This is a genomic window from Polyangium jinanense (assembly GCF_028435365.1).
Window position 1 is genome coordinate 1 of record NZ_JAGTJJ010000008.1, and the last position, 115343, is coordinate 115343.

Here is a 115343-nt window from a genome sequence, read left to right on the forward strand (position 1 = left end):
TCTCCCGTCCACTCCGGATCCAGAACAAGCCGTCTTGCTCGACGTACCCGCCCTCGGCGAGGAGCTGCGGCGTGACGCGGGAGCCGTAGGCCTTGGCGAGCAGTGCCGGGGTGAAGGCGGCGGCGTAGGTCTCGTAGGGCAGCGCAAGCCCGTCCCCGGCCCCGAGAGGCAGCGGGCCGGCCAGGGTCGAGCTGTCCCAGTAGAGGTGCCTCACGTGCTCGACGAGGCGCTTCTGGAGGCTGCCATCGGGGGGGGCCTCATAGGGGATGGTCGCCGCGTTGTTCACCGAGGCGAGGACGCTGGCGAAGGGCAGGCAGGCGCTCTGCGCCTTCGGCAGGCCAGTGAGCTCGTACGTCCGGGTCTCGACGGGCACCCCGAGCCGGTAGAAGCCCGACTGGGCGGGCTCGTTCGCCACCGTGGCCTCGGTGATCGTGGCGAGCAGGCCCTGCTCGGGCAGCTCCATGTTCCGGCGGGCGTAGGCCACTGTCGCCGAGCGCGTCACGTGCCCAAACGTGTCCACCTCGAGCGCCAGGGTGTGGACGACGCGCGTATCCTTCGGATTCCGCTCGTAGTGGGCTTCGAGCTTCTCCCGGACGTACGGGAAGAAGACCGCGTGCGCCTTGTCCGTGGCAGGCTGCAGCTTACGGATCTCGTGGCTGGCCGAGGTGACGAGGTACGGGTGTTCTTGCTGCGGCGAGCCGTCGAGCCCGTAGATCTCCTGCCGCAACATCTGCCCCTTGAGGGCCCGCGCCGCCTCCCGTGCCTCCCTCGGGCTCATGCCTTGGGAAAGAACAGCGTCGGGAAGTACAGGCGCCTGGGCGTCGAGCGCGTAGTACTCCCTCGCGAACTGCTTCTCGATCTTGTCCTTCTCGAAGAAGGCGCCCGTGTGGAACCAGGTCTTCGTCAGGACCGGCGGGAGGTGGAACTCGTTCTCGGAGAACGATTCAGCATCCCATTGTTCTACAAGGCCGAACCCCCTGAACTCCTTCTCCGCGCTGTCGTAGTAGCCATGGTGGTAATTGTATGTACTGACGAACCTCGTACCGCTCACGGCATCGTGGGTCTCGACGCGGGCGAGCACGTGTACCGGAAAGGGCAGTCGCGTGACCCAGGGCGTCCTATTCTTCAAGTCCTCCAGGTAGAACTTCGTCGAGGGCGCGTACTCGAGCTTCATCTCTGCCCCGAGGTTGTTTTTCACCGAGGTGAGCAGGTACGGCTTCTTCGAGCCGAGAAGGTCGATGTACCGCATCGGCGGCTGCGCCACGCCCTTCCAGGGCGAGGACCAGACGATGCAGGCCGTACCCGTGCCCAGGAAGTCGAGCACCGAGAGCGGCGACCCGAGGTCCGCCGTGGGGAACCCCTGCAGCTTCTCGACCTTGCTCCAGCTATTGCCCGCCTGGTTGAAGGCGATCTGGATCCCGTCCGCGCCGATGTAGAGGATGTCCGTGGTCCCCGAGCCGTCGATGTCCGCGAGCCGGATGCGCCGTGGATCGAAACGGAGCGGGTCATCGAACCGCGGCGCGTTGCTCATCTCGACCTTGGGCCCGAGCCGCCCGAGGCCACGGGTTGGCCAGTAGCAGATGCTGCCATTCTTGATCCGCACGATGTCGGGCATGCCGTCGCCGGTCATGTCCGCGACGAAGACAATGCCTCGATTGTCCCGGTACACCTCCGTTGGCGCCAGGTCCTCGTCGAAGACCATCGGCAGATTCCGCGGCGGTCCCCAGCCGTTCTTGCCGAGCGAGGGAAACCAGATGTGCACGTGCCCGCTCGTGAAGATGATGTCTTGCTGGCCGTCGCCGGTGATGTCGATGAAGCGCACGCCCGGATCGTTCCAGGGGATGTTCGGATGGGAGGAGAAAGGCATGAACGGCCCCCATTCGCCATCCTCGGTACGCTCGTGAATCCCTGAGCCGGTCCTGCTGAAGAACACAAGGCTCGGACGGCCCTCGTGCTCGAGATCCAGAAGCTCCGTGCGACCCATGGTGGGTGCAAGGGCATTGGGGCGGCGGATGAGCTGCCTGGCCGGCGCGAGCTCGGCATCGCCCAAGTTCTGCTTGTAGAACAAGCCCTCGCCGTGCTGGACAAGAACACCGGGCAGCCCCTCGCCTTCGAGGTCCACCCACCGCGCCCGCTTGCCGTCGACGTTGCCGAGGTCCGCCGTGTACTCCGGGTCAACCGTCTGTACCTCGGTATGGAGCTCGAGCAGGGAGTAGCCGAGCTCGAGCGGCGGCAGCGACTTCTTCGTGTAGCCGCCGTTCTTCTGGATGTACCCCGATTGCGTGACCGCGACGAGCTGCGAGAGCGTCGGCGCCTCGGCATAGGTAAAGTCCGTCGAGCGCACGAGCACCGGCTCCGCGCCGAGCTCAGGGAAGTGGTGGAAGACCAGAACGCGCCGGCAGAGGCGGTAGGTGCGGATCTCGAAGGTGGCCCTGTAGCTCGAGAACGGGTCTTTCCGGCAGGGCCACGGCTTCACCTCATTCGGCGTCGGGGCCTCGGCGTCGTGCTCGCCGTAGTCGAAGACGACCTGGAAGTAGAAGTCGTCGGCCTCGCCGGGCTTCTTGTTCCCGTACCGAATGCGCTTCAAGTAGCTGTTCGAGAAGAGCTTGGGATCCTCGTGCCGGTGCTTCTCGTGGAGAGACTTCGGCACGTTTGCCAGGTCTTCGGCCTTGTATTCGTACTGAATGATGTTTCCCCGCGCGTCCTCCGTGCGCTCGAGGCGCCAGGTGAAGATCCGGTCGGGGTACAACGCATCGGCAACCCGGGCAGTCTTCGACTTGCCGTAGATGTGCCGGATGTTGTCCTTCGTCGTCACCTGCCAGTAATGGGCGCCCGCCTCGGTGATGCGCTCGACGCGGGCGAAGGCCCCCTCGACGCGAGGCTGGTAGCGCTGGATTCTCCGGCCCTGCTCGGTGGTGATCAGCTTCTTCCCATCCGGACCGAGCACCGGAACAAGGTCCCCGGCGCCGGAGAGGATGAACGTATCCGTGTCCCAGTGGTCGGTATATTCGGGCAGGCCCTTGTCCGTCTTGCGGGTGATCGACGGGACCGAGAGGTGCCAGCCGACGCCGAAGGGGCCGTTCCCGGTCCCCGAGTCGTAGGTGAGCGTGAACTCGGGCGTGAGGCCCCTGCAGGGCGTCGTCGCGATCGGGACGTTGAACGTGCCCGTGCCCATGGCGACGTTCGCGTTGAACTTCTCCCCGAGCCCGCGCACCGCACCGCCGCCCTTGGGCAGCGAGGGGTCGGGCGCCTTCACCGTCGGCCTGGGGACGATCGAGGACCGCTTTGGCATGCCCTCCATGGTCAGGTCCCCTTGCGCGTGAAGTCGCAGAGGACCCAGATGTTGTCGAGGTCCTCGCCCACGGGGCTCGTAGCCGAGAGTGTCCACGAACCGGCAGCCCAGGATGTCCCGGCGGCAGGCGTCAGCGTCGGGCTCACGGCGAGGCTGTCGAGCGCGCCGGGGCCCTTCACGAGCACGGTCGGCACGGATGAGGCCGAAGGCGGCGCGACGCTCACCGCGAGAGGCGTGCCCGCGAAGTACGCCGTGGGGTCTTTCCAGGCGGCGAACAGCCGAACGGCGTTGATCTGCGGGGCGCCGCCTCTGCGGGACCGCGGGAACACGCTCTTCTCGAGCGGCAGCACCAGCGTCTGTGCCGCGCCGGCATCCGCCTTGAAGAAGTGCCGCCACTCCGTCGGGAACTCGTCCTTCACCGAGAACAAGCGCAGGCCCGAGAGGAGCAGCGCGGTGTTCTTCTGCGCTTCAGTTTTCAATGAGTCTCCGCCGTCGATCGCCGTGTAGCGGACGTGGAGAACAACGTCGCTCACGGCGTCGAGGTCGGTGTTGTTCGTCGAGAGCTCCAGTTTCCACGTGCCGATGGCACCCGCGCCCTCGAAGGGCAAGTACCGCTCGTCACGCAGAGACAGCTCGAAGACGCCCGCGTCGTTCTGCGCGCCGCTGATGGCGAGCGAAATCGGGGCGACGTACGGCGTGGTGAATCGGCCGTCGCTCACCTTCTCGCCGTAGCCCCCGGTGAGCTCGGTGCTCTTCCGGACGCGGCTCTTCACCAGCGTGAGCGTGGCGTTGAGCGTGCCATAGGCATCCGTCACGCAGGGGACGGAGAGGCTGACGGTCTTGAGCCTCCGCAGGTAATGCCCTGGGAAGTCGAGGTCGAACTCGAGCTCGGGCACGTCGAATTCGCAGACACCCTTCTGCTTCAGCTCGAGGAGCTTCTGCGGGGCGAGCTGCGCGAGGGAGATGTGCTTCGTAATCTCGTACTCCCGCTCGTTCTTGTCGAGGTACGCGGCCTCCATCTGGCGGAGCTGCTGCAACAGCTTCTCCCCTGCGAGCAGGCCGTTTCTCGTATTGTCCCAGTGCGTGAGCGAGACATCCGGGGGGGCCTGCGCGAGTTCGTGCTTGAACGCCTTCGCGGCCCGCCTGGCCATGCCGAGCGCGAGCTTGTACGCGTCGAAGTACACCGTCGAGATCTCGTTCACCGTCCAGGAATAGAGCGCCTCGTTCGTGAACTTGTCGCGCAGCGTCGCCTCGACGACCTTGGCGTTCTCCACGATGAGGTCGTGGTTCTCAAGATCCTTCTCTACGAGCACGAGCCTGATCTCGGCGGCCAAGATCTGCTTGTCGAGCTGCTCGATCTCCTTGGCGGCGATCTTCTCCTGGAGCTTCCAGTCCTCGGCGCGGCGGGTGTAGTAGCCCATCGTCGCGCTCATCGCGGCACCGTCGCGCAAAAGAGACGTCATCGCAGCGAGCACGTTCCCGAACGACTCGCCTGACTTCGCAAAGTTTACGCCGCCATACGCGAATAGCGCAGTTGGCATGGGTCCGACGCTGCCCGTGAGCGCGGTGGGCAGCAAATAGAACGCGCCTGCCTCGGTATGCGTCGCCTGCATGAGGAACTGGGTGACGGCGGCGGCGCCTGACATCACCATCGCCTGCTCCTCGTAGGAATTCATGAACGGCTGGCTCTTGTAGTGCAGGTGCCGGATCGCCGCGGCCTCCCGAGCTTTCTTCAAACCCGCCAGCGTCTGCTTTGCCTCGTCGATCTGCTTCTTCTTCACCTCCCGAGTGGCCGAAAGCACGGCCGCCTCGTGCGTCGCACGCAGCAGGGTCAGCTTTTCCGCGTCCTTCTTCTCGAGCGCGGAGAGCAGGGCCGCGCCCAGGGCGATCACGCCGCCGCAGAACTCCATCGCCTTGGCGTGCAGAACCCCGAAGCGGTAGTGGGGCATTGGAACGACCTCGCTGACGTCCTTCCAATCAACGCCCATCGCCGCGGCCTTCACGAGCAGTGCCGGGTCGATCGGCGGCGCGAAGAGCGGGAGCGGACGTGCCTGGCCCTCGATGTTGAGCCCGTGCCGGACCTTGAACAGCCGGTCCGCGATGAGATCCCAGTACCCGAGGAGCGTGTCGTTCGGCGGGATCGAGAAGTGGGCCGTGTCGATGAGGGGAACATCCCCGGCGCCTTTCAGCTCGGGCACGAGGTTCTCGAGGTCGGCGAGCGGGGCGGAGGCAAGAAGCTCTGCGTATGTCTTCGGAGCAGCCTCGGGCTGTGTGTTCAGCTCGGGCTTCGGGCCGAGGATGTCCGCCGCGAGGATGTAGAGCCCCGTCGCTTCGTTGATCGCCTCGCGCGTGTCCTGGGAGAACAAGTAGTCGCCCCACGCGATCAAGTTGTCGATGTACTTCATCACGACGGCCCGCTGGTACGCGATCGGCCGCATGCGTGCGATGAGGTGGGGATTGAAGGGCTCTTCGCGCCAGGCTTTGATCTGCGCCGCGAGCTCCCCGAGGGCTGCTTCATCCCCTGCCGCGAGCGCGGCGAGCTCGGCCGCGAGCGCCTTCGGATCGGCCTTCTCGCGGAGGGGTTTCACCTTCCAGAACCGCTCCGGGCCGCCTGTGCCCGGGGTGGGGTCGAACATGCGGTGGAACCAGCGCTGGGCCTCCTCGTGCCTATGGTTCTTCATGAGCATGCAGGCAATGAGGAAGGGCGCGTGGAAGAAGACCTCCCAGTTGTATTGGCTGTAGGCACCCGCCAGGGAGAAGTCGATATCATCGACCGGATACGGCTTCTTCACCACGGAGAGCGCCGGCTTGTAGGTCTTCTGGAAATAGACGTCGCTCCGGAGCTGGACGGCAGAGCCGTCCGCCGGCCAGCGGAAGAGACCGTCGAGGCCGTCGCCATCGAGAGCCTCGAGCATGCCGCAGGCGTGCGGGTGGTAGAACGTCTCAATTCGGACCTGACGCGGGTCGAGCTCGATCGAGATATTGGGGATGTAGAACGGCCCTTCGGCCGGCGCGGGCGGGAGTCCGGGCAGCACCTGTCCCCACGGCTTCATGGGGGACGCCTCTCCCGCCACCGCGCGCTTGGGCACTCGAGCCTGGTGCTCGATCCTGACGAGGAAGGTCCTGCTGTCGTCCTTGTAGAAGAACGACGGGTGCGGGAATCCGCCGTGAAGCATGGTCCAGAGCATCGGTCCGCGCTCCGCGCAGACGAGCTGGTACGCGCTCGGCGTCGCCCCGAGGACCTTCACGTCCTTGTCGGTGAGGACGAAGCCGCGCAGCCAGAGGCCCACGGTGTCCTTGTCCTTGATGAACTCCATCCCCGCGAGGTGCGAGCCGTACGGCGCGCCCGTGGGACATGGATTCGACGCAGGACCAGCAGTCAGGCGTCCGTCGCAGCCCAGCATGAGCTCGTACACCCGGCGCGCTCGATCCGGCGGGGCCAGTTCTTTCACCGCGCAGAGAATGGCGAGCTGGCCGTTCTTGTACGTGCTCCAGAACGTCAGCGCAGCCGGGTCGCCCTCGGGCAGATCGAGGCGTAGAGGCTCTTCCGGGCCGGTCTTCCTCGGTGACCATCGGCCGTTCTGGTACTCGCTCCACGCCATCTTGAGCCGCATCGGCTTCTTCTTGATGGCAGGCGCCTTGGGCCCCGGCGACTTGTGCGGCTCGTCGATATCAGGGTCGATGTCCTTCTCGGGTTTACCGTGCTCGTCGAGCTCGTACTTGTTCTTGTTGCCCGCGGGCTTGCCGCCCTTCGGCGCAGGTGCCGCATCTTGCCCGGTGTCCTCGGCCTCCTCGAGCAGCGCCCAGAACAAGTACAGTCGACGGTTGTAGACGGCGAGCAAGGCGTGCTCGCTCTGGATATCGAGGTCGAGCTTCTCCCAGGGAGACCACAACTGGTCGACGCGCTGCCGATAGTAGTACACGCGCGGCGAGGTGTGCGTCCGGCCGATGACGTGCAGGATCGTGATCCATGAGCTTCCGGTCTTCTGACCCTCCTCGCACACACCGACGATATCGAGGTGAGCCACATCGTGAAGCTTCTGCAGATACTTGCGGAATGCCCCCTCGGCGCGGGCGTCGGTGATGTTCCCCTGGAGTAGCTCGCTCTCGAGCTCCTTGAAGAACGGCGTCTTGTCGTCGCGCAGTTCGGGCTCGATCCAGTTCTCCGGGTGGAAGAAGATCTTTCGGTTGGCCTCCCAGACCCGGTAGTTCTTCATCCACGCCCATTGCGCGGCGGCCTCGTCGTCGAGGGACGTGACCGCGGGCTCCAGGCCCATGAAGCAGCGCTGCACGAAGAGTTGCACCGAGCTGATCGCCTGCTGGATGCGCGACGTCGTCGGCTTCGGGCTCATCTCCACGTCGACGAGCAGCTCTGCGAAGAGGTCGTTCGTGGAGTCGTACTTGCCCAGCGCGAGCGCGGCAGAGACCAGCACCTTTCGTTGTAGTTCGCGCAGATCATCGCGAAAGATGCGCCCGATCTCGGGCCAGGCGTCCTCCGTGTACTTTGCCTTCACGGCCAGGCGTACATCATCTGCAAGAGCTGGGGCGGTGAGCACGGCGGGGTTGGCGCTCTCGATCGGAGCCGTTGTGGTGGCCCAGGGGATGGCCCGCGTCGCGGACACGCCGAGTCCCTTCACGACTTGGATCGCGTTCCAGAGGCGGCCGACCGCAGCCTCGTTCTCGAAGCTCGAGGGGAAGACGAGGCCGAGCTTGCTGACGAGGACATCCAGGTCCGCAGCGGGCAGCCCAGCGCGCTCGGCGACGGCCGAGAAGAACGCGGAGGCGTCCGCCTTGGTCTCCTCGAGCAGCGCCGAGAACGCATCGAGCAGGCCGGGGGCCGGCGGCGCCGGCGTGGCCGGGGCCTGGGAGAAGACGTCAACAAGCTCGGCGCGCGAGGTGCCGAAGTGCGCGAGCAGGATGTCCGTCTCCTCGGCCCAGACGTTGAACGGCGGCGCCGGGGGAAACTTCCCCTGCGCGAGCGCCTTGTAGGCCGTGAAGCGCGCCTTGCCGTGGATGGGCTGGGGTGAGAGCGCGAGCTCCTCCGCGGTGCCCACGGTCTTGATGTGCGCGTCGAGGACGACGGACGGGTCAACAGCGTGGGCGAGGCGGAACTCGAGGATCTCATCGGCGAGATCCACGTACGGCACCTCGGTCAGGGTGTTCTGGCAGGACAGTTCGATGCCTGCGAGATCCGGGCGCCGGGCGAGAAGAACGTCACGGGCCGTTACGGGATCCCCAGGCTTGTTCTGGGTTGCCGGGTAGCGGCCCAGGAAGTCGAGGACGTCGACGAGGTAGGCGGCCGGGCCGTAGATCGACGCGCAGTGCTCGCAGGCGAGGTTCTGCGGGCCGAAGATGTCCATGAGCGCGGCGGAGTCACCCGTGCTTGCGAGGTCTGGAGCGGGGAGGACATAGAGCCCAGGCGGTCGAGCTATGGAGGCGAACTTCCCGAAGAGCGCGAGGGCGCCGCTCGTGATCTGCTGGGCCTTCTGGAAGAGGCTCTCGGCCTTGGACTGGCCCCCGAGCACCTGGCTGTACGACTTGATGAACGCCGGCTTGCCGAGCTTCTGGATGCTCTGCGCGGAGTGGATGCCCGCGGAGAAGAGCGTGTTCATCTCGGTGGGGTTCGGCGTCACCTTGAAGAGGCGCTCGAGTGCCTCGAGGTTCGCCGTCGCGGTCTTCGGGGAGGACAGGCCGTCGAGGGCACCAGGCTTCTCCTGCAAGTAGGAGCGCACCTGGGTCTTGCCGATCTCGAAGTCCGGGTTCTTCGAGAAGAACAGTGCGAGGTCTTGATCCGCCTTGCCCTGGAGCTGCCCCGCGAGAGCGGCCGTGGGGAGGGTGTTCGCCAGCGTGTCGGTCAAGAGCAGCGCGTAGTTCGCGCTCTTCTCCTTGTCGTCGGCGCCCGGCACGTCGGTCGGGTAGCCGATGGGTGCGCCGTCGATGCCCTTCTCCAGCAGGGCGAGCCAGTCGGGGACGGAGAGCTTGGCGAGATCAGCGAGCGACGACCACATGCCGCTGCGACGCCAATCGTCGAGGGCACGAACAAGGGGCAGGTGCTGACGGCTGAGCGTGGCTAGCTGCAGGGCGAGCTGCACGCGGTCGACGAGCCCTTCTTCTTTGAACGACCGGTGCTCGCGAAGTCCCTGCCAGAAGCTCTCGACCGGCCCTTCGTACTGGAGGTAGGCCGAGACCAGCGTTTCCTGCGCATCTCGGGCGGGAAGCGCGATGGCGAGGAGATCGCCCACGGAGAGCCAGGGGTCCGCTGGCTCGAAGGCGAGCTGCACGGCGGACTTGTGGAGCGCTGCGAGTATGGCGTTGACCTGCTCCCGGAGCCCAGTCGGGATCAAGCTATGCTCGAGCGCGAGAAGAAGCGCCCGGAGCTGCTCGGATGGCCTCGTCGTGAGCAGGGCACGGCGCTCACGGGGGAGTCCTTCGCGGAACAACCCGTAGAGGGCCGCGGGGTGGATCCCGAGGGCGCTTGCGAGCTGCGTGGCCGTGACGAGGGCGTCGAGGTCGTCCAGATCGAGGCGCAGGCTGCACGCAAGGTGGCGAATGTCCTCCTCGGTGAGGTCCGTCAGAGAGGCGCCGCGGATGGCAGGGGCCAGAAGAACAACAAGGCGCTCGTAGGCCGAGGGGCCGCGGTAGATCTCGCCGCCCATCACCAGGTTCACTGTGGCCGTGGGTGGCGCGTGGCAGAGCTTCTTCTCGGCCGTGACGGCGCGCTCCGTGTCGTACACGCGCACGACGAGATCAGCAGCCGACTTCCGGTGCCCGCGTCCGGGGCCGGGATCGAAGAGCGCCACGTCGAGCAGAGCGCCGGTGTACTCGAAGTCCTGGGCGAGCTTGTCGGCCGCGTAGACGATTCGGTAGCTACCAGTATCGCTGGTCGTGGCCTCGCCGAGGAGCTGCTCCTCGCGGAGGTTCCGGTTGTAGGCGCGCACGACGAGGCCCGCGCGTGGCGCCCCCGCGGCCGTGACCACCCGACCGCGCACGATGAAGGGTGCCGGGGTGAAGCTGCGTGTACTCGTCGAGCGGTTGATCTCGATGCGCACCGCGCTCTCCGGGCGATCGACACGCCAGAGGACCGAGCGCTCCGTGCTGGCGATGCAGGTCGGTCCCTCGAAGAGGCGGAAGAACAACACCGGGACGCGGTCGAGGAAGAGCTCGCGCAGGTGCCGGGTCTCAAGAACAATGCGGAAGATGCCGAGCGCGTCGGAGAAGGCGCACGCGACCAGGTCGTTGCAGAGCCGCCCCTTGTCCCATGCCTCGACGCGCACATCCGGCAGTCCTTGCCCGGTCTGGATGTCGACGACTCGCCCCGTGAGGATGTACTCGTCGCCCCCGTGCCCCTGCTGCATCGCGACCTCCCGTTCCGGTGGCGATGATAACGTCGGACGGACGCAGGCTGCTCCGACTCCGTGCAGCACATCGGACCGAAAACGTCACCTCCGCCAGCGGCGCGGGAATCGTTGAAGGTGGACGAAGCCCGTGCCCAAGACATCTACAACGGTGGAGGGCCGCGTGATGCACGCGGGTACGCACATGTGGGTAGAAGCCGAGGGAGAGCCGTTGATGTTCCGCTGGTCCTTGCTCCCGGGGTTCGAGCTGGTCGTCTTCCGGCTCGGCGGTCGGGTCGACGCCTACTACACGCTCGGGGAGGAGGAGTAACGAGTGGGTGTTGCGGGCGAATAACCGCGAGGAGATGGCGCTGAGCCGCGAGCGATGGGGGCTCGCGTTTACGCACGGCGAGGCGTGACGCTGGAAGCCAGCAGGGGGTCTACTTGCCGGGCGGCTTCGGGCCCGAGGGCAGGTTGGAGGGGACCGGCTGCCCGCGCGACTGATAGTACACCGGGTTGGTCGGGTTGCCCTGATTGCTCTTGTTATTATCGGCGGGCGTGCCAGGGGGCGGCTTGCCGCCGCCCCCTTTGGCTCCCGAGCTACTGCCTGCTTCCCACGGGAAGGGGCTTCTTGTCCCGTTTTTTTAGCACCGTGAGTGACAACGAGGGTAACAGCTGGTGTTGATCACAAAGGCTTCTCGGGACTATCCTCGTATCGGCCTGCCGCAAGCGATCGTATAGACTCTTGTGTCAAATCACCGTCTTGCAGCTGATGACCTGCCAAGACATCTTGCACCTGTGCACGAGACAGCTTACCGCAGCGAAGGAGCTCACGAGCTACTGCCTCAAGGGGCTCCAGATTCAATCGAATCACCGAAGCAGTACGGGCCAGTAGCCACTGGAGCCATGCTCGGCGTTCTCGTTCCGGATTCTCCGACGGTATTGTCAACGCGCCCAGGATCTGAGACGCCTGCGCAGTGTCGCTGTGCGCGCCAGCAAGGATTCCAGCATTATCGGTCCGGCATACAATCCTTTCGGCGGCGAGCCCACCCACTGCAGCCATCACAACTCGTTGCGCAAACTCCCGTAATTCGGCTGCCGTCGACATATTGCTTAACACGTTTGAGCCGATCGAAGCCGTCACGCTTCCGGCCACATCTGCACATTCCGGGCTGAGGCTGGCCTCCGAGTAACCGATGTCGTAAAGCTCGTATAACAAGATATGGCCAGCCTCGTGGACGGCAGTGCGCCATAGCTCGTCCTCGGGCGTCGTCGCATGAACTTCACTGCCCCTCAGACGAAGCACGAGCTCCAACTTGGTGCCGCCGTCGCCGAGACCAGCCGCTGCACACATGCTCTTCAACTCGTTCTTTTTGAGCTTCATGAGCACGCTGTCGAAGCTGTCGCAGAGGGCGCCAAGCTGCTCCAACGGGGTCGTGTAGCTGACGCCCGTGCCCCTGGAGAGCTCGGCGAGACGACCTCTCGGCAAAGTATTCAGCAGAAATAGCTTTTCGGCGGTGGGGGATGTCGGCGTAGTGGTCCTCCCGCGCCTAAGGGTACTTCTCCGCTCTTCAGCTCGGCGCCTATCGTTCGTGGGCATCATCCCGAGGCTACTTCCTCGCTCCGTTGTTCATCAAGGGGCATCGTCCGAACTGCGCCAAGTGAGCCCGAGCTTCGTGCGCCGTCGCCTAGCGCGTGCCGGATGTTGCGGTAACCGCGTGCCCCATGCGCGTGGTTGCCCAGCGAGATGCGTGGAAGGACCACGCCACACCGGCCCTCGCCGCCTGCCTGCGTCTCCATGACGGAGGCGGGGGTCGCACGAACGCCGAACGCCGGGGCGCGCGCCTTGTTCGTTATCCCTCAGAGGAGGGGCTTCTACTCAAGCTACACCACGAACGAAGGATACGCGCGTAATCGTTCCCCTTCGGACAAATGGCAACAGTTTCGGGGATAAGAATGATGGAGGGAATCCTCATGAATATCCTTCGTCGTGTTGCCCATGCCGTTCTCGATCTGGAGAAGATACGCTGCGAGAAGACGGTGAACGTCTTTCGCAAGATTGGCCTCTACAGACGCATCCTCGAATCGACCGGCACCGAGCCGAAGATCGCTGCGGAGATTGAAGCGCAGATGCTCTCCATCATGGACGAGGGCATCGTCGAGCAGTACGCGCTCTTCTCCCGCCTCGTGCGGGGCGAGCTCGCGTTCGCCGAGTTCGTCCAGCAGTGGAAGGTCTGGTACGTGGAGTACGCCGCGTGGTGCGACCGCGTCTCCCTCGACGCGTTCCGGCACGCCGCGTGAGCCAACGCGGGGACGGGCCTACTTGCCCGTTCTTTTAGCCCCCGCGCGTCGTCGTCTCATGCACGGGTCTTCCGCCGCAACACAGTGACGTTCTGTCGGTGGTTCGTCCTTCGCAAACATTCGCGATGTAGCGGGATAAGAACAATGAGGAGACCTCCTCATCATCGTTGAAACGTCTCCGCGCCTGCGTGGCGCGCGTTCTGCGCGTCACGGGGCAAGGGCCTCCGTGTGCGCGCTCCATGGAGGACCCAGTGACGACCACGATTCCGAAGAACATTCGCCAGGAGTTCGAGAAGAAGATCCGGCGCGGCATCTTCAACCCCGTCGCGCGCTTCCTGCACGAGAACATTCGTGAGGAGCGCATGCAGGAAGCCCTCGGCTTTACCTGGGCGCTCTACAAGAAACACGCCGAGGTGGGTGACATCCTCGACGACGCTCTGCTCGTGCATGCCTGCCGTCTACGCGCCATTGATCTGAGCCGCCATCTCGCCTCCGGCGATCGGACCCAGCGGCTGAAGGACGTCTTCGACCAGCGCAACTACAACCGCCGCCGCGTCGAGGTCCTGGGCCTCGGCGAGTACGTCGCGGAGTTCGAGGACAACCCGCAGATCGACAACCAGGAGTCGAACGCGGATGTCGGCAGGGCGCGGCCCCGCAGCCTGAATCCGATGGGTCGGATCATCAGCGCCATCAGCTTGCACGAATGGCTGGAGACGCTCGCCCCGCGGGATCGCCACCTCATCGAGCTGCGCGCCGCCGGACACGACCTCGACGAGATCGGCACCGCGCTCGGCATGGACAGGGTCGCCGTCTGCCGCAGGGTCAAGGTGCTCGGCGAGCTCCTGGCCCAGCACGCCGGCATGCCGGACGCTGTCCATCGCAGGCAGCTCAAGCGCGCAAAGACAAGCGAGGAGCCGGCGCCGGAGAGCGGCATCCGGGAGAAGGCGACTAGGGGCAGGCCCAAGAAGTCGGTGGCCTCCCCGGCGTGGCACAAGCCGTCCCGGCGGGTGCGGCGCGCGGCGTGATGCCGCAGAGAACGGGTTCGGCCCGTTCTCTTTTTTACTTCCGGGTTTGATACAGTCCGCGCAGGAGGCGCGGTCGCGAGATAGCTACGGACGCGCGCGCCCCTCGCGGCCCCGCGCACGTCCAGCGCGACGATTCGAGGAACTACCGGTCCGCGGACCGGTGTGGTCGCGCGATGGACCGGAACTACGGGGCGCGCACGGCCCAGCGTTTATGCTTCAATCCCGCGTTTTTATCTAGTGTATTGCACTGCCTCGTTGTAGATTGGTCGAAACTACCGTGCAGCGACCGTGCGGCTGGTGAGCATCCGCGGAACTACGGCTGACGCTCCCCCTCGTCGGCGACGCCTCGGTGGCGAGGTGCCCATGTTCATTCATTGGAAGAAGACCCCCATTTCGGATCGGTCATATGCCGATCCGTACTGCATTCATGCCGGCCCTGGCCGGTCGACCCTGACGCCGATGCTGAAGCAGTCCTACCGCGATGCCGGCAAGCCCAGGAACCGCACCCTGTGGCGCCCTTCGCGAGGCATTCGCACGTGCTGCATCGAGGACGTTCATGACCCCATCGCCCGCGTCGCTTGGTGGCAGGCGTTCGAGCCGGACTTCTTGGAGGTCGTCGCGCTCCTCGACAACGCTGCCGGGCAGCGCCTCCTCAACGAGTATGAATGGATCCAAGACGAGGTGGCCAAGGTGATCCGGCGGCCGTCCCTCGCCGAGGAAATCTTGTGGTGGTGCGTGCAGAGCCTTCCCAAAGACTTGCGCCCGGGAGAAAGCGTCCAGCAGCGACACGCCCGGCTTGTCGATGAGGCCCGACGGAGTGTGGAGGACAGGCTCCGGCCCTCGTGGGAGCGTGAACGCCGATACTGGCAAGAAAAGGCGGAGACGGCACGACGTGAGCCGCCTCGGGAGCGCCCGGACGGTGGTGCCCCAGCTCCGGGCCCGCAGAAGGCAGCCGACCCGACCCCGTGGTTCATCCGGGAGCTCGGGCTGACATGGCCGTGTACCGAGGGAGAGGTGAAAGCTGCCTGGCGCCGAGGGGCAAAGATTCATCACCCCGATCAGGGCGGATCGAGCGAGAGTTTCATCGCCCTCAAGAAGGCCTACGAGCATGCCGTCGAGTTCTTGCGAGGGCAGGCGGCTGCATAGCCCGGCCGGCTCACCCGCGGCGACGCCATCGCGCTACCAGAGCACCTTCGGCCACAAGAACCACCCCAGCTCGTCGACTGCTCCGGTTGCAAGTCCCCGAGCAAGATCAGGAATCAGGCGTCGAGGCGGTCAACCGCTCACCTGGATGGCCTGACCAGGATGCGTCGGTCGAGAGGGGCACGGGCGTCGCTTCATATTGCGGATGCCAATTCTTCTGCGGAAGAAGGGACCCGTCGGCGATGGCCGCGGCCCCTCTCTACCCCGTTCTCAAGGCGGGTCACCGAGGTCCGGTCGTAGCTCGGCCTCCCGGCGACAAAGTCGCGACGTCGCGACTTTCTAGGCGATGGACCTGCCCGAGACCTTCGCAGATCTGTCGCTGGCTCGGAGACGGGCCTTTCGCCCGTCGCACCACAAGGCCCCTCGGCCCCGGTCGAGCCTGCACCCCACCACCTCGAGTGCCAGGAGGACGACGGCAGGCACTGGCAGGGCTCCAGAGCGAACCGACTCGGGGACCATCTCCATACGCGGCCCGTGTCGATCCCAAGCCCCCGGAGAACGAAACCCTGGATATCCAGCCACTTCGCCATCCGGATGGCCCCGGAGCTTTGGGCCCGAACGGAACATCCAGGTGCCTGTTCCCGAGGGAGTCATAGGGCTGCGTAGAACACAAGGGGATTTTCCGCGTCGTCCCTGTTGGCAAAAAAGCGCCTATTTTCGTGCTTTTGCTGTGCTTCACGCCGGGTTGGTGGAAGGCGTGGGGGGTTGACCGGCACGCCCAGGATCGTGACCACGGCGGGCGAGAACCGATGGGCGGGGAGCTCGCGTGTCCACCGCCCGTTGCCTGTGGCCCATCTACTTCTCCCAGCGCGACATCACCTTGGGCTCGACCACAATCGGCACCGAGGGCACGTACTTCTTCATCCCGGCGATCATGCAGTCGCGCATGAGCACCTTGACCTCCTCGGCGTGTTCTTCGGGGGCTTCAACGAGGAGCTCATCGTGCACCGCGAGGATCATCTGCGCCCCGAGCCGCTTGAGGTGCGGGGTGAGGAGCACCATCGCCTGCTTCATGCCATCGGCCGCGGTGCCCTGGATGGGGAAGGCCAGGCGCGCATTGTATTCGTCATCGGGATCGAAGTAGTACGAGACCCGCCCGCTCCTGGTGCGTAGTTCGGCCGGCATCTCCTCGGCCATCTTCTTCTGCCACGCGGCGATGCCCGCGTAGTTCTGCAAGAACATTTGCTTGAACTGCGCCGCCTGCTCTGGCCTGAGATCCACCTTGTAGTTCTTCTTCGCGTAGGCGATGAGCTTGTTCACGCCCATCCCGAACGAGCCCCCGAAGTTCACGGGCTTTGCCCGGTTGCGCTGCTCGTCGGTGACTTGGTTCTCGGGCACGTTCGTCAACAGCGACGCCGTGTGGCGGTGCGGGTCTCCGTCGCTCTTCCTGAAAACCTCCTTGAGCTTCTCGTCCCCCGTCTGGTCTGCGAGCACGCGCAGCTCGATCGCGTTGTAATCCCCGACGACGAGCTTCTTGCCTGGGGGAGCCTGGATGCACGAGCGCACGTGTCTGTCGCGCGGCAGGCCTAGCAGGTTCGGCTGCCGAGCGCTGAACCTGCCAGTCACGGCGCCGATCTGGTTCAACGTCGCGTGCACGCGCCCGTCCTCGGAACGGCTGAAGGCCCGCAGCACGCCCTTGCCGGCACCCGTGACGAAGCCGTTCTTGCGCCGGTAGAGGACGAGCTGCTGGGCCACGGGGAGGTACATGTACGGCGCGAGAGCCTCACCGCTTGTGCCCTCGACCTGGAGACCGAGTCGGTGGAGAGCCGCGAGGATCTCATTGTTGTTATCGAGATCCTCCACGCCCAGCATGGCAACGAGGTTCTTCTTCAGCTCCGCGGCCTCGTTCGTCCACATGTCGACAAGCCGATTCCACTGGTCTCGGTTGATCTGCACGCCGCTCACCTCCATCTGGGCGACAATGGGGAGGAGCTTGAACTCAAGCGCGGCTACTTCTTCGATATGCTCTTCTTGGAGATCGTTCTGGAAGATGTCCGCGAGAAGCAGGACATCCCGCGCCTGTTGCGCGAGCTCATCGCGTAGCTCGGGGCTGGGCGTCATCCACCACTCAATGTTCTTCTCAACAATCTTCTTGTCGAACGCTTGCTCACACGCGCGCTCGAAGGAGAAGTACTTGTCGTTCTTGAAGTGCCTGCCGCCGTCGAGCAGCCGCCACGCGATGGCCGTGTCCACCACCGTGCCCGGCATGAAGCCGAGGTGGTACTGAAACTGCGCGAGCGCGCCCTTGAGGTCGTGGCCGACGACCGTCACCTGGCAGAGGGCATCGGCGACAGGGCCGAGTTCCTCGCCACCGAACGTGTGGAACACCCGCGCCTGGCCATCGGGCAGGGCGACGACGACGATGACAGGGCCCTCGGTGATATCGGGACCCGTCGAGTGGACGACCAGGCCCACACGGCCAGCACGGAGAATCGCGCCCGCGAAGTGGTCCCGATCACCCGGCCCCGCATCGTACGGTACCGCGCCCCGGTGGGGGTGTGCTCCGGGGCGCGCTTCGGGGCGCGAAAACCGTAGCGATTGTGCGATGTTGAGCTGGTCGGGCCCCGAAGCCCCGCAAGCCCGGGGGGAGAGAGAGGGCCCATAGGCAGACTCTGCATCCGCGCGACCAGCCCCCACGTCGTTCTGCGGCACGTAGGAGTAGAGCCTCTCCCCCTGAGCGAACGGGGCTTCGGGGCCGGATGGAATATCAACCATGTCCAGCTCACCATCTGTCCCCGTAACCATCGGGATCTGCCGCGTTTCGTGCGTCTCGCCGGAGCCCGAGCTGGGCCCCGTTCCGCGCCCCGTTCCGTTCTGGGGAACGGGGCCTCGGGGCGCGGCCCCGGGGTCGGACGAGACCACCCCCGCCGGCTCGGGTGAGCGGATGACCGGGAAGGGCAGGCCGAACTGCGGGCCGGAGCTACCGCCGCCCTGATTGCTGCCGCCGTCGCCGCCGGCCCCTCGGCCGCCGGGGCCATCGTCGGGGTCGTCATCTCCTTCGTCATTCTTCTCCTCGGCGCACTCGTCGATTCGCTCGGAGATCGCGTCCCGCAGCTCGAGCTTCTCCCGAACGAACCACAATACGCGCTCGCGCTGGCCGTTCGGACCACCCACGAACTTCTTGCGAGTCGACCGGCCTTCCTCATCGCCAGGAAGAACGAACCCGTCGTCCACGAGCCGTGACCAGAGCATGCGCTGCGCGAGGGGCATCGACTGCCCTGCCGCACGCATGGCCTCGACCACAGCCGTGTAGACGGCATCGGGGACCAGGTAATAGTGGTCCTTGTCCTCCCAGCCGATGCCTTTCCCCTCGGCGGTGTCGAGCGCAAACCCCACGTCGACCGTCTTGACCTTGCCCTGCACGAGGAGCGTGCGGAGCACGTTGATGAAGCGGTGGACGGGGTTCACGTCGACGGCCGCGCGGCACTGCTCGGTCGCGTTGGCGCGCAGCGCGGTGCGGGCCTTCTGCAGGAGCGCACTGGACCCCTTCTCATCGAGGACGCCGACGTCCTTTGCGAACAGGCAGAAGTACTCCATGCCCAGCAGCAGGTGAGCCATCGCCGCCGGAGCGCGGAGGTGCTGGCCTTCCTGGTGCAGCTCGGCGCGCAGCTCGATGAAGCGCTTCTCCATCAAAGAGCGGAGGCCGTTCATCTGCGACTTCAACCACAAGATGTAACCGAGCATCGCGTGCGGCAGCCGGTCACGGTTCTTCTGCAAGTCGGTGAGCCTCACGCGATCGACATCGCCCGGCTTCATGCGGACCGTGATGAGACGCGCCTGGATCGATTCCCCGCTCGGCGCGTCCTCACCCGTACTCACCACGAGGGCGCGTGGGGGGCGGTCGGGACGCGCGGTAAGATCGGCGCGGAGACGGCCGCGGCTGTTGGCGTTACCGATCGCACGCAGGATCTGCGCCGCCTTGCGATGCAGATCATCACCGGCTTCTGCCTTTGTCGGAGCGAAGTCATCGATGGCGACGAGCATGTCCTTCGCGGTAAAGATCGTCTGCTCGAGGCGGTTCACCGTCCACGTCCAGCTCGCGGGCAGGTGCTCTGCGTCGAAGCTCCCGTAAAACGCCATGAGCAGGGCCACGAGCGTGGTCTTCATGGAACCCGTGGGCCCGCAGAGCGAGACGGTCGAGTCGCAGTACAACGCGTGCTGCAAGGGGGCTCGAAACGCGGAAGAGAAGAGGGGCACGGTGATCCGCGGGTCGGCCAGCTCGAGGAACGAGAGCGCGAGCTTCATAGCCTCCGGGATGTCCTCTGCCACGGCCGGGAGCTTGTAGCGCGCGAGCTCCCCTTCGAGGCGAACCGATACATCCCCGGCCCCCACTCCGCCGTTGGCGTGCAGGAACATCATCTCGCCGTTGTGCTCACGCCAGCCGCTGTGTGTGAACGAGTAACCCCTCGTCCACCTCGACGACTCCTGGATGGCAGCGAGCAGATGAAGAGGCGCCCGCTGAACGGGATACATGATCGCGTCGGGGCCCCATTGCTCGAGCGGCCACAACTCGTGATCGAGATCCTTGGCCTCGACCCGCCTCGCAGGCAGGGCTTCACCAGCCGCCAGCTTCCCGGACACGACGAGGTGTCGCTTCTGCTCGGCACCGTCGTCGACAACTTCTTCCCGTTCGATGTGCGCCGTGAAGTTGCAGAGCGGCTCGACGCGCGTCGTGTCGCCGATCCCGGACAGAATGCAAAACCTACCATCGTGAACGACGTACTTCGACATGGGCGGCGCCACCTCGGCGTCGCGCTTTCTCCTCGCCTTGAGCTTGCTCTCGAACTCCTTCAGGGCCCGCTTCAACGCGGCCGGCTTCACCTTGTACTTGCCGAGTTCCTCGGCCACCGCAGTCTCGGCGACGACCCCGCGCGCTTGGACCGCCGCCAAGAACGGCATGTCCGCGAGCAGCGCCATCGCCGCCTTCGTACGCGCCTCGTGCGTGGGCAGAGTGGCAAGAATGGCGACGCGGTCGATGGGGTTCGCTGGCATGGCCGCGGCGAGCACATCGCAGAGCGCCGTATACCCGTTCGCGGCGCGGAAGTCGTCCGGCCCTTGATCTTCGCCGTCATCGCGCAGCGGGAGCGCCGCCGCCTTCACCTTGGCGCCGCGCAGCTCGAGCGCCATGACCAGCCGAGCCTCTGCCTGCGCTACATCTGGGTTCACCGCCCGGCCGGCATCGAACACAATGAAGACCTCGCGCCGGACGAGGCCCACCACGTTCCACGAGTCATTGAGCTTGTGGTCCTTCGTGAGCGTCGAGTAGATCCCGCCGAGCCCGATAGCATTGAAGAAGTTGTCCTGGAGGACCAGCGCCTTGCCCGGCGACTCGACAACGTAGAGCAGCGCGGAGCCCTCAAACTCGCACCCCGGCGGGATGTAGATGGGGACCTCCCGCCCGGCGGGGGCGAGGTAGCGAGGTTTGCCCTCGTCGAGCCTGATTCGTACATATCCCGGCGCGTTGTGGTACGGGATCGCGATCCCGCCGCAGGGAAGAGGCTGATCCCGACCGAGCTGCCTCGCCCCCTCCTCTGCGGAGACCGACCATAGACCGGCCTCGGCGGCCCAATCTGGAACGATGGCGCGGTCCTCAAGGTACTTGATGTGATGGGGCTCGAAGGGCAGCACCCGTTCGTCCCCGGCATTGGATTCCGTGGAAGCGCATGCTAGAGTCATGACATCTCCTGGACGGCTCCATCCGCGGCCTGGGCAGACCTGGCGGATGGAGCCGTTCTCTTTTTCAGCTCTTGTTTGCCCGGCGCGGGTGCTGCCTGGATGTAGTGGCGAACCGCTCGATCCCGCGGCGCACATGCTCCGCAGCGGCTCCGAGGTCGACGGCGTAGATCACCCCCCGCGCGCCGAGCGTCGCCGAGAGATTCACCTTCGTGCCGTCGAGCAACTGGACCTTCGCCCCGTTGCTGATGAGCACCGTGCCCTTGAGCTTCTCGAGGGCGGGCAGCCGCTTGCCGTGCTGCACGTACTTGATAATGTGCAAGAACGGCCCGAGTCGGTGACCGGCCGCGAGGATCTGCTGCGTCAGCCTGAGGGCGACCAGGTCCCGCTGGCTGAAGCTTCGGACCGTGCCGCGGCCACGCGCCGCTCCAGCGCTCGGCCGGAGGCGACGGTTGCGGACGGCGTTGTCGAGCTGTCGGTAGGACAGCCCGGTGATCTTCGTTGTTTTACCTGCGTGGAACATCGTGGCGTAATTGAGCCACAAGGATCCGCGATATGGGAAGCGAGCCCCCGGAAGCACTACATCGCAAATATCAACGACATGCTCGTGTTGTTCTGAAACGCCTTGTTTCGTAGGGCGGGAGAAGTACTCACGGGACATGTTCTTGTACATGTGCCGCTGTTCTTATTGTTGTTCTTCTTCCCCGACTCGCAGCAGGCCAGTGCGCCGAGGACTCACGTCGCAGATCCTCGGCGAGGGCGCAGCGAGTACACTTCGGGCCTGACGACGATGAAGCCGAAGCGCGGCACGACGAAACGCATCACGACGAAGCGCAGGACGGAGACCTTCTCCACGAAGGCGGCTCTCCTCGAGAAGCTCATCCCGGCGTGCGCCGAGGAGTACGAGAAGCTGTTCGGCCATCCCTGGAGCCAGCATCCGCTCCGCTGGCACGAGCCGGAACTCGCGCGCTCGCAGATCGAGACCGACGCCTGGCGCGTGATGAACGCGCTCGGCAAGGCGGCGTCAGCGGCCCTCGACTTCTTCGACAGCCACGGCCTCGACGCGGGCCGCCGCGACCACGGCATCTACTACGCGCACGAGCTGCACAAGCTGCTGAAGCGGCACCGTCGGCTCCTCGAAGGGCTCAAGGAGAAGGTGGGCGAGTTCCCGCGCCCCATCGACAAGCGGCAGGCGCTCGTCAAGAGCGTGAATGTCCGCGGGCCGAACGTCTTCGCGGGGCTTCCCTACGGCCGGAAGCTCAACGATCGAGAGCTCGCCATCATCAGCCTGCTGATGCACAAGGGAGAAGACTTCTCGTTCAACCGGGGCATGACGATCGGCGACGCGATCGATCGAGAGCGCCGCCGGATGGGTCTCGCGAACAAGCGCGCGTCCAAGCCGACGAAAAGGTGGATGCGAGAGGTTCACGAGGACTGAACGACGGGGCCGCGCGGCCCTGAGGCACGCGGCGACTGCGTCATCGAGGACGCGAGCGTCTCGGAATTCGACACGATGCCCTCCGGGACACCGTGCCGTGGAGCGATCTGCGGTCGGGGCTTACGCCTTCGCCCATGAATGATGCGGCAAGGGACTTCGCCCTGTCGGCGGAGGAACGGCGTGCGCTGCACGCGTTGATCGAGAAGTTCGGAGAACGCGTTCTCGTGGCCGAGCTCAACGTCTCGCGCCAGGCGCTGGGCCGGGCGCTCGCGGGCCTCGGGGTTCGGCGTGGGACGATCGCGCTCGTTCGCGCCGGCCTCGCCTCCCCGAACATCCAGGCGAAACTCAAGGGCACAGACGACGCGCGGCCCTCTCGGAGGTCGACGTGAGTAAGACGTCGTCTACGCCAGAGCCCCAGAGCCCGCGCGGCTGGGGCTCGATCAGGACCGCGGCCGAGTTCCTCGGCATGTCCGCTGACGCGCTTCGCCGGAGCATCGAGCGCCATGCCGTTCGCGCGCCTGACGGCGGGATCGAGTCGAACATCGACGGCGTCCGTGCCCGCAAGTTCGGTCGCCTCTGGCGCGTGCAGTTCAGCGCCGCGTGGCACGCGGACATCGAGAGCGGGGATAAGAAGAGCGGCTACAGTTGTGCTACTTCTTCAGCACGTCCCAAGCACGCGGTCCGGCCGGAGAGGAGTTGACCGGCATGACCGTGCGACGAGACCCGCGGCGCCCTGGGCGCCCCTGGATCATTGACATCACGTACAAGGACACGCGCACCGGCCAGAAGAAGCGGTACTTCAGGAATGCCCTCCTGCAGACCGCCGACGGCGCGCGAAAGGAAGAGCGGCGGCTGCTCGCCACCATCGCGGAGAAGGGGTACCTCCCCGACCAGGCGCCGGAGGGAGAGCACACGCCGCCGAAGCCGGAGATGACCTTCTGCGAGGCCGTCGAGCTCTACAAGACCACGCTCGCGCAGAAGCTCAAGCCGTCGACGCACATCGGGTACATGAAGAACGTCGACGCGTACCTCCTGCCTCGCTTCGGCTCGTGGCCGCTCAGCAAGATCGACAGGGCGGCGGTGACGGCGTTCGACCTGGAGCTCGCGCGAGAGGAGCTCTCGGCCTCGACGAGAAACAATATCGTCATTCCGCTGCGCACGATCATCGGCAATGCGGTCGAGCTCGGTCACCACGACAAGAAGCCAGACTTCCCGAAGCTGAATCGGGTGAAGTCAAAGGTGTACGAGCCGCCGTCGCCCGAGCTGATCGACGCTGTGGTTGCTGCGGCCGACCCCCATGTCCGTGTCGCTATCGGGCTCGCCGCCTATGCCGGCCTCCGGGCCGGCGAGGTACGCGGTCTCCGATGGCTGGATGTGAACCTCGACTCGGACATGCTCATTGTCCGGCAAACCATTACCCATGGCGAGGTGGTGGCGCCGAAGTCCGGGCACGAGAGGGGCATCCCGATCGCGCCCGTGCTGAAGGAGCTGCTCGTCGAGGCGAGCAAAAAGCAGCACAAGCCGACCGATCCGGTGGCCCCTTCCCGCAAGGGAACACCCTGGACGGAAAGCGGTCTGCGCGGGGCCTTCAAGCGCGCTCTGGAGAGGGCGCAGGTGCCGGCCACCCGGCTGCACGGCCTGCGGCACTTCTTCATCACGGAGTGCTTCAAGGGCGGCGCCTCAGCGCCGACGGTGCAGCAGCTCGCCGGCCACCTGCACCTCTCGGTGACCCAGCGCTACGCACACACCAACGACAACCTGAAAAAGGAGGCAGTTAAGGTGTTCACCCGGCGGTCGGCGTAGCCGTGTGAATGGTGAGTGAATGGGGCTCGGTGGCTGCTCGAGGGCTCACCGGGCCCAGGATCGAAATCCTCAGGGATTTCAGCGGAGGAGAAGGGATTCGAACCCCTGGTACCCTTCCGGGTACGGCGGTTTTCAAAACCGCTGCCTTCGACCACTCGGCCACTCCTCCAAATACGTATATCGACTGCGTTTTCTGCCACCTCCCTCGGCGTTTGTCAACGTCGCTGCCGAGGTCGACCTCCCGCGGGCATGCCGGCGACGCTTCTTGGCATGCGGAACGTCTAGCTCTGCGGGCTCGCCAGGGGGTGGCGCGACGGGCTCGACGGGCTCGACGGGCCCTTCCTGCTGCCTGGAACGGCCGGCCTGGTACGCCTGCACCTCCATGTCGTCCGGAAGCGGGCGCTCGCCGATCCTTTCTTCACGGGACGAGATTTCAAGGATCCCACCGGAGTCTCCCTCTCCGGATCGGTCAGGTCGAGGTCCTCCCCGACCTGGCTGCGCACCTCGGTGAGGCAGAACTACCACGAGCCCATCGCGCTTGCACCAGCGAAGGCCCAGGCGCATCCGGCTCGGCGGTGGAGGCGCGTGGACAGCCCGCTCTGTCCTCCGGCGCCTCCGGGCCGCAATTCGTGAAAAACGCTGCGCAGATTTTTCAACGGCACCGGGGGCCATCCGGAATGGTCGCCGGTGCGCGCACCTTTATGGCCTCTGCGATTTGCTCGCGAAGTTCGTCGGCGAAGGGGCTTGACGCCAAGATCATTTTCTACCCATGAATCGGCCCCACGGGAGGGCCACGCCATGAGCGAACCATTCACAAGGGCACCGCCGGAGCTCACCGCGCAGCTCGTGCAAAGTAATTTCACCCGGGTCAAAATGGAAGAGGCGGAGCTCCGGAGCGCGTCAGGCCCGCGCGCGGTCTTCGTGAAAACCACGCTCGACCGGGCCCGATTCGACGGCGTGCGTCTCCCGGACGCCGACGTCCGCCGGGCCCATTGCATCGAGGCCGTGTTTGCGGACGCGGAACGACTACCGCTGCGAAACGAGGCAAGATGAGCACCGATCCCCTGCACACGCGCACCCGCTGGCGATTCCTGCTACCGGGGCTTGTTTCCGTAGCGCTCGTGGCGAGCTGCAATGGCGACGAGGAGCCCACCGTTCGAGATGATCCGGGCAACCCGACACACGCGGGCGGCAACGGCGGCGCCGAAGGAAATGGCAACGGCGGCACTGCGGCCTCGGGCGGGACCGGCGGGACCGGCGGCGCCCCCGAATGCATGGCGAATCTCGACTGCGACGACAGCAATGCGTGCACGGTGGACGAATGCGACGGCGGCACCTGCACGCGCGAACCGGTGAACATCGACGATGACGACGCTTGCACCGCGGACTCCTGCGAGCCGACGATCGGCCCGAACCACGTTCCGATTGGCACGGACGACGGCGACGCCTGCACGATCGACGCCTGCCATCCATTGACCGGTATCAGTCACACGCCGGTCGACATCAACGATGGCGACGCCTGCACGATCGACGCCTGCGATCCGGCTTCCGGCGTCATGCACATGGAGGTGGACGTCGACGACGACAATGTGTGCACCGTGGATTTCTGCGATCCGGCCTCCGGCGTCGAACACACGCCGATCGACATCGATGACGGCAATGCCTGCACGACCGATTCCTGCAATCCGGCCTCCGGGGTCAGCCACGCGGCGGTCGAGATCGATGATGGCAATGCTTGCACGACCGATTCCTGCAATCCGGCGACCGGTGTCCTTCACGTCCCGGTGAACGTCGAGGACGGGAATGCGTGCACGAACGACGCGTGTGATCCGATGACTGGCGTCATGCACACGCAGATCCCCTGCAACGACGGCAATGCCTGCACGAGTGACACATGTAACCCTGCCACGGGCTGCGTGTTCACCCCCGTCGTGTACTTCCGCGAGGTGTTTACCGACAACAGCAAGGGCTGGGTACTCGGACCCAACTGGCAGATCGGGCCGGCGATCTCGAATCCGACGATTCCACCGCCGCCAATCGTGAACCCGGATCCGACGACCGATCATACCCCCACCGCGGACAACGGGTTGGCAGGCGTGCTCATCGGTGGGAACCTCGCCGGCGTCGTCCAGGGTCCGTATGTCATGACGAGCCCCGCCATCGACATGAGCGGGGCCTCCGGCGCCGTGACCCTCGAATTCTGGCGCTACCTCAACAGCGATTCTCCGCCGTACATGAATTCGACGATCGAGGTCTTCAACGGCAGCACGTGGGTCCAGATCTACGGCGTACCCGCGAACGGGGCGGAACCCAAGGCAAGGGACGCGGTGTGGACGAGATTCCAGTACGACATCTCTGCACAGGCCGCCGGCAATGGTCAGTTCCGCGTCCGCTGGGGGTATCAGGTGATGTCGCAGGGCGCGCTGACGTGCTCGAGCTGGAACATCGACGACATCCGCATCCTGCCCGGCGCGCCAGGCGTCTGTCCGTAGCCGCCGCGCTCGCTAGGCTAGCGGAGCCATTCGCGGGTGAAATAACGATCCCAGCTATCGGCCAGGATCGCGACCACCGGGCCCTGGAGGTCGCCGCTCGCCGCCACGCGGAGCGCCGCGACCACGGCGGCGCCCGAGGAGCCGCCCACGAAGAGACCTTCCTCGCGGATCAATCGACGCGTCATGAGAAATGCGTCCTCGTCGCTGACGGTGATCGCCTCGTCGACGACCGTGCGGTCGAGCAATTCCGGCGGCCGGCTCGCGCCGATGCCCTCCATGCGGTAGGGCCCGTCGGGGCCGATTTCGCCGGTCTCCACCCAATGCGCCAACACCGAGCCGCGCGGGTCGGCGAGGACGATTCGTACACCCGGGGCGAGGCGCTTCAAATACCGGCCGACGCCCGTGATCGTGCCACCCGTGCCCGCGCCGGCCACGAATGCGCCGATCTTGCGGCCCATCGAAACCAGGATCTCGGGGCCCGTGGTCTCCTCGTGCGCCCGGATGTTCGCCGGGTTCCGGAACTGGTCGGTCAAGAACCAGCCCTCCGTCTTCGCGAGGCGCTCGGCCACGTTGCGGAAATTGTCGGGGCTATCCGGGGGATCGTTCGGTGTGATGTGGAGGCGCGCCCCGAGCGAGGAGAGCGCGGCGCGTTTGTCGACGCTCATTTTCTCGGGCATCACGCAGACGAGCTCGTAGCCGCGGACCGCCGCCATGAGCGCGAGGCCCATGCCCGTATTGCCGGCCGTGGCCTCGACGAGGGTCGCGCCGGGCTTGAGCTGGCCGCGCTTTTCGGCGTCCTCCACGATGGCCCGCGCGATGCGGTCCTTGATGCTGCCGCCGGGATTCAGGTGCTCGCATTTGACGTACACCGGCACGGGAAGGCCCTTGCCGATACGCTTGAGCGGCACGATGGGGGTATGGCCAATCTCGTCGAGGATCGTCCGCGTCTTCGTCGTCATCGTCCCGCGCGGGCCCTGCCCGCCTCGCCATTCGGTGGTGCGGCCTGCCAAACCTCCCCCAGCCAAGTGACCGCATCGGCGCATTGCCCCCGCGTCCGCGGTCGTCCCCCATCCCTCTCGTAAGGTCCCGCGACGAACGCGATATCCCGACCCCGCGCCTCCCAGACGACAGGGCCGAGCGTATCCCGCTCCCGGCAACCTTTCCCATACTTGCGCGCGAAAAGCTCCGCGACCTCGGCCACGTCCGCCGCCGTATCCATGCGGAGCCGGAACGCCACGACGAAGAGCCGCTTTGCGCCCTCCTCGCGCGCCGCCACCATGAATCGATCCCCGCCCCACCCCGCCGCGCCATCCCGCGCCTGCGCGCGGCTCCCGACGTCCTCCAGCAGAATCCGGAGCCCCTGCTCGCCCACCACGTCGTCGATGAGCACCCGATACCCTTGCCGCGCGAGCGCGCCGAGCACCGGCGGCGCGACGACCTCGGCCGGCTCGCGCGCGAGGAATTTGTCGACGTGTAGCAATTGCTCCGTCGTCTCGGGCATCGCTCGCCAGGCCTCGTCGACCGCGGGCCAATCGCCGCGGCGGCGCAATGCCTGGATGAATGCGAAGCCGTCGGTGTAGGGCGAGATCAGCGAGGAGGTGATGGCGCGCGGGGTCTTCTGGCCGATGTCGGACATCGCGGTCGACGCGACGAATGCGAATCGCACCTGCTCTTCGGTCATCTGGAAGGCCGAGCCGAGCGTGACGTCGAGCATCGCGCTCGTGGCGTCGCCCTCGATGACCGAATGCACGGCCGAGAGGCGATCGCTCGCGCCCGGCGCGTATTCGACCATCGGCGCGAGCGGGAACGTCTGATCGGCGAGGGCGTGGGCGAGCTCGTGCGCGAGCGTCTCCTCGGCCTCCGCTTCGCCGAGGTCGTCGGCGAGGTACATCGCGCCGTCTTCCGGATCGTAAAAACCCGCGATGCGCCCGCCGAGCAGAGCCAAGGCGCCGGCGACGAAGTCGTACTCCGCAGGGACCACGTCGAGCGCGGCGAGAAACTCGCCCTGCGCGACGAGCGCGTCCTTCGGCGTGTCCTCTTCGACCGTCTCGCGGATGCGGCGGAGCATCGTGTCGCGATCGAGGACCTTGCCCGGCACGGTCCGCTTGATCGGTAGGCCGCGCGCACGCGCGACGCGCTGGAGCATCCTCTGCACCGCCGCCGTGCTCTCGGCGTCGGGCGGGGACTCGTCGTCCAGGTTGATCTCCCTGGGCTGGGCAGGGGCCGGATGGCTGGATCGTTCCGGCGCGGGAGCGCGCGAGGGCGGCGAGGAGGGGCCACAGCCGGAGACGAGCGCGAGGGCGACGGCCCCGAGCCAGGCTCGCTTCACGGCACAGCCCCCACGCCCGCAGCCGCGTCCTCGCGCAACGCGCGGATGGCCTTGGCGTAACGAGCGACGCGCTCGTCGAAGGAGAGGTCCCCCGCGCCCGACGCCGCGTTGAACACGGCCGAGCCTGCCACGAGCACACGCGCGCCGGCGCGGACGACCTCGCGCGCGGTGCCGACCGCGACGCCGCCGTCGATCTCGAGGTCGACGGCGAGGCCCTGCGCGTCGATCGTGCGCCGGAGCGCGTCGAGCTTGGGCAAGGCGCTCGGGATGAAGCGCTGGCCGCCGAAGCCCGGGTTCACGCTCATCACGAGCACGAAGTCGCAGTCGGCGAGCACGTAGCGGATCGACTCCTCCGACGTGTGCGGGTTCAAGACGATGCCGGCCCTCTTCCCGAGGGCGCGGATTTGCTGGAGGGTGCGGTGCAGGTGGGGCGATGCTTCCACGTGCACGCTGATGAGGTCGGCGCCGGCCTTCGCGAAATCCGCGACGTAGCGCTCGGGCTCGACGATCATGAGGTGCACGTCGATCGGCAACTTCGTCGCGGCGCGGACCGCTTGCACGACGAGCGGGCCGATCGTGATGTTCGGCACGAAGCGCCCGTCCATGACATCGACGTGGATCCAGTCGGCGCCCGCGGCCTCGACGGCGCGGACCTCCTCGGCGAGGCGACCGAAATCTGCGGAAAGTATCGAGGGGGCGATGCGGATTGCGTCGCGACTCACGGGGCTACGGCTAGCATGTTTTTGCAGTGGGGTCCCTAGCCCAAGAGCGGCTACCCTGGGGCAGCCCGAGCCGGGCTCACGCAGGAGGCGCCGTGGAGCTGACGACGAGACCTCTCAAGAAGTCCGACTACGACGAGATCGTACGCGTGATCGACCGCTGGTGGGGCGGCCCCACGAGCGCGCTCGCGCACCCGATCTTCTTCTACGAGCTCGGAAAGCTCGCGCGGGTCGTGGAGCACGACGAGCAGCTCGTGGGCTTCCTGTTCGGGTTCATCGCGCCCGAAGGGCCGGTCGGTTACGTGCACATCGTCGGCATCCATCCCGACTACCGCCGCCGCGGCGTCGCGCGTCTGCTCTACACCGCGTTCGAAGCCGACTGCGACGCGGCCGGTTGTCGCCTGATGAAGGCGATCACCACGCTCGGCAACGAGGGCTCGGTGCGCTTCCACGACGCCCTCGGCTGGTCGAGGGCCGAGGTCGAGGACTACGCGGGCCCGGGACGTCAACGGATCGTGTTCACGAAGGAGCTCGCCGCTCGTTGATGCTTTCGCCCCTTGGGCGTAAGGTTTCTCTCGCATCTTCCTCCTGCTCCCGTTCGCGCGAGGTGACGATGAGAACAAGCTTGGTCGTGGCGATAGGGCTCGTTTCGCTCGTGGGATCAGTGATCGGCGCCTGCGCGAAAGGCAGCTCGGGTACGGGCAGCGGCGGCGAGGGCGGCGAGGGCGGCGAGTGGAGCGGGCCGGGGCCCGCGTCGAACAGCTCGTCGTCCGCGAGCGGCATGGGCGGCATGGGCGGCATGGGCGGCGGCGCGGTGAGCTCGTCGGGGAGCGGCGCGGGTTCGTCCTCGTCGTCGTCGTCGTCCGCGAGCGGATCCGGCGGCGGCGGCGCGTGTGGCGAGACGCCCTGCAAGCTCGTGTCGCCGCAGTGCGGGTGTGCAGCCGGCGAGATGTGCACGATCGACGGCACGGACGTGCGTGCGTGTGTGCCCGCGGGCAGCGTGCCGATCGGCGGGCTCTGCGACATCGACAACGACTGCGCGGCCGGCGGCATCTGCCTCGCGACGACGCCGACGATCAGCACGTGCGGCGAGTTCTGCTCGACCGACGCGCAGTGCACGGCGCCGGGCGGCCTCTGCGTGGTGAAGCTCAACAACGGCAGCGGCGGCCAGGTCGCGGGCGTCACGCTCTGCTCGGAGAACTGCAACGCCACGACGAACGTCGGCTGCGCGGCGGGCACGGGCTGCACGTTCGGACGCGAGGCGGCGGGGCAGATGCGGCTCTACACGACGTGCCGCGAGGCGGGCAGCGGCACGCAGAACTCCGCGTGCACGGACGACACCGATTGCGCGGCGACGTACGGGTGCTTCAACACGGGCAGCGTGAGCGAGTGCTTGAAGTACTGCAACGTGAACGCAGCGAGCTGTCCCTCGGGCGCGACCTGTACGCCGATCACGATCGGCAACGACCAGGTAGAAGTGATCATCGGCAACGTGACGTACGGCGCATGTCTGTAAAACTCGGCTTCCAGGGTAGCGAGCGGCTGCGGGAGATCGGCCTGTTCGGCGGGCTCGGCGACGAGGTCTTGCAAGACCTGTCGGGCTCGCTCGATCTGATCGAGCTCCCGCCCGGCTCGGTGGTGTTCCGCGAGGGCGACAGCGGTCGCGAGATGTTCGTCTTGCTGGACGGCGAGATGGAGGTCTTGAAGCAGTCGAAGCGCAAGCACGAGACGCGCGTGGCCGTGCTCGGCCCGGGCGATTGGTTCGGCGAGATGTCGATCCTCGACGTGCTGCCGCGCTCGGCGACGGTGCGCGCCGTGGCGCCCTCGAGGCTCTTGCGGATCACCGCGCACGACCTCGACTCGCTCTACCGGCGCGACCTGCGCGCCTACTCGCTGCTCGTGCTGAACATCGCGCGCGAGATGTCCAGACGCCTGCGCGTCTGCGACAACCTGCTCGCCGAGCTCGTCGCCAACGTGATCGACGAGTACACCCGGCCAAACCGGAACGGCTAGCCACGCCTCGACGCACCTCACCCCCGCACGTCTCCCTCTCTTGCAACGGAGAGGGGACGGGGGTGAGGGCGTCTATCCGCCTCGTCTACTTGCCGCGCGCGCCGCCTGCGCCGCCTGCGCCGCCTGCGCCGCCACCGCCGCCGGCACCACCTTCGCCGCCAGCACCACCTTCGCCGCCTGCGCCACCGGCACCACCGGCGCCGCCCTCTCCGCCTGCGCCGCCTGCGCCGCCTGCGCCGCCACTGCCGCTGGAGCTGGAGCTATTCGCGCCGCCCGCTCCACCGGAGCCGCCTTCGCCACCCGACCCGGTGGGACCGCCGTCCCCCTCGTAACCGCCGCCCGAGCCACCCACGCCGCCCGCGGACCCGGATGCGCCGCCGCCCCCACCGTTGCCCGCCCCGTCGGACGCGCCCGCGCCCGCGCTGCCTGTCTCGGTGGCTCCAGGCGGATCGGGTTGCGGGTTGAAGGAACACGCCGCGACGGCGAGGTTCGTGACGACGAAGAGGACGAAGAGCTTTCGCATGGCTGAGGACGCTGTGCCGCAACCATCATGCCATGACGTCCAACGTCGTTTCCACTGAGGAAACGGGCGCATGTGCGGCACAGCTTGGCACGTCTCCGGACGCCCGGATCGCGCTCACCGTTGGCACAGGTGCAGCGCTCGCGAGGGGCGCGCGGCGCGGTATCGTGAGGCCCGTGAACGAGCAAGAGTGCACGATCCCCGCGCGCCTGGCCGCTGTGCGCGCGCGCATCGACGAAGCTGCGATCCGAGCCGGGCGGAGCCCGGGCTCGGTGCGGCTCGTCGCGGTGTCGAAGACCAAGCCGGTCGAGGCGATCCGCGCCGCGTACGACGCAGGTCAACGCGACTTCGGCGAGAACTACGTGCAAGAGCTGGCCCAGAAAGCCGCAGCGCTCGCGGACCTGCCGGAGCTCAGGCTGCACTTCATCGGCGCGCTCCAGCGCAACAAGGCGAAACAAGCCGCGAGCGTGGCCGCCGTCATCCACACGGTGGACCGTGAAGAGCTCGCGACAGAGCTCGACAAGCGCGCCGGCGCGCTCGGGCGCAAGCTCGACGTGCTGCTCGAGGTGAACGTCGGCGGCGAGGCGTCGAAGGCCGGATGCGCGCCCGAGGCTGTTCCTCTGCTCCTCGAAGCGGCGCGGCGTGCCGAGCATCTGCGCGTCGTCGGGCTCATGGCGATCCCGCCCTACCTCGACGATCCCGAGGCCGTCCGCCCGTACTTCGCGCGCCTGCGCGCGCTGCGCGACACGCTCGAAGCGCCCGCGCTCTTGCCCGAGCTCTCGATGGGCATGTCCCACGATTTCCACGTGGCGATCGAGGAGGGCGCGACGATCGTCCGCGTCGGTTCGGCCATCTTCGGCGCCCGATAGCCTTCGCAGACGAGCCGGCCTAGAGTTCGATTATCCCCATGCGTGGTCCTCTCCGTTCCATCGCTCCCACGCCGAGCGTGCTCGCTTGCGCCGGGGCGATCGGCCTCTTCGGTTGCGCGCCGGCCATGCCCGCGTCGATGGGCCATCCGCTGCTCGGCTCGACGTCGCCGCCGTTTCACGAGACCGCGATCGACGACCGCTCGGTCGATGTGCCGGGCACGCTCCGCACGCACGTGACCGTGATCGACTTCTGGGCGTCGTGGTGCGGCTCGTGTCAGCAGACGATGCCCGCGCTCGAACGGCTCTATCAGGATCGACGCGCCGAGGGGCTCGTGGTCGTGGGCGTGAGCGTGGACGACAGCGCGGACGAAGCCGCGCGCGGGGCCGAGGCGTTCGGCGTGTCGTTCCCGATCGTGCACGATACCGGACACGGGCTTCAGGACGCGTTCGGCGTGTCGGAGGTGCCGACGACGTTCGTGGTCGATCGGTCGGGGACGGTGCGCTTCGTGGGGCGTGATCCGTCGAGCATTCAGCGCGCGGTGGTCGCGCTCCTGGACCGGTGACATGACGGCCCGGCGAAGTCCTCGCGGCGGCGACAAGGACGCGGGCCCGACGCTGTTCGAGGCCGCGCTGAAGCGTGACCCGAAACTCGCGGAGCTCGTGCCGCTCGCCGAGCGGATGCGACCACGCGCGCTCTCGGACCTCGTCGGGCAAGAGCATCTCGTCGGCGAGGGCAAGCTGCTCGCGCATGCGATCGCGGCGGATCGGGTGCCGTCGATGATCCTGTGGGGGCCGCCTGGATCGGGCAAGACGACGCTCGCGCGGATCGTGGCGGAGTCGACGCGGGCGCGGTTTGTCCCGTTCAACGCGGTGCTCGGCGGTGTGCCGGAGCTCAGGCAAGTGATGGCCGCGGCGAAAGAGGCACGCGCGTACGAGGGGAAGCGGACCATCCTGTTCGTCGACGAAATCCACCGGTTCAACCGCGCGCAGCAGGACGCGTTCTTGCCGCACGTGGAGGACGGGACGATCACGCTGATCGGCGCGACCACGGAAAACCCTTCGTTCGCGGTGAACGCGCCGCTCTTGTCGCGGTGTCGCGTGTTCCGTTTGAACCTGCTCGACGAGAAGGGGATCACGGAGCTTCTCCGACGCGCGCTCGCATCGCAGGAGGGGCTCGCGGGGTCGGTGGGCGCGGACGAGGAGGCGATCGAGGCGATCGCGAAGCTCGCGAGCGGCGATGCGCGCAGAGCGCTGACGACGCTGGAGATCGCGTCCGACGAGGCGAAGCGCGAGGGCCGCGCGCGCGTCACGCGCGAGGACGTCGTGCAGACGAGCGGGCAGAAGACGCTGCTCTACGACAAGGCGGGGGAAGAGCACTACAACGTCATCAGCGCGTTCATCAAATCGATGCGCGGATCGGATCCGGACGCGGCGATCTACTGGCTGATGCGCATGCTCGAGGCGGGCGACGATCCGCTGTTTCTCTTGCGGCGCATGATGATCTTCGCGAGCGAGGACGTGGGCAACGCGGACCCTCGCGCGCTCGACGTGGCCGTCGCGGCGGACGCGGCGTTCCAGCGGGTGGGGATGCCCGAGGGGATCTACTTCCTCTCGCAGGCGGCGCTCTACCTCGCGTGCGCGCCCAAATCGAACGCGTGCAACATGGCGTGGAAGGCGGCGCAGGAGGTCGTGCGCGAGAGAGGCAGCCTGCCCGTGCCGATGAAGCTACGCAACGCGGTGACAGGCCTCATGAAGCGCGAGGGATACGGGACGGGATATCGCTACGCGCACGACGAGAAGGGCGGCGTCGCGTGGGGCGAGACGTACCTGCCGGACGAGATCGCAGGGACGCACTTCTACGAGCCGACGGAGCGCGGCTACGAGAAGGTGATCGCCGAGCGCGTGCGATGGATACGCGCGCAGCAATCTCGTCACGACGAAGAAGAAAACACCCCCGAGGGCGAGGCCTCCCCTCCCCTCTCCCGAGAGGGGGGTTTGGGGGCGCAGCTCGGCTCGTCCGAGCGGAGCCCCCAAGCGTCGAATGAGGGGTCGGGGGTGAGGGAGTCGTCCGATCCGAAGGCTCAGTCGTCGAGCGCCGACAAAGCCGACTGAAGCTCCGAAAGCGCGTGTGAATCGCCCTTCCCGCGCGCCCGCGTGACGCCCTCTTCGAGCCACTCGCGCCCCGCATCCACGCGCCCTGCCTTCACGAGCATCTGCCCGCACATGAGGTACTGCGGCACGTAGTTCGGATCCATGTCGCGGAGCTGTGTGTAGGTGCGAAGCGCGTCGTCGATCCGATCCGCTCCCGCGTACTCCATCGCGAGCGCGTACCACGCGAAGGGATCCTTCGATCCCTTCTGGATCATGCTCTCCAGGACCGCGAGGCGCTTGCTCATGACCCCGACTCCACGAGACCGATGAACGGCAAGTTGCGGTAACGCTCGGCCCAGTCGAGCCCGTAGCCCACGACGAACTTGTCTTCGATCGTGAAGCCCAGGTAGTCGATCGGCACCTGGATGCGCGTGCGCGCGGGCTTGTGCAGGAGCGCGCAGACCTTCACGCTCGCGGGCTTGCGCGTGCGGAGCAGGTCGAGCAGGTGCGCGATCGTCAGGCCCGTGTCGACGATGTCCTCGACGATGAGGACGTCGTCGCCCTCGACGGGCTTGGTGAGGTCGTGGGTGATTTGCACGACGCCCGAGGACTTGGTGCCCTCGCCGTAGCTGCGCACGCCGAGGAACTCGACGCGCATCGGCAGATCGATGTGGCGCGCGAGGTCGGAGGTGAAGACGAAGCTGCCCTTGAGGACGCAGACGAGGACGAGGTTGCGCCCCGCGTAGTCGCGCGTGATCTCGGCGCCGAGCTCGCGCACACGCTGCGCGATGCTGTCGGCGTCGATCATCGTGGAGACGTTGGTGGCCATCAGGAGCGCGAGCTAGCACCGGCGGCGCGGGGCGCCTAGGTGGACGTGAAGCGAGCGCGCTCCCGGTGGATCCGACGGCGCGTTATGCTGCCTGCATGGCGCCTCAGCCGACCGAGGATGAGCGGGTGATCCTGAACGGGATGACGTGGCAGGACTACGAGAGGCTGCTCGCCGACCGTGGGGATCAAGCTGGCGCGCGCATGGCGTTTCTCGACGGGACGATCGAGCTGATGCGTTCGTCCTTCCACCATGAAGGGGTCAAGAAGACGCTCTGCCGGCTCGTTGAGGCCTACGCGGATGAACGAGGGCTCGATCTCAACGGATACGGCTCCTGGACGCTGAAGAACGCGCTCGTCGGGCGAGGGCTGGAGCCGGACGCGTGTTACGCGCTCGGCGTGCCGGGTGGCGACCTCCCACAACTGGCCATCGAGGTCGTGTGGACGAGCGGAGGCCTGAACAAGCTCGACATTTACCGGAGCCTCGGCGTGGGCGAGGTGTGGATCTGGGAGCGAGGTGCGGGCTTCTCGGTTCACGTCCTCAGGGACGGTCGGTACGAGAAGGCGACGAGGAGTGCTCTCCTGCCGGAGCTCGACCTGGCACTGCTCCAGAGCTTCGTTGAATCGCCGAACCAGAGCCAAGCCGTGCGGGCGTTCCGGGAAGCGCTGCGAGGGTCGACGGGCGGGTGACCACGGGTCCCGGCCGGGTGACCACAGGTCCCGGCCGGGTGACCATGCGTCCTGGCGAGGTGACCATGGGTCCCGGCCGGGTGACCATGCGTCCCGGCCGGGTGACCATGCGTCCTGGCGAGGTGACCACGGCTCTCGGCCGGGTGACGGTGGGTCCTCGCGCGGCCGACACGCATGGGCTCGGCTGTCAACGCAAATGTGCGTAACGGCGGCGCGGGGTCGAGTTGCCTCGTTGGGCAAGCCTGCGTCTCGCAACACGAATCCGACGTACACTTGTCTTGCTCGTTCCGTCCGGGTCGTGTAGTTCGCCATGTCCATGACCGTAAGGAACTTCTCTATGTGGACTGGCTTCACGATGGCCCGACCTGCCCGCGCTCGCTGGAGCGCACCTCTGCTCCTGGCGAGCATGCTCATGGGCGTTGCATGCGCCCCAGCACCCGAATCCGAGGGCGCCGCCCCGACCGACGACGCTGTCGCGGAAGCGCAACAGGCTTTTTCGTTCGTCGGCGTCGAGCGGATCATCCCGCTCCGGTTCGTGCAGCTCGTGCCCTCCGGCTCGACGGAGAACCTGACCTACGACGAAATTCTCAACATGGTGGAGCGGGCGAACCGCACGTGGCGGCCGGCGGGCGTCCAGTTCACGATCCGGTCCAGCTCGTCGTTCACGGTCACGAAGCTGCTCAAACCGGCGACCGACTACGCCCCGGGGAGTGGCCCGAACGACAACCCGCCCGAGTGGGTCGAATACACATGGGCCGAGGTTCGTGATGAGCTCCAGCAGATCTACCCCAACCTGAGCTCGACGACGTTCAGCGACAGCACACTGAAGAACGCGAGATCCTGGCTCACGGCAGCCGCGGCGCTCGTAGGGGATCCCACGAACTATGTCGTGTTCATCACGACCGACAGTAGCAGTTCGGGGACCTTTCCGTGGGCGGGCCCTGCCGTGCACTTCCAGCAGAAAACCACAAGCAGCGGAGAGGTGGTCGCCTTCCCCCACGAGATCGGCCATACCCTCGGCCTCCTGCATTCAGACGAAGTCGGGGCCTCGGGGGCGACCGATCCGGAGAACCCCTCCCAGGACGTCCCCCGATGGAAGTACTGGGATCTCACGTACCTGCCGGGCAGCACGTTTTTTTCCACTCCGCATACGTTGTTCCACAGCCGTGCGGACGCCCAGAACCACGCAGCGTTCGCGACCTTGCAGCCCATCTACAAACTTACGAACTGCGACTGGGACTCGTCGGGCAACGTGGGCTGCGACCTCGGCGATGCGGATGGCGACGACACGGTGATGAACCCGCCGGGGTTCTACTTCCAAGGCGATTCGTCCACCCTGGGCTACAACATCATGAACGGGCCGACACCAACCGGCGCATTGTACAAGGTGCCGAGCGATTCGCAGGTCGAGCTCGTGCGGGAGTACCTGCGCTTCGACATCCCGGTCTCGCCGGACTACTGGACGAACCTCACCGCCGGCATGACCGGGACGCCACCGGCGCTCCGCGGAAACCGGCCGTACCTCGGCCTGGCCCAGCCGCGGGATACGACCTACCGCCTGGACTTCGACAACGACGGGCGCCGCGACCTCGCCGTGTGGGACCCGCCGGCGGCGGGCTCCACCGGCAACGGCACGTTCAAGATCTGGCTCTCGAACACCCCGACCGTCGTCCAGACCGTCCCGTTCGGGCTCCACGGTGATATCCCCGTTCCTGCGGACTACGACAACGATGGAATCACCGACCTCGCCATGTTCCGCCCCGGGGTGAGCTGGTCTAACAACCTGGCGGAATGGCACATCTGCACCGGGACGAATTGCGGCACCGGCTTTGTGAGGAGCGTCCAGTTCGGGTCGCGCTCGGACATCCCGATGCCGGGCCACAACCTGGTCGACAATGCCGGCGCGGATCTGCTCGTCTGGGACCGCAACGGCCGAAAGTTCCACTGGCGGTCGCTCGCGGGCACGACGCCGCCGGACGAACAGGAGATGGGGCTCGGGGTCCGGCTCGTGCCGATCGTGGCCAAGCTGAGCAACGCGTCCACGCCGGATCTGGCCGTGTACGACATGGAATCGGCGGTGCTGACGTGGTTCGACGCTCACGATACGACTCCGGTGAAGCGCCAGCAGACGCTGTCCTCCGACTTCATCCCCGCGGCCACGGGGACACCCACGCAGCGGGCCGCGGTGGTGCCGCTCGTCGGGATGAAGCTCGCGTCCGGGCAGGACCGGCTCGCCTTCTTTCTGCCGGGAGAAGGTCGCTGGACGCTGCTCACGCCCGATACCCCCGCGACGAACGGCGCGGTGACCTCGTTCACGCCCAACACGTGCCAGTTCGGAATGCAGGTGACGGACCTCCCGGTGCCTGGCATCGACATGAGCGACGACGGCGAGTCCGACTTGCTGATCTGGCGAACGATTGGCAATGACGGGGAGCTCCATTGGAGGACGAGCGGGTGCGGCGCCGACGACTGGTGGGGGTACTCGACACCCGAGCGATCGCGCGTGCACACGGTCCCCGTGGCAGACATGTCGTCGCCGCCGGATGGCAAGCCGGACCTGATGGTGCTGGAGCCGGACGACGGCGGGAACGTGATCCGGGTCCTCGACTCGAACACCGGGTTCACGACGTGGATCCCCGGACTCCCGACGCTCGCCACGGCGCGCTCCGTAATGCTCTGATCCCACGGGCCGGGGCGGCGGCGCTCGAAGGCGCCGCCCCCCGAACCCGCCCGCCGCCCTGACGCACTCTTTACACCCCACCCCCTCCCTCGTACCCTGGAGAACCGCCGATGTCCGAACACACCCTCGCCAGCCTGGCCAGCGCGCTCGGGGCGCCCGATCCCGCGCTCCTCGATGCATTGCTCGACGGCACCACCGAGGCGCAGCTCGTCGCCAAGGGGAAACACATCGCCTCATCGCGCGTCCTCACCGACGTGCGGCGGCTTTATGCGCTCGCGTATTCGTTCTGGGAATCGGCCACGGTCGCGCAGAAAGAGACGCTCCGGGGTTTTTCGGCGGAATTGCTCTCGGTCGCCGTGCATCAGGCGATCGCGCTCGATGCCATGCTCATCGAGCACGAGGAGCGGGGAGATTCGCGGGGGGCTTCTCGCGCGACGCGCGACGCGGCGCTCCGGGAGGCCTTCGAGAAGGCGCTGACGCTGCGGGATCAGGCGCATTCCATCCTGCTCAAGGTCGCAGGCAATGCCGCGGCCGCCGAGGAAGAGGTGAATCAGGCCGTGGGGACGGCGGAGGATCCGGCGGCCCTCGCGCGGGGGCTCGGCGCCCTCATCGCCCTCGCGAAGAAGTATGTCGACGAGCCGGCCGGGCCCGTGAAGATCCGCGCGGAGATCCTGCGATTGGATCACGATTACATCGCGAAGATCGAGGCCGCCGCCGACACACTCGCGACCACGGCCCGGGCCGCCTCGGCGCGGCCCGCGGGAGAGAAGGTGACGCAAGGGTCGCTCGATCGCGCCGATGGCGTGAATCTGATGCTGCTCACGCACATCATCAGCGCCTTCGAGAATGCCCACGAGCAGGACCCGACCATTCCACGCCTCGTGCCGATCTCGACCCGCCGGATGTTCGAGCGGAAGGTGAAAAAGAAGAGCTCCGACGAGGGCTCGGCGGGCGCAATTTCGTGATGGTCACCGGAAAAGAGCCGCTCCCCGAGCACCTGACGAGCCGCATGACCCTGACCGTCCGCTTTTGCGAGACGGACCTCATGGGCATCGTGCATCACGCGAACTACCTGACCTACTTCGAGGCCGGCCGCGTCGACTGGCTCCACCGGCGCGGGGTCTCCTACGAAAAGTGGGTCGAGATGGGCATCCACCTCCCCGTCGTCGAGGCAAAGCTCCGCTACCGGAAAGCCGCGCGCTTCGACGAGACGCTCGTCGTGGAGACCACGTGCGCCGAAGTGACGCGTGTGACCGTGCGCTTCAGCTATCGCATCCTGCGCGGCGCGGACGTGCTCTGCGAAGGCGAGACGCTGCTCGCGTGCGTGGGCAACGAGCTCACGCCGAAGCGTTTGCCGGTGGAGATCGCTGCAGTGTTTCGGAGCCCCGAGACGCTTTAGTTCGAGGTTCCACCCGCATCCGGCGCTCCCGCATCGGGGACCTCGCCGAACGTGAAACGCGCCGGGATGTCGAGCGTGCTCGCCGGGCCGATGCGGTCGCCGAGGAACGTGCGCCACTGGATCACGTAGCGGCCGCGCAACGTGCCGATCACGTAGCGCTGGTCGTTCGGCGGGACCGCGACGACGGGCACGCCGTCGACGAGCACGTACGCGAGCATGTCGGACGCGTTCACCGCGACGAACCCTTCGCCCGGCGCGAGCGGATCCGTGGGCGGCGGGAGCTGGAGCGCCGACGAACGGAACGCCGTGACTTCTTCGCGCGTGAGGAAGACGCCGCCAGGCGAAGCCGGAAGGCCGCTCGGCTGGTACGTCGAGCCAGGCGGAGGCACGAGCGTGTCGTTCGTCGGGATGTCGGTGCGGCGCGTGATCGTGGTGATCTCGAAGTCGATGCCGCCGCCGTCCTGCCACGTGTACGCAGCCGCGAGCGGGACCTCGCCGCCCTGACAAACCGACGTGCGCGGATCGACGCCGACGATCTCCACGAGCGCGCGGCAGAGCAGCGCTCCGCCCTCGCCGATCTCCGCGGACTTGCCGAGCTCGAGCCGCACCGAGCCGAGGCTCGACGTGATCTCCACCTTGCGCGTCGGGAGCTGCAGCCGTTTGCCCTCGCCGACCGAACGCACGACGCCGGGCGAGAGGGGCGTGACGTCGACGCGCCGCTCGCCGAGCACGGTGCGGAGCGCGCCGGGCGGGACGACGCGGTAGTCAGTCGCGTCGGGCCAGAGGGCGATGTGGCCGTAGCGATCGGTGCGCGCGCGGATCTCCGAGCGCTGCGGCAGCGGCATCGCGCGCGAGGCGAACTCGATGCGCATGCGGCCCGTGTCGGTGAGGTCGATCTTCCACTTCGGCGCGGTGAGCGCCAAGGCCGCCTTGATGCCGTCCTGCGAGATTTCGGGGCCGCGGGGCGGGGGCGGGACGTTGCGCGGGCGGAAGATGGCTTCGAGCGTGGCGCCCGCGAGGTCCTTCATGGCCGGCGCCTCCGCGGGGATCGCCTCGTCGCCACGAAGAACCCCCGGCGGCGGCGTGCCCGCGTCCGGGATGATCAGGCGGCCCGAGGGGTCGGCCATGAGGCCGATGGGCCCGCCATCGGGAACGCCGGCGTCGTGCGGCGCCTCTTCCGCCTCGGTGGCGAGGGGCGCGGGCAGGATGCTCGCGTTGGGGCTTGCGGCGTCGGTCGTCGACGTCGAGGAAGAGGACGTGCCGGGCGGCGCCTCGCACGCGGCGAGGGCCGGGAGGAGCAGGGCGAGCGCGACAGCGGATTTCATGGTTCGAGCTCGAAGGAGTGGATCACGTGGGCGCGTGGATCGAGCGGCGGCGGATCGGGGGCGTACTGGGTGTCCACGAAGACCGTCGTGCACGCGGGGTGAATCTCCAGGAACAGGTTACAGTTCGCCGGCTCGTTGTCGAAGACGGCGATGACCTCGCCGAGCCGCAAAAGTGCCGGCGCGACCTCGCGCTTGAAGACGCTGTCGGGCGTCTCGAAGGCGGGCTTCGTGACGAGCTCGGTGCCGACGACGCCGATCGGAAAGCCGAGATCACGGAGGCTCGCGAAGGATCCGAGCGCCATGTTCGGCAGATCGCGGCCCGTCAGGTACACGATGGTCGCGCCGCCGTCGTAACAAGCGCGCACGAAGTCCCGGGCGCCGGACATCTCGATGTCGTGGCGGATGTGCGGGTCGTAGAAGAAGCGCTCGCGCCAGAAGCGGAAGCCTTCTTCGTGGAGCGTCGGCTCGCTCACGCCGAGGCGTCGCAGCGTATCGACGAGGCCGTAGACCACGTCGTTGATGCCGGCGGCGGCGAGGGCGGCGGCCTCGGTCGGATGCCGCGTCCGCCAGAGCTCGGCGAGCTCGTGCAGGATCGCGACGACCCGCGGCCGGTTGTCCATGATCGTGCCATCGAGGTCGAAGACGACGACGCCCGCCCCGCGGGAGCGATCGCGCGACCGCTCCAGGACCTCGCGGAGAAGCCGCTTACGTTCCACCTCGCCGAGCCTTCGATGCGTGAAATGTGCTCCCACCGGACGGTAGCCTTGGCCCAGGTCGAGGCCCCTTGTCCAGCCGAAGGTGGCGGACCCTGACGAACGGGTACGTAGGGGGCACACCTTCACGTCGGCACATTGTCGCCTGATCTCCTACATTTGTTGGCCCCAGGATCCAGGCTCCCTTAACGTTCTGCCCAGCCGGCGGACGTGGCACGCGAGTGGAGATCGCGGCCTCGGTTCGTCGGTTGGAGGCCCATGCGTTTTTCCAAGAAGACGGCCCTCGCGCTGACGGCCGTCGCCCTGTTCGCGTCGGGTTGCGGCAAGACGCCGAAGGACCGGCTCCAGGGGCGATGGCTCGGAGAATCGATCGAAAACGTGCCGGAGCCGCACCTCGCCAAGGCCATGGGCTGGGTGAAAGGCACGGCGTTCGAGTTCACCGGGAGCAAGGTGACAGTCACGATCCCGGCCGAATCGCCGCGCACCGGCTCGTTCCGGGTGACGGAGGCGAGCGGCGACCGCGTGCTCCTGAGCTTCCTGCGCGACGAGGGCGGCCGCGACGAGGCGGAGGTGCAGTTCGTCGGCGAAGGGCAGCTCCGGTGGAAGATCGGGGACGGTCGGGAGATCGTGCTCGTGAAGTCCGTGCAGAACTGAGGCGGGCCTCTCGGCCGTTCGGGATCCCAGTGCAATGGTGATCCTCGTCGTGTGGGCATTGACGCTCGGGACTGCGCTCGCTGGAAGCGCTTACACGACGCTCGAGCGTCGCTCGATCCGCGATACCGCCGGAGCGTTGTGGATCACGGCCGTGGGTCCGGTCCTCGGGGCCGGGCTCATGGGCAAGTACCTGGTCCTGTCGATCGTTGGTGACCCCGCGAGGCACAAGCTCTCGGCGGACTACGACATCTTCATCGGCATGGCCGCGCTGCTCGGCGTTCTCCTGGGTCCCCTCGGCTTCGTGGAAGGCCTGCGGCATGCACATCCGCTCCACGTGCCGGCACACGTAAACGTGACGCGAGGGCTCTTCTTCGCGGCCTGGACCATCTCCGCCTGCCAGACGGCGTTCCTCGCGTTTTACGCGTAGCTACCGCCGCACCCGCTCCCGCCGCACCCGAAGCCTCCGCGGCTTCTCCCCTGCCCCATCCGGCGCCAGCGTCAGCACCACATCCTCCGCGAGCGGCCCCGAAATGCGCCGCCGCGCATCCTCGATCGTCCGCACCTCGTGATCGTTCACCTTGAGCAGCCGGTCCCCCGGCTCCACGCCCGCGACCTCGGCCTCGCCGTTCGGCGGCACCATCACGACCACGATCACCTTCGACCCGCGCTCCGTCCGCTCGCCGAGCGTGAGCGCGATGCTGCCGGCGCCCTTCGCCTCGCCCTTCGCGCTCCCCTCGCCCGGCAGCGTGATGTCCACGCGTGACGTGCTCCTTCCCGCGCGCACCTTCACCGTCGTCGACGCACGCCCGAGGTCCGACGAATACGCCTCGATCGTCGCATCTCCCTCGGGCACGCCGACAAGCTTGAAGTGCCCCTCGCGATCCGTCGTGGCAACACCACGCGGCAGCGGCCCGAGCGGCAAGTACGTGGGCACCATCCCCGCCGCCACGCGCGCGCCCGCGACGGGTTCGTCGTTCGGATCGACCACCGTGCCCTCGACCTCGCCGGCCTCGGCGAGATCCACCGCGCCGACCTCCACCTCGCGGCTCGGCGCGGCGGCGACGGTGGCGATCTTCTCGTTCTGCGCCCAGTCCGGATGCGACGCGACGATCCGCACGCGGCCCGGCGCGAGGTCCTTCACCTCGAACGCGCCCTCGGCATCGCTGCGCGCGCGACGCACGCCCGCGTCCGTGTAGACCACGACCTCGGCGCCTTCGATGCGCTCGCGTCCATCACGACCCGTGACCTCGCCGCGCGCCGTGATGCCCTCGGCGAGCTCGTACGTGAGCTTCGACGGCGCGATCTCCACCTCCTCGACGATCGGCGCCTTGCTCGGACGCATGAGCACGAAGCGCAAAGGCAAACCCGCGGCGTCGGGGATCTCCACGTCGCCATCGTCGTCCGTGAAGAACGTGCGTCGCAGCGGGACCGCGGGGTCGAGCGAGACGGCGCGCACCTCGACACGATCGAGCGCATAGCCGCGATCGTCGGTCACGTGCACGACGACGGCGTCGCGCTGGCGCGGCAGGACGATCTCGACCTCCTTGCGCTCGCGATCGGGGATCTCGACGATGAGCCGCGCCGCGACGTCGCTCGGCGTCTCGGGGCGCGCGACGCTGATCAAGACCTCGTCCGGGACGGCGGCAAACGCAAAGCTGCCACTGTCGTCGGTGTAGGTGACGCGCTCGAACGTGCCGACGGCCGCGGCAATCTCGACACGCGCGCCGCCCACGGGTCGGTGATCGGCATCAACGACGCGGCCTTCGAGCGAGCCACCTTGGCGCAACACAACTTTTACGCGCGCCTCGCCGCCCGAGGTGATCGTGACGGTCTCGCTCTCGGCTTCGACGTAGTCGGGATGCCGGACGATCGCGTGCACGCGGCCGGGCGGGATCGGTTCGGCGCGGAACTCGCCGTCGGCGCGCGTGACCCACGGATCGCCGCCGCCGCCGAGCGAGGTCGCGGCGAAGGAGCCCGCGCGCGGCAAGTCGGGGATCGGGCCGGGCATCACGCCAAGCTCGCCGATGGGCAGGAGCGGCAGCGGGCCGGGCAACGCGAGATCGAAGTGATCGTCGCGGAACTCGGCCATCGCGCTCGTCTCGTCGATCGGCATGCCCTCGATGTCCACGCCGACGACCTCGATCGTCGCGCCGCCGACGGGAAAACCTCGATCGTCGACGACCTCGCCGACGAGCGCGCCGCCGCGCAGGAGCGAGACGCGCACCTCGGTGGCGTCGTCCTCGACGGGCACGGCGCTGCGCGGCACGAAGCCCGGGGCGCGCGCGCTGACGGTCGCGTAGCCGAGCGCGATCGGGCCGAGCACGACCACACCTTTCGCATCCGTACGACCGTGGATCGGGAAGGGGCTCAGGCCTTCCTCGGCGAGCACGACGCTCGCTTCCTTCACGGGCGGCGCGTCCTCGGATTCGCCGTCGGTCACCTTCACCGTGATGCGTCGGCCCGCGCCGAGCACGAGCTTCACGGGTTTCGTCACGGCGCGTTCGAGATCGACCCCGAGCTCCGTCGCGCTCACGCGTTCGCCGAGCTCGGCCTTGAGATCGTACCCGCCGCGCCGAAGGCCGACGATCCGCGCGACGCCGTTCGCATCCGCGATCGTGCTGCGCGCCGGCCAGAGCCCCGCGCCCGCGCAAAGCACACGCGCATACGGCGCGGGTTTGCCGTCGGACTCCACGACCGACACCTCGATCGCGCCGAGCCGTTCGAGCTTGATCCGCACGGGAACCGGTCCCGGGAGCACGCCCGTCCGCACGACGTCGTCGTACCCGCGCGCCGTCACGCGCACGGAAAACGGACCCTGCCCGAGCCGATCGATCCGCGCGCGACCCTCCGCGCCGGTCATGGCCACGAACGGCAGCGGATCTCCGCCCGTGACGGTGATCTTCGCGCTGGGGAACGGCTTCTCCGCCTCGTCGACGACGACGACATCGATCGCCGCGGCCGGCTGGAGCACGAGCCTCACGACGCGCTCTCCGGGCCCGAGCACGACCCGCACCGACCCTCGCGCGCGCCCCTCCGCATACGCGAGAAACCACGCTTCCCCGCGCGGCATGCTCTCGAGCGAAGCGACGCCATCGTCCCCTGCCCGCGCCTCGCCTGCGAAGTACGTGGTCCCGCCCTGGATCGAGAACAGCCGCACGAACGCGCCGGGCAGCGGCCTGTCGTGCTCGTCGACGATGGCCACGCGCACGTCGGCGTCGCGCGTGGAGAGCATCGCCGGCAGCGCGGGCGCCTGCATCACGAGGTCGAGCGCGGAGAGGCGCGTATCGAAGAGCCCCGCCGTGTAGACGAAGCACACGAGGGCGGCGAGGAGCGCGACGAGGCGTGAGGGCCAGGAGGGGTGCGGGAGGCGGGCGCTCACGTCCTCTGTTGCTAGCGCGCATGGTGTGAACGGACCAGCGGCAAGAGCCGGCCTTCAGAGGCTGATCCGTGCGCCCGTGGTCAGTCCTCTGCCCAGGGATCGATGATGCGCACTCCCGTGCGCCCGATGTCGGTCTCGTTCCGGGTGACGACCACGAGCCCATGCGCGAGCGCGGTCGCCCCGAGAAGCGCGTCGATGGCAGGGAGCATCTGTCCACGACGCTCCGCCTCGCCCTGAAGCCTGCCCCACGCGAGCGCGATGTCCTCGGTCACATCAAGCAGACGACCGGCGAACCGCTCCCGATCGCTCGACCTCGATCTCCGAGCCGACGAGCGGCGAGCTCGCAAGGAACTCGACCAGGCTCTCCTTGGGCTTCACGAGCTTCACGTAATCATCGAACGACAAGACGACCGCGGCCTCGACCCCGCGCCTCCGGATGACCTGCGGCCCATGCTTCTTGGCCTCGTCGACGACCTCGCCAAGCCGGCTCTTCGCTTCCTCGAGCCGCCACACCTTCCCCGTCCGCTTGGCCGTGCCCTTCATGATGACCTCATTCTCCCTGATCGCTGCTTCTCCGCACGCCCTACTTCCCTCCATGTCCTCGAACATGAAGGGGTAGAATCGCCCCGATGAGCACCTTACCCAACCCGAAAACTTTGGTTCGACTCTTGATCCTCCATGCGGCGCTTGGCCTCACCGCGCTCGCTTGCAGCGCAGAGAGCGCTCAGGGCGGATCGACGAGCAGCTCGAGCAGCGCGACCGGGGGCGGCTCGGCCGGCGGCATGGGTGGAATGGGCGGCGTCGGCGGCCAGAATCAAGGCGGCGCGGGGGGACAGGGCGGCATCAATTTCACGACGGGAAGCGGCGGCGGTGTCCCCTTGGTCGACGTCGACGTGGTCATCACGGCCGACAATGCCTACAGCTTCGGATACGGCAACGTCGACGGGATCACGCATTTCACCCAGGGCACGCGCGCGCAGACGGCCGGCCAGATCTTCAATTGCGGCGAAGGACCGGAGGCCTACGTCGTGCCCGCGGCCGACGCGCCTCCGTCTGCGTACCTGTACATCGTGACGTGGGACGATCTCTCGGTGACGCAAGGTGTGCTCGGGCAGTTCCGCCGCGGCGACGGCGCGCCCTTGTATACCGGGGATGCAAAGTTCGAGGTATGCGCGACCGGCGTCAACATGCAGGCGAGCCAAACCGGCCCCACGCAGCCCGAGATCAACGAGCAAATCGCCCTTTGCAACAGCGGCAATGGGGACGAGACCACCACGAGCGCGGGCTGGGTGAACCTCGCGGGGGCCGTGACGGCCGGCGCGATCGGTTCACTCGCGGTGGGGGAAGCCAACGATCCGGCGGCGGGCGGCTCCTTTCCTCCCACCTGCCCCACGGGCTCCGCGCCCCCCGAGGCGGCGAGCATCGACCCGGAGGCGCACTGGATGTGGTATCAGCCCGGCGGCATCGCGAATCCCTTTCAATCGACGGGATCGAACACGTTCCGCGCGTACTTGATTTTCCGCCTCGCGGCTGAGGACATCCCGGATCCCAAGTGAGCGGTCGCCTGCCTTTCCACACGTCCGGCCGCCCTACTATGTCCTCGAGCATGAAGGCGATGTCCCTGTTGGGGCAACACGTCAAGGCTTCGCCGCCTGGAGCGAACGTAGGATGGCGGGCAGGTCATCGTGGTCCTGATACGCCACGACTTGCACGTTGAAGTCGCGTGACCAGCGGTCGCGGTCGCTCGCGGGTTCTCGGATCAGAGCGTAATGCCTTCGCGCTGCAATTCCAAATGATCTGACGTTAAGCTCAAAGACAAGGTCGAGATCCAGCGGATCATTGATGCCGTATCCGACGAGAAGGAAGGTGTAGTCCTGGAGGAGGAAGCTCATTATACGCTGGTACGAGAGAGCACCTGCTGCGATCGTGTACTCGGCCTGCGTCATGACGACAGTGTCCGCCTTCTCGGCCGTTCCGTGGATTTTGAACAATACATTTCGGCCGGTAATAATATCCGAGTATGCGTTCTCTGCCTCCTTCCACGTATAGGCGGTTCGTCTGGGAGGGCCTTCTAGATGCTCGACCAAGGAATCGTAGTTTGTGGTAGCGAGAACGCAGACTCCGAGCTCGACGAGCGCCCGATGCACGTCCGCGGGAGTGGCATCGGGCGGACGAAACACAGCATCCATCGCTGCCTGATATTGACGTGCGTTACGAAGCTCGGTCCTCGCGGTATCGAGCGCACTGAGCATGGTTTCGAGCGAGCGATGCCCGCTTCGGAAAAACGTGCGCATCGCCGCGACCTGATCCGGCAGCCAGACACCCAGCCGCTCCACCTGATCGAGCAAGCGATCTGGCAGTTCGCTCCACTTGGGAAAGTTTCCCTTCACGTCCTTCGCCAGCGACAACCCTGAGCCGAAGAGTACAGCAAGCTTGTTTTGCCGGTACGCTTCGATGAGAGGCGGAGGGAAGACGACTCCATGTGCGACAGTGGGCGTGGAGGACATGGTCGGTGAAGTGGCGCGTACTGGTGTTGGCCGAAGTTGGACGATCTCACGTGGGCTCCGCGGTGTCCAGGTCCCTTGAGCGGCAGCTTCCTTAGCCAACAGGATCACCCGCGTCCAATCCCGTTGCGGAAACGTTACTTGGATCTGTTCCAGAGCCGCGACGGCTTCGGGGGTGCCGCGTGAGATGAGCACGTTCAGGAGCCCATTTCGCAATTCCACCACCATATCTCTGGGTGTGATTGGATGAAGACCTCGCGATCGATGCTCAGCACCTTCATCCTCCGGGAACTCGTGCTCGAGCCAGGTGTAGAGTTCCGCGATATCGGCGGTCGTCAACTTTCTTCCCCACGCATCCGACCGCCGCAACCTGATGTCTATTGCATCGACGGCGGTCAGGAACACCTCTCGACCGAAGCTAGGATCCGCGCGTAAGAGCGGACGAATGGCGGGCCATCCAGCATTCTGCGCGTACACCATGAGCGCGTGCGCCGCCGCATGCATGCGAAGCCGCGCGGCCCCTTCGAGAGGGACAGGTAGCGTGAGAATCGACGCTGCATAATCCACCACGCCGTCGACATCGTGCGCGATGAGTTCATTCAGCAAGTGGCCAAAGAAGGATGCCTTCAGCTCCGTTCGCTGCACGAACTTGAACAGGAATTGTCCAAGCGTTTGGTCCCAGCAGCCGCTCATGCGACTGAGCACGGAAACATGATCCCACCGCTCGTGGTCGCGTTCGAGGTGTATGCCCAAGACCTCCAGCACGCGTACTGGCCTCGCTCGGTAGGCGCGCGCTACGATTTGGCGGTTCTGCTCGTATCCCCCACCTTGCAGGAAAAATTCGAGCGGGATAGCAGACCACCTCCGCCAGATCGCTTCGCTGTGCTGATCGAGCCACGCAGGATCGAGCTGGTGTAGCAAACACAGGTATCGGTATCCGGCTGCCGCGGGACGATGAAATCCATCGAGACCGAGCCACTCGTCAGCACGCTCGTTCGTCCGTAAGAGGTACGCTCGCCCGATGTCCAGAATACGATCCCGCGTCTCGGCATCGGCGCGCTTCCAGCCGGGAAAATTAGTCACATCCCATTCATAAGTACCTGCATCCGATTCCCCAACCGTGCCAACGGTCATCCAGCCCAAGAGCTGCCAGCCAGCGTCGTCCTCACCCGCCTCGAATCGACGCATGCATTCTCGAATGCGTCTAAGGGCCTTTGGACGCTCGCGACGTTTCCTCGAGGAGCGGCCCGCAAACATGCGCCTGTATCTACCTCTCACCTTTGCGTCTTGCCGGTACGCGCGACGCATCCACCGAGAGGTTGGAGAACCCAGCACAACCAGCGGAGGGATGTCAGGCATCGCCTGGCGTAGTTCTTCCATCTCCAGGATGGCACCAATAATTGGATCTGCGACCTCGAAGCTCCACATTCTGGTGGAGGTAAATTGCGCCAAGATTGCCGCCCACCGAACACGTATTGATGGCGCAGTTTCCGTCCTCAGCTGTTCGATGACCCAGGGCACGTCACGAGGCAGAACGAATCCATCGCTTACAAACACGGATGCGTCGTGCTCGCCCCAGGGCGGCAGGCTGTTGAGGGCGCTGGCGAGCAGGCGTCGCCTACGGTCGTCATTCGAGACATCCGGAGCATCTCCCTTATGATAAGGACGATGACCGAAAATACCTTCGTAGTGCAAAAGCCGCTCACGAACAGCTTGGGCAAACGCGGGCCGAACCTGGGGATCATCGATATGCTCCCATCCGCGTACCATGATCGCCTCCGACAGCGATTCAAACGCGTACGACAAATCATCGCCATGTCTTGGGGGCAGCCCCAATGTCCAGTGCAGGGCATCCGGCAGAAGAGCCGCTGGCAACGTGTCTTCGAGCCTGTGCAGAAAAGCCACGTATGTGCCGCTATACGACTCCCTTTTTGGCGGCGTCAGACTCGCGAATAGCTCCGCGGCGCTCAGGTCGTCGGCCCACAACGCCTCCAGCGCAGATCCTTTCAGCTTGTCGTCTGGGTCCGGTCCACAATTGCCCCCGATCAACGGTTTGAGCCGCCGTTTCGTTTCCCGACTGCCAACGCGCACGACTGCGTCTGCCGCGTCCGAGCGAATACCGTAATCCTCACTGACATCCAGCGCGAGATCTGCCAACTCGTCTTGCAGCGCGGCAACGCACCCCGCCTCAGCCATCTGAATGGCTGCCCGCCGGGCCATGACATAATGATTGCGATCCGTGATGTAGGGACGGAGCTGCTCGGCGAGCCGCGGGTGCACGAGATGCGCCTGGGCCCGGCGATCGTACATGATGGGGTCCGCGCGCATCTCTCGACGATCGATCTTTTCCAGCAGCGCACGGAGGAGCGCCTCCCGCTCGGCAGCTCCGACCATCGCAAAATCACTACCGAGCAACGGCTCTGGATCGATGCCAAGCAAACGCTGGCGGAAATCGCCGTCCATGCTCGCCAGCCATGCAATGGTCTCGCGCAGCGCCGGGACCGTCCGACCCATCGTCGAATTCGAGACTTCCCGCACGAGTTGCTCCGCAGTGAGCCCTCGCATCTTCAGGAATCGGGCCGCCAGGAACTCCGCGTAGGTCTGATGTGCCCATCCTGCACGACCGGCTCCCCCAGGCCGGAAGAGCCCGCTATTGAGCACCTCCTTCATGGCGGCGTCGGTCACCGGGACGTCGCCGTCCTGGCTCGGCTCCACGCCACCGAGCAGCTCGTCGATCCTGACCACATCCGAGGAGACCGCTCCACGGTCCGGCCCTCGAAAATGGATGAGGCTTCGGCGGCCCAGGATGCTGACCGCTGCGATCCGCGATGCGAGCGCCAGACGCTCGTCCCTATGGAGCACGCCGGTGCGCCTGGCATCTCCACGCGAGGGGCTCGGGTCCTCGCAGAGTCTTCGGCATCCCTCCTCGTACAGCTCGACGCGTGAACGCGGCAGCTTCCGGTGCTGCTGGTACTCTGCAAGGAGGAAGCCCAAGGTGATCGGCTTGCTCGCCAGTGGCTCGGCGTTCGCCCTGGCCACCTCGCCAAGGAAGCGCTCCCCATCCTTCCCCGCAGCCAGCGCGACGTCGACCCTGCGGAGCGGGGCGAGCGCGTAGAAGACCGCTGGCTCTGATTGCTCGCTGCTCTTCCAGATGCGCGGGAGCTGCTCGTCGAGCACCGCCGGCCACTCCGCCGAGCGACACGCAACACGAAGCCTCAGCGACGAAGCAGACCCTTGCTGAAGGTGATGGATGAGTTGGGACGCGACATGGAGGGGCCCCTTCGGGTGCTCGTCGAGGCTGTCGAGGATGAGCGTCAGCGGTGACGCGTTCGCGAGCCATCGCTTGAACGGATCCGTCCCGAAGATCTCCTTCTCCAGTTTGTCGTGCTGCCACCTGAAGTCGACGAAGAGCGTTGCCTCGACACCGCCACGTGCGCGCACGTGGTCGCGGTACTCTTCGACCACGTAGGACTTGCCGATCCCAGGTTCCCCCAGCAACGCGACGCACGGCTTGTCCTCCAGCTCCTCGAGCGTCTTCGCATGCGGGTTGATGTGCTTGCCGTACTCCCCTTCGGGGTCTGCGAAGTAGTCACTCCACAACGAGGGAGACGTCTCGCGCGGCACCCAGAACCGCTTCCACGGAATGTTGCTGGCCAACCTCGTCATCGCGTCCCGACCCGTCTCTTCTCCTACTATGTAGGGGGAGAAGAAGGGGAACGCACACGGCCCCCGCGAGCCCGGAGGACCTGCCAACCGGCCTGTAGCTTGCTCAAGCAGGTCGATCGACCTCCTCCACCACGTTTGCAACCGGTTCACACAGGTCGATCGACCCCCTCCACCCCGTCTGCAACCGGCTCGAACAGGTCGATCGACCCCCTCCACCCCGTCTGCAACCGGCTCGAGCAGGTCGATCGACCTCCTCCACCACGTCTGCAACCGGTTCGAGCAGGTCGATCGACCTCCCGGATCGACCTTGAACCCGTTCCCCCAGGTCCCTCGACCGTCCGGTGGACCACACATGCTCAGGGGATCGCCGAAGCCTTCACCGCGAACACGATCCGGGGCATGTTCGCGTGCCCCTCCGTGTTGATGTACATCCGATCACTCGCCGGAACGTGGTGAATGCCCTCCGGCATCCACCCCCATTTCCCATCGGAGGCCTGGTACACCTTGCTGGCCTGGTCCACGGCGCCTGTAAAAAGCGCGCCGTTGTAACGGGTGGCGTTCAGGAAAAACTTCCCCGACACGCTCGCCGCGCCCTGCACATTACGACTCCCCGCATACCAGGCGCCCGTCGCGTGCGCGGCGCCCTTCGGGTCCGTCGCGAGCTTCTGGGCCTCCGGATCGAGCGGGTAACGCAAAAGCCTGCTGTAAATGCCGACCGCCGGGTCGTTGTCGTATTCGCCCGCGACGAGCGAAGGCGGGTTCGAGGTCGCGTCGAGCGAGAGGTACGAGAACCTCGCGCGGCAGCTCGCGTCCGTGCCGGCCGGGTAGAAGTACGCGCCGACCTGGGGCAATGCATACGCATACCCATACGCGCAAACCTCGGCGCCGACCTTGCCGATCTGCGACGCGCAAGCCTCCGAGGTCGAGACGGACAGCAGGCGGGTCGTATCGAACACGCGGATGCCGCGCGAGGTATCGGCGACGAAAAGCCACGGCCCGAAGAGCGCAATCCCGCCGGCATGAATGTCCACCGAGACGAGCCCCTTCGTGGCATCCGGCGCGACGAGCAGGACGTGCCGGTAAAGAACATCCCCGCCGAGGGTCTTCACGTTCGCGAAGGAGAGCCGCACGCCTTTGTCCCCGCTCGCGGGCGGGTTCGGATCATCGGCGAGGTGCGCCTCGTCGTAATGCCAGGACACGACGACGTACTCGCGCGCGCCCACCGTGCCGCCCGTGAGGCCCTGCGGCACCCAGTACGTGACGTTCTGATCGCCGGCCTCCCACTCGAACGCGCCCTGGTAGCCGACGACGGTCGCGAGGTCCGCCGCGAGCGCCGCGTCGGGCTTCGTGCCGGTGCGGTTCAGCGAGATGGATTCGAGCGTGACGAACGGAAGACCGAGCCCGTCGATCAGCGCGGCGTTCTCGGCGAACGTGCCGGTGTCGACGAGATCAAAATGAGCAGGGTCGATCGCGCGCAGGCCGTCGTGCTCGGCGTACCCGGCGATCGGACCTTTGGAAGGACACACGCAGCTCGGATCGCCCACGCACGTGCCGCCGCCGCTGCCGCCTCCGCCGCCGCTACCGCCTTCGCCACCGCTGCCCGTGGTCGCGCTCGTGCTCCCGCTGCCGCCCGTGCCGGCGCCGCCGGAGCCGATCGAGCTCGACGAGCCTCCGCTCCCTCCGGCGCCTCCGGCTGCGAGGTGGGTGGGGCTCTCGGAGGAGCAGGCGACGAGGAAAGAAAGCGGGAGGACGACGAGGATGGAAGCGTGGTGTCGAGCGCGCATGGTGGGGCGATGATGCCCCGGTTCGAGGCCGCGCCCTACCGCCCGTTCACCTCGTCGACGACCGCCAGGATCTCCTCGTCCGAGAGGATGTGGCTCGACCCCTTGGCCTTCTTCAGGATCGCTTCCACGAGCTCCTTCGAAGGCTCGATCCTCCGCTGCCGCAGCCAGAAATTCACGTTCGAGGCGCCCGACATGTACCCCACGCAGATCTCCTGCTTCCGCCCGAACATGCCGGCCGGCACGCCCGAGTAGATCCGATCCGCGAGCCACGCGTCGCCCTTGCCTTGCGCCTTGATGATCGCCGCCGCGTGCACGCCCGTCGCCGTGCGGAACGCGTCGCGACCGACGAGCGGGTAGTTGATCGGAATCTGCCAGCCTACCGCCTCCGCCGCCGTGTTGCAGTACTCCAGCATGTGCGTGAGGTCCTGGTGCTCCAGGAGCCCGAGGAGCTTCAGGTTCAGGAGGATCAACTCCATCGCCGCGTTCCCCACGCGCTCGCCGATCCCGAGCGCCGTCCCGTGCACCCGGTCCGCCCCGAACTCCAGCGCCCACAGCGCGTTCTCCAGCGCGAGCCCGCGATCGTTGTGACCGTGCCAGTCGATGCGAACCTTTCCGTCCGCTCCATGGCCCGCGATGATCGCCTTCGTGAACGAGATCAAGTTGCGCACGCCGTCCGGCGTCGCGTGACCCACGGTGTCGCAGAGACACAGCCGCGACGCGCCGTGATCGATCGCCATCTTGAACAGCGTCGCCAGCATGTCCGGACGCGAGCGCGTCGTGTCTTCCGTCACGTACGCGACGGGCAGGCCTGCCTTCACCGCGACGTCGATCGCCTCGGCGCTGCGCTTGACGATCGTGTCGAGGTCCCAGTCCTCCGCGAGCTGGCGGATCGGGCTCGATCCGATGAAGCAGTAGACTTCCACGGGGATGCCCGCGCGCTGGGAGATCTCGATCATCGGGGTGATGTCGGAGACCACGGTGCGACCTGCACACGCCACGCCGAGCGGCAAGCGGTTGTCCGTGATCTCGCGGCACATGCGCAGGACATCGTCGAACGCGCGCTTCGAGCTACCGGGCAGGCCGATGTCCGCGACGTGGATGCCGATCTTGGACATCAGGTGAATCAGCCGGAGCTTCTGCTCGATGTTCGGATCCGCGACCGAGGGGTTCTGCAGACCGTCGCGCAGCGTCTCGTCGAAGAACGTGACGTCCCGGGGGATCAAGCGTCCTTTGCGCCCGATCTCGTTCCAGTCGTAGATGAGGTCGTCGGATCGGAAGTCGGGCGTGGCGCTCATGTGGAGAAGTATAATCGCGTTCGCTCCCGTCGGACGAGGGGACGCGTATTTGCCGCCTCGCGTCGTCGTGGCCTCGCCCGACGAGCGGCAACGAGGCGTCCTCGGGAAATAGGGCGCGTAGACGTGGCCCCGGCTCCGTGGCCGGCCTAAGCTCTGCCCCCCGCCATGTCGATCTGGCAATCGCTCCCCGAGTTCGGAACCGGCGTTCTTTACGCGATCCTGATCGCCGCGGCGTACACGTTCGCCGTCGCGCTCGCCTCGAGCACCGGCAGGCCACGCCTGCTCCAGGCGGCTCGGCTCGGCGCGTACGGCACCGTGGCGCTCGTCGGCCTCTCGGTCCTGGTCCTCGCGTTCGCCTTCGTGAGCCACGATTTCCGCATCAGCTACGTCGCTCGATACAGCGACCGCTCGATGACCACGCCGTACCTCGTCGCGGCGCTCTGGGGCGGCCAGGACGGCTCGCTCCTCTGGTGGCTCTTCCTCACGTCCGGCTTCTCCGCGGGCTGCGTGGCGTGGCTCCGGCGCAAGTACCTCGAGCTCCAACCCTTCGTGATCGCGACGCTGATGACCATCATCGGCTTCTTCGCGATCCTCATGATTTTCGCGGCGAACCCCTTCACGACGAGCGCGGGCGGCGCGCCGATGGATGGCAGCGGGCTGAACTACCAGCTCCGCAACTTCTACATGATCATCCACCCGCCGAGCCTCTACATCGGGTTCACGAGCTCGGCGATCCCGTTTGCCTTCGCGATCGCGGCGCTCGCCACAGGAAGGCTCGACAACGAGTGGATCGTGGCCACGCGCAAGTGGATGCTCTTCGCCTGGCTCTTCCTCTCGATCGGCAACGCGCTCGGCATGCTCTGGGCCTACGAAGAGCTCGGCTGGGGCGGCTACTGGGCCTGGGATCCCGTGGAGAACGCGGCGTTCCTCCCGTGGCTCACGGCGAGCGCCTACGTGCACTCGACGATGATCCAGGAGCGGCGCGGCATGCTGAAGATCTGGAACGTCTTCCTCATCTGCGCGACGTTCTTCCTCACGATCTTCGGCACGTTCCTCACGCGCTCCGGCCTCATCTCGTCGGTCCACTCCTTCGCCCAGTCCGGCATCGGCATCTTCTTCGTCTGGTACATGGGCGTGATCGCCGCGGTGAGCATCTCGCTCATCGTCTGGCGTTTGCCGAGGCTTCGGAGCGAGGGCGCCTTCGAGTCAGCCCTGTCCCGCGAGGCAGCGTTCGTGCTGAACAACTGGGGCTTCCTGAGCCTGACGGTGTTCATCGCGACGGCGACGACGTGGCCACGCATCAGCGAGTGGCTGCTCAACCAGGAGTCGACGCTCGGCCCGACGTTCTACAACACCTGGATCCCGCCGCTCGCGCTCGTGATCTTCTTCCTCATGGGCGCGGCACCGCTCCTTGGCTGGCGCAAGACGAGCCCGGAGCTCTTCCTGAAGAGCTTCCGCTGGCCCGTCGCGGTGATGCTCGTCGTCGGCACGCTCCACCTCCTCGTCGGCAAGCGCTTCAATTACCCGGCGTTCTACGACGCCGCGCCGATCTACGAGGGCACGCTCGGCCGCGCGCTCGCGTGGGTCTCGGGCAAGCTGCCGTTCGTCACGGTGATGCTCGTCGCGTTCAACATCACCGTCGTCGTGCAGGAGTTCTACCGCGGCGTCGCGGCGCGGCAGCGGAACAAGAGCGACGAGGGCCTGTTCACCTCGCTCTTCAACCTCGTGGCGAAGTCACGCCGCCGCTACGGCGGCTACGTCGTGCACGTGGGCATCGCGCTCATGTTCCTCGGCTTCACCGGCCGCGCCTGGGGCGTCGACAAGGAGCTCAGCATGTCGCCCGGCGAGACGGCCCAGGTCGACTACTACTCCATGACGTACGTCGGCCCGCGCATGGAGGTCGACAACGAGAAGCGCATGATCTTCACGGACCTCGACGTGGTCCGTCAGGGCAGGCCCATAGGCCGCGTCACGCCGGCGAAGTTCATCTACAAGACCGGCGCCGATCAGCCCTCGACCGAGGTCGCCAAGCACATGACCATCCGCGACGATCTCTACGTGATCGTAGGAATGGTCAACCCGACGACGAAGGTCGCCTCGTTCCAGTTCCACGTGAACCCGCTCGTGAACTTCATCTGGATCGGCGTGGGCATCCTGATCCTCGGGGCGATGGTGTCGATGTGGCCCGAGGTCGCGCTGGAGGAGGCGGGCGCGTTCGGCTACATCCGCGCCGCGGCCTCGGTCGCGACCTCGATCATCTTCGCCCTGCTCCTCGCGGGCGGCCCCTCCCTCGCCTATGGCGGATCGGCCGCCCCGCGCGCCCCGCCTGCGCCGGCGATCGAAGCGCCCTCTCCTGCGCCCGCTCCCGGCGCTGCCCTCGCTCCCGCCAAGTAACTCCGAATGACCACTCGACGAACACCGCTCCACCTCGCGCTGCTCACCGCGGCCGGCCTCGCGGCCGCGTGGCTGACGTTCGATCCGCACCTCGCGCACGGCCAGCACACGGGCGGCACGGGGACCGTGTCGATCCAGAACGAGACCGAGCGCCAGCTCTTCTGGAGCCTCATCTGCACCTGCGGCTGCCCGCGCGAGACGCTCGGCACCTGCCCGTGCGACATCGCGCATCAGCGCCGCACGGCGCTCCGCGAGCTGCTCGCCGAGGGCAAGACGGTCGAGCAGGCGCAAGACATCTACGTGTCGCAGTACGGGCCGAAGTCGCTCGCCGTTCCGCGCAACCAGGGCGCGAGCCGCGCGCTCTGGGTCGTGCCCATCACCGCGATCGTGGCCGGCGCCGGGCTCGTGTTCGTCGTGCTCAGACGCTGGCAACGCCGCGGTCTCGCCGCCGCGACGGCCGCGCCTGCGCGAACGAAGGGCCAGGCCAAGAACGACACGCGTGACGCCTACGACGACAAGCTCGATCAGGAGTTGAAGGAGCTCGACGACGAATGAGGATCGTGATCCCTGTCGGGCTCATCCGCGCCGTGTTCCGGGCCTTCTTCCCGGAGTCCGATCCCAGCTTGGCTCGGCTCGCTCTGTTCGTCGCGGGCCTGATCACGACCCTCGTCATCGCCGCGGGCGTCTTCGTGGATGTCTCCACCGCGATCCTGGTGCTCGCGGGCTGCGTGCTGGTCCTCGTGATCGCGGCGTTCTGGGCGAGCCTGCGCACGCTGCTCGGCGAGACGCCGCTCGCCGGCGCCGACGCCTACGCGATCGGCGCGCCGCCTCGCGCCGAGGAGGAACAGAAGCGCGCCGTCATCCGCGCGCTGAAGGACCTCGAGTTCGAGCGCAGCGTCGGCAAGATCAGCGAGGAGGACTATCGCGCCCTCGTCGCGAAGTACCGCGCCGAGGCGAAACGCCTGCTTCAGGCCCTCGATGAGAGCGCGGCGCCGGGCCGCGAGCGGGCCGAGGCGCTCGTGCAGCGACGCCTGAAGCAGCTCGGCCTGGTCGACGCCGAGGGGGAAGAGACGAACGAGGCGGGCGAGGACGACGAGGCCGCGGAGGCCGCGGAGGCTCCCGCGCCGAAGGCCGAGCCGAAGCCGGCGGCGAAGGAAGAGGCCGACGAGACCCCGCGCAAGCCCAAGAAAAAGAAGAAGGCGAAGAAGCCCGCCCAGGCGAGCGACGAGGCCGCCGCGCAGCGCGCGTGTGACGCGTGCGGCACGGAGAACGACGAGGACGCTTTGTTCTGCAAGAAATGCGGCGCGCGCATGACCGCGCCCGAGCCCGCGCAGGAGTCCCGCGAGGCGAAGAAGGCCGACGAGGAGGCGGAGGCGTCGTGAGCACGATCCGACGAACCCGTCTTGGGATCCTCGGCGCGGCCCTGACCATCGCTGCTGCCGCGATCTCGCTGCCGCACGTGGCGACCGCCGCGGGCGAGGACAAGCCGGCAGAGCCGAAGAAGGCCGAGGCGGCGGCCCCGAAGAAGCCGGACGCGAAGGCCGAAAAGGAAAAGCCCAGCGCGGACAAACCCGACGCGGGGCCCGGCGACGCGGGCGCGGGGGATGCCGGCAAGACGGCCGGTCCCCTTCCCGAAGGACATCCCGACGTCGGCGAGCTTCCGCCGGGGCATCCGAGCGTCGAGGACGGCGCGGGGATGGATCCCCACGGGCCCGGCGAAGCGCCACACGGGGCGAACCCGCATGGCGACACGCGCCGCGGCAACAGCGGGTTTTTCGAGGCGCCGCCCGACACCGCAGTCGAGGATCAGACGCTGCCGCCGGGCACGATGGTCTTTTCGATCCACGACGCCGACGAGCGCCCGATCCCGAACGCGACCGCGATCATCGGCATCCTCAAGAGCAGCGTGGCGCAAGGCGACAAACGCGAGCGCCGCGAGGTCACGACCGACGCGCAAGGCACGGCGCGGCTCGATGGCCTGCCCGTCGGCGCGGGCACGAGTTACCGCGTGACCACGCAGCGTGGCCTCGGCACGTACGCGACGGAGCCGTTCGCGCTCTCGGACAAGGCCGGCAAGCGCGTCGTTTTGCATGCATACGAAGCGACCGACGACGTGAACAACGCGCTCGTCGGCGCGCAGTCGTTCGTGTTCGTGTCGCTGCGTGAAGGCGTGCTCCAGGTCGAGCAGCTCTTCAACGTCTTCAACATCGGCAAGGTCGCGTGGGTGCCGGGCAAGGGCGACGCGCAGGTCGGTTTGCCCGAGGGATATCAAGCGTTCCGCATCCCCGACAGCATGACCGACGTGCGGTTCGTCGATGAGCCGAAGAAGGGACCGTGGCTCTCGGGCACGATCGCGCCCGGGCGGCACGAGGCCTCGTTCAGCTACCAGATCCCGCTCGAAGGCAAGGACCGACAAACCTTCCACGTCGTGCTGCCGCCACGCGTCGGCGAGGTGCGGATCTTCTCCGAGGCGAACAAGACCATGGGCCTCTCGGTCGCCGGTTTCCCCGAAGCGCAACGCCAGACCGGGCGCGACGGCCGCAAGGTGATGGTGACGATGCGCCAGGCGATACAAGGCGAGCGCGGCATCGGCGGGCTCGACATCACCATCACGGGCCTGCCCGTGCCCGGAAACACGCGCTGGTTCGCGCTGTTCTTCGCGCTCTCGGCAGCCGCGCTCGCGGCGGCGTACACCATCCGCCAGCGCTCGGAGGGCACGGTGCCCGACGAGGCGAAGGACGATCTGCTCGAAGCACGCGAGGCGCTGCTCGGCGAGTTCGTCGCGCTGGAGAAGGCGCACAAGAAGGGCGACATCGGTCCGAAGACGTACGGTCGGCTCAAGGCCGCGCTGCTCGACGCGCTCGCGCGGATCGAGGCGCGGCTCGACGAGGTGAAGGCCGCGCGCGCCGAGCAGCGCAGGCGCGATCGCGGCGAGACGCGACGACCCCGAGGGGAGGCCCGCGGCGAGGGTGGCTCGGCCTGAAGCGCGCGGGGCGAGGCCGGTTGTCCGGACGATCGGCCTCTTCGCCCTTTCGATCGGGCTCGCCGTCGCCGTGGTGCTCGTGGCGCGGGAGCGCGCAGCGCCGCCGGCACGGTGTGCGCCGGGGATGATCGCGCTCGGGGCGCGCTGCTGCGGGGAAGGACAAACCCTCGCGGGTGATCGTTGCGCGGGCAAACCCTCGCGATGCGCGGCAGGGCTCGTCGTGACGGAGGCCGGGTGCGTGGCCACGCCGCGCGCCGTGGGCATCGCGGCCGGCCTCTTGCGGATCGGCCCGAGTGACTGGGAAGCGCAAGGCCAGGTCATGCCGCGCGCCGTGCCGATGGAGGCCTTCGCGCTCGACGCCTACGAGGTCACGGAGGCGCGTTATTCCGCCTGCGTGGCCGCGTCCGCTTGCGCGCCCGTCCCGCTCTCGGGTGAGCCTGGCCGTGCGCTCTCCCGCGTGGGTTTGTCCGAGGCGCGCGCGTTTTGCGCCTGGGCGGGCGGCACGCTCCCCACGCCGGAAGAGCTCGCCTTCGCGGCCGCGGGTCCCAAGGGTCGGCGTTATGCCTGGGGGGACACGGGCGCGGTTTGTCGGCGGGCGGCGTGGGGGCTCGTGCGTGGTCCTTGCGGCGAGGGCGCGACGGGGCCGGAGATCGCGGGCTCGCATCCGGACGGCGCTTCGCCCGAGGGAGCGTACGATCTCGCCGGCAACGTGGCCGAGTGGGCGGCGCCCAAAGCGGGCGAGGCCGAGGGCCCGGCGCTCGCCGAGGCGCGGGGCGGGTCGTTCGGGGACGGCGCGGCGAGCGCGCTTCGGAGCTGGAATCGCCTGGAGATCGCGGCAAGCACGCGCTCGGCCGAGGTGGGCTTCCGGTGTGTGTATCCGTTCGCGGTGGCGGCCGAGGGCTCTGCCCTTCCGCGCTGAATCGTGGCTTTTTCGCCATCGAGCCCCTCGTCAAGGGCGCGTGATGGGATAGAGTGCATGCCCCTAAATGACCGCCGCGATTCTCTCGATCGGTACCGAGCTCACCCGAGGCGAAATCGTCAACACGAACGCGGCGTGGCTCTCCGCGGAGCTGACGGCCGCGGGCTTCACCGTGGATGTGATCGACGCGATCCCCGACGACGTGGACCAGATCGTCGCGGCGCTGCGCACGCTGGCGCAGACGCGCCGGCTGGTCGTCGTGACGGGCGGACTCGGGCCGACCACGGACGACCTCACGGCGGCGGCGGCGGCCAAGGCCGCGGGCGTGTCGCTCGTGCGTGACGAGAGCGCGCTGCTCGCGATTCGGCGGCGCGTGGAGTCGCGCGGCAAGACGATGAACGCGGGCCACGAGAAGCAGGCGGACCTGCCCGCGGGCGCGGACGTCCTGTCGAACAGCGTGGGCTCGGCGCCGGGGTTTTCGATCCCGCTCGGGGACACGCCGCTCTTCTTCCTGCCGGGCGTGCCGCGCGAGATGAAGCGCATGTTCACGGATCAGGTCTTGCCGCGGATCCGGCCGTCGGCGCCGAACAACACGTTCCAGGTGCGCCTGCGGACGTACGGGCTCGGCGAGAGCCTCGTCGGGCAGGCGCTCGCGGGGATCGAGGGCACGCACGCGGGCGTGACGCTCGGCTATCGGGTGCATTTCCCCGAGGTCGACGTGAAGGTGCACGCGCGGGGCGCGAATCGAGAGGTCGCGCGGGACCTTGCGATCCGGGCGTCGACCGAGGTGAAGGCGCGGCTCGGCGACGTGGTGTACGGCGAGGGCGACGAGGCGTTCACCGAGATGGTGGGCCGCGCGGTGCGCAGCCGCGGCTATCGGCTGGCGCTCGCGGAGTCGTGCACGGGCGGGCTCATCGCGCACATGCTGACGCGTTATCCGGCGAGCGATTACCTCGTCGGCGGCGCGGTGGTGTACGCGAACAGCGCGAAGACGCGGCTGCTCGGGGTTTCGGAGGACACGCTGCGCTGGCATGGCGCGGTGTCGGCCGAGGTGGCGGCGGAGATGGCCGAGGGCGTGCGTCGCGTCTGCGAGACGGACGTGGGCGTGTCGGTGACGGGCATCGCGGGCCCGACGGGCGGCACGGCGGAGAAGCCCGTGGGCCTCGTGTACTGGGCCGTCGCGCATCCGGGCGGCACGGTCGTGCGGAGCAAGGTTTTTCAGGGCGAACGCGAGGAGGTGCAGATCGCCGCGGCGTATGCCGTGCTGGATCTGCTCCGCCGGATTGCGCTCGGTTTGCCCGAGCGGGCGCAGTAGCGGCGTTCAGCGCGCGTCCGGGCGTTTGCCCTTTCGCGAGCAGGGGGGCTCCTCTTCGGGCGGGGGCTCTTCCACGTCACTCGGGGAGATACACGGGTGCGCCCCGACAAACGGCAGGGGCTCGATCTGCACGGGCATGAGCCCCTTCGCGCGCATATCCTGATCCAGTTGGTTCCCGAGGATCATCAGGAGCGCGAGGAGGCCCAGCGTGCCTCTGGCGAGCCACGAGAGCGTCGTGATCTGCCCGGAGACCCAGCGCGCCCTCCCGAGCCGCCGACCGACGAGAAAGCCGCGCAAAGCGTGAGCGTGGAGCCTCATGGCGTGCAGGACACCTCATCGCCCGCCGGAGTTCCGCAAGGACGCGCCAAGATGAACATCTCGAAGGGCGAGGCCGTGTATTACGCCGCGAACGGCCGCGGGAGCTGTTCGCTCACGTTCGGCCGCGACGCCGCCGTGCTGTCCGCGCCGAATGCGGTCTACAACCTTCAAATAGATCGCGTTATCGCGGGATCGGCGTCACGGTCCAGGTTTGTCCGTCCGTGCTCGTGTCGATTTCGTCGACCCCGACCGCCACGAAGACGCCGTCCCCCACCGTCACGTCGAGCCGGTTGTGCCGCTCCGCAGCCGTATGCGTGACCGCGAAGTCGCTGCCTCCGACCGATCGATACAATTGATCCCCCGAGCCCGCGACGAGGACATCGTTCGACTCGGCCAAACCATGGCACGGAAAACTGCCGACCTTCGCAGCCCACGTGTCGCCCGTTTCGGACGTGACGACGAAACTCGTCACGGTCGGCTGTTCGTCCGGGCCTTCCGAGGTTATGCCGATGCCCTGGAACTGGCCGGCCGCGAAATGCAGGCAGTGAACCTCCTGCACGTCGACGAGGGGTTTTTCGCTGAAGACCTGCGCGTCCGGCGAGAGGTACACGCCCGGATGGAAGCCCCAGAGGGCGAACTGGCCCGCGCCAAAGGTGATCCCGCTGATGGAGTATCCGTCGGGGATCGCCGCCGCCGGCGTGAAGTTCCGGCCATCCGTCGAGACGAACGTCTGGCCGGCATGGTCGATGATCACGAACAGGCCGCCGCCGAACGCGACATGACGAAGGGGCTCGGTCGTGGGGAGATCGATGCGCGTCCACGCGACGCCGTCGTCCGAGGTGAGCGCGACCGGGATGGACGCGCCCGTCGCGGTGGGATGAGCCGTGCCGCCGACGGCGACGAAGACGCCATTGCCGAACGCGATGTCGTGGAGCTCTTGCCTGGGAAGCGAAGCGTCGTGCCGCGTCCACGAAAGGCCGTCCGCGGAGCTCATGAGCAAGGGCAGGTTGTCGGCGCGCTCGATGTCGTCGTACCCGACGGCCACGAACCGGCCCTCGCCATGCGTCACGGCAACGAGCGTGTGACGCGTTTCGCCCGTTTCGTCCTCGCCGCAGGCGCTCGTCGCGAGCACGGCGGAGAGCAGGAGCGAGATGCACGAGAGCCGATTCGTGGGCGCCATGGGCGCCGATGTTACTTCGCCATCTGCCGGAGCACGTACTGCAGAATGCCGCCGTTCAGGTAGTAATCCGCCTCGTTCGGCGTATCGATGCGAGCCGTCACCGTGAACGTCTTCTTGGTGCCGTCCGCCTTCGTCGCCACGACCTCGAGCTTCTTGAAGGGCGTGACGCCCTCGGCGATGCCCTTGATGTCGAAGGTCTCGCGACCCTCGAGGCCGAGCGTCTGCGCGTCCTCGCCCGCGGCAAACTCGAGCGGGAGCACACCCATGCCGACGAGGTTCGAGCGGTGGATACGCTCGAAGCTCTTCGCAATGACCGCGCGCACGCCGAGCAGCTTCGTGCCCTTCGCCGCCCAATCACGCGAGGAGCCCGTGCCGTACTCGACGCCCGCGAGCACCACGAGCGGCACCTTCTCCTCGGCATACTTCATCGCCGCGTCGTAGATGCTGAGCTTCGTGCCCGCGGGCAGGTGGAGCGTGTTCGGCCCCTCCTCGCCGCCGAGGAGCGCGTTCTTGATGCGAATGTTGGCGAAGGTGCCCCGCATCATGACCTCGTGGTTGCCACGACGCGCGCCGTACGAGTTGAAGTCGGCCGGCTGGACGCCGTGCTCCATGAGGTAACGCGCCGCAGGGCTCGTCTTCGAGATGTTGCCCGCCGGCGAGATGTGGTCCGTCGTGACGCTGTCGCCGAGGAGCGCGAGGACACGCGCGGAAACGATGTCCGTGAGCGGCTGCGGCTGCTTGCCGAGGTTCTCGAAGAACGGCGGCTTGCGGACGTAGGTGGACTTGTCGTCCCAGGAGAAGGTCTTGCCCGCGGGGACATTGAGCTTCTGCCAGGCGACGTCGCCGACGAGAGCATTGTCGTACCGGGTCTTGAACTGCTCGCTCTTCACGGCCGAGCGGATGGTCTCGCGGACCTCTTCCGACGTCGGCCAGATGTCGCGGAGGTAGACGGGCGTGCCGTTGCGATCCTTGCCGATCGGCTCGGAGTACGGGTCCCAGTCCATGTCGCCGCGGAGCGCGTAGGCCACGACAAGGGGCGGCGACATGAGGAAGTTCATGCGCACGCTCGGGTTGATGCGGCCCTCGAAGTTGCGATTGCCGCTGAGCACGCTCGCCGCGACGAGGTCGCCCTTCTTGATCGCGTCGACGATCGTGTCGGGGAGCGCGCCGGAGTTGCCGATGCACGTGGTGCAGCCGTAACCGACGAGGTGGAAGCCGAGCGCCTCGAGGTACGGGAGCAAGCCCGAGGCCTCGTAGTAATCCGCGACGACCTGCGAGCCGGGCGCGCACGAGGTCTTCACCCACGGTTTGACCGAGAGGCCACGCTCGACGGCCTTCTTCGCGAGGATGCCCGCCGCGAGCATGACGGCCGGATTCGAGGTGTTCGTGCAGGAGGTGATCGCCGCGATGACGACCGAGCCGTGGCGGAGGTTGTACGAGGTGTCGCCCTCCTCGACGGTGACGGGCTTGAGCACCTTGTCGCGGACGAGCATGCGCGCCGCGACGGCGTCATCCGTGGGCTTGTCGGCGCTCGGCTCGTCACACCACTTCGCGACGGTGGCCGCGTCGATGTCGCCGAAGCTCTTCTCGATCATCGAGTGCAAGCTGCGGCGATAGCCGGTGCGCGACGCGGCGAGGCGGATGCGATCCTGCGGGCGCTTGGGGCCGGCGATCGAGGGCTCGACGGCGCCGAGGTCGAGCTCGAGCGTGTCGCTGAAGACGGGGTCGGGCATGCCCTCGGTGCGGAAGATGCCCTGCTCCTTGCAGTAGGCCTCGACGAGCGCGACCTGGTCCGCGGAACGGCCCGTGAAGCGCAGGAACGAAAGGGTCTCGCCGTCGATCGGGAAGAAGCCGATCGTGGCGCCGTACTCGGGCGCCATGTTGGCGATGGTGGCGCGATCGGGGAGCGAGAGCGACGCGATGCCCGGGCCGTAGAACTCGACGAACTTGCCGACGACCTTCTTCTTGCGAAGCATCTCGGTGACGGTGAGGACGAGGTCGGTCGCCGTGGCGCCCTCGCGCAGGCTGCCCGTGAGCTTGAAGCCGACGACCTCGGGGACGAGCATGGTGACGGGCTGGCCAAGAAGCGCGGCCTCGGCCTCGATGCCACCGACGCCCCAGCCGACGACGCCGAGGCCGTTGATCATGGTGGTGTGCGAGTCGGTGCCGACGAGGGTGTCGGGAAAGGCGCGGCCCTCGGCGTCGGTCATGACGGCGCGGGCGAGGTACTCGAGGTTGACCTGATGGCAGATGCCGGTGTCCGGCGGGACGACGCGGAAGTTCTCGAAGGCCTGCTGGCCCCAGCGGAGGAAGACGTACCGCTCCTCGTTGCGCTGGTACTCGAGCTCGGCGTTGCGAACGAGCGAGTCGCGGGTGCCGAAGTAGTTGACCTCGACCGAATGGTCGATGACGAGGTCCGCCGGCGAGAGCGGGTTGATGCGGTTGGGATCGCCGCCCATGCCCGCGAACGCCTCGCGCATGGCGGCGAGGTCGACGACGGCAGGGACGCCGGTGAAGTCCTGGAGGAGGACACGCGCGGGGTGGAAGGAGATCTCCTGGGAAGGCGCGGCCTTGGGATCCCAGCGGAGGACGGCCTCGACATGCTCCTTGCGGACGACACGACCGTCCTCGTGACGGAGGAGGTTCTCGAGGAGGATGCGCAGGGAGACCGGGAGGCGCGCGAGCTCGGCATCACTCGCGAGGGCCCGAAGGCGGAAGATCGTGTAGGACTTGCCGGAAACCGAGAGGGTGCTCTTCGCACCGAAGCTGTCTGCCATGGTCGTCACCTTGGGGGGCGGCACAGAGAGTGACAAGGGATCCGGAGGCCGCGCGGCGGAAGGCTTCTCAGGAAAAAGGTCGGAGAGCAAGGGGGGAGCGCAGAAAGGCGCGTGACGGGGGTTTTGCCGGGGCGGAGTGTGCCTGGGGCTGAAGGACGGCCCGGGCGTGCGCCGGGGGCTCGATCCGTTCGGGGTGGGGGCTACCGGCCCATGAAACGCATCAAGAAGGTGATCGGGTCGACCGAGACCTGGAGGCGGAGCTCGTTGTGGCCGGCGCCCGCGACGTTGCTGTAGATCCATTGATGGCCGACCTCGGCCGCGAGGCCGCCATTGTAAAGCATGAGGACGAGGCTCGTCCGGGGGCCGACGGCGAGGCCGCCGGCGACGTCGCCAATGACGAGTTTTTCGAGGATGCCGACCGAGGTCTGGTTCGTCCCGAAGAGCGGGCCGACACCGACGGCGACGAAATGGCCCGGGCCCTGGGTGTCGTAGGCGTAGCCGGCCTCGGTCCAGATGGAGGTATAGGAGGCGACGCCGGCCCGGAAGCCGAGGGCCGCGTCGAGGGCGAAGGCCGGCTGGGCCGAGCTTCCGGGAATGAAATGAAAGCTCGCGCCGGGCGAGACGCGCAGGGTGAGCTGGTGCTTGGGTTTGCGTGAATTGCCGGTGTCGAGGTAGTTCTGCGAGCCGTACGCCGGATAAGGCTGCTGATAGGGGTTCGGCTGCTGGTACGGGTAGGGCTGTTGATAAGGAGCGGGCTGCCCGTACGGGTAGGGTTGTTGATAAGGAGCGGGCTGCCCGTACGGGTAAGGCTGTTGATACGGGTAAGGCTGCGGCGGGTAATACTGCGCCTGGGCGAGGCTCGCGTGGAAGGTCGAGAGGAGAACGGTGCCCACGGCGAGAAGCTGCGTAGAGATGCGCATCATGGCGGGATATCCCGAGGCGAAGGCGTTGGAAAGTGGCTACTTGGCGTGTGCCCCCGCTCTGTGCAAGGGCAAGGCCATCGTAGAAAGGGCTCGGGGCCCGGCGTTTGCCGCGGGACGCGGGGGCCCTGAGAACGGCCGTTTCCAGACGGGCGTGGCCGGATGTCACGGGGCGGGGATACCAGGCGTATGCTAGGGCGCGCAGTAGCCGAACCCCGGGCCGAAGAGGCGCTCCTCTTTGCAATCGAGGCCCGTGGGGCAATCTGCGTCGTCGCGGTCGAGGCGGCAGATCGGGACACGATCGCTGCTACTGCAGGCGTCCGAGCACTCGACGGCGGTGTACTTGGATGCGACCTCGTCCCAGAGGCCGCAGCAGATGCCGCCCACGTGCGCGCAGTCGTCCGGGCCGTCGCACGGGATCGGGAGGGAGATGCAGGCGTTCGCAGGGCTGCACGCGGCCGTGGGGGCGTCGCCCTGCTCGACGCAGCAAACCTCGGAGGGGCCGCAGACGTCGTCGCCGCAGCGGACCTCGGGGCCTTGCGCCGGGCCGCCCGCGTGGCCCGTGGGCGGCTGGTAGTCGCCGAGCCAGCACGCGCTCGCCGCCGAGATGAGGCCCACCACCATCGAAGACAGAAGGATCCTCGTGCGCACCATGCCATGCCAGGATGGCACGGCACGGCGCGATCACGGAAGATCGCAAGGGCGCGCCCCTCACGCTTTCGTGCGCAGCTTGCCCTTCGCCTCGGGCGCGCGCGTGAGCCCGTCGAGCAGGCGCCCGTGCGCGAGGTCCGACGCGGCGCGTATGTCGGTCATGCCGAGCGGGGTGAATGCGCCCGACATCGCCAGCACCGCGAGGCCCTGGTGCATTGCAAAGACGGGGATCACGTAGGAGAGCGCCTCGCCTTCGCCGAAATACCCCGCCGCCTGCGCGTCGGCGATGTAGCGATAGAGCAGGCCGAGGCTGCGCTCGCGGCCGTTCACGTACGCAGGGTCGTTCGGGTCGGTGTCGGCGGAGAACATCGCCTGGAAATACCCGGGGTGGTCGATCGCGAAACGCACGTACGCATGCGCGGCCGCGAGGAAACGCGCGCGGTGGTCGGGGCCCGCCGCCGTGAGCGCGGCGTCGACCGCGTCCGCGAGGCGATGCGCCCCCTCGGCCGCGAGCGCCGTGAGCAGCGCCTGCTTGTCGGCATAATGCCGGTACGGCGCGGCATGCGAGACGCCGATCCGGCGCGCGAGCTCGCGGAGCGTGAACCCCATCGGCCCGCGCTCCTCGATGAGCGCGAGCGCGCCCTCCCGAAGGGCACGAGGCAGGTCCCCATGGTGATACGGGCGAGGCGGGCGTCGAGGCACGGCCCCGAGCCTAGCACGTCCGAGGCGGATGTTGACAGTCGCAACATTCGATGTTGACGGCGGAAACTTTGGCATGTTGTCGTTGTCTACATGGGCATGACCGGCCAAGAACCCCGGTCGCCGGAGGGAACCGTCATGACGAAGGGAACCGAGAACGTGCTCGAAACCAGCCTGCTCGCGTCCGTCGCCCGGGTGCGCCCGGTCGCGGAGGCCCACGCGGACGCGTCGAACGAGGGCGCGACGCTGCATCCGGCCGTGGTCGACGTGATGAAAAAGGAGGGGCTGTTCGCGCTCGCGGCGCCGAAGGAGGTGGGCGGGCAAGGCGCGGACGGGCGGACGCAGCTCGTGGTGTACGAGGCGATGGCGCACGCGGACCCGTCCGCAGGCTGGGCGCTGATGATCGGGGCGATCATGAACGGGATGATGGGCGCTTATCTGCCGGAGGCGGCGACGCGTGAGATCTTTGCCGCGGGAATGACGACGTCGGCCGGGCTGCAGGTGCCGATGGGGAAGGCGCGGCGGGTGCGCGGGGGATTCGAGGTGACGGGGCGGTGGGGATTCGGCAGCGGAATCCGGCACGCGAGCTGGGTGTACACGGCCGCGACGATCGAGGAGCCGGCGCAGGTCGGGCCGCCGTCGTTCGTGCAGGTCGCGGTGCCGGTGTCGCGGGTGACGATCGAGGATACGTGGAACACCGCGTTTTTGCGCGGGAGCGGGAGCAACCATTACCGCATGGAGTCGGTGTTCGTGGAGGAGGCTTTTACGTGCTCGTATCCGGGGGCGGCACGGAAGCGGGGGCAGGCCTATTTCGAGCTGCCGTTCATCGCGCTCGTGGCGCCGGGGCACATCGGCTTCGCGCTTGGCGTGGCGCGGCGGGCGCTCGAAGAGATCACGATCGTCGCGCCGCGCCGGATCAAGGCCTGGAACGGGGAGGCGCTGGCCGCGCAATCGAGCTTCCGGGTGGAGCTCGGCCGAAAGCGCGCGGCCCTCGACGCGGCGCGGGCGCTCGCGCGCGAGGTGATCGAGCTGTCGATGCAAAGGGCCGAGGCGGGCCGGGTGCTATCGCCCGATGATTGGGCGGCCGTGCGCGCGGCGACGACGTATACGACCGAGGTCGCCGCGGACGTGACGTCGTTTGCATTCCGGGCGGGCGGGTCGAGCGCGATTTACGCGGGTACGGTGCTCGATCGGTGCTTCCGGGACATTCACGCGGCCGCGCAACACATCGCCGCGACGGACGACGCCTACGAGTACGCGGCGCGCGTGGGCCTGGGGGAAGCGCCGTTCAATCCGCTGCTTCTGCCGCGGGAGTCAGCCTAAAAACTCGCGCCCAGGCTGATGTATCCGAACGGCAGGACGCCGAAGGCGGTGGGGTCGTCGCCGAAGACGTTGAACCCCGGGCCGATGAGCGCCATCGCGCCGACGCGGAAGTTGAAGCCTGCGCCGTCCACGGGGTGCAAACGATACCCGACCATCGCGCTGCCATACGCGCCCACGCCCGAGCCCGACGCGCTCGAGCCGAAGCTGTTCGAGGCCTGCGCCGTCGCATACGTGACGGAGACGCCGCCGCCGACCTCGAGCGCATGCTTGCCGCTGCGAACGCCGAGGTAGCTGGCCGTGATGGGGAAGGTCAACAGGCTCGCGCTCGCGCTCGACGAAGAGTTGCCCGCCGAGACCGTCGCCCCGATCGAGATGTAGCTGAACCCGACGCGCACGCCGAGGTCGTCGATGACGCGGCGCTCGTAATTGATCGAGTACCAAAGCCCGGCCCCGAGGCCCTCGGCATAGATCGAGTTCGGCGCGGGTTTGTCCTTGAGATCTTCCTTGGGCTCGGCCTTCGCCGGCGCAGCCTGCGCAGGCGCGGCCGCCGGCGCCGCTGCCGCCGCAGCCTGCCCCTCGGGCGCGGGCGGCGGCGTCGCCTCACCCTCCTGCGCGAGCGCGGCGCTCGGGGCGAGGAGGAAAAGGGCGCTTGCCGCAATGCAATAAGAAGCAATCCGGGTCATGGGACCTCCGTGAAGACAAGGGTGAGGCCCCCAAAAGCACATGAAATGGTTCGCTCGGTCAAGCGAAAACAACCGTCCAGCCGCGATAAATGCTGAATGCGGATCCCTGGGTTTATTCAATCTTTGTTCTGCGAAATTTTCTGCGCGGTTTCGCGATGCAATCCGCGCGTGACGGGCCCCCCCGAACCCGTCACTCACGATTTTGCTCCGCGCTCGTGAATGGCGGACCCCCCCGATCCGTCATTCACGATTGGCCTCGACGCTCGCGGGCCGGCGGGCCCCCCCGAACCCGCCACCCGCGATTGTCACGCGCTCGTCGATGGCAGGCCCCCCCGAACCCGCCATCCACGAGGACACGAAACCCTAGCCCCGCGCCCGCTGCTTGCGCGGCGCCGGCCCCGCCTGACCCCGCGCGCTGCTACCGCGCGCCATCCCCTTCTGCGCCCCTCGCGCGCCGCCGGCCTGGCCGCCCCGCGCCGCCCCGCCGCTCTGCGACTGCGTCCGCGACGCTCCCTGCCCGCGCGCAGCCGGCGCCTTCTGCGCCGCCGCCGTCTTGCGCGTCTGCGTCCGCGCAGCTCCGCCCGCCACGGCCCCGCCGTTCCGCTTCTGCGCGACCGCCGCGCCACGCTTCGCCGGCGCCGCCGCCTTGGCCGCACCACGCTTCGCCGCGCCGCGCTGGGGCGCGCCACGCTGGGCCGCCCCCGCCGCCCGCTTCGGCATCGCCTGGCGCTTCGCCGGCGCGCGCTTGCGCGGAGCCGCCGCCTTCTTCGCCCCGGGCGCCTGCGTGGCCACCTGCCGCGCCGCGATGCCCAGGCTCCGCTCCAGGATCGGGCGATGCCCCTCCGCCAGGCGCTCCGAGAACCGCGACTGGAGACGATCGCCGAGCTGCTCAAGCTGCTCACGCTCCATCTCCCCCTCCGCCTGGGGCAGGAGCTCGCTCTCCTCCTCCTCGACGTGGTTCATCACGATGTCCTTGAGCGCGCCGAGCTTGGCCGAGAACGTCTCGTCGCCCACGCTGACCGACATCAGCCGGTAGAGCGCGAAGTCCGCGACCGCGTGCTCCTCGAAGGCCTCACGGATGCGACCGCTCGGGCCGAGCGACTCCATCGCCGCCGGATAGAAGATCTCCTCCTCGATCGCCGTGTGCGCCGCGAGCGCGTTGGCGAGCTCCTCGCGCAGCGAGGCACGCTCGTCCTCGTCCTCGGCACCCTCGATCTCGCGGAACAACTCTTCGACTTCGCGGTGATGTTGCTTGAGTAGGTCGGTCGCCTTCATGTCGAGCTCCTCAATCCGTTCTTCTCGGCGTGCCGCGCCTCGCCGAGGCGCCGCCCTTCGTTCGTGCTCGCGGCTCCTTGCGCGTGGCATGCCAAAGCCCCCGAGGGCCCCGAGAAATGCGAGGGACGGACGGCGAAAGATGGCCGTCTAGGTCCCCGACGGAAGGCCGCGACCCGAGCGAAAGCACGAGCAAAACGAGGCAACGAGCCGAGGCGGAGGCGACCGCGAGCCGCGCACCGCGGAGGCTCGTACCCCGCTCGTCCCGCGCGCCGGTAGGCGCGATCCGAAGAGCCGTGACCGCGCGCGGTCGGCGCAGTCGATCGCGGCGGGTGGCACGGAGGTGCGCACCCGAGGCGCACACACAGCGCGCGCGCGGGCAACAAAGGAGCAGACGGCTAGGGCGCGGCCGGCGCCTCGCCCTCCACGAAGTCGAACGACGGGGGGTGGGTCGAAACCATGCGGATCACGACGGCGTCGTGGTCACGCGCACCCGGTCCGAGGACGAACGGATCGGCGCCGGCATCGAGCGCCGCGCCAAAATCCACGGCGGAAAGCCAGGATGCGACGTCGAACCGGACCTCGAGCCGCGAGGTCGCCTCGGTGACCGTACCCTCGACCTTCGTGGTCGGCACGGCGCGCTGGCCTTGAAAGAGCGGGGCGACGTCGATGTCGGCCTCGAACCGGACGGACGTGCCGGCGCGGCTGGCCACGCCCCGCACGCGTGCCGAATGCCCGCCCGGCGCCTCGGGCGAAGCCTGGGCCTCCTGCTCTGGCAAGAACCAGTGAATCCCGTAATCGTACGAGGCGCTGCGCACGTCCCCCGCGAACCCCGCGTACGTGCCGAGCGGCGTCTCCCCTTCCCCGAGGACGTCGATCGCCGTGACGCGCCGAATCTCCCCGACCGCCGCCTCGCAAAGGGTGGCCGAGCCCGAGGCGCTGGCGCAAAAATAAGCCGGCCCGAAGGCCACACGCGCCTCGTCCAGGATGACGTCGACGTCGTCCACGACGAATTCGTTCGTCGCGGCAGAGACGAAGACCGCCGGGAACGAAACGTCGGGCTGTCCGGTGCCGGTGCCGCAGCCGGCGAGGGCAAGGACAAACGGCAAAAACGAGCGCAGAAGACATCGCATGACGGACCTCCGGCTCAAAGGTGGAAGGTCAAATTGCCGAGGATCGTGAGCGGCGATCCGGCGGAAATGTGGCGCGCGGGCAGATACGAGGGGATGTCGCTCGTCCGCCAGTCGGAGACGAAGACGTACTCGGTGTCCGCGTACCGAGCGTTGAGCAGGTTCGTGGCATCGACGCCGACCTCCACGAAATCGCGGCGCAAGCCGAGCGAAGCGTCGACGACGAAGACGGGCCGCGCCTCCTGGGCATACGGGAGCGGGCGCGGCGAGAGGAAGGTCGCGCCATACCCGGCGCGAGCGACGAGGGGTTTGCCGAGGAACGTGCCGAGGGTTTTTCGGTAGGAGACGTCGGTCCGCACGACGACGGGCGGAACGAAGGGGAGCGATTGTCCCTCGACATAGGGCGGCGTGGGGTTTTCTGGGGTCGGCGGCGGCGGCGAATCGAGGGTGGCCCGGACGAACGTGGCGCTGATCGAGGCGTTGAAGCCGGTCAGGGGGTTTGCCTGGAGGTAGGCGACGAGGCCGCGGCGGGTGGTCGGGCCGATCCGCTCGAGCCGGCCTTCCTCGGCGTCGAAGGCGAGGTCGTAGGAGAGGCGGGTTTCGTAGGCGACGAGGGTGGCCGAGAGGCGAGCGCGTTCGTATTGGACACGCGCGCCGGCCTCGTAGCTGTGGACCGTGGCGAAAGGAGCCTGCTCGCCTTCTTCGAGCTGCCGGGCCTGCGGGGAGCGATAGCCGCGGCCATACGCGGCGAAGAGGCGCAAGGAGGGCAAGGGGTCGACCTCGAGCGTGGCGCGCGGGCCCCAGGCAATGCCGGCGGCGGTGCGACGATACCCGACGAAATGGGTTTCTTCGCGGAAGGCGGGGATCTGGTTGCCGAGGCGATCGTCGATATCGAAAGAGATGAGGTCGGCGCGGAGGCCGCCGCGCAGGCGCGCCCAGCGGGAGAAGGTGAACAGGGCGTCGGCGAAGGCGCCGATGCGGAGGGAGCGGACGGTGGCGTCGACGCGGCGGTCCCAGGTCTCGTTTTGCGGGGCTTCGAGGAGGTTTTGCGCCTGCTCGATGGAATGGGCCTCGGCGTCGGCGCCGAGGGTGAGCTGGGCCTTGAGCCAGGAAGCCGCCTCGTACCGGCGGGTGCGATACGAAGCGCGGGCGCCGAAGCCGCCGTCGTCGTTCGATTGCTCGATGAGGTCGCCGCGGCCGGCCCAGGTGGGCCGGAGGCGCGAGCGCTGGGTGTAGCCGGTGAAATTGAGCCGGCTGCGATAGGTGGCGTAGGCGCCCCAGAGGCCGAAGCTGGCCTCGGAGTTGTCGTCGCCGGTGCGCTGGAGGGAAACACTCGCCTGCGTGCGGGTGGCCGCGGCGGATTGCGAGCGGGCGGAGGTGTCGGGGTAGGCGTCGTAGAAAGCGATGATCCGGCGGTCGATGTCGTCGCGGCGGAGAACGCCCGCGGCGCTGGAGCGGGCCCCATAAGCGGAGAGGTGGACGAGGGCGGAGAGGTCGCCCGGGAGCTCGAATCGGTACTGTCCGGTAAAACCTCCCGAGATGCTGCCACGCACGCCGTCGCCGAAGCCGTCCGTGGTGCGCACGACGGCCGCGCCGAAGGTCTCTTCGGACTGACCGGCAGGCGCGAAGATGGCGACGAGGCGCTTCGTATTGAACGAGCCGTACGAGGCGGTGGCGTGGACGCCGCGTTCCTCGACGCCGAGGTCGAAATCGACGCTGCCCGCGACGGCGAAATCACCCTGGTGCGGATCGTAGACGCCCTCGAGGACGCGCACGCTGCGCACGGTCTCGGGAATCAGGACATTGAGGTCGGCATAGCCCTGCCCGTGAATGTGGGAGGGTTGATTGATGGGAATCGTGCCGCCGACGGTGAACTGGATGTCCTGGCCATGATCGGCGTCGAAGCCGCGGAGATAAACGCGCTGGGCAACGGCGTCGCCCTCGGGGCGCATGACGTGGAAGCCAGGCGCGGATTTGAGGAGGTCGGCGGTGGTGGGGCGCGGGGCGCTGTCGAGGACGGCGCGGCCGAGGCGGAAGTCGGAGGCGCCGCGGCGCGGAGGGTTCGGCCGGCCCTGGACGTGGATTTCGATGGGCTTGCCCGGTTCGGCGACGGCGTGCGGTAGCGCGAGGCCGGAGTCGAGCTCGGCCGGCTGTTCGCCGTGGGAATGCGGGTGTTTGTCCGGCGGCGGTTTGTCCGCGGGGGGCGACTTCTCCGCGGGCGCGGGCGGGCCGGGCGGAGGCGCGGCGTCCGGGGGCGTGGTGTCGGTCGGCACGCCCGGCGGGACGGGGACGGGCGGATGCGGTTCGGGCGCGAAATGGAAGGGGACACGAATGCGCGCGCGGATGGGGACGCCGTCCCGTGTGGCCGGGCTGAAGCGCCAGCGACGGACGGCGGCGAGGGCCGCGTCGTCGAAGGCTTCGCCGCCGGAGACCGCGATCTGGGCGTCGCCGACGGTGCCGTTGCGCTCGACGGTGACCAGGACCTCGACGGTGGTGTCGATGCCCTGCGCGAGCTTGTCCGGGGGATAGACGGCGTCGACGTGCTCGACGACCGTCGGAAGGGTGACGTTCGCCTGGCCCGACGGCGCCTTGGGGGCCGCGGGCGGCTGGGCGAACGCGGGGCGCGTGGCGAGGAGGCCCGCAGCTAGGGCGATGGCGTGTGACCATCGAGACAAAACGAACCTCAACCGATCCTCCGTCGGGCCCCTTCCGAGAGGGTGCTTTACACGGGGAGGGCGGGGAGCGGAATGCGAAAATCACGCCGCGCGGCGGATCTCACTCGATCGTCCCCCAGACCCGCAGCGCCGCCGCCGTGTCCGGGTCGATCGTCGCCGGCTCGCGCTTCTGCAGGTCCGACCGGGTCGACTGATCGCGCGCCATCACCCGACGGAAGAGCGCCTGCGCGGCGAGCGGGAGCGTCTCGCGGCGGTTGAAGGCGCACGTGGGGTCGAGCTCGAGGTCGCAGAGGAACGGAACGGCCTCGTAGCGGCCCGTCATGATGAGCTCGCCCCAGCGGGCGGAGAAGCGGTCGTCGAGCGTGGCGATCTGCGGCTCGAAGGAGGAGTCCTCGAGGCCCGAGGCGACGGCGGAGAGGTCGCGGCCGAGGCCAGGGCGCGAGAAGGAGATGCCGAGCGCGGAGAGGGCCGTCTGGCTGACGTCCCAGACCTCGGTGGGGAGATTGACGTGGGCGCCGCCATAACGGGCGTCCGGGAAGCGAACGTAGAGCGGGAGCGTGAGACGCGGCTCGGCGAGGTCGTCGCCCTCGGCGTAGAGCGAGGAGGCGCCGGCGGCGACGTCGCCGGTGACGACGAAGACGGTGCTCTCCCAGAGGCCGGCGGTCTTCAAGGCGGCGACGAGGCCACCGAGGGCGCGGTCCTGCGCGGACATGGCTGCCCCTTCGAGGGCGCGGACGCGCTCCTGGTCCTGCGCGGAGAGGGCGTCCTTCTTGTCCCTCCTTTTCCGCATGGTCGCGAGTTGCTGCGCCCCGCGACGCGGCTCGATGACGCCGGTGTAGGGCGTCGGCGGGAGCTGCGCTTGCTCCTTCGGCGAGACGTCCCAGGGCGGATGTCCGCCGCGCGCGTGGACGACGAGGAGCAGGCGCGCCTCGGGCGATTGGCGGAGGACGTCGGTGAGCCAGGTGGCGGCGGCGTCGAGGGGCGCGGTGGCCGGGTCGTTGCCGTAGGGGGGATATTCGACGAAATGCTCCCAGCCCTCGCCAAAGCCGAATGATTTGAAGGTGGCGGGGACGCCGGTGAACATGGCCGCGCGAATGCTGGCGTCGTGGGCGACGGCGCCGAGCGTGGTGTTCGAGGCCGGCATACGCGCGCCGAAATCGGTGAGGGTATGGGCGCGCGGGGGCATGGCCGTGAGCAGGGAGCCAACGACGCTGCCCGGAAAGGTGGTCGGGGCGCGGTGGCGATGGAAGGTGGTCGCCGTGAGGGCGAGGTCGGAGAGGGTCGGCAGGTGCGGCGTCGGGCCGGCATGCCAGGGCGGGAGGCTGTCGCGGTCGAGGCCGTTCATGACGACGACGACGACGGCGCGGGTCTTGGCGGTGGCCGGCGGAGGCGCGGCCGGCAGGACGATGACCGGATCGCCGAAGAGGACACGGGCGCCCTGGGAGGTGCCTTCGGCGCGGAGCTCGAGGGTGGCGAGGGGGCCGCCCTGGGGGTCGAGGGGGACGTCGAGGTCGGTCCAGGTGGCTTTGTCGCCGCCGGTGACGTGCTGGGTGAGGACGTCGACGGGCTTCTGGCCATCGCGAAGGAGGCGGACGCGGGCGTCGGCCTCGCCGGGGCCGAGGACGCCGACGGAGGTGCGGAGGCGGGCCCCCGGCGGGAGGCGGAGGGTGCAGCGGACGGCGCCGGGGCCGCGGAGGGCGATCGAGCGGTGCGGGACGGCGGAGAGGGCGGCCTCGCGGAGGAGGACGTCCCGCAGGGTGGGCGGGCCGTAGGTGGCGGTGCTCTCGTCGGGGACGCCGATGCGGATCCAGTCGAGGTCGACGAGGGGATCGCCGGATTTGGCGCGGCCCATGAAGCGGAAGGTGAGGGTGTGGACGCCGGGGTCGACGGGGAGCGAGGTGGCCCCGGTGGTGGCGATGCGGATCTGGTCGCGCTGGAAGTTGAGGGTGCCGAGGGGCTGGTCGTCGAGGGAGACGGTGGCCGCGCGGGCGCCAAGGCCCATGGAGCGAGCGGCGACGAAGATGGGGCTCGCCTCGGGCAGGACGAAGGTGACGCGCAGGGTGCGGTTCGAGACGCGCATCCAGGTGGAGGCGTCGTGCTCGATGGGATCGACGCCCCGCGGGGCGGTGCCGGTCCAGGCGAAGCGGCCGACCATGGCGTCGGTGCCGGTGTCGAGGAGCAGGCCGCGATGTTCGAGGTCGCAGCCGGGGAGCTGGTCGACGAGGTCAGCGACGACGCGGGCGGGCGCAGGCGGCTGGGGGGCGGCAGCGCTGGTGGTGGGCGCAGGCGTCCCCTGTTCCTGGCCCTTGCTGGGGCTGCAGGCGCTCGCGCCGAGGGCGAGGGCAAGGAGGGACGAGAGGACGAGCGGGGCGGAAGGCGTCAACGCGACCAGGGTGGCGCGATGCAGAGGCGCGTCAAGCGGGCTTGTGGGGGAGAATGTATGAGAAAGGTCACCAAAAGAAGCGTGCGCGAGGGTCGCGAGGGCGTCACGTCGTCGCAAAGGCGCGTTCCCGACCGCCGCGATGCCACGACGGGAGCTCGGCCGCGGCTTTCGAGGGCCGCGATGCCGCCGAAACGGGAACGGAAGAGCTTCGCGACCGCCGCGATGTCGCCAAAATGGGAACGAAAGAGCTCCGCGACCGCTGCGATGTCGCCAAAACGGGAACGAAAGTCCTTCGCGACCGCCGCGATGTCGCCAAAACGGGAACGAAAGTCCTTCGCGATCGCCGCGAAGGCGAGGCGCAAGTTACGGAACGGCTTCGCGAGTTGCCGTGCTGGAAAGCGGAGCGGCACCGGGGTGTGGAAATCAACGCGACCAGGGCGGCGCGATGCGCAGGCGCGTCAAGCGCCCTTCCTTGACGAGGGCGAACCGGACGCGCTCCTCGCCGCGGAGGCGGACGCGGATCTCGTACGGGTCCTTCTTGGGGGCTAGCTTCGCCTGGACGACGGGGCCGGTTCCGACGAGCTGGCCGTCGACGTAAATCGAATCACTGGGCCCGACGATCACTTCGAGCAGGCCCTGACCCGCGGGGACCTTGTCCTCGGCGCGGAGGGGGAGGTCCTGGGGCATGACCGGGAAGTCGGCGGTGTCGCCCTCGCGGCGGTCGTGGGGGGTCGCCGCGGCAGGCTCGGGCTCGGGCGCGGGGGCGGGCGCGGGCGGGTCGGCCGTGACGGTCGGGGCGGGGAGCGCGGCGGGCGCGGGCGCGGGGGCGACGCGCTGGTGCGCGAGGCGGCTGCCGACAGCGAAGACGGTGCCGGCGACGGCGAAGAGGATCCAGGCGCTGACGCGGGTGCGTGAGCTGCCCTCGCGGCGAGAGGGCGGCGCCGAATCACGGCTGACCTTCTCGTTGCGGCGGAAGCGGCTCGGGCGGCTCTCGACGTCGGGATCGAGCGTGCGAGCGGCAGGCGCGTGGGCCGAAGGCAAGGAGCCACGCGGGGGCGGCGGGAGATCCTCGACCGGCGGAGGGACGAGGGTGCCGAGAGAGGTCGGGATCGGCCGCGCCGCCGTGGCACGCGGGGCGGGCGCAGGGGCGGGCGCGGGGGCGGAAGCGGCCACCGGCGCGGCGGGGGCGGGCGCGGCAGCGGGCGCGGCAGCGGGCGCGGCGACGGGCACGGGCACGGGCACGGGCACGGGCGCAGGCGCGGCGACGGCCATCGGCGCGGGCGTGAGGACGGGGATGGACAGGCGCTCGATCGCCTTCCGCGGAGCCACCGGGCCCGGCGTGGGCGACGGCTGCTTCACGTCCACCACCGGCCGCCGCACGTCGAGCGTCCGCTCCTCGGCAGGCATGTGCGCGAAGTCGAGGACCGATCCGACCTCGACCGACAAGACCTCGTCCGGCTGGAGCGTGAGGATCGACGGGGAAAGCGAGGGCTCCTCGCGGGCGAGGACCGGGCCGGGCGTGGCCGAGCGATCGATGATCGCAGAGATCGGCTCGGGCGTGCTCGGCGCAGGCTCGGGCAGGATGTCGGCGAGCGCGGGGATGAGCGCCGGAGGCGGCGGACGGCGCACGCCGCGGAGCCGCTCGGACTCACGGTGCACGGCGGGCGTGAGCAGATCCGCGCCGGCCTCGCCGACGACGGCGGTGATCGCGCCGTGCGCGGCCGCGTCGCAGAGGACGTCCTCGACGAGGTGCGCGGCGGCCTTGCCGGAAGCGACGAGCGCGCGGGGCGAGGCGCCAGACGCGATCGAGCGCAGGAGCGAGCGCAAGGGCTCGGGGGTCGCATGCTCGGCCGGTCCGAGGAGGTCGAGATCGATCTCCACGCGCTCGACAGTCATGAGCGAGGCGCCCGAGAGGAGGCGTTGCGCGGCGCGAGCCGAGGCGATCGGGGCGACGAGCTGCTCGGCGAGGGAGCCTTCGAGGTCGGGGCGTGCTCCCGAGAGGCGCGCGACGTCCTCGTCGACGGGCGCGACCACGAAACGGCCCGCGCCGAGACCGAGGAGGCGCGCGAGCACGCCCGGGCCACGCTCGAAGGAGCCATCGGCCGTGGTGCGCGTGGCCCGCACGGGGCGGCCGTCGCGGATCTCGACCTCGTAGAGGTAGAGGGCGTCGCGCACGGTGAGCGTGGAGGCGGGCCGATGGGCGCACGCGAGCGCGAGCAACGTGCGCGGCGTGAGGCCGTCGAGGCGGCCGCGGACCTCGCCGCCTTGCGCGAGGCGCTCGGCGACGCGCAGGCGCGGCCGCAGGATCTCGCGGAGGCGCTGCACGATCGCCGCGGCGCTGGCCTCCTTGCGGAGGTAGCCGTCGGCGCCGGCGCCGAGCTCGCGCACGCGCTGGAGGAGGTCCTCTTTCCAGGAGAGGAGCACGACGGGGACGTCACGGAGCGCGAAGTCACGCTTGAGCGCGCGGCAAAGCGCGAAGCCGTCGAGGCCTGGCATGATGATGTCGCTGACCACGAGGTCGGGCGAGACCTCGCACGCGAGCTCGAAGGCGCGCTCGCCATCGTGGGCCTCGTACACCGTGGCCCCCGCGGCGCGAAGGACGCCGGCGAGGAACCAGGTGACGGCGGCGTCGTCATCGGCCACGACCACGCGGAGCCGATCGAGCGTGGGCACGCGCGCGCCGCGGGCTTCACCGAGCGCCCGCACGCGCGTCGCCTGACCTGCCTGCTCGGGACCACCGAGCCACGGCGCAAACGGGAGCGCCCCTTCCGGCCCGCTCGGCGCGAACCGCACCTTGCCTTGCGACTCGATCGTGACGAGGTCGCGGATCCGCGCGACCGCACCCCAGAGCGCGGCGAGCACCTGGCTGCCCTCCCCGAGCTCGACCCGCGTGCTGCGAGCGCGCGCGTCCGCCGCGTCGCAGAGGCCTCGACGTAGTTCTTCGGCGAGGCGCGCGCCGAGATCGTCCAGCGTGACCTCACCGATCGGCGCGCGGGCGATGTCGCGACGCACCTGGGCCGCGATGACCTCGGCGCAGGCTTTCCGCAGGGCCTCGGGCGAGACGGGCTTCGGCAAGGTCCGCGTGACGCCGAGCGCCGCGTAGAGCGCGGCGTCGTCGGGCCGGGAGAAGCGCCCGAGCAAAAGGAGCGGGACCCCTTCGATGAGAGGATCGGCGAGGAGCGAGGCGATGAGCTCCCGCGCGCCATGCTTGTCCGCGTCGATGACAATGACGTCGGGCGCGAGCGCGCGCGCGAGATCGGGCGCGGCGACGAGATCGTCGGTGCGCTCGACCTCGAAGAACGAGGGAGCTCCCTCGGCGTGATCCTTCGCGAGGGCCTCGGCGAGCTTCTCGGGCCCGACGAACAGCACGGTCTGCGGGATGCCCTGCGCGGCCGCGCTCGCGGGCTTGTCGGCGGACCGTTCGGCCGAGGGCAACGTGCGCGGGCCGCTGTTCGCCGACTTTGGCGCGGCTTCCCGTTCGGGCACGCCCAGCGAGGCCTCGCCCCACGCGAGCTCGGGCAGGCGATCGAGCAAACTTCGCAGCGCCTTCCACTCGTCGTCCGTGAGCTTGCCGCGCTCGGCGACGCGATCGACGAGCGCTTCGCCGCTCTTGAGCTCCTCGGCGAGCTTGTTGAAGCGCAGGAGCCTCGCGGCGGCGGCGAGGGCGTGCACGCGGCGGCGCAGATCATCACGACGCGCGGGGGACGCGGGTTCTTCGGCGAGCTTGGTGACGGCGGTGCGGAGCTCGACGACCCGTCGGCCGAGGGTGGCCACGAAATCGGCCCGGACGCCGCCGAGACGCTCGGGAGACGACGCCGGGCGAGGGTCCTTGGGCGCCTCGGCACGCCGCTCTGGCGCTACGGGCGGTGCGATGCCCTCGAGCGTGATGACGCCCATGGCCTCGGGACGGCCGCCTTCATTTCGGTCCAACGCGGTAGCTTGCGCGCCCATCGGTTCGGGCCGTATCACGGGTCGGCGCGGCAGCTCCAATTTGTGGCGATGCATGCGGGGGGTTCGGTCGCGATCCGCGGTCGATTTTACGCAACCAGAAGCCCCCTCTTGGCGACATAGGGTTTGTGAAGCCGCATCTCACACGCCGAGGTATGCTGCGTCGCATGGTGGCGATCGCGATGGCAGAGGTGCTTTGGCCGGAACCGATGACGCTCGAGCAGTGGGCCGACATGGACGAGGACGAGCCGGGCGAGCTCGTCGACGGCGCGCTGGTGGAGGAAGAGGTGCCGACGAATCTGCACGAGCTCATCGTGGGCTGGTTGATCCGTGTCCTCGGGAACTGGGCAGCTCCTCGCAGCGGGCGGGTGCTCGGCTCCTCGCACAAGCTCGGCGTGTCCCCGCGTCGCGGTCGCAAGCCCGACGTGACGGTGTACGCGCCTCGCTCGAAGGTGAACTGGCAAGCCTCCCTCTCGCGGGTTGCTCCACTCCTCGTCGTGGAGGTGATCTCCCGGCAAGCGCGTGACGTGCGTCGTGATCGCGTCGAGAAGCTCGGCGACTACGCGCGCTTCGGCGTGCGCTGGTACTGGCTCCTCGACCCCGAGGTGCGGCTCCTCGAGGTGCTGGAGCTCGGCGCGGATGGGCGGTACACGATCGCGCTCCAAGCCTCCACCGAGCGCGTGGCCGTGCCTGGGTGTGAAGGGCTGGAGCTCGATCTCGCGAACCTCTGGAGAGAGGCCGACGAGGCTGCGGCCGAGGGCAGCGAGGAGAGCGAGCCAAGCACGGAGCGTGGCGCGAGCTGAGGTGCTACGTCGACGAGCCCGCCGGCGGCGCGGGCTTGTTCCAAAGCTTGGAAAGGTCAAGCTCGATCGCATCGAAGGGCACGGCGCGGACCTTGGCGTCGTCGTGGTGCACGCCGCGCAGGAGCCACCCCTCGGGGGTGAGGGCGAAGACTTCGAGCAGCCGCTCGATCGGGTCCACGATCCAGAGGTGCTGCACGCCCTCGCGGGCGTACACCGGCATCTTTTTCGCCCGGTCGATCGCCGCCGTGGAGGGGCTCGCCACCTCGCAGACCCAGTCGGGCGCGAGCGGGAAGTACGGCGTCTCGGGTAGCTCAGGCATCCGCTCGACACGCCAGCCGGCAAGGTCGGGGACGAGCGTGTCGCCGCCGAGGTGCAGCTCGGGTTCGTCGAGGATCCACCATCCGCCGGGACCGCCGTCGCCAAACCGGAACGGAGGACCAAGCTGCATGCCGAGCGACGAGTGTGCCGACGCATGCCTCGGCGCAGGCCGAGGGAACACGTAGAGCGTGCCCTGGATCAGCTCGGCGACCTGATGCGGCGGGACCGCCTCGAGGTCCGCGTACGTTGCCGGATGCAGCTTCTCCGCCGGGTGCCCCATGCCTCACTTTACCCCATGCCTCGGGACCTGCCAGAGACCTGCGTGTGTCCTCGTCGCTGCCGGCGGTGGAGCAGCTTCACGATGAAATAGACTGAAATCGTCTCACGGTTGGTCATGTCGTACCTTCCGAGCGCGGGCGATACGCGATCGCCCACGCGTGCTGCGAGGTTCCGGCCAGCGCGCAGCATTTCCCTTCCCTGTCAAGGACACTCAAGCATGCCCGAGCTTCCCAGCGACGGCCACGCGCCCCGAGGCGATGGCGAAACCAAGATATGGGAGCAATTCCCTGTTGATGTCAAAATCGTACGCGGCGTTCGCTTCGAAACGAACGACGGCCGCGGCGACCTCCTGCGGATTGTCGTGATGAACGATCGCGCGACCGCGCAATACGCCTCCTATCGCGAATACCATGGCGGCAATATCGCGATTTTCGTGGATGACGTCTCGTCGTTCACCCTACGCTCGAGTCGCATCGAGGAGACCGAGCAGGCTATCGACGGGATGCTCGGCGTGATGTCGACGCCGCTGGAGATACCCCAGGTCGTGAGCTTCTGCCGCGGGATTTACACTCCCTCCGGCGCCCGCAGCCGCCTTTACAAAGCCGTCGACCCCGACGACAGCACCAAGATGATGGGCGTCCTCATCGAGCAGGACGCGCGAGGGATACTGGAGCGGGTCACGTGGTACAAGACGTGGAGCGCCGGTGCAGCCTTCGCGGTAATCCCCGACGTGTTGGAATTCGTGCTCGTGAAAGACGAGCGCGGCGCGCCGAGCCTCGACCCGAACGACATCGGCGGTTGCGCCTGGCATTACTCCACGACCTTCGGGATCGGTCCCTCGCTGGGCCTCAACCCCTGATGCTCCTCGCGAGGCGAAAACCGAGAACGCCGTGTCGCCTCGTCGGACGCTCGGCATAACGCACCGAGAGCCGCATCATGTCTCCCGACGAGATCCAAGCCCCACCCCTCACCGCGCGGTCGGTGTCGTCCTCCGTCGTGGGCTCGATCTGCAAGATGTCTCCCTCGACGCGCGGGCCGTCGAGGCTCCAGGGCTCGATACACCAGTCGCGGACATTGCCTGCGGTGCCCCGAACCCCGTATGGACTCACGTCCATCGGATAGCTATGCACCGCCATGACGTGCTTTCGCTCGGCGTGGCTGCCCGACACGCACGCCCACGTCGGCTCGATCTGATCGCCCCACGGCATGAATCGACCGTCCACGCCCCGCGCCGCCTTTTCCCATTCCAGCTCGCTCGGCAGCCGCCAGCCGAGACCCGTCCGGCGCGCGTGGTGCGCGGCGTACGCGTTCGCCGAATACCAGTCGACGCATACGACTGGCCGCGCGAGCTCGGCCTCGGGGTCCTCGAGCACGTAGCGCCCGGTGCGCGGGTCGCGCGTGTACGCCAGCTGCGCGTCGCCATTGAACGCTGCGCCCGGTGATCGGCGCGGACAATGCCGCTCCGCCAGATCCACGAGCCCTTCCTCGACCAGATCGTTCAAGAACGCGACGTACTCGCCGTTCGTGACCGGATGCCTCCGGATGACGAACCCGTCCGCCCACACGCGCCGCCGGGACATGCTTTCTCCTGCGTGAGGGTCTCCGCCGACGACGAACCACCCCGGCGGTAAGTAGACGTCCTCGGGCCCGAGGTCGTCTTCCCGCAGAAGGCGGATCGGATGCGCCTCAGTGCCTCCCGGACGAACACCGTCCCAATGCTCACCACGGCCGATGGCCACGGGATAGGCGACGTCGCGATAGCCAGGAGCCGAGAGTCGCACGAGGTAACTGCCGCATGGTAGGCGCAGCTCGCGGAGAGGAGTGGTCGCGATGTAAGCGTTCTCCTCGCTCGCGACGAGATAACGGCTCACGGGCTCGTACGGCTTGATGACGGCCCGCACGAGGGGTGGATCGGTGACCAGCGTGAGCCGCCCATCGCCCTGGAGCAGCGCCTCGTATCGCGCGCGTTCGTCGGACGACAGTTTGGCCGCGTGGTCTTCGAGCAGCGCGGCAAAGCTCGTCACGGCGGGGCGATCATGGTCGGCCTCGGCCCGACGCAAGTTGTCCGCGTAATGCGCGGCGAGCGCGGCGTGCGCTTCTTCGAGGTCCGGCGCTTCGTTGAGCGCCGACCGGAGCTTCTGCGTCCAGTTGATCTCCTCGCGCAAGACATCCCGCTCGATGGCGGCCGCTTCGTCTTCGAGCTGCCAGCCCGCAGCCTTCTCCTGGACACGGTCGAACGGCCGCAGGCGGTCGAGGATCTCCCGGGCTCGGGCCCGGAGTCTGTTCGCGTCATCGCGCATGCGCTCGATCCTCGCTCGGTGCGCGTGGTGGGCGTCCGCCACGATACGACGGGCGCGCGCCTGTCGGTCGGCGCCGTCGAGCCAATCGCGGACCGTGGTCATGAGCGCGCCAGCATCGGGGAAACGGCTCGATGGCACGCGCTCCATCGCCTTGCGGCATAACGAATACAGCTCCTTCGGGGCCTCCGGGACAGCGACGTCCTCGATGGGCGAGGGCGGCTCCTTGCGTACACGCTCGACGATCCTCTCCGGCATTTCGGGCGCTCCCGGTCGAGACGCATACGGCGGGCGGCCGCTCAGGATCTCGTAAAGGACAGCGCCGAGGGCATACACGTCACTCGCCGACCCCATGGCCGCGATCTCGCCGTGCGCTTGTTCCGGCGGCATGTAAAAAGGGGTCCCGGCGACGCGTGTGCGCACGCTTCCCTCCGAAGGATCGGACCGCCGAACTCCCGATGCAGCATGCGCCCCGGGCGACTCGACGCGGGAGAGATCCCGCGCGAGGCCCCAATCCATGACGTGCACTTCCCCGAGGTCGCCGACCATGAGGTTTTGCGGACTGATGTCTCGGTGAATGATGTCCGTCGCATGGGCGTAGGCCACGGGTTCGCAGAGCCGGCGGAAGTCATCGAGCAGGCGCCGCAATGCTTGGAAGAATTCGGCGCCTCGCAGGCGGTGAAGCTTCGCGATGCGATGGCCGATCGTCTCGCCGCGCACCCGCTTCATGGTGAACCAGATCCGACCATCGGGCAGCTCGCCCCAATCGTAAATCGGGACGACACCGGGATGCTGGAGCCGTGCCGTGATCCGGACCTCTTGTCGGAAGCGCTCGCAGTCCTCCGGCAGGCTTCGCGACGGCGACTGCACCTTGAGCGCGACCCGCCGGCCGACGTGGCGATCCCAGACCTCGCGCACCTCGCTGAACCCGCCCTGGCCAATCGGACCGATGTCCTCGTATCGCTCCCTGTAATCATTTCGCGCGAGCGGCGCTGAGACGGCGTGTTCGGCTCCACGAACATCGACGCGGTGTGTGGGCACGCGGGGGAGCACGCCGTCGAAGAGCCGTTCGAGCTCGTGGAGCGCGTCCTCGCCAAATCCATACTTGTCCGCGATGAAACGAAGCTCTTCGCGCATGGCCACTTCCGAGGTTGACACGGTAACGAAAGAACGGCATGGCTTCCAGCCGTCAGATGGGGGTTCTCAAGCACGCATCCTCCGGAAGAACTGTGGTCCTGGCCGCGGACTCGATCGTGGGCCGCGGGCCGCGTTGCACGTTGCATCTCGCCGATCCCGCGGCGTCGCATAACCACGCGTCCATTTCGTGGAACGGGAGCCGCTGGGAAGCGCGTGACCTGGGCAGCACGAACGGCACGTTCGTCGACGGAGAAGCGCTTCGTCCCAAGGAGCGGGAAATCCTCTCCCAGGGGAACGTCCTTCGATTCGGCGCCGACGCCGAACAGTGGGAGCTCGTCGACGGCCGCGGGCCCGTGGTCCTCGCGCGCTCGACGAGCACGGCCGACGTGCGGGCGGCGGAGGACGGGCAGCTCGTGCTTCCGGACGCGGCGAACGTCGTTCTCTCGATCGTCGAGGATTCCGAGGGGCATTGGTTCGTCGAGACAATCGAAGGATCGCGACGTCCAGCGAGGGACGCGGAGCAGATCACCGTCGCGGGGGAAACCTGGGAGCTCTTGGTCCCGCCGACATCCCCGGTCGCTGGAACCTACAAGGCGCGAACGTCGCTCACCCTGAACACGCTGTCGCTCCGGTTTCATGTGAGCCGAAACCAGGAGCACGTGTCCGTCGACATTGTCCACGGCGATGAGGTCATGTCGCTGGGAGAGCGTACGGTGTTCGACGCGCTCCTGCAGCTCGCTCGCGAGCGCCTGAAGGACGCCGCGGCAGGGGCGCTGCCGGACGAAGAGCAAGGCTGGTACGACCTCGAGGCCCTGACGCGAGACCTCCACGTCGACGAGAAGGTCCTCAACACGACCATCTGCCGCGTGCGCAAGGCGTTCGGCAAGGTGGGCGTGGAGCGGCCGGCGGGTATCGTGGAGCGCAGGCGGCGGGAGCTCCGCATCGGCACCTCGCGCGTCGAGGTCCTCGAGTCGTAGGCAGCCCGCGTTGAAATAGAGTGAAATACCCTCCGTCCTTGCGGACGGGTGCGTCCCTCTTATCCTCGCCTCCCCGATACGTCGTGATTCGACGATGTCGTGGCCCTGGAGGGACCGATGGGTAAGCTCAGCACCAAGAGCGCGTCGCATCGCGCGCTCACGCATTTCGTGGATTGGATCAAGCCGGAGGAGGCGACCGCGGATGCGATCCGGACGCAGGCGGAGGACATTCGAAAGCGCATCAAGGCAAAGGCAGTCGAAGACGGCCTCGTCGTGCGCTCCACGCCGTGGTCCGGCTCTTTCGCCAAGAAAACGGGGCTCCGGCGCCACATGCGTGGCAACCACGAGGTCGAGGGGCAGGACGTCGACTTGCCGTTCGTCGTCTCCCCGCAAACCAAGGAGGGGGAGGGCATTCATACCCTCCTCGACAAGTTCGAGCGGTACGCGAAGGCCATTTACCCGAACACGCGGCGGAGCACGACGAAGAGCTCGATTTGCCTCGATTTCAAGAGCAATAGCCTGTCGTACGACATCGTTCCCATGCTCGCCGTCGACGGGGACGACGAGGCGCAGGTGCTCCTGCGCGGCGACGGGGAGCGCAGGCTCACGTCGGTCCAGAAGCACATCGACTTCGTCACGATGCGCACCGCGGCGAGCAACCTCCTCGACGGCCGCGTCAAGTTCAACGAGGGCGTGCGCCTCGTCAAATGGTGGCGCGAGCTCCGCCAGTCGCAGAGCGACGTCCTCGACGAGGTGCCGACGATGCTCATCGATTTGCTGTGCGCCAAGGCCTTCGACGAGCACAGCGTCGACGAGACGTACACGGAGACGTTGAGCCGCTGGTTCGGGCGGATTGCGCACATCGTTCGCCAGCGGAAGCGGGTGGATTTCAGCGACTTCAGGAACCCGGCGCTCACTCCGAGCAGCGGCCTCTGGACCGTGCTCGATCCGGTCAATCCGGAAAACAACGTCGTCCCCGCCTCCTGGACGAACATCAAGCTCCAGGAGCTCGCCGAATGGTTCGAGGAGGCCCGCGACGGAATGGCGCGGGTCATCGCGGCGGACCTGGCCGGCGACGACACGGCGGTCCGGGAGGAGCTCGTCGCGCTCTTCGGCAATGCCATCAAGGACCATGGGGAGGCGCCGTGATCAAGAGCTATACCGCCTCGCACGCCAGCACGTTCACCGAGGCGCGGGCCCGCGCGGTCCTGCACAACGTCCTCGAGGATTTCATGCAAGTGGCAAACGCGGGCTTCGTCGCGCGCGAGACCATCAAGGAATGGTTCGACGAGCTGAGCTTCGCCGTGCTGCACAACGTGGTCAACAGCTTCCAGCTCCAGTTCATGCTGCCGGACGGAAGAAAGGACCGGGCGTTGCACTACGAGGTTCGAGACGACGGAACGGTGCCGGAAGGCTCCAAGGGCGGCGGATTCGATCTCTACGGTTTGCCCCGGAACACGCGCGTCATCTTGTGCGTCTCTTATCGAGGTGATGCGCCAAACCTCGACAAGGTGCTCGCCTGGTTGAGGGAGCGCGGGTGGGGTTCCGGCGGAAGCCTCGTCCAGGGGAACACCAGCCAGGATCGAGCATTCTCCAGGGACGGCTTCGGGTTTGTGCGCAGCAAGGTGGGTGATCTGTGACGACGAGCCTTCGACTGTCCGAGGTTTCCCACCCGTCCAAGGACGCCGCAGCCCGGTACGACGCGTTGATGGGCATCGACGGGTACAAGGAGCAATTGCTCGACGAGCTCTCGTTGTGGCTCGATGCGGCGCGGGTGGAGAAATGGCAAAAGACGCACCACCCGAAAGGTTTGCCCGGTGTCGGCACGTTCGGTTGGGGCTCACCGCTGATCCTCCTCTCCGGCGATGTCGGCTGCGGAAAAACGGCCTTGGCCACGTCCGTCGGGACGCCGCTCGCGCGGGAGCTCGATCGGAAGGTCATCGCCATGGAGACGCCGTCGGACATTCGCGGTCACGGGCTCGTGGGCGAACTCTCCACACGGATCACCGATGCATTCAGCCAGGCGCGCGCGAGAGCCAAGCACGTTGGATGCGGGCTCTTGGTCATCGACGAGGCGGACGACCTCGCGACCGCCCGCGACCAGATGCATGCGCACCACGAGGACCGGGCAGGCGTGAATGCCCTGATCAAGGAGGTCGACGCGATCGGACGCGAGAGGACCCCGCTCGCCGTCCTCTTGATCACGAATCGGTCGAGCGCGCTGGATCCCGCCGTCATGCGGCGCGCGTCGTTGCATCTCCGGTTTGGCCGACCAAATGCCACGCAGCGACGCGCCCTTCTGGAGCGGCTGCTCATGGGGACACGGGCGACGGAGGATGAGCTCGAAACGCTCGTGGAAGCGACGAGCGCACGCCGAGGCGTACCGTTCAGCTTTTCCGACCTCACCATGCGCCTCGGGCGATCGGCCCTGCGACAGGCTTGGCGTTGCGATTGTCCGTTTGGAGCGGCCGTGCTCCTGGAAGCGCTCGTACATATCGAACCATCCCCGCTCGTGACCCGAGAGGAACGTACCGATGCCTGATCCCAATCGCCTCCTCGTCGTTACGCAACCCGTGCTTGGCGCCATCGGGCCCGAGGAGATCAAGAGGACCCTTCCGAGGTCGCAGAGCGCGGCCGGGTGGGACTCCGCAGAAGTTGCGCCGATTCGCGCGACGCTCGGGGATTCCTACGAGCTCGACTGGTCGGCCCTACAGGCCGAGCAGGAGCGGCTCTTCGACGAGACCCTGAAACCCCAGCTCGCAGGGCGAAAAGGGTTTGCCTACTTCGGGTTCGCTCCGATCCCACTCGCGATTCATCTGGGGTACCTGGTCGAAAATCGATTCGAGATCGACCTCTACCAGCTCAACCATTCCAAGTCGAAGTGGGTCAACACTCCGGACAAACCATCCCCGAAGCGGAGCGCGCTCAAGCCGATGCAACTCCCGGAGCACGGGTCCACGGACAAGGGCCCGATCGTGATCCGCGTCTCCACGTCGGCCCGGATCTCGCCCGAAGAGACGGCCGAGATCGTTCCGCGGAGCCTTTTCGATCTCGATATTGCACTCGTCGAGCCTCACCCCGACGCCCTGGAGACGGGTGGCACCCTGGCCGAGGTGGTCGAGGCGTTCAACCTCGGGATCGCGCGCCTCCGAGCGCTCTTCCCCAACCGCACGGCGATCCACCTTTTCACCGCCGTTCCGGTGGGCCTCGCATTCAGGCTCGGGACGCTGATCAACCCCACCATGTATCGGGGCGTGGTGACTTATCAGTATGCCGTGAAGAAGTCGCCGCGCTATCAGCGAGCAATCGTGCTCGCGGACGACGGCTTGCGCGAAGAGCCGTTCCTCGACGACGCAGAATACGATTGGAAAAAGGCCACCGCGGTCGATTTTTTCGTGACGATGGTGAAGGCCTACGGTGGGGCGCCGATGGCTGATCTGATCCTGGCGCGCAGCGGGGTCGATCGGTCCCACCTCAACGTCAACCACACGCCGCGGGACTATTGGAAAGCAGCGCTCGAGGTGGCTGCGCGCGGCAGTCGCCTCCGCGCGCTCGTGCAACATGCCCTCGAGGATCCGGACATCACCGCCCATCATCGAGAGATCAAACGACTCGCGAGCGGCACCCCTTGAACCTAGATGGAGACCCCCCAATGACCAAGCCCTCAGCCCATTTCCTCGACGGCGCCGAATACGACTGGAGTAAACCCGAAGCCGTCGAGCTCTACGAGATCCTGGTTCGCGCCTATGGCACGGATCGCAGCATGATCGACCGATCCGGCATTGACAGGCACCGCATCAATTTCAAGCAGTCGCCACGCGACATCTGGAAGGAGGCGCTCGAAGCTGCCGCGGCCGAAGGCCACACGCGAAAGCTCGCGCAGAATGCCAGAAATGACCGCTCGATCACCGCCTACCACCGCCGGCTCGATCGCCTCCTCGGCCCGCATCCGGCACCCATAGAAGCCGCCCCCCCGGCAAACGCGCGCATCGTGTGGAGCGGACAGGAGGTCATCACCGGGAAGCAGCCGACCTTCCTGGAAATGTCTTTCTTCCACGAGGGCCTGCGAATCGCACCCTCGGTCGTACGACTCAGCACGACGAGCCAAGACGACCATTCCGCGTTCGGCTCAGGCTTCCTGATCGCTCCGAATACGATCTTGACGAACCATCATGTGCTTTACGCGAGCGGTCGGCCGATGAAGGAAGTCGACATCTGGTTCAACTTCGAGCTTGACGCTTCAGGCCGACCCCTCGTCGTCGACAAATACGAAGGCGACGTCTCGACCATCCAGGGCGAAGAAGCCGACGATTGGGCCATCCTCAAGCCGAAGAAACCCTTCAAGGACACCTACAAGCCGCTGAACGTTCATCCATCCAAACCCGTGACGCGCGGCGATTTCGTCTACATCGTCCAGCATCCCGGGGGTCAGCTGAAGAAAATCGGGCTCGTACACAACGAGGTCGTGCACGTCGATCAATCCCGGGTCCAATACCTCACGGACACCCTGCCCGGCTCCTCCGGCTCGCCCGTTTGCAACGAGCTCTGGCAAGTGGTCGCCTTGCACGCGCAGGGCATCAAGGGCGATCCAACCAAGGGACCCCTCTACAAGAACGAAGGCATCCGCATCGATCGAGTCGTCGAAGCGCTCACGGCCCGCGGCATCCTCGATCCGCGCGCCCAGCCGTGACGTCCTTCACTCTCTCGACCCCGCCCCCGGCAGCACCAAATAATCCGCCACGGACTCCAGCCGGATCTCCGGAAACCGCTCTGCCACCGCGCTCCGCATCTGCTCCGCGTCGGCCGGATCTTCCGCCTCCGCGAACGCCTTCTGCCTCGCCGCGTCGCTCGGCCAGTGCGCGTATCCGTAGAAGAGCCCGTCCGATCCACGGTGCAGCCGCGACCCGAACGAGCCCTTCTCCCGGTAATGCGCCGTGATCCGCGACCATGCCTCGATGAACGCCTCCTCCCTCCCGGGATGAAGCCTCCACCGATACAGCACCACGAATCCCGGCCCGGGACCGCTCATCCTGCCCTACAGCTCCTTCGCCACCCGCTCCCGCACCCACGCCGCCGCCGCGCGTGTGCCGAGCGTCCCGCCCACGTCCACGGTGCAGGCCTTCTCCTCGATCGCCGCCGCAACCACCCGCTCGATCCGCGTCTCCTCGTCCGGCCATCCCAGGTGCGTGAGCATCATGCCCACCGTCAGGATCGCCGCGAACGGGTTCGCGATGTCCTTGCCCGCGAGCGGCGGCGCCGAGCCGTGCACCGGCTCGAACATCGCCACGCGCGTCGGGTCGGACGCGTGCACGTTCGCGCTCGCCGCCATCCCGAGGCCGCCTTGCAGCGCTGCGCCGAGGTCGGTCACGATGTCGCCGAAGAGGTTGTTCATGACGAGCACCTCGAACTGCGACGGGTCCTGGATCATGAGCAGGCAGAGCGCGTCCACGTAGAGGTGCCGCGACTCGATCTCCGGATACTCGCGCCGCACCTCGTCGAACACGCGCAGCCAGAGCTCGTGCGCGTGGCGCATCGCGTTCGACTTGTCCGCCATGCACACGCGCTTCTTGCCCGTGCGCTTGGCGAACTCGAACGCCGCGCGCACGATCCGCTCGACGCCCTTGCGCGTGTTGAGGTCCTCGTTGATCGCGACCTCGTCCGGCGTGCCGCGCTTGAACTGACCGCCCATGCCGACGTAGACACCCTCGGTGTTCTCGCGGAACACCACCATGTCCACGTCCTTCGCGCCTCGACCCTTGAGCGGCACCAGGCGATCGGACAGCGCCTTCACGGGCCGCACGTTCGCGTAGAGGTCGAAGCCGAAGCGCATGCCGAAGAGGATGTCCCGCGCGTGCTCCAGACCGGGCACGCGCGGGTCTCCCAGCGCGCCGAGAAGGACCGCGGCGCACTCGCGCTGCACCGCGATCTGGATCTCCTTCGGGAACGTCACGCCGTCGCGCAGGTAGCGATCGGCGCCCAGGTCGAGCTCCCAGAGATCGAGCGGCAAGCCCGCCTTGTCTCGGTAGATCTCGAGCAGGAGCTTCGCCTCGTGCGTGACGCTCGGCCCGATCCCGTCTCCCCCGATGATGGCGATCTTCTTGCGCTGCGATCCCACGGCTCTCCCTTTCTCGTCCCGAGGGGGACGCCTCGCGTCCCCCTCTCGTCCAGGCGAAGCCCGGCCCATTCACCCCCCCGAGGGAAGATCGCTTCGCGATCTTCCGCGCGATGCGCTCGGCTTCCGATCAGCCGAGCGCGCGCTCCACCGGCACGTACTCGAGGTTGTGCGCCTGCGCGACCGGCCCGTACGTCACCGCGCCGCCGAACGTGTTCACGCCGAGCAGCACCGCGCGATCCGCGCGCGCCGCCGCCGCCACGCCCTTGTCCGCGATCGCGAGGCCGTACTGCAGCGTCGTGTTCGTCAGCGCCCACGTGCTCGTGTGGCTCACCGCGCCCGGCATGTTCGCCACGCAGTAGTGCACGACGCCGTGCACCTCGTAGGTGGGGTTGTCGTGCGTCGTCGGCCGGCACGTCTCGATGCAGCCGCCCTGATCCACGGCCACGTCGACCACCACGCTGCCCGTCTCCATCTCGGAGATGAGCTTCTCGGTCACGAGCTTCGGCGCCTTCGCGCCCGTCACGAGCACCGCGCCGATCACGAGGTCCGCGCGCGACACGCACGCCTCGATGTTGTCCGCGTTCGAGTAGAGCGTCTCGATCGCCCCGCCGAACACGTCCTCGAGGTACTCCATCGTCTGGCCGCGCACGTCGAGCACGGTCACCTGCGCGCCCATGCCGACCGCGATCGTCGCGGCGTTCTTGCCGACGACGCCGCCGCCGAGGATCACCACGCGCCCGCGCCGCGTGCCGGGCACGCCGCCGAGCAGGATGCCCTTGCCGCCGTGCTCCTTCTGCAAGCACGCCGCGCCCACCTGCACGGCCATGCGGCCGGCGACCTCGCTCATCGGCCGCAGCAGCGGGAGCGACCCGTCCGGCAGCTCGATCGTCTCGTACGCCACGCCCGCGACGCCCGTCTGGGCGAGCTTCTTCGTGAGCTCGGGCTCGGCGGCGAGGTGCAGGTACGTGTAGATGATGAGGTCTTTCCGGAAGAACCCGTACTCGGCGGGGAGCGGCTCCTTCACCTTCACGACCATCTCGGCGCTCCAGGCGTCGGCGGCCGTCGGCACCATCGTCGCGCCTGCGCGCACGTAGGCCTCGTCCTTGATGCCGCTGCCTTCGCCGGCGCCCTGCTGCACGAGTACCTTGTGCCCGCGGCCCACGAAGGCGCGAACGCCCGCCGGGGTCATCCCGACGCGATACTCCCTGGTCTTGATCTCCTTCGGAACTCCGATGAGCACGATGCTTCCTCCCGACTTGGTCGACGCTTGGGCGCCGCGATGGGCGCGCGCGACCATAGCAGAAGGAACGGCACGTGGAGCCAGTTCCGCAAACGACGCGATGCGGCGGTCGTGGCGACTTTCCAGGGATTTAGCGCGGTGCGCGGAAGCGCCGCGTCAGATCACGACGCTTCGAGCTCCACGATCGGATCCTTCACGTACCCTTCCTCGTAACCGAACTCCGTGAGCGGAAGCCCGGCTCCGCGCAGCGCGGTCATGAGCGCGCGGCTCGCATTCCCGCCATCCTGACGGTAATGGTAGTTGCCGCGCAATCGGCCGCCGCCCTTGCCGCAGAGGAGCATGGGCAGGTCGTCCTGCGAGTGGGTCCAGCCCTCGGTGTGCTCGGTGCAGACGAAGATCGAGCTGTGATCGAGCAGGTTGCCGGTCGCGTCGGGCGTGTTCTTCAGCCGATCGAGGAAATACGCGAGCTGGCCCATGGTGAACCGCACCGCGTCCTTTTGTTTCGTGTAGGGCGCGGGCTCGGTGTGGTTCATGTAATGCTGCCCGTCGGTCGCGCCGACCATCCAGAACACCGCGCCCGAGCCGCAGGTCGAGTACAGGATCGAGAACGACCGCGTGAGCCCGCACGAGAGCGCGAGGGCCATGAGGTCGGTCATCGCCTTGTTTTTCTCGGCGATCTGCTCGTTCGAGGCGAGATCGGGGAACCCGCCCGGATCGTCGGGTTTGTTGCACTCGCCGATGGGCACGTTCAGCCGCGACTCGATCTCCGAGATGCTCGTGAGATGCTGTTCGAGGCGCTGTTTGTCCTTGGCGCCGAGACGGCCCTGGAGCGTCTTGATCTGCCCGCTCACGGCGTCGAGCACGCTCGCCCGCGCGCGGTCGACTTGTGGCGAGCCCGCGCCCTTGTTGAACAGGCGCTCGAAGAACGCGTGCGGCGATTCTTCCGACGGATTCACGTTCGTCTCGCCGCTCTTGCTGCCGTTGTGCGAGAGGTGCTGGAAGCTCGTGCCCTCGTCGGTGCCGCGGAAACGCGTCACCGCGGCTTCGAGCGATTTGTATGGGCTCGGGGCGAGCGACTGGAAGTATTGTGCGGCCACCTGATCGATGCTCGGGTACTTCATCGTCGACACGATCGTGTCGCGCACGTCGTCGATCTTGAGGTGCGGTCCGCCCGAGCAGACGGCGGACATTCCCGAATGATGCGGGTGCCGCGGCGACTTCACGGAGAGCCCGCTGATCACGCTGACGTAGTCCTTGTACGGGAGCAGCGGGACGAGGGCGTAATCGTCGGGCACGGTCCAATCGGGCCCGATCGTCGGCGGGGTCCAGGAGGGCAGGTGGACGCCGTTGCCGAAGAACCAGAGGCCGAAGCGGGTCGGGATGTCCTCGCCGTTGGCGAAGGCGTCACCGTTATCGTTCAGCATCATCTCGAAGATCGGCAGGCCGACGGCGACGGCGGCGCCTCCGAGCATTCCGCGCAGGAACAGGCGGCGAGAGGGGCGTTCGATCTTGCGGCTCACGGCTTCACCTCTTCCTGCGAGGGCTTGCTGGCGTAGCGATATCCGTCGTTGGTCACGAGGGCGAGGACGAGGTCCTTGAACCGGTAATCGCTCGCCACGAAATCGGCGACGAGCTCCTCGACGCTGCCCTTGTCCCCCTTGCCGGCGAGATGCGCGCCGGCGTGCTCGTAAAACCGCCGCGCGATGCAGGCGCCGACTTCCGGGAGCGACGCGACGAGCTCGGCCATGTCGATCGGCCCCGCCACGGAATGGCCGTCGACGACCGCGCTCGAATCGACCGTCAGGCCATTCTCGTCGGTCTCGCGATACGCGCCGATCGCGTCGTACTTCTCGAAGGCGAATCCGATCGGATCCATCCGCTCGTGGCAGCCTGCGCATTCCGGATTTGTCCGGTGCTCGTCGAGCCGCTGCCGCAGCGTCGTCGGTTTGCCCGGCTCGGGCTCGGGCAGCGTCGTGCTGATCCCCGGCGGCGGCGGCGGGATGTCCTGGCAGAACAGGTTGAGCCGAACGAACCGCCCGCGATGGGTCGGCGACGTCTGCGTCTTGTGCGCATTGAGCGCGAGGAACCCGGGCGTCGTCAGAATGCCCGCGCGTCGCCCATCGTCGGGCAACGTGACGGGCGTCCATTCCGGCCCCGTGATGCCCTCGATGCCATACACCCGCGCCAGATCCTCGTTCACGTACGTGTCGCGCGTCGTGAACATATCGCGGAAATCGCCCTCTTTTTCGAAAACGATGTTCTCGAACATGCGCTCCATCTCGACGCGCATCGACGGCCCGAGCGTGGCCGAGAGCTGCGGGAATTTCTCCGGTTGCTTGTCGAGCGCGTCGAGCTTGCCGATGTTCATGAAGTCGCGGAAAAACCGCGTCAGGGTCCCGCGCGCGCGTGGATCATCGAGCAGGCGCGACGCCTGCGCCCGCACGCCTTCGGCCGTCGCGAGTTCGCCGCGCCGGGCCGCCTCGCGAAGCGTATCGTCGGGGGGCGCGTCGAGCAGGAGGAACGACAGGCGGGTCGCCATCTCCCAGCTCGTGTATCGATACCCATCCTGGGCCGGCTCGCCGACCTCGACGCGGAACAGGAAATGCGGCGACAACAAGACCGCCGCGAGCGCGTACTTGAGGCCCTGCGCTTCGTCTTCGAGGTCGGTCGCGACATTCGCCGAGAGCACCTGGAGCGAAGTGACCTCCTCCTCGGACGCGGGCCTGCGCCAGGCGCGCGTGGTGAACGAGGCGATGAAATCCTTGACGCACGGCTCACCGACGGCCGTCACGGGGCAACCGACGACCGTGTCGCGCCGCGCCGGATCGGCGAAGATTTGATCGAGCACCTCGTACGTCGCCTTCTCGTATTTCTCGGCGTCGACGGGGGCGATGGTGCTGCGCGCGGCGGAGATCGACGAGAAGCCGTAGAGCACGTCGTCGACCGGCAGGTCCGCGGGCATCGTGAGCGGATTGCCGAAGAGATCGAGCCAGGCGTTCCGGATCTGCGGGCGTGTGAGGCGATGGAGCGTCGGCTCGGCGGGCGCGAATGCCGCGGCGGCGGCCTTTTCGTCGTCCGTGTTCCCGATGATGCCCACGCAACTCGCGAGGCCCACGAGCGCGCACAGCAAAGGCGCATACCCCTGTCGCATGCTTTCGAGGTTACAAGAGTCCAGGGAGTCGTCACAAGCAATATCGTGATAGGATCGGCCCGTGTCGACGCTGCGAATTTTCCACTCCGCCTCGAATCTTGTTTTTGCACTGCTCCTCGCGGGCTGCTCGGGGGGTGGGAGCGGCGGCGAGGGCGGCGCGGGGGGAAGTGGCGCGGGGGCAAGCGGCGCCGGAGGATCGAACGAAGGCGGGCACGGCTGCTTCTCGACCGAGACCACGTGCGATGGCAAATGCGTGCACCTCGAAAGCAACGCCTCCCATTGCGGCGCGTGCAACAACACGTGTGGACCCGGCGGCCAATGCGTGGCCGGAACGTGCGCCTACGACTGCAATGGCACGCTCGTGGCGAACCCGGCCGATTGCTTGCCCCTCTACGGCGCGTTCGAATCCTTCCCATCGGAATGCCCGGGGTGTCGCACGGCAAACGCTCAAACCGGCGGATGCGGCTGCCCGAGCCCGGCGTCCGAGCTCCCGCTTGCGGTGCAAAGCGACTGCCCCGGCGTGCCGATGCGATCGGCGACGACGCTGCGGCTTTGCGTGACGCCCACGCTCGCGCCGGACAGCGATTTCGGCGGAGCGTACCAGGTCGACGATTTCGACGGCTGGTGCGGCTCGACGGCGCGTTGCCGCGTGGGAAACCCGATGGCGGGCGGGGCGTGCGCGTGCCCCGCGGGATTCGACGAGGCGATCGGGCTGCGTTCCATCATCCGGCTGCCGTGCAACGGCGTGGAGGGCGGAAGCGTGCTGGTGCTGTGCGGCAACAAGGATGCGCCGCTGCGCACGTTCGGGGGCGCATTCCAGGTGGACGACGTGGAACCGACGTGCCGCGTGGGGAATCCGTGGACCGGGGGATGCTCGTGCCCGGCAGGGACGAGCGAGCAGGTGTATCGCGTGATGGTGGATGGAGAGGCGGGGCTTTATGGGTCGAGCGTGCGGATTTGTATGCCCTGAACCCGGCTACCCCGCCCCCGCCGCCGCCTCCAGCGCCGCCCTCAGCAAAGCCGCCAGCTCCGCCGGAATCGTCGGGTCGAACTGCCCGATCAGCCCATCTGCCTCGAGCAGCATCACCTCCCCCGCCTCGCAATGTGCTTCGAGCGCCGCTCGTTCCGCTTCCCCCACCCGCACCACGGCCGCCGTCCCCGGCAGGGACAGCGCCCATGTCGGCGCCATCGTCTCGTCCGTCGGCAGCCCGATCACCGCCACCTCCACCCCCTCGCCGAGGCGCAGCGTCCCGAGCGGGCGCGGCAGCGGCGCCCGCGACGCAGGCTCCGGTGAAATCACCACGTCCGTGATCCGACGCATCGAATACGCCAGAACCCCCAGCCGCTGCGGGCTCGTCGCCAGAAGCAGCCGCGGCGGCGCCGAAAAGCCGGGACGCACGAGCCGCGTCGCCAGCGAGCGCAGCACCGGGATCTGCTCCGGCGTCGCCAGCGGCGTCGTCAGCGTGGCGAGCGGGATCATCTTGACCTTGCCGCTCTTCTTGAGCTGCCCGAGCGCGTCCAGGATGTCGAGGTCCGGACCGTCGATCTCGTCGAGCAGCTCGTCGATGCTGCGCGGCATCTGCAAAAGCTCGAAGATCCGACCCCGCATCGACGACGGGTCCGGCATCGACTCCGGCCCATCGAGCAGACCCGAAAGGCTCGCGAGGTCCGACAGGGCAAACACCTCACCCTCGGGCGAAAGGCTCGCGCGACGCTCGTTGAGCTCGTCGACCTGCCGCATCGCCTCCATCAGCAGCATGTTCGTGGAGGCCTGGATGCGGCGGGCGCTCGGCGGCTCGCCCGGCGAGAACGCGAAGCGACCCCGGCGCTCGGCGAGCAGCCGGTAGAGCGCGCGTTCTCCCGTCCGACGGCTGAAGCTCGCGTCGACGATCTGCCCCTCGGCGAGCTTCACCTCGCCCGGACCCCGCGCCGTCGTGATGCTCAGCGTGCCCGACCGACGGTTCATCGCCAGGAGCTGCAGCATGTCCACGAGTGGCACCTGCTCCAGGTCGCCGCGGATGTCCTGCGGCAGAGGCGGTCGCGACACGCGCCGCGACACCTCCGTGATGCGCGAGACGATCTGGTCGACGTCGACCCGCATCACCTCGTCCGGCTCGAGCTCGCCGTCGCCGAGTTTGTCGACGAGGAACAGCACCGGGATGTCGGCGAGCTCGGCCTTCGCCTTGAAGACCTCGCGCACGTTGCCGCCGCGTTCGGGGGTGCGCGGGACGAGCAGCACGTCGGGCCGGCTCTGGTAGGCCTGCTCGAGCGCGCTCTCGGCGCTGTTCGCGTTCGCCACCACGAGGCCCATCGCCCGCAGCGCGGAGGCGAGCGCGCCGAGCGCGTCGACATCGGAGTCCACGAGAAGTACGCGTCGCGACATGGCCTTCCCTTATCCGATCAACCGCACGCCCGCGGCCCGGCCGAGACGCTCCGCCAGCACGTCGGCGAGCAGCGGATCGGCCGCGTGCGCGCCCCGCAGGACGCCATCATCGTTGCGTGCCACAAGCGCATACGCCCCGTGCTCGGCGATGACCGCCAGCGCCTCGATCCGCTCGCAGCCCGGGACGGCCCGGAGGTCGAGCGCGTGCAGCGCGATCTTGTCCGCCTCGTGCCCCAGCGCCGAGCGCACGGCCGCGCCGAGGCACAGGTCCGCGTGGTTCGTCACCACGATCGTCGCCGCCCCGCCGCGTTGCGCGTCTGCCACCACCGATTGCGCGAGCGCCTGCGCCTCGGCCGTCCCGAGCTCGATCGGCCGCACCGCCGACGTCTGCCGCGCGGGCGCCGCGTTCACCGTCTCCCAGATGAGCATTTCGAGCAGATCCGGCACCGTGGTCGACTCCGGATCGAGCCGGTGCACCACCGACGTCTTGCTCGCCTCGGCGCGCAGGCGCGCGACCCGCAGGAGCTTGCCGAGGTCCTGCCCATCGTGCGGGAAGGCGGCGGCTCCCACGAGCAGCGCCCGGCTCGACGCCGACTTCTCCCCGGTCCCGAGCCGCGCGATGCGACGCCGGACCGAGTGCGCACCGAGGCCACTCGTCTCGGGCAGGAGCAGGTGGAACTCGTTCTCGTCGACGCGGGCGAGCACATCCGTGTCGTGCACCGCGGCGAGCAGCCGGTCGGCGTACTCGGTCGGCGAGAGCGCCGGCTGTCCCGGGATCGGCTCGTACACCATCGTCACGATCGCGAACCGCCGGTTGTACCTTCGCGCGCGCCCGATCTCCCGACCGGCCACGTCGACGTAATACGCGAACGAATATGCGCTCGACGTCGGGTCCTTGATGGCGGCGCCTCCGCGGGCGGCGCGCTCGCGCTCGGCGAGCATGGCGATCGCGGTCGCGGCCACGTTCGCGAGCAGCCGAATGATCCCATCGATCGGCGGATCGGCGCCTTGCTCGGCGGGGACGCGTGGCTTGTCCTCGTCGAGCAGCACGTACCCGGCGGCGACGTTGCGCGAGCCGAGCGGCACGGCGAGCAGACGGCGCGGCGTGGCGAACGTATCGAGGATGTGTTTTTCGGTGCCGACCTCGGGCGCCTTGTCGAGCCCGGGGCTCGCGGCGCCGAGCACGAGCTCTTGCGGCACCGTGTCGCTGGCGAGGTACACGGCGGCGCCCTTCGCGCCCGTCACCTCGATGAGGATCTCCACGAGCTCCCGGGCCGCGCTCGTCCGATCCGGCGCCTCCGCAATCTCGGCGATCCGGGCGATCCACCCCGTCGCGCGCGCGCTCACGGCGGCGGCGCGCTCCAATCGATCCCGCTCGGCGCGCTCGACGAGCCGTTGCTTGATCCCCCAGACCGAGCTCAGGACATCGTCGCCCGAGAGCGGCATCAAGAGCAGCCCCGTCGCGCCGAGGGAGACTGCGCTCGCCGCGGCGTCGAGGTTTTTCTTCGTCGCCAGCGTGACCACGCTGATGTCCGGCACGAGCGCCTTCAGGTGGTGCACCAGGCTCAGGCCTGCCCCGTCGCCGATGCCGAGCTCCACGAAGGCGATGTCCGGCGCCTCCGCGGTCGCCATCATGAACGCCTCGGAGAAATCGGCCGTCACGAGCACCTTGTCGAAGCGCAAGACGCGCGGGAGCAGCTCGCGTACGGGGGCGTCCTGCGCGATGCACAGCACGGTGAGCGCGGGCGCGCCGGCCCGATCGAGCGGCCTTCGGCGCGACGCGGGGATCGGCGGCATCGAGTTCATCATGGCTTCGACGCGTCCCACGATGGAGGAGCCGCAGGGCCCGGGCCAAGGTCCAAGCTCGTTTCCCACGTCCCGCGGAACACCCGCCGCGCCGGCCCCTTCATACGGAGCGCCCGCGCCTCGTCCACCGTGATCTCGAGCGGCCCGCCGGGCAGATGCACCTCGATCGGCGCGCCCCTCCGGGCCCGACCCTGCTCACACGCCGCCGCCGCCACCGCGCACGCGCCCGTCCCGCAGGCGAGCGTCCGCCCCACACCGCGCTCCCAGACCGTCACCGCGATCCGGGTCCGCTCCCCTTCCCCGAGCATCCGGCAGAACTCCACGTTGATCCCTCCCGCCGGCGACGTTGCCACCGTCGGCCCCACCCGATCGATCTCCCCCTCTGTATACGGCTCGAACGTGATCGCGTGTGGGTTACCCACATCGACCGTCGTGAACCCGTGCCGCCGCTCCTCGGCTTCCACCTCGAGCCTCGGCCCCATTGTCGCGTGACCCATGTCCACGGTCACGTCGTAAAACCCCGCGCCCCTTCGCTCGATGGCGCACGGTTTATCACCCGCGTCCGTCGCGATCACCATCGACAACCCCTCGGCGCCCGTTCGATCGGCGAGGAATGCGGCCACGCACCGGAGCCCGTTCCCGCACATCTCTGGCCGCGACCCGTCTGCGTTCAGCACGACCATGCGCGGCGTCGCTCCGCCGATCACGAGCAGCACGCCGTCGCCGCCGATGCCGCGATGTCGATCGCAGAGCGCGCGTGCTTGCTCGGGCGTGATCGCATCCTCCGAGCTTGCGTCGAGGACGACAAAATCGTTGCCGAGCCCTTCCCACTTCTCGAACGCGAGCATACCGCTCATCGCTTTGCCTTGCTGAATTGCTCGCGCACCGTGGACGAGCTCGTGCCGTTGACCTCGAGGAGCTTGCTCCGACTGCTCACGCCCACGAGGATGTTCACGTCGGCGCGTCGCACTTCGAGCACGCGTGACAAGAGCTTGCGCAGCTCCTCGTTTGCGGCTCCTTCGGCGGGCGGCGCGGTCAGCGCGACGTCGAGCGCGCCGTCGCGGACCCCGAGGATCGAACAGCGGGACGATCGCGGTCGCACGTGCACGGAGAAACGCACGGCGCCGGCGCGCTCGCTCATCTCGAGCCGCGCCCATTCCCCGGGAATCTGGTTCGTTGCTTTCGACATCGCGCGGTAGGGCGCATCCTAGCGCAAACCGAGACGTCCATACCGTTCTTGAATTCGATCTTTCACCCGATCCTTTTGGGTCCTGCCTTCCTGTACTAGCGTGGGGGCATGTCGCGACTTCGTTGGATGACGGCGGGTGAATCTCACGGCCCTTCCCTGGTGGCCATCGTCGAAGGCATCCCAGCCGGGATGCCCCTCCTCTCAGAGGATGTCGACCACGACCTCGGCCGACGCCAACGCGGCTACGGCCGCGGCGGCCGCATGAAAATCGAGACCGACAAGGCCCAGCTCGTCGGAGGCGTCCGGGGCGGCGAGACCCTCGGCGGACCCATCGCCCTTCGCATCGACAACCGCGACCACGCCAACTGGGCGGGCCGCATGGGCCCCGACCCCTTCCCCTCGCCCCCCGAACCCCTCACCCGCCCCCGCCCCGGCCACGCCGACCTCGCGGGCGGCCTCAAGTACGACCGCAAAGACCTCCGCGACATCCTCGAACGAGCCAGCGCTCGCGAAACCGCCTCCCGCGTCGGCGTCGGCGCCGTCTGCCGCAAACTCCTCTCCCTCCTCAACATCGACATCTTCGCCCACGTCGTCTCCATCGGCCCGGTCACAGCCACCCTCCCGGACCTCCCCCTCTCCGAGCTCCGGACCCGCGCCCGCGCCTCCGACCTCGCCTGCGTCGACCCCGACGCCGAGGCCGCCATGCGCAAGGCCATCCACGAAGCCTCCCATGCGGGCGACACCCTCGGCGGCGTCTTCGAGGTCATCGCCACCGGCCTCCCTCCGGGCCTCGGCAGCCACGTCCAGTGGGACCGCAAGCTCGACGGCCGCCTCGCCCAGGCCCTCATGAGCATCCACGCCATCAAAGGCGTCGAGCTTGGCATCGGCTTCACGGCCGCCACCCTTCGCGGCTCCCAGGTCCACGACCCCATCACCTACGACCCTGCCCACCACTTCGACCGCCCCACCAACCGCGCCGGCGGCCTCGAAGGCGGCATCACCAACGGCATGCCCCTCACGTGCCGCGCCGCCATGAAGCCCATCGCCACCCTCAAGACGGCCCTCCCCTCGGTCGACGTCCTCACCAAGGAACCCTTCGACGCCGCCCACGAGCGCAGCGACATCTGCGCCGTCTCCGCCGCCTCGGTCGTCGGCGAGGCCATGGTCGCCATCACCCTCGCGGACGCCGTCCTCGAGAAGTTCGGAGGCGACAGCCTCGGCGAGCTCCAACGCAACCTGGAGACGTACCGCGCTCAGCTCGCGGCGTACTGACCGGGACGTTTCACGTGAAACATTGAGCCTGCTCGTCCCTGAGGCTCCCTCGCCCCTCCGGGCTGAGCATTGGTCTCATCTTGGGAGGCGCTGCGCTGGGGCTTTGCCCCAGGCCCCACCGGGGCTATCCGCCCCTGGACCTGGACCAGCGCAAGCGCTGGACCCGGGGTCGATGAACTGCGCGATGCGCAGTTCATCGAACAGGCCAGGTCAAGACCAACGACGATCCTGCCCACCAAGACAGCAGCGCTGACGATTCAACGGGCCACGTGCCCGTCGCCAGCGTGCAACGCACCTTCCTGGTCTTGCCACCGGCCTGTGGGAAGAACTGCGCATCGCGCAGTTCTTCCCCCTGAGGTCCAGGGCTTGCCCTGGTTCGGGTCGAGGGGCGAACAGCCCCCGCGGGGCCCGGGGCAGCGCCCCGGCGCGGCGGCCCCAAGAAGAGACCAATGCTCAGCCCTCCGGCGGTGGCACGCTGCCCCACGCGCCGGTGCCTGTCAACCCGCCTCCCAAGAGCCCTCATGTCGGAGATTTACAGAACCAGACCTCCCTGTTAGGGGGGGTGATGGGCGTCACCGCGTTCCTCGAGTGCTACGACTCCGAAAACTTCGACCCGGCCTCGGGCGGCACCGGGCTCTTCAGGACCAAGGGCCTCCTCCCGCCCGCTTGGTTTCTCTTCTTCGACGCCGCGGACTTCGCCTCCGTGCGCTCGCAGCACGATGGCAGCACCTACTCGCTCCTCCGCCGCCCCGCGTCCGCGGCCGCCGCCCGCGCCCTCGAACGGCTCGAGGCGCTGAAGCCCCACATCACGCCGGAGCTCGACGCCGTGCTGCGCTCGTTCCTCGCCGCCGTCGAGAAGGCTTGCGCTCCCCGCGGTCTCGGCGTGCTCGTCTTCAACACCCACCGCTTCGAGTCCACCCGGGCCGAGCTCATCGCTTGTATCGGCTGGTTCGACGCGTTCGCTGCAAAGGGCTACTCCGCTCGCCTCGCCACGCGCGCCGAGTCGATCTTCGACCCCTGCGACGGCCTCGACTTCGACGAAGACGACCGGAAGCTCGACGTCGGCAACCCAGACGCGCTCTGCGGCTGGCCCTCCAGCGTGACGGACCGGGCGCCCCCCGTCGTTCCGAAGCCGCCCCCGCCCAGCGCGGACGCCAATTCTCTCGACGCCATCCTGGCGCGCCTGTGGGCCCATCCGGCGGACCTCGATGTTCGCCTCGCCTGCGCGAAAGAGCTGACCGCCCTCGGCGACCCTCGCGGCGAGTTCATCACCCTCGATTGCGCCGAGAAGCTCACCCACCGAAAGCTCAAGCGTCACGAGCAGCTCCTCGACGACGAGCGTGTGCACCACCCCTTCCGCCGCGCGCGTACCTTCCACCAAGGCCTTCCGGTCGCGGTGGAGTGGAATGCTGCGCCCGGCGATCCCCTCGTCGGCCACCCTGCCTGGTCCACCGTCGAGAGCGTGATCTTCTCCGGCCCTGTCGAGCTGCTCCCGCCCGTGCGCCAGCTGCAGGCGACGCCCGCGCTCATCCGCGCCATCGACCGGCCGGTGCCCTACGTCTCCATCTGCATGAGCGACGACAAGGACCCCGCGGCCTGGGCGGCGCTCGAATCCACCGAGCGCTTCCCGAACCTCGTCGAGGTCCGCGTCGTCGAGCCCGCGACCGTCTGGCTCCCCGAAGCGGGGCAGCGGCTCATCGCGCGGAGGCCCTCGGTGCGGCTACACGCCGGCTCGCCCCTCGTGCCACTCCCTCCGCTCACGCCCCTCACGGCCGAGGAGCACGCCGCGCGCGTCGCGCGATGGACGAATCCGCCGGCGGCCCGCTTCCTCGAGGGGCCTCGCTACGACAACGGATTCAGCTGACCGGTTCACGGGCTCCGATGCCCGCGGCACCTGGCCCGTCCTATCCGGCCGTGGGAGGGACCATCGGAACCTCAACGCGCTTCACCTTCGGTCGTAGGGGGGACCGTCCGAACCTCAACGCGTATCACTTTCGGTCGTGGGAGGGACCATCGGAACCTCAACGCGTATCACCTTCGGTCGTAGGGGGGACCGTCCGAACCTCAACGCGTTCTACATCACACCCTTCCCGTCACCCACGTGACCTAGCCGGGAGGCGACATCCATCCCCTCCCGAGTCTTGCCGAAACCTCGACCCCCTCCCAATTCGACCGGCGTGGCTCGCGAGTTCGGGTCCCCCAGCCCCCCCGACCTCACGCCGCCCAGCGCCCCCTCCGCCTGCGCCTGCGCACACACTCCACCTCGACAAATCGCTTCCCCCATCGAATCGTAGTCCCCATGCCTCCGCTTCCGCTCACCCAGCCGCGCCCCCAGCGTCCCCTCCTCCTCAGCGGACTCATGGGCTCTGGTAAATCCACCATCGGCCCCCTCGTCGCCGCCCAAGCTGCGGTCCCCTTCCTCGACCTCGACGCCGTCATCACCCAGAACACGGGCCGCTCTGTCCCGGCCCTCTTCGCGGAGCCCGACGGCGAACCGGCCTTCCGCGCCCTCGAGGCGGCCACCCTCCGCGGCCTCCTCGCTTCCCCCGAGCCGCGCGTCATCGCCCTCGGCGGCGGCACCCTCCTCGACCCCGAGCTCCGCGCGTTTGCCCTTGCCCACGCGCACGTCGTCACCCTCACGGCTCGACCCGACACCCTCGCCGCGCGCACCGCCGGCCCCGGTCGACCCCTCCTCGACGAAACTCCCGACCGCCTCGCGCGCCTCCGCAGCCTCCTCGCCTCCCGCGCGCCCGTCTACGCCGAGGCCCATGCCCACATCCGGACCGACGATCGCTCGCCCGCCGACATCACCGACGCCGTCCTCCAAGCCTGGCTCGACCCCACCCTCGTCGTCCCGCTCGGCACCCGTTCCTACCCGGTTCGCCTCACCCACGACGCCCCGCGCACCCTCGCCGAGGTCGCTCGTTCCCTCGCGCCTTCCGCCGTCTTCGTCGTCACCGATGAGAACGTCGCGCCCATCGCCCTCGACCCGGTCCTTGACGCCCTCCGCACGACCGGCCTCCGTGTCCCGGCCACCGTCGTCCTTCCGCCCGGCGAAACCCACAAGCAGATGCCGGCGGTCGAGCGCATCCTCGCCGCCCTCGTCGAGTCCGGCGCTGACCGCGAATGCCTCGTCGTCGCTCTCGGTGGCGGCGTCGTCTCCGATGTCGCCGGGTTAGCCGCGTCCCTCCTCCTTCGGGGCGTCCGGTGGGTCGCGATGCCCACGACCTTGCTCTCGATGGTCGATGCGGCCGTGGGTGGAAAGACCGGCGTCGACCTCGGGGTCGCCAAGAATGCCGTCGGCACCTTCCACCAGCCCTCGGCTGTCCTCATCGACCCGGCGCGCGTTCAGACCGAGTCCACCCGGGCTTACGTCTCCGGCCTGGCCGAGGTCGTCAAGGCGGCCGCCATTGCCGACACCTCCCTCTTCGAGCTCGTCGGCCGGGAGCGCGAGCGCGTCCTCGCCCGGGACCTCGACCTCGTTCGGCAGATGGTCCTCGGCGCGGTCCGTGTGAAGACCGCGATCGTCATCCGGGACGAGCGCGAGTCCGGCGACCGCGTCCTCCTCAACTTCGGCCACACCATCGGACACGGCCTCGAGGCGGCCGGCGCGTATACCCGCCTCACCCATGGCGAGGCCGTCGCGCTCGGCATGATTGCCATCCTCCGCGTCGGCCGTGCCCTTGGTGTCACCGACGCTGAGGCAGCGACGCGTGTCGAGCGCCTCCTCGTCGACCTCGGCTTGCCCACGGACCTCACGCGTGAGCCGCTCGACGAGGCGCTCCGCCTGGCCTCGCTCGACAAGAAGCGCACGGCTTCGGGGATTCGGGTCGTCCTCCTCGAAGGCCTTGGGCGACCTCGCATCGAGCTCCTCTCGCTCGAAGCGTTGGGGCGCCTCCTTCATGCGGGGATGCAGAGCGTTTCCGTCTGAACCCTGCGGATCTTTGCCGGCCCGGCGGCTTTCTCGATACACTGACGGTTGACCTCAGGCGTCGAGGGAGGCTCCTCCACCATGAAGATCCAGCGAAGGCATATTGGCGGTGTGGCCGCGCTACTGGCGCTCGGCGGTTTGCTCGGTGCGGGGTGCGCGGAGAACCGCAGCAGCCTCTTCGTCCGTGGCGCGCTCGTGTTCGACACCGACACCTGCGGGGTCGTCGCTGAGACCACGGCTCCGACCCTCTTGCGTGGCACCCTCGACGTGGCGTTCGCCTCCGAATACAACGCCGCGCTCCTCGTGGGCAATCAGCTCGTCCGGCGCGGCAACGCGGCGACGCTTCGCACGGAGACCTCTCGGGTCCAGTTCGAGAGCGCCGATGTGCACACCTTCGACGCTGCGGGCAATGAGCTCGGCGCATTCACGGCGCCGGCCACCGGGTTCGTGGACCCGTCCACGGGGGCCGAGCCGGGGCTTGGATTCGCCAACGTCGTCCTGGTCGACTCGGGCACCTCGGCGGCAGCGCTTGGAGCGAGCGGGGGGAGCGGCACGCCCGTCGAGGTCCTCGCCAACGTCATCATCCGAGGGCGGACGCTGGGCGGGGAGGAAGTCGCGACGGGCGAATGGCAGTTCCCGATCGACGTGTGCCGCGGCTGCCTCGTGTTTTTCCCGCCGGAGGCTGACGACCTGTCCACGCCCGAGCGAGACTGCTTCAACCCGGCCGACGCACCGTCCGGCTTTTGCCGCCCCGGGATCGACAACGCGGTGGACTGTCGACTTTGCAGGGGCCTGGACCCGGTTTGCGACACCCCGTCTCTGTGAGGGCGCACCGCCCCCAATGTTTCACGTGAAACATCCCCTCGAGACCCGTCACCGCACGGGTCTCGTATCCTTCGAGCCTCCCCGAATCGCGTTGTAGAGGATCTGGAACGGCAAGCTCAACGCCACGAGGTCGAGCTGCGCGCCGACCACGATCGACGTCTCCCGCGAAGGCCCGAGCCCGTACCGGAACTGCGCCAGCAACCCGGCCGCGATCACGTACGAGGCGTGGAAGTTGTAGCTGCGGGTCCCCCAGAACAGCGCGCCCGCGACCCCCGGTTCGAGCCCCTGCATCGGCGCGTACCGACCGTACCCGCCCACCGACACCACGAGGGGTAACGCCTGCAGCACGGGGAACAGCGTCGACACCCCGGCCCCGAACTGCACCTCGTCGAAGGCGTGTGTCATCACCTCGGCATAGGGTCCCACGCCGAAGTCGGTCACCTTGCTCCGACCGAACAACACGTCCCCCCGCAGCCCCAGGTGAAAGACCGTCTGGTCCCAGATCTTTCGATCGAGCCCTCGCCCGGCCGCGCCGATCGTCAACCCGACCGTCCCTTGCGGCTCGGCCCGCGCCTCCACCCCGAACGACAGGCATCCCGCGAGCACCGCCCCGCCCACGAACGCCCGCCCAGCCAACCCAGACCGCCGCAAGCACGCCCGCCTGCTTTCCATCTTCTTCCCATCACCCACCCTCCCCTACGCCGTCAAGCAACCCCCACGTTTCACGTGAAACATCCCCCCCACCCCCCAAGCGATCAGCGTTGGGAGGGAGGGTCGGAGGTGGTGGCCACCCGGAGGGGCACGAAAGAGAACCGAGCGAGGTACACCCACCTCCGAGCCTCGCGAGGCGGTCCAGTGCCAGGGGCCACCCCGCCTCCGGATGCACCCACCCGAGCGAGACGTGCGGGCGCCACCCCGCAAAGAACCCCACCCGTCCAAATCCAACCAGAACAACCCCAAGTGCCCCTCTGGGTGGCCACCACCTCCGACCCTCCCTCCCCGCCTCGCATCCTGGTTCCCCGCATGGTACCGTCCCCTCGCCATGGGTGGCCGTCAGGTCCAGCTTCGCATTGGCGGCCAGACATATCGGGTCGTCACCTCCGCGTCCGACGACGAGCTCCACCGCCTCACCCTCATGGTTGAGGAGAAGCTCACGCAGGTCGCCGGTCCCGGCCGCATGGTCAACCCCCAGGCTCTCCTCCTCGCGGCCCTCGCCCTCGCGCACGACCTCGAAGAAGAGCGCGCACGCCATAACGACCAGATGGCTCGCACCCGCATTGCCTTCGGCCGCATGCTTGAACGCGTCGACGCTGCGCTCGGCGCCATCGAGCCCGGCGCGGACGCATCCGACGAGGACGACCGATGACCGAGCTTGGCGCCCTTCGCCATCTCGCGGCGGAGATTGCGACGCTCGAACAGGCTGGACTGCTTCGCAAGCCGAGCGCGCCGCCGCCGTCGGGATGCCTCGTCCTCTGCTCGAACGATTACCTCGGATACGGAACCGACCCCTGGCCTGCGCCCGCCGAGGCTCCCTCCGGCGCTGGCGCTTCACGCCTCGTCAGCGGGCATCATGCCGAGCATGCGCTCGCCGAGCAGACGATCGCCACCTGGCTCGGGTTCGAGTCCGCGCTCCTGTTCTCGTCCGGGTACGCGGCCAATGTCGGGACCATCTCGGCTCTTGCCCGGCCGGGGGACGTCATCGTCTCGGATGCGTTGAACCACGCCTCCATCATCGATGGCTGCCGCCTCTCCGGGGCCAAGGTCGTTGTCGTTCCCCATCGGGATGCGGCTGCCGCCGAGGCTGCGCTCGAGCGGGCGCAGGGTGCGCCGCGGCGATGGCTCGTCACCGAGTCGTACTTCAGCATGGATGGCGACTCGCCCGACCTCGTTCGGCTCCGGGCTGCCTGTGACCGATGGGATGCCGCGCTCGTCGTGGACGAGGCCCACGCGGTCGGGACGCTCGGTCCCGAGGGTCGAGGACTTGCGGCGCGGGCGGGCGTTCGGCCGGACGTCCTCGTGGGGGCTCTCGGAAAGGCGCTCGGGCTTCAGGGTGCGTTCGTGGTCGGACCGATGGTCCTCCGCACCTGGCTCTGGAATCGTGCCCGTAGCTTCGTCTTCTCCACGGGCATCAGCCCCGCCCTCGCGGCCGCCATCCGGCATCGGGTCCTCCGCGTCGCTGCCGATGACGAGGCGCGCGCTCGGCTCGACCACATCATCGACCGCCTACGCGCCGGACTCGCCTCCATCATCGGTGATGCGCTCCTCCCCTCGCATGGGCCCATCCTCCCTTGCTTCGTGGGTCCCCCGGAGGAGGCCGTTCGCATCTCGCTTCGCCTTCGCGAGCGTGGGGTCCTCGTCCAGGCCATTCGCCCCCCGACGGTCCCGCCGGGCACCTCGCGCCTTCGCGTCACCGCGCACGCGCGCCTCACCGACGCGGACCTCACTCGGATCGTCACTGCCTTCGCGGAGGGCTGGAAGCCATGAGCCGCATTGTCGTCATTGGAACGGGCACCGGCGTCGGGAAGACCCACGCGGGGGTCGCCCTCGTCGCTGCTCTTGCATCGGCTCGCGTCTCGGTCGCAGGCCTCAAGCCCATCGAGTCCGGCGTCCCGTCCGAGCCTTCGTCCACGATCGCGACCGACGCCTCCGCGCTCGCGGCGTTCAGCACGTTTCACGTGAAACATCCCCTTCCCTACGCGCTGCCGGATCCGGTCTCGCCGCACCTGGCCGCGCGTCGCCTGGGGATGCGCATCGATCTGGGTCGCGTGGCCGAGTGGGTTGATGCGCATGCGTGCGCGGAGGTGCTGGTCATCGAGACGGCGGGGGCGCTCCTGTCTCCGCTCGGGCCGGGGCTCGTCAACCTGGACCTCGCACGCGTGCTGCGACCCGATCACTTGTTGCTTGTCGCTTCGGATCGGCTCGGCGTGCTCCACGATGTCGCGGTCACGCTGCATGCGCTGCGCACGATGGCCGCGGACCTGCCGGCGCCGCTCCTCGTGCTTCAGCCGCCCGCGGTGCCGGATGCGTCCACCGGGACGAATGCGGAGGAGCTCGTGGAGTTGAAGATCGTTCCGAGGCTGGTCGTGTTCCCCCGGGCCGAGACGACGGCGGAGGAGACGAGGGCGGCGGCGAAGTGGGTGCTCTCGACGCTCGCCCTCGAGGGCCAGAATCAGAAGGCGTAGAGGACGCTCCCGCCGAACCCGGGTCCACCCGACGTCGACCTTCGCGCCTGGTAGCCCCCTCGGAGCTGCACCGAGAACCCGCGCCCGAGCGCGATGCCCACCTCGCCGATCAGACGCACGCCGTATGTCTCCGCGTTCGGCATGTCCGTCACCTCGACGATCGGCGACACGAGCACGCGGTCGCCCGCGACCAGATCGAGCCGGCTGTAGAACCGATTCCCGAACGGCGCGCTGTCTCCGAGGCCGAGCGACTCGAACCCGAGGATGAGCTTCGAGCCGTACGGGTCGCCGATCAACGTCGACGCCCCGAGGCCGACCGAGAAGCCGATCTCCGTGACGCTCGTCTGGAGCTCCGTCTCCAGGTGCCAGAGGTCGAGCACCCGGAAGCGGATACGCGCCGCGCCGAAGTTCAGGCCGACCTTGTACCGCTCCTCGTTGTACTCGGAGAGCGGCACGAGCGACCAGCCGCGCACGAGTCCCAGCCGGAAGCCGAACTCCGACACCGTGCGCAGCGGCCGGTACGTGTAGCTCGCCTCCACCCGGTAGTACTGCTCGTCGACCGACGGCACGACCTCCTCACCTGGCTGGCAGGTCGCCTGACCCGCCGCGCATGGTATCGGTATCGTGCCCGTCGTGGTCCCGAAGCCCACGTACTCGCCCGCCACCCCGACGACCGAACGACGTCCGCCGAGCCGACTCAGCGCGGCTCGCTCCTTCGCATCGGTCCGGTCCTCGATCACGCTGACCGGGTGGAGCTTCTGCCGTGACGCGAATGCCGAGAACCGCGTCCCGTTCGTCTGCTCGACCTCGATCGTGTAGCCGATCCCCGGCGCCTTGAGCGCCTCGCCCGGG

90 protein-coding genes and 1 tRNA gene (1 of these 91 running past the window's edge) are annotated in these 115343 nt (G+C 68.0%); 46 read left to right on the top strand and 45 right to left on the bottom strand.

Features of this window, described 5'->3' with window-relative positions; translation table 11 throughout:
• Both KEG57_RS18045 and KEG57_RS18050 read right to left on the bottom strand, forming a co-directional pair.
• Positions 1 to 3292 (bottom strand): SpvB/TcaC N-terminal domain-containing protein (locus tag KEG57_RS18045; RefSeq protein WP_272458653.1); only part of this gene is annotated, 3292 nt, incomplete at its 3' end.
• 11 nt (positions 3293 to 3303) lie between these two features.
• The gene (locus KEG57_RS18050) at positions 3304 to 10647 is read right to left on the bottom strand and encodes a Tc toxin subunit A-related protein (protein ID WP_272458654.1); all 7344 of its coding nucleotides are present in this window, start codon (positions 10645 to 10647) and stop codon (positions 3304 to 3306) included.
• Between the two features lie 130 nt (positions 10648 to 10777).
• Here KEG57_RS18050 and KEG57_RS18055 point away from each other — a divergent pair, with 130 nt between their 5' ends.
• Entirely contained in the window at positions 10778 to 10957 is a 180-nt protein-coding gene (locus tag KEG57_RS18055; protein ID WP_272458655.1) for a hypothetical protein, read from the top strand.
• 354 nt (positions 10958 to 11311) lie between these two features.
• Here the strand turns inward: KEG57_RS18055 and KEG57_RS18060 are convergent, their stop codons facing one another.
• Positions 11312 to 12055 (bottom strand): SAP domain-containing protein, encoded by a 744-nt coding sequence (locus KEG57_RS18060; RefSeq protein ID WP_272458656.1) that lies wholly within the window; start codon positions 12053 to 12055, stop codon positions 11312 to 11314.
• Between the two features lie 545 nt (positions 12056 to 12600).
• Between KEG57_RS18060 and KEG57_RS18065 the strand changes: the two genes are divergently transcribed.
• From KEG57_RS18065 to KEG57_RS18075, 3 genes are all read left to right on the top strand, one after another.
• Positions 12601 to 12927: a hypothetical protein gene (locus KEG57_RS18065; RefSeq protein WP_272458657.1), complete on the top strand. Its 327-nt coding sequence runs from the start codon at positions 12601 to 12603 to the stop codon at positions 12925 to 12927.
• A 251-nt stretch (positions 12928 to 13178) separates the two neighbouring features.
• The gene (locus KEG57_RS18070) at positions 13179 to 13952 is read left to right on the top strand and encodes a hypothetical protein (RefSeq protein WP_272458658.1); all 774 of its coding nucleotides are present in this window, start codon (positions 13179 to 13181) and stop codon (positions 13950 to 13952) included.
• A gap of 288 nt (positions 13953 to 14240) precedes the next feature.
• Positions 14241 to 15098, top strand: a complete 858-nt coding sequence (locus KEG57_RS18075; protein ID WP_272458659.1) for a hypothetical protein — start codon at positions 14241 to 14243, stop codon at positions 15096 to 15098.
• A gap of 852 nt (positions 15099 to 15950) precedes the next feature.
• Here KEG57_RS18075 and KEG57_RS18080 read toward each other — a convergent pair.
• Positions 15951 to 20831 (bottom strand): DNA polymerase, encoded by a 4881-nt coding sequence (locus KEG57_RS18080; RefSeq protein WP_272458660.1) that lies wholly within the window; start codon positions 20829 to 20831, stop codon positions 15951 to 15953.
• A gap of 64 nt (positions 20832 to 20895) precedes the next feature.
• Entirely contained in the window at positions 20896 to 21501 is a 606-nt protein-coding gene (locus KEG57_RS18085) for a hypothetical protein (protein ID WP_272458661.1), read from the bottom strand.
• A gap of 117 nt (positions 21502 to 21618) precedes the next feature.
• Here KEG57_RS18085 and KEG57_RS18090 point away from each other — a divergent pair, with 117 nt between their 5' ends.
• The 4 genes from KEG57_RS18090 (at position 21619) to KEG57_RS18105 (ending at position 24069) form a co-directional block, all read left to right on the top strand.
• The gene (locus KEG57_RS18090; RefSeq protein ID WP_272458662.1) at positions 21619 to 22266 is read left to right on the top strand and encodes a hypothetical protein; all 648 of its coding nucleotides are present in this window, start codon (positions 21619 to 21621) and stop codon (positions 22264 to 22266) included.
• Positions 22267 to 22400: 134 nt separating this feature from the next.
• Positions 22401 to 22655, top strand: a complete 255-nt coding sequence (locus KEG57_RS18095; protein WP_272458663.1) for a hypothetical protein — start codon at positions 22401 to 22403, stop codon at positions 22653 to 22655.
• Complete coding sequence (locus tag KEG57_RS18100) at positions 22652 to 22966, top strand: hypothetical protein (protein WP_272458664.1); 315 nt, start codon at positions 22652 to 22654, stop codon at positions 22964 to 22966. Before KEG57_RS18095 ends, KEG57_RS18100 begins: the two co-directional genes overlap by 4 nt.
• 5 nt (positions 22967 to 22971) lie before the next feature.
• Positions 22972 to 24069 (top strand): tyrosine-type recombinase/integrase, encoded by a 1098-nt coding sequence (locus KEG57_RS18105; protein WP_272458665.1) that lies wholly within the window; start codon positions 22972 to 22974, stop codon positions 24067 to 24069.
• A gap of 82 nt (positions 24070 to 24151) precedes the next feature.
• On the opposite strand, the gene KEG57_RS18110 is transcribed toward KEG57_RS18105, so the two are convergent.
• Positions 24152 to 24238: transfer RNA gene (locus tag KEG57_RS18110), tRNA-Ser, on the bottom strand.
• Positions 24239 to 24867: 629 nt separating this feature from the next.
• Here KEG57_RS18110 and KEG57_RS18115 point away from each other — a divergent pair.
• Entirely contained in the window at positions 24868 to 25122 is a 255-nt protein-coding gene (locus tag KEG57_RS18115; protein WP_272421464.1) for a pentapeptide repeat-containing protein, read from the top strand.
• The gene (locus KEG57_RS18120; protein WP_272421465.1) at positions 25119 to 26561 is read left to right on the top strand and encodes a hypothetical protein; all 1443 of its coding nucleotides are present in this window, start codon (positions 25119 to 25121) and stop codon (positions 26559 to 26561) included. Before KEG57_RS18115 ends, KEG57_RS18120 begins: the two co-directional genes overlap by 4 nt.
• Positions 26562 to 26578: 17 nt before the next feature.
• Here the strand turns inward: KEG57_RS18120 and KEG57_RS18125 are convergent, their stop codons facing one another.
• From KEG57_RS18125 to rpe, 3 genes are read right to left on the bottom strand one after another with little or no spacing between them, the layout of a single operon-like run.
• Positions 26579 to 27520: a PLP-dependent cysteine synthase family protein gene (locus tag KEG57_RS18125; protein ID WP_272421466.1), complete on the bottom strand. Its 942-nt coding sequence runs from the start codon at positions 27518 to 27520 to the stop codon at positions 26579 to 26581.
• Positions 27517 to 28890, bottom strand: coding sequence for a hypothetical protein (locus tag KEG57_RS18130; RefSeq protein WP_272421467.1), 1374 nt, complete (start codon positions 28888 to 28890; stop codon positions 27517 to 27519). Before KEG57_RS18130 ends, KEG57_RS18125 begins: the two co-directional genes overlap by 4 nt.
• A complete protein-coding gene (gene rpe / locus KEG57_RS18135; protein ID WP_272421468.1) occupies positions 28887 to 29612 on the bottom strand; it encodes a ribulose-phosphate 3-epimerase in 726 nt (241 codons plus the stop codon). The genes KEG57_RS18130 and rpe overlap by 4 nt, the downstream gene beginning before the upstream one ends.
• A 92-nt stretch (positions 29613 to 29704) precedes the next feature.
• Between rpe and KEG57_RS18140 the strand changes: the two genes are divergently transcribed.
• The 3 genes from KEG57_RS18140 to KEG57_RS18150 all read left to right on the top strand — a co-directional run bounded on the left by KEG57_RS18140 (position 29705) and on the right by KEG57_RS18150 (position 31622).
• Positions 29705 to 30154, top strand: a complete 450-nt coding sequence (locus KEG57_RS18140) for a GNAT family N-acetyltransferase (protein ID WP_272421469.1) — start codon at positions 29705 to 29707, stop codon at positions 30152 to 30154.
• Positions 30155 to 30222: 68 nt separating this feature from the next.
• Complete coding sequence (locus KEG57_RS18145) at positions 30223 to 31125, top strand: hypothetical protein (RefSeq protein ID WP_272421470.1); 903 nt, start codon at positions 30223 to 30225, stop codon at positions 31123 to 31125.
• The gene (locus tag KEG57_RS18150; protein ID WP_272421471.1) at positions 31116 to 31622 is read left to right on the top strand and encodes a cyclic nucleotide-binding domain-containing protein; all 507 of its coding nucleotides are present in this window, start codon (positions 31116 to 31118) and stop codon (positions 31620 to 31622) included. Before KEG57_RS18145 ends, KEG57_RS18150 begins: the two co-directional genes overlap by 10 nt.
• Before the next feature lie 85 nt (positions 31623 to 31707).
• On the opposite strand, the gene KEG57_RS18155 is transcribed toward KEG57_RS18150, so the two are convergent.
• The gene (locus KEG57_RS18155; RefSeq protein ID WP_272421472.1) at positions 31708 to 32145 is read right to left on the bottom strand and encodes a hypothetical protein; all 438 of its coding nucleotides are present in this window, start codon (positions 32143 to 32145) and stop codon (positions 31708 to 31710) included.
• Between the two features lie 173 nt (positions 32146 to 32318).
• Between KEG57_RS18155 and KEG57_RS18160 the strand changes: the two genes are divergently transcribed.
• From KEG57_RS18160 to KEG57_RS18170, 3 genes are read left to right on the top strand one after another with little or no spacing between them, the layout of a single operon-like run.
• Positions 32319 to 33011 (top strand): YggS family pyridoxal phosphate-dependent enzyme, encoded by a 693-nt coding sequence (locus KEG57_RS18160; protein ID WP_272421473.1) that lies wholly within the window; start codon positions 32319 to 32321, stop codon positions 33009 to 33011.
• A gap of 38 nt (positions 33012 to 33049) precedes the next feature.
• Positions 33050 to 33574, top strand: a complete 525-nt coding sequence (locus KEG57_RS18165; RefSeq protein WP_272421474.1) for a TlpA family protein disulfide reductase — start codon at positions 33050 to 33052, stop codon at positions 33572 to 33574.
• A gap of 1 nt (position 33575) precedes the next feature.
• On the top strand, positions 33576 to 35123 hold the full coding sequence (locus KEG57_RS18170; RefSeq protein ID WP_272421475.1) for a replication-associated recombination protein A: 1548 nt from the start codon (positions 33576 to 33578) through the stop codon (positions 35121 to 35123).
• Here KEG57_RS18170 and KEG57_RS18175 read toward each other — a convergent pair.
• Together KEG57_RS18175 and hpt are read right to left on the bottom strand one after the other, a co-directional pair.
• Complete coding sequence (locus tag KEG57_RS18175) at positions 35093 to 35407, bottom strand: tetratricopeptide repeat protein (RefSeq protein WP_272421476.1); 315 nt, start codon at positions 35405 to 35407, stop codon at positions 35093 to 35095. The genes KEG57_RS18170 and KEG57_RS18175 overlap by 31 nt on opposite strands.
• Positions 35404 to 35931: a hypoxanthine phosphoribosyltransferase gene (gene hpt / locus KEG57_RS18180; protein ID WP_272421477.1), complete on the bottom strand. Its 528-nt coding sequence runs from the start codon at positions 35929 to 35931 to the stop codon at positions 35404 to 35406. Before hpt ends, KEG57_RS18175 begins: the two co-directional genes overlap by 4 nt.
• 95 nt (positions 35932 to 36026) lie before the next feature.
• Between hpt and KEG57_RS18185 the strand changes: the two genes are divergently transcribed.
• The 4 genes from KEG57_RS18185 (at position 36027) to KEG57_RS18200 (ending at position 40696) form a co-directional block, all read left to right on the top strand.
• A complete protein-coding gene (locus tag KEG57_RS18185) occupies positions 36027 to 36617 on the top strand; it encodes a Uma2 family endonuclease (protein WP_272421478.1) in 591 nt (196 codons plus the stop codon).
• Between the two features lie 412 nt (positions 36618 to 37029).
• Positions 37030 to 39297 carry an FG-GAP repeat domain-containing protein gene (locus KEG57_RS18190; RefSeq protein WP_272458666.1) on the top strand — a complete coding sequence of 756 codons (2268 nt, stop codon included), beginning with the start codon at positions 37030 to 37032 and terminating at the stop codon, positions 39295 to 39297.
• Between the two features lie 110 nt (positions 39298 to 39407).
• The gene (locus KEG57_RS18195) at positions 39408 to 40262 is read left to right on the top strand and encodes a hypothetical protein (protein ID WP_272421480.1); all 855 of its coding nucleotides are present in this window, start codon (positions 39408 to 39410) and stop codon (positions 40260 to 40262) included.
• On the top strand, positions 40262 to 40696 hold the full coding sequence (locus KEG57_RS18200) for an acyl-CoA thioesterase (RefSeq protein WP_272421481.1): 435 nt from the start codon (positions 40262 to 40264) through the stop codon (positions 40694 to 40696). Before KEG57_RS18195 ends, KEG57_RS18200 begins: the two co-directional genes overlap by 1 nt.
• On the opposite strand, the gene KEG57_RS18205 is transcribed toward KEG57_RS18200, so the two are convergent.
• Together KEG57_RS18205 and KEG57_RS18210 are read right to left on the bottom strand one after the other, a co-directional pair.
• Positions 40693 to 42021: a hypothetical protein gene (locus KEG57_RS18205; protein WP_272421482.1), complete on the bottom strand. Its 1329-nt coding sequence runs from the start codon at positions 42019 to 42021 to the stop codon at positions 40693 to 40695. The genes KEG57_RS18200 and KEG57_RS18205 overlap by 4 nt on opposite strands.
• Complete coding sequence (locus tag KEG57_RS18210; protein ID WP_272458667.1) at positions 42018 to 42737, bottom strand: HAD family hydrolase; 720 nt, start codon at positions 42735 to 42737, stop codon at positions 42018 to 42020. The genes KEG57_RS18205 and KEG57_RS18210 overlap by 4 nt, the downstream gene beginning before the upstream one ends.
• Before the next feature lie 255 nt (positions 42738 to 42992).
• Here KEG57_RS18210 and KEG57_RS18215 point away from each other — a divergent pair, with 255 nt between their 5' ends.
• Together KEG57_RS18215 and KEG57_RS18220 are read left to right on the top strand one after the other, a co-directional pair.
• Positions 42993 to 43388, top strand: coding sequence for a hypothetical protein (locus KEG57_RS18215; RefSeq protein ID WP_272421484.1), 396 nt, complete (start codon positions 42993 to 42995; stop codon positions 43386 to 43388).
• Positions 43389 to 43422: 34 nt separating this feature from the next.
• Complete coding sequence (locus KEG57_RS18220) at positions 43423 to 43815, top strand: hypothetical protein (RefSeq protein WP_272421485.1); 393 nt, start codon at positions 43423 to 43425, stop codon at positions 43813 to 43815.
• Here the strand turns inward: KEG57_RS18220 and KEG57_RS18225 are convergent, their stop codons facing one another.
• The 3 genes from KEG57_RS18225 to KEG57_RS18235 all read right to left on the bottom strand — a co-directional run bounded on the left by KEG57_RS18225 (position 43816) and on the right by KEG57_RS18235 (position 47310).
• A complete protein-coding gene (locus KEG57_RS18225; protein WP_272421486.1) occupies positions 43816 to 46767 on the bottom strand; it encodes a carboxypeptidase regulatory-like domain-containing protein in 2952 nt (983 codons plus the stop codon).
• A gap of 80 nt (positions 46768 to 46847) precedes the next feature.
• Positions 46848 to 47114 (bottom strand): PIN domain-containing protein, encoded by a 267-nt coding sequence (locus KEG57_RS18230; protein WP_276073271.1) that lies wholly within the window; start codon positions 47112 to 47114, stop codon positions 46848 to 46850.
• Positions 47041 to 47310 carry a type II toxin-antitoxin system Phd/YefM family antitoxin gene (locus KEG57_RS18235; protein WP_272421488.1) on the bottom strand — a complete coding sequence of 90 codons (270 nt, stop codon included), beginning with the start codon at positions 47308 to 47310 and terminating at the stop codon, positions 47041 to 47043. The genes KEG57_RS18230 and KEG57_RS18235 overlap by 74 nt, the downstream gene beginning before the upstream one ends.
• 86 nt (positions 47311 to 47396) lie before the next feature.
• Between KEG57_RS18235 and KEG57_RS18240 the strand changes: the two genes are divergently transcribed.
• Positions 47397 to 48323 (top strand): hypothetical protein, encoded by a 927-nt coding sequence (locus tag KEG57_RS18240; RefSeq protein ID WP_272458668.1) that lies wholly within the window; start codon positions 47397 to 47399, stop codon positions 48321 to 48323.
• 81 nt (positions 48324 to 48404) lie between these two features.
• Here KEG57_RS18240 and KEG57_RS18245 read toward each other — a convergent pair whose 3' ends face one another.
• The 3 genes from KEG57_RS18245 to KEG57_RS18255 all read right to left on the bottom strand — a co-directional run bounded on the left by KEG57_RS18245 (position 48405) and on the right by KEG57_RS18255 (position 56016).
• Positions 48405 to 52937 (bottom strand): SIR2 family NAD-dependent protein deacylase, encoded by a 4533-nt coding sequence (locus KEG57_RS18245; protein WP_272458669.1) that lies wholly within the window; start codon positions 52935 to 52937, stop codon positions 48405 to 48407.
• 356 nt (positions 52938 to 53293) lie between these two features.
• Positions 53294 to 54721, bottom strand: coding sequence for a hypothetical protein (locus tag KEG57_RS18250; RefSeq protein WP_272421491.1), 1428 nt, complete (start codon positions 54719 to 54721; stop codon positions 53294 to 53296).
• 35 nt (positions 54722 to 54756) lie between these two features.
• The gene (locus tag KEG57_RS18255; RefSeq protein ID WP_272421492.1) at positions 54757 to 56016 is read right to left on the bottom strand and encodes a LeuA family protein; all 1260 of its coding nucleotides are present in this window, start codon (positions 56014 to 56016) and stop codon (positions 54757 to 54759) included.
• A 165-nt stretch (positions 56017 to 56181) separates the two neighbouring features.
• Here KEG57_RS18255 and KEG57_RS18260 point away from each other — a divergent pair, with 165 nt between their 5' ends.
• The 6 genes from KEG57_RS18260 (at position 56182) to KEG57_RS18285 (ending at position 63627) form a co-directional block, all read left to right on the top strand.
• Complete coding sequence (locus KEG57_RS18260; RefSeq protein WP_272458670.1) at positions 56182 to 58410, top strand: heme lyase CcmF/NrfE family subunit; 2229 nt, start codon at positions 56182 to 56184, stop codon at positions 58408 to 58410.
• A 6-nt stretch (positions 58411 to 58416) separates the two neighbouring features.
• The gene (locus KEG57_RS18265) at positions 58417 to 58965 is read left to right on the top strand and encodes a cytochrome c-type biogenesis protein (protein ID WP_272458671.1); all 549 of its coding nucleotides are present in this window, start codon (positions 58417 to 58419) and stop codon (positions 58963 to 58965) included.
• On the top strand, positions 58962 to 59792 hold the full coding sequence (locus KEG57_RS18270) for a zinc ribbon domain-containing protein (RefSeq protein ID WP_272458672.1): 831 nt from the start codon (positions 58962 to 58964) through the stop codon (positions 59790 to 59792). The genes KEG57_RS18265 and KEG57_RS18270 overlap by 4 nt, the downstream gene beginning before the upstream one ends.
• Entirely contained in the window at positions 59789 to 61393 is a 1605-nt protein-coding gene (locus KEG57_RS18275) for a carboxypeptidase-like regulatory domain-containing protein (protein ID WP_272421497.1), read from the top strand. Before KEG57_RS18270 ends, KEG57_RS18275 begins: the two co-directional genes overlap by 4 nt.
• Positions 61380 to 62312 (top strand): formylglycine-generating enzyme family protein, encoded by a 933-nt coding sequence (locus tag KEG57_RS18280; protein ID WP_272421498.1) that lies wholly within the window; start codon positions 61380 to 61382, stop codon positions 62310 to 62312. The genes KEG57_RS18275 and KEG57_RS18280 overlap by 14 nt, the downstream gene beginning before the upstream one ends.
• Before the next feature lie 67 nt (positions 62313 to 62379).
• Positions 62380 to 63627, top strand: a complete 1248-nt coding sequence (locus tag KEG57_RS18285; protein ID WP_272421499.1) for a CinA family nicotinamide mononucleotide deamidase-related protein — start codon at positions 62380 to 62382, stop codon at positions 63625 to 63627.
• A 6-nt stretch (positions 63628 to 63633) separates the two neighbouring features.
• Here KEG57_RS18285 and KEG57_RS18290 read toward each other — a convergent pair whose 3' ends face one another.
• The 6 genes from KEG57_RS18290 to KEG57_RS18315 form a co-directional block, all read right to left on the bottom strand.
• On the bottom strand, positions 63634 to 63945 hold the full coding sequence (locus KEG57_RS18290) for a hypothetical protein (RefSeq protein WP_272421500.1): 312 nt from the start codon (positions 63943 to 63945) through the stop codon (positions 63634 to 63636).
• Positions 63946 to 64126: 181 nt separating this feature from the next.
• Positions 64127 to 65125: a WD40/YVTN/BNR-like repeat-containing protein gene (locus tag KEG57_RS18295; protein WP_272421501.1), complete on the bottom strand. Its 999-nt coding sequence runs from the start codon at positions 65123 to 65125 to the stop codon at positions 64127 to 64129.
• Between the two features lie 11 nt (positions 65126 to 65136).
• The gene (gene acnA, locus KEG57_RS18300) at positions 65137 to 67902 is read right to left on the bottom strand and encodes an aconitate hydratase AcnA (RefSeq protein ID WP_272421502.1); all 2766 of its coding nucleotides are present in this window, start codon (positions 67900 to 67902) and stop codon (positions 65137 to 65139) included.
• 200 nt (positions 67903 to 68102) lie between these two features.
• Positions 68103 to 68825: a hypothetical protein gene (locus KEG57_RS18305; protein WP_272421503.1), complete on the bottom strand. Its 723-nt coding sequence runs from the start codon at positions 68823 to 68825 to the stop codon at positions 68103 to 68105.
• A 189-nt stretch (positions 68826 to 69014) separates the two neighbouring features.
• Positions 69015 to 69446, bottom strand: a complete 432-nt coding sequence (locus KEG57_RS18310; protein ID WP_272421504.1) for a hypothetical protein — start codon at positions 69444 to 69446, stop codon at positions 69015 to 69017.
• 87 nt (positions 69447 to 69533) lie between these two features.
• Positions 69534 to 70175, bottom strand: coding sequence for a TetR/AcrR family transcriptional regulator (locus KEG57_RS18315; protein WP_272421505.1), 642 nt, complete (start codon positions 70173 to 70175; stop codon positions 69534 to 69536).
• A 135-nt stretch (positions 70176 to 70310) separates the two neighbouring features.
• Here KEG57_RS18315 and KEG57_RS18320 point away from each other — a divergent pair, with 135 nt between their 5' ends.
• A complete protein-coding gene (locus KEG57_RS18320; protein WP_272421506.1) occupies positions 70311 to 71495 on the top strand; it encodes an acyl-CoA dehydrogenase family protein in 1185 nt (394 codons plus the stop codon).
• Here the strand turns inward: KEG57_RS18320 and KEG57_RS18325 are convergent.
• The 6 genes from KEG57_RS18325 to KEG57_RS18350 form a co-directional block, all read right to left on the bottom strand.
• Positions 71492 to 72178 (bottom strand): hypothetical protein, encoded by a 687-nt coding sequence (locus tag KEG57_RS18325; RefSeq protein ID WP_272421507.1) that lies wholly within the window; start codon positions 72176 to 72178, stop codon positions 71492 to 71494. The genes KEG57_RS18320 and KEG57_RS18325 overlap by 4 nt on opposite strands.
• A 363-nt stretch (positions 72179 to 72541) precedes the next feature.
• Positions 72542 to 73453, bottom strand: coding sequence for a hemerythrin domain-containing protein (locus tag KEG57_RS18330; protein ID WP_272421508.1), 912 nt, complete (start codon positions 73451 to 73453; stop codon positions 72542 to 72544).
• Positions 73454 to 73848: 395 nt separating this feature from the next.
• The gene (locus KEG57_RS18335; protein WP_272421509.1) at positions 73849 to 74583 is read right to left on the bottom strand and encodes a hypothetical protein; all 735 of its coding nucleotides are present in this window, start codon (positions 74581 to 74583) and stop codon (positions 73849 to 73851) included.
• 14 nt (positions 74584 to 74597) lie between these two features.
• Positions 74598 to 77255 (bottom strand): TonB-dependent receptor domain-containing protein, encoded by a 2658-nt coding sequence (locus KEG57_RS18340; protein WP_272458673.1) that lies wholly within the window; start codon positions 77253 to 77255, stop codon positions 74598 to 74600.
• A 100-nt stretch (positions 77256 to 77355) separates the two neighbouring features.
• Positions 77356 to 79638 carry a sulfatase-like hydrolase/transferase gene (locus KEG57_RS18345; RefSeq protein WP_272458674.1) on the bottom strand — a complete coding sequence of 761 codons (2283 nt, stop codon included), beginning with the start codon at positions 79636 to 79638 and terminating at the stop codon, positions 77356 to 77358.
• Between the two features lie 423 nt (positions 79639 to 80061).
• A complete protein-coding gene (locus KEG57_RS18350; protein ID WP_272421512.1) occupies positions 80062 to 83568 on the bottom strand; it encodes a response regulator in 3507 nt (1168 codons plus the stop codon).
• A gap of 185 nt (positions 83569 to 83753) precedes the next feature.
• Between KEG57_RS18350 and KEG57_RS18355 the strand changes: the two genes are divergently transcribed.
• The gene (locus KEG57_RS18355; RefSeq protein WP_272421513.1) at positions 83754 to 84389 is read left to right on the top strand and encodes a Uma2 family endonuclease; all 636 of its coding nucleotides are present in this window, start codon (positions 83754 to 83756) and stop codon (positions 84387 to 84389) included.
• A gap of 4 nt (positions 84390 to 84393) precedes the next feature.
• Here the strand turns inward: KEG57_RS18355 and KEG57_RS18360 are convergent, their stop codons facing one another.
• Positions 84394 to 84987, bottom strand: coding sequence for a Uma2 family endonuclease (locus tag KEG57_RS18360; protein ID WP_272421514.1), 594 nt, complete (start codon positions 84985 to 84987; stop codon positions 84394 to 84396).
• A 216-nt stretch (positions 84988 to 85203) separates the two neighbouring features.
• On the opposite strand from KEG57_RS18360, the gene KEG57_RS18365 reads away from it, so the two are divergent.
• Entirely contained in the window at positions 85204 to 85845 is a 642-nt protein-coding gene (locus KEG57_RS18365) for a hypothetical protein (RefSeq protein ID WP_272421515.1), read from the top strand.
• Here the strand turns inward: KEG57_RS18365 and KEG57_RS18370 are convergent.
• The gene (locus KEG57_RS18370) at positions 85835 to 88420 is read right to left on the bottom strand and encodes a bifunctional serine/threonine-protein kinase/formylglycine-generating enzyme family protein (protein ID WP_272421516.1); all 2586 of its coding nucleotides are present in this window, start codon (positions 88418 to 88420) and stop codon (positions 85835 to 85837) included. The two genes, KEG57_RS18365 and KEG57_RS18370, sit on opposite strands and share 11 nt — an antisense overlap.
• 38 nt (positions 88421 to 88458) lie before the next feature.
• Here KEG57_RS18370 and KEG57_RS18375 point away from each other — a divergent pair, with 38 nt between their 5' ends.
• From KEG57_RS18375 to KEG57_RS18400, 6 genes are all read left to right on the top strand, one after another.
• Positions 88459 to 89397 carry an FHA domain-containing protein gene (locus KEG57_RS18375; protein ID WP_272421517.1) on the top strand — a complete coding sequence of 313 codons (939 nt, stop codon included), beginning with the start codon at positions 88459 to 88461 and terminating at the stop codon, positions 89395 to 89397.
• Between the two features lie 117 nt (positions 89398 to 89514).
• A complete protein-coding gene (locus KEG57_RS18380) occupies positions 89515 to 90546 on the top strand; it encodes a CBASS oligonucleotide cyclase (protein ID WP_272421518.1) in 1032 nt (343 codons plus the stop codon).
• Positions 90543 to 91037 (top strand): HORMA-1 domain-containing protein, encoded by a 495-nt coding sequence (locus tag KEG57_RS18385; protein WP_272421519.1) that lies wholly within the window; start codon positions 90543 to 90545, stop codon positions 91035 to 91037. The genes KEG57_RS18380 and KEG57_RS18385 overlap by 4 nt, the downstream gene beginning before the upstream one ends.
• Positions 91034 to 91939: an ATP-binding protein gene (locus KEG57_RS18390; RefSeq protein ID WP_272421520.1), complete on the top strand. Its 906-nt coding sequence runs from the start codon at positions 91034 to 91036 to the stop codon at positions 91937 to 91939. The genes KEG57_RS18385 and KEG57_RS18390 overlap by 4 nt, the downstream gene beginning before the upstream one ends.
• The gene (locus tag KEG57_RS18395; RefSeq protein ID WP_272421521.1) at positions 91932 to 93029 is read left to right on the top strand and encodes an SAVED domain-containing protein; all 1098 of its coding nucleotides are present in this window, start codon (positions 91932 to 91934) and stop codon (positions 93027 to 93029) included. Before KEG57_RS18390 ends, KEG57_RS18395 begins: the two co-directional genes overlap by 8 nt.
• 20 nt (positions 93030 to 93049) lie before the next feature.
• Entirely contained in the window at positions 93050 to 94087 is a 1038-nt protein-coding gene (locus KEG57_RS18400; protein WP_272421522.1) for a trypsin-like serine peptidase, read from the top strand.
• A 6-nt stretch (positions 94088 to 94093) separates the two neighbouring features.
• Here the strand turns inward: KEG57_RS18400 and KEG57_RS18405 are convergent, their stop codons facing one another.
• The 5 genes from KEG57_RS18405 to KEG57_RS18425 all read right to left on the bottom strand — a co-directional run bounded on the left by KEG57_RS18405 (position 94094) and on the right by KEG57_RS18425 (position 99903).
• Positions 94094 to 94426, bottom strand: a complete 333-nt coding sequence (locus KEG57_RS18405; protein ID WP_272421523.1) for an antibiotic biosynthesis monooxygenase — start codon at positions 94424 to 94426, stop codon at positions 94094 to 94096.
• Between the two features lie 6 nt (positions 94427 to 94432).
• Positions 94433 to 95512 (bottom strand): isocitrate/isopropylmalate dehydrogenase family protein, encoded by a 1080-nt coding sequence (locus tag KEG57_RS18410; RefSeq protein ID WP_272421524.1) that lies wholly within the window; start codon positions 95510 to 95512, stop codon positions 94433 to 94435.
• A gap of 127 nt (positions 95513 to 95639) precedes the next feature.
• Positions 95640 to 96752, bottom strand: coding sequence for an alanine dehydrogenase (gene ald, locus KEG57_RS18415; RefSeq protein WP_272421525.1), 1113 nt, complete (start codon positions 96750 to 96752; stop codon positions 95640 to 95642).
• A gap of 161 nt (positions 96753 to 96913) precedes the next feature.
• A complete protein-coding gene (locus KEG57_RS18420; RefSeq protein ID WP_272421526.1) occupies positions 96914 to 98272 on the bottom strand; it encodes a DUF1552 domain-containing protein in 1359 nt (452 codons plus the stop codon).
• Positions 98269 to 99903, bottom strand: coding sequence for a DUF1592 domain-containing protein (locus KEG57_RS18425; RefSeq protein WP_272421527.1), 1635 nt, complete (start codon positions 99901 to 99903; stop codon positions 98269 to 98271). Before KEG57_RS18425 ends, KEG57_RS18420 begins: the two co-directional genes overlap by 4 nt.
• 61 nt (positions 99904 to 99964) lie before the next feature.
• On the opposite strand from KEG57_RS18425, the gene KEG57_RS18430 reads away from it, so the two are divergent.
• Positions 99965 to 100873, top strand: coding sequence for a hypothetical protein (locus KEG57_RS18430; protein WP_272421528.1), 909 nt, complete (start codon positions 99965 to 99967; stop codon positions 100871 to 100873).
• 6 nt (positions 100874 to 100879) lie between these two features.
• Here KEG57_RS18430 and KEG57_RS18435 read toward each other — a convergent pair whose 3' ends face one another.
• From KEG57_RS18435 to KEG57_RS18450, 4 genes are read right to left on the bottom strand one after another with little or no spacing between them, the layout of a single operon-like run.
• Entirely contained in the window at positions 100880 to 102286 is a 1407-nt protein-coding gene (locus tag KEG57_RS18435) for a DUF4388 domain-containing protein (RefSeq protein WP_272421529.1), read from the bottom strand.
• Positions 102287 to 102295: 9 nt separating this feature from the next.
• Positions 102296 to 104113 carry a GGDEF domain-containing response regulator gene (locus KEG57_RS18440; RefSeq protein WP_272458675.1) on the bottom strand — a complete coding sequence of 606 codons (1818 nt, stop codon included), beginning with the start codon at positions 104111 to 104113 and terminating at the stop codon, positions 102296 to 102298.
• Positions 104092 to 104949, bottom strand: a complete 858-nt coding sequence (gene dapF / locus KEG57_RS18445) for a diaminopimelate epimerase (RefSeq protein WP_272421531.1) — start codon at positions 104947 to 104949, stop codon at positions 104092 to 104094. Before dapF ends, KEG57_RS18440 begins: the two co-directional genes overlap by 22 nt.
• On the bottom strand, positions 104946 to 105281 hold the full coding sequence (locus KEG57_RS18450) for a DUF167 domain-containing protein (protein WP_272421532.1): 336 nt from the start codon (positions 105279 to 105281) through the stop codon (positions 104946 to 104948). The genes dapF and KEG57_RS18450 overlap by 4 nt, the downstream gene beginning before the upstream one ends.
• A 126-nt stretch (positions 105282 to 105407) precedes the next feature.
• On the opposite strand from KEG57_RS18450, the gene aroC reads away from it, so the two are divergent.
• The 4 genes from aroC (at position 105408) to KEG57_RS18470 (ending at position 111309) form a co-directional block, all read left to right on the top strand.
• Positions 105408 to 106553 (top strand): chorismate synthase, encoded by a 1146-nt coding sequence (aroC, locus tag KEG57_RS18455; RefSeq protein WP_272421534.1) that lies wholly within the window; start codon positions 105408 to 105410, stop codon positions 106551 to 106553.
• A gap of 565 nt (positions 106554 to 107118) precedes the next feature.
• Complete coding sequence (locus tag KEG57_RS18460) at positions 107119 to 108417, top strand: hypothetical protein (protein WP_272416888.1); 1299 nt, start codon at positions 107119 to 107121, stop codon at positions 108415 to 108417.
• A 495-nt stretch (positions 108418 to 108912) separates the two neighbouring features.
• Entirely contained in the window at positions 108913 to 110484 is a 1572-nt protein-coding gene (gene aroB / locus KEG57_RS18465; RefSeq protein WP_272416889.1) for a 3-dehydroquinate synthase, read from the top strand.
• Between the two features lie 81 nt (positions 110485 to 110565).
• Positions 110566 to 111309, top strand: a complete 744-nt coding sequence (locus KEG57_RS18470) for a hypothetical protein (protein WP_272458204.1) — start codon at positions 110566 to 110568, stop codon at positions 111307 to 111309.
• A 48-nt stretch (positions 111310 to 111357) separates the two neighbouring features.
• Here the strand turns inward: KEG57_RS18470 and KEG57_RS18475 are convergent, their stop codons facing one another.
• Positions 111358 to 111945 carry a hypothetical protein gene (locus KEG57_RS18475; protein ID WP_272458205.1) on the bottom strand — a complete coding sequence of 196 codons (588 nt, stop codon included), beginning with the start codon at positions 111943 to 111945 and terminating at the stop codon, positions 111358 to 111360.
• A 406-nt stretch (positions 111946 to 112351) separates the two neighbouring features.
• Between KEG57_RS18475 and zapA the strand changes: the two genes are divergently transcribed.
• The 3 genes from zapA to bioD are packed head-to-tail and all read left to right on the top strand — an operon-like array spanning position 112352 to position 114491.
• Positions 112352 to 112675 carry a cell division protein ZapA gene (zapA, locus tag KEG57_RS18480; protein ID WP_272416892.1) on the top strand — a complete coding sequence of 108 codons (324 nt, stop codon included), beginning with the start codon at positions 112352 to 112354 and terminating at the stop codon, positions 112673 to 112675.
• A complete protein-coding gene (locus tag KEG57_RS18485; RefSeq protein WP_272416893.1) occupies positions 112672 to 113793 on the top strand; it encodes an aminotransferase class I/II-fold pyridoxal phosphate-dependent enzyme in 1122 nt (373 codons plus the stop codon). The genes zapA and KEG57_RS18485 overlap by 4 nt, the downstream gene beginning before the upstream one ends.
• Complete coding sequence (bioD, locus tag KEG57_RS18490; protein WP_272416894.1) at positions 113790 to 114491, top strand: ATP-dependent dethiobiotin synthetase BioD; 702 nt, start codon at positions 113790 to 113792, stop codon at positions 114489 to 114491. Before KEG57_RS18485 ends, bioD begins: the two co-directional genes overlap by 4 nt.
• On the opposite strand, the gene KEG57_RS18495 is transcribed toward bioD, so the two are convergent.
• Positions 114479 to 115343, bottom strand: the 3' portion of a protein-coding gene (locus KEG57_RS18495; RefSeq protein ID WP_272458206.1) for a hypothetical protein. The gene runs 308 nt beyond the window's last position; only the last 865 of its 1173 coding nucleotides appear in the window; its start codon lies beyond the right edge, outside the window — the gene reads right to left on this strand; its stop codon occupies positions 114479 to 114481. The two genes, bioD and KEG57_RS18495, sit on opposite strands and share 13 nt — an antisense overlap.

Coding starts and splice junctions, on each gene's coding strand:
- KEG57_RS18050 (WP_272458654.1), bottom strand. CDS start 10,647: ATGCAGCAGGGGCACGGGGGCGACGAGTACATCCTCACGGGGCGAGTC.
- KEG57_RS18065 (WP_272458657.1), top strand. CDS start 12,601: ATGAATATCCTTCGTCGTGTTGCCCATGCCGTTCTCGATCTGGAGAAG.
- KEG57_RS18080 (WP_272458660.1), bottom strand. CDS start 20,831: ATGACTCTAGCATGCGCTTCCACGGAATCCAATGCCGGGGACGAACGG.
- KEG57_RS18085 (WP_272458661.1), bottom strand. CDS start 21,501: ATGTACAAGAACATGTCCCGTGAGTACTTCTCCCGCCCTACGAAACAA.
- KEG57_RS18090 (WP_272458662.1), top strand. CDS start 21,619: ATGAAGCCGAAGCGCGGCACGACGAAACGCATCACGACGAAGCGCAGG.
- KEG57_RS18095 (WP_272458663.1), top strand. CDS start 22,401: ATGAATGATGCGGCAAGGGACTTCGCCCTGTCGGCGGAGGAACGGCGT.
- KEG57_RS18105 (WP_272458665.1), top strand. CDS start 22,972: ATGACCGTGCGACGAGACCCGCGGCGCCCTGGGCGCCCCTGGATCATT.
- KEG57_RS18115 (WP_272421464.1), top strand. CDS start 24,868: ATGAGCGAACCATTCACAAGGGCACCGCCGGAGCTCACCGCGCAGCTC.
- KEG57_RS18120 (WP_272421465.1), top strand. CDS start 25,119: ATGAGCACCGATCCCCTGCACACGCGCACCCGCTGGCGATTCCTGCTA.
- KEG57_RS18125 (WP_272421466.1), bottom strand. CDS start 27,520: ATGACGACGAAGACGCGGACGATCCTCGACGAGATTGGCCATACCCCC.
- KEG57_RS18145 (WP_272421470.1), top strand. CDS start 30,223: ATGAGAACAAGCTTGGTCGTGGCGATAGGGCTCGTTTCGCTCGTGGGA.
- KEG57_RS18150 (WP_272421471.1), top strand. CDS start 31,116: ATGTCTGTAAAACTCGGCTTCCAGGGTAGCGAGCGGCTGCGGGAGATC.
- KEG57_RS18155 (WP_272421472.1), bottom strand. CDS start 32,145: ATGCGAAAGCTCTTCGTCCTCTTCGTCGTCACGAACCTCGCCGTCGCG.
- KEG57_RS18165 (WP_272421474.1), top strand. CDS start 33,050: ATGCGTGGTCCTCTCCGTTCCATCGCTCCCACGCCGAGCGTGCTCGCT.
- KEG57_RS18170 (WP_272421475.1), top strand. CDS start 33,576: ATGACGGCCCGGCGAAGTCCTCGCGGCGGCGACAAGGACGCGGGCCCG.
- KEG57_RS18175 (WP_272421476.1), bottom strand. CDS start 35,407: ATGAGCAAGCGCCTCGCGGTCCTGGAGAGCATGATCCAGAAGGGATCG.
- hpt (WP_272421477.1), bottom strand. CDS start 35,931: ATGGCCACCAACGTCTCCACGATGATCGACGCCGACAGCATCGCGCAG.
- KEG57_RS18185 (WP_272421478.1), top strand. CDS start 36,027: ATGGCGCCTCAGCCGACCGAGGATGAGCGGGTGATCCTGAACGGGATG.
- KEG57_RS18190 (WP_272458666.1), top strand. CDS start 37,030: ATGGGCGTTGCATGCGCCCCAGCACCCGAATCCGAGGGCGCCGCCCCG.
- KEG57_RS18195 (WP_272421480.1), top strand. CDS start 39,408: ATGTCCGAACACACCCTCGCCAGCCTGGCCAGCGCGCTCGGGGCGCCC.
- KEG57_RS18200 (WP_272421481.1), top strand. CDS start 40,262: ATGGTCACCGGAAAAGAGCCGCTCCCCGAGCACCTGACGAGCCGCATG.
- KEG57_RS18205 (WP_272421482.1), bottom strand. CDS start 42,021: ATGAAATCCGCTGTCGCGCTCGCCCTGCTCCTCCCGGCCCTCGCCGCG.
- KEG57_RS18215 (WP_272421484.1), top strand. CDS start 42,993: ATGCGTTTTTCCAAGAAGACGGCCCTCGCGCTGACGGCCGTCGCCCTG.
- KEG57_RS18220 (WP_272421485.1), top strand. CDS start 43,423: ATGGTGATCCTCGTCGTGTGGGCATTGACGCTCGGGACTGCGCTCGCT.
- KEG57_RS18235 (WP_272421488.1), bottom strand. CDS start 47,310: ATGAAGGGCACGGCCAAGCGGACGGGGAAGGTGTGGCGGCTCGAGGAA.
- KEG57_RS18240 (WP_272458668.1), top strand. CDS start 47,397: ATGAGCACCTTACCCAACCCGAAAACTTTGGTTCGACTCTTGATCCTC.
- KEG57_RS18245 (WP_272458669.1), bottom strand. CDS start 52,937: ATGACGAGGTTGGCCAGCAACATTCCGTGGAAGCGGTTCTGGGTGCCG.
- KEG57_RS18250 (WP_272421491.1), bottom strand. CDS start 54,721: ATGCGCGCTCGACACCACGCTTCCATCCTCGTCGTCCTCCCGCTTTCT.
- KEG57_RS18255 (WP_272421492.1), bottom strand. CDS start 56,016: ATGAGCGCCACGCCCGACTTCCGATCCGACGACCTCATCTACGACTGG.
- KEG57_RS18260 (WP_272458670.1), top strand. CDS start 56,182: ATGTCGATCTGGCAATCGCTCCCCGAGTTCGGAACCGGCGTTCTTTAC.
- KEG57_RS18265 (WP_272458671.1), top strand. CDS start 58,417: ATGACCACTCGACGAACACCGCTCCACCTCGCGCTGCTCACCGCGGCC.
- KEG57_RS18270 (WP_272458672.1), top strand. CDS start 58,962: ATGAGGATCGTGATCCCTGTCGGGCTCATCCGCGCCGTGTTCCGGGCC.
- KEG57_RS18285 (WP_272421499.1), top strand. CDS start 62,380: ATGACCGCCGCGATTCTCTCGATCGGTACCGAGCTCACCCGAGGCGAA.
- KEG57_RS18290 (WP_272421500.1), bottom strand. CDS start 63,945: ATGAGGCTCCACGCTCACGCTTTGCGCGGCTTTCTCGTCGGTCGGCGG.
- KEG57_RS18295 (WP_272421501.1), bottom strand. CDS start 65,125: ATGGCGCCCACGAATCGGCTCTCGTGCATCTCGCTCCTGCTCTCCGCC.
- acnA (WP_272421502.1), bottom strand. CDS start 67,902: ATGGCAGACAGCTTCGGTGCGAAGAGCACCCTCTCGGTTTCCGGCAAG.
- KEG57_RS18305 (WP_272421503.1), bottom strand. CDS start 68,825: ATGATGCGCATCTCTACGCAGCTTCTCGCCGTGGGCACCGTTCTCCTC.
- KEG57_RS18310 (WP_272421504.1), bottom strand. CDS start 69,446: ATGGTGGTGGGCCTCATCTCGGCGGCGAGCGCGTGCTGGCTCGGCGAC.
- KEG57_RS18320 (WP_272421506.1), top strand. CDS start 70,311: ATGACGAAGGGAACCGAGAACGTGCTCGAAACCAGCCTGCTCGCGTCC.
- KEG57_RS18325 (WP_272421507.1), bottom strand. CDS start 72,178: ATGACCCGGATTGCTTCTTATTGCATTGCGGCAAGCGCCCTTTTCCTC.
- KEG57_RS18330 (WP_272421508.1), bottom strand. CDS start 73,453: ATGAAGGCGACCGACCTACTCAAGCAACATCACCGCGAAGTCGAAGAG.
- KEG57_RS18335 (WP_272421509.1), bottom strand. CDS start 74,583: ATGCGATGTCTTCTGCGCTCGTTTTTGCCGTTTGTCCTTGCCCTCGCC.
- KEG57_RS18355 (WP_272421513.1), top strand. CDS start 83,754: ATGGTGGCGATCGCGATGGCAGAGGTGCTTTGGCCGGAACCGATGACG.
- KEG57_RS18360 (WP_272421514.1), bottom strand. CDS start 84,987: ATGGGGCACCCGGCGGAGAAGCTGCATCCGGCAACGTACGCGGACCTC.
- KEG57_RS18365 (WP_272421515.1), top strand. CDS start 85,204: ATGCCCGAGCTTCCCAGCGACGGCCACGCGCCCCGAGGCGATGGCGAA.
- KEG57_RS18370 (WP_272421516.1), bottom strand. CDS start 88,420: ATGCGCGAAGAGCTTCGTTTCATCGCGGACAAGTATGGATTTGGCGAG.
- KEG57_RS18375 (WP_272421517.1), top strand. CDS start 88,459: ATGGCTTCCAGCCGTCAGATGGGGGTTCTCAAGCACGCATCCTCCGGA.
- KEG57_RS18380 (WP_272421518.1), top strand. CDS start 89,515: ATGGGTAAGCTCAGCACCAAGAGCGCGTCGCATCGCGCGCTCACGCAT.
- KEG57_RS18395 (WP_272421521.1), top strand. CDS start 91,932: ATGCCTGATCCCAATCGCCTCCTCGTCGTTACGCAACCCGTGCTTGGC.
- KEG57_RS18400 (WP_272421522.1), top strand. CDS start 93,050: ATGACCAAGCCCTCAGCCCATTTCCTCGACGGCGCCGAATACGACTGG.
- KEG57_RS18405 (WP_272421523.1), bottom strand. CDS start 94,426: ATGAGCGGTCCCGGGCCGGGATTCGTGGTGCTGTATCGGTGGAGGCTT.
- KEG57_RS18425 (WP_272421527.1), bottom strand. CDS start 99,903: ATGCGACAGGGGTATGCGCCTTTGCTGTGCGCGCTCGTGGGCCTCGCG.
- KEG57_RS18435 (WP_272421529.1), bottom strand. CDS start 102,286: ATGTCGCGACGCGTACTTCTCGTGGACTCCGATGTCGACGCGCTCGGC.
- dapF (WP_272421531.1), bottom strand. CDS start 104,949: ATGAGCGGTATGCTCGCGTTCGAGAAGTGGGAAGGGCTCGGCAACGAT.
- KEG57_RS18450 (WP_272421532.1), bottom strand. CDS start 105,281: ATGTCGAAAGCAACGAACCAGATTCCCGGGGAATGGGCGCGGCTCGAG.
- aroC (WP_272421534.1), top strand. CDS start 105,408: ATGACGGCGGGTGAATCTCACGGCCCTTCCCTGGTGGCCATCGTCGAA.
- KEG57_RS18460 (WP_272416888.1), top strand. CDS start 107,119: ATGGGCGTCACCGCGTTCCTCGAGTGCTACGACTCCGAAAACTTCGAC.
- aroB (WP_272416889.1), top strand. CDS start 108,913: ATGGGCTCTGGTAAATCCACCATCGGCCCCCTCGTCGCCGCCCAAGCT.
- KEG57_RS18470 (WP_272458204.1), top strand. CDS start 110,566: ATGAAGATCCAGCGAAGGCATATTGGCGGTGTGGCCGCGCTACTGGCG.
- zapA (WP_272416892.1), top strand. CDS start 112,352: ATGGGTGGCCGTCAGGTCCAGCTTCGCATTGGCGGCCAGACATATCGG.
- KEG57_RS18485 (WP_272416893.1), top strand. CDS start 112,672: ATGACCGAGCTTGGCGCCCTTCGCCATCTCGCGGCGGAGATTGCGACG.
- bioD (WP_272416894.1), top strand. CDS start 113,790: ATGAGCCGCATTGTCGTCATTGGAACGGGCACCGGCGTCGGGAAGACC.